The organism is Agromyces flavus, from assembly GCF_900104685.1.
GTDB classification, from domain to species: domain Bacteria; phylum Actinomycetota; class Actinomycetes; order Actinomycetales; family Microbacteriaceae; genus Agromyces; species Agromyces flavus.
Genome location: NZ_LT629755.1, coordinates 449,419 through 562,352, shown reverse-complemented (window position 1 = coordinate 562,352; position 112,934 = coordinate 449,419). Strand labels below are relative to the sequence as shown.

110 protein-coding genes, 2 tRNA genes, 2 pseudogenes and 1 riboswitch (2 of these 115 only partly in view) are annotated in these 112,934 nt (G+C 71.9%); of the genes and pseudogenes, 46 read left to right on the top strand and 68 right to left on the bottom strand.

Annotated elements, in window-relative coordinates; genetic code table 11:
* From BLT99_RS02810 to BLT99_RS02780, 7 genes are all read left to right on the top strand, one after another.
* On the top strand, positions 1-317 hold the 3' portion of the coding sequence (locus BLT99_RS02810; RefSeq protein WP_092669107.1) for an endonuclease domain-containing protein. The gene continues 631 nt to the left of window position 1, outside the view; 317 of the gene's 948 nt are visible here — the last part of the coding sequence; its start codon lies off the left edge, out of view; its stop codon occupies positions 315-317.
* A 188-nt stretch (positions 318-505) separates the two neighbouring features.
* Positions 506-1,273, top strand: coding sequence for an NUDIX hydrolase (locus BLT99_RS02805; protein ID WP_092669104.1), 768 nt, complete (start codon positions 506-508; stop codon positions 1,271-1,273).
* Positions 1,270-2,697 (top strand): quinolinate synthase NadA, encoded by a 1,428-nt coding sequence (gene nadA, locus BLT99_RS02800; protein WP_092669102.1) that lies wholly within the window; start codon positions 1,270-1,272, stop codon positions 2,695-2,697. The genes BLT99_RS02805 and nadA overlap by 4 nt, the downstream gene beginning before the upstream one ends.
* A gap of 1 nt (position 2,698) precedes the next feature.
* Positions 2,699-4,294, top strand: coding sequence for an L-aspartate oxidase (gene nadB / locus BLT99_RS02795; protein ID WP_092669100.1), 1,596 nt, complete (start codon positions 2,699-2,701; stop codon positions 4,292-4,294).
* Positions 4,294-5,175, top strand: a complete 882-nt coding sequence (gene nadC / locus BLT99_RS02790; protein ID WP_092669098.1) for a carboxylating nicotinate-nucleotide diphosphorylase — start codon at positions 4,294-4,296, stop codon at positions 5,173-5,175. The genes nadB and nadC overlap by 1 nt, the downstream gene beginning before the upstream one ends.
* On the top strand, positions 5,172-6,314 hold the full coding sequence (locus BLT99_RS02785) for a cysteine desulfurase family protein (RefSeq protein WP_092669096.1): 1,143 nt from the start codon (positions 5,172-5,174) through the stop codon (positions 6,312-6,314). The genes nadC and BLT99_RS02785 overlap by 4 nt, the downstream gene beginning before the upstream one ends.
* A gap of 212 nt (positions 6,315-6,526) precedes the next feature.
* The gene (locus BLT99_RS02780) at positions 6,527-8,062 is read left to right on the top strand and encodes an MDR family MFS transporter (protein ID WP_092669094.1); all 1,536 of its coding nucleotides are present in this window, start codon (positions 6,527-6,529) and stop codon (positions 8,060-8,062) included.
* 97 nt (positions 8,063-8,159) lie between these two features.
* On the opposite strand, the gene BLT99_RS02775 is transcribed toward BLT99_RS02780, so the two are convergent.
* Positions 8,160-9,818, bottom strand: coding sequence for a VWA domain-containing protein (locus BLT99_RS02775; RefSeq protein WP_092669092.1), 1,659 nt, complete (start codon positions 9,816-9,818; stop codon positions 8,160-8,162).
* Between the two features lie 243 nt (positions 9,819-10,061).
* On the opposite strand from BLT99_RS02775, the gene BLT99_RS02770 reads away from it, so the two are divergent.
* Positions 10,062-10,709, top strand: coding sequence for a phosphoribosyltransferase (locus BLT99_RS02770; RefSeq protein ID WP_092669090.1), 648 nt, complete (start codon positions 10,062-10,064; stop codon positions 10,707-10,709).
* 108 nt (positions 10,710-10,817) lie between these two features.
* A complete protein-coding gene (locus BLT99_RS02765) occupies positions 10,818-11,435 on the top strand; it encodes a hypothetical protein (protein WP_092669088.1) in 618 nt (205 codons plus the stop codon).
* Positions 11,436-11,480: 45 nt separating this feature from the next.
* Here BLT99_RS02765 and BLT99_RS02760 read toward each other — a convergent pair whose 3' ends face one another.
* Positions 11,481-12,371, bottom strand: a complete 891-nt coding sequence (locus BLT99_RS02760; RefSeq protein ID WP_092669086.1) for a DNA-formamidopyrimidine glycosylase family protein — start codon at positions 12,369-12,371, stop codon at positions 11,481-11,483.
* Positions 12,372-12,413: 42 nt separating this feature from the next.
* On the bottom strand, positions 12,414-12,764 hold the full coding sequence (locus tag BLT99_RS02755) for a DUF7882 family protein (protein ID WP_092669084.1): 351 nt from the start codon (positions 12,762-12,764) through the stop codon (positions 12,414-12,416).
* 274 nt (positions 12,765-13,038) lie between these two features.
* Between BLT99_RS02755 and BLT99_RS02750 the strand changes: the two genes are divergently transcribed.
* The 3 genes from BLT99_RS02750 (at position 13,039) to BLT99_RS02740 (ending at position 15,161) form a co-directional block, all read left to right on the top strand.
* The gene (locus tag BLT99_RS02750; protein ID WP_092669082.1) at positions 13,039-13,785 is read left to right on the top strand and encodes a hypothetical protein; all 747 of its coding nucleotides are present in this window, start codon (positions 13,039-13,041) and stop codon (positions 13,783-13,785) included.
* Positions 13,786-13,854: 69 nt separating this feature from the next.
* Positions 13,855-14,472 (top strand): hypothetical protein, encoded by a 618-nt coding sequence (locus BLT99_RS02745; RefSeq protein WP_092669080.1) that lies wholly within the window; start codon positions 13,855-13,857, stop codon positions 14,470-14,472.
* Positions 14,473-14,573: 101 nt separating this feature from the next.
* On the top strand, positions 14,574-15,161 hold the full coding sequence (locus BLT99_RS02740; protein WP_092669078.1) for a 1-acyl-sn-glycerol-3-phosphate acyltransferase: 588 nt from the start codon (positions 14,574-14,576) through the stop codon (positions 15,159-15,161).
* Positions 15,162-15,170: 9 nt separating this feature from the next.
* On the opposite strand, the gene BLT99_RS02735 is transcribed toward BLT99_RS02740, so the two are convergent.
* The 4 genes from BLT99_RS02735 to ychF form a co-directional block, all read right to left on the bottom strand.
* Complete coding sequence (locus tag BLT99_RS02735; RefSeq protein ID WP_092669076.1) at positions 15,171-15,380, bottom strand: dodecin; 210 nt, start codon at positions 15,378-15,380, stop codon at positions 15,171-15,173.
* Between the two features lie 103 nt (positions 15,381-15,483).
* Positions 15,484-16,800: a hypothetical protein gene (locus BLT99_RS02730; protein ID WP_157674914.1), complete on the bottom strand. Its 1,317-nt coding sequence runs from the start codon at positions 16,798-16,800 to the stop codon at positions 15,484-15,486.
* A 76-nt stretch (positions 16,801-16,876) separates the two neighbouring features.
* Positions 16,877-17,452, bottom strand: coding sequence for an RNA polymerase sigma factor (locus BLT99_RS02725; RefSeq protein ID WP_308209010.1), 576 nt, complete (start codon positions 17,450-17,452; stop codon positions 16,877-16,879).
* A 156-nt stretch (positions 17,453-17,608) separates the two neighbouring features.
* A complete protein-coding gene (gene ychF / locus BLT99_RS02720) occupies positions 17,609-18,682 on the bottom strand; it encodes a redox-regulated ATPase YchF (RefSeq protein WP_092669072.1) in 1,074 nt (357 codons plus the stop codon).
* Between the two features lie 65 nt (positions 18,683-18,747).
* Between ychF and BLT99_RS02715 the strand changes: the two genes are divergently transcribed.
* Both BLT99_RS02715 and BLT99_RS02710 read left to right on the top strand, forming a co-directional pair.
* Positions 18,748-19,554, top strand: coding sequence for an alpha/beta fold hydrolase (locus tag BLT99_RS02715; protein WP_092669070.1), 807 nt, complete (start codon positions 18,748-18,750; stop codon positions 19,552-19,554).
* A 130-nt stretch (positions 19,555-19,684) separates the two neighbouring features.
* Positions 19,685-21,268 (top strand): DUF7363 domain-containing protein, encoded by a 1,584-nt coding sequence (locus tag BLT99_RS02710; protein WP_092669068.1) that lies wholly within the window; start codon positions 19,685-19,687, stop codon positions 21,266-21,268.
* Positions 21,269-21,286: 18 nt separating this feature from the next.
* On the opposite strand, the gene BLT99_RS02705 is transcribed toward BLT99_RS02710, so the two are convergent.
* Positions 21,287-22,168 carry a class I SAM-dependent methyltransferase gene (locus BLT99_RS02705; RefSeq protein ID WP_229724855.1) on the bottom strand — a complete coding sequence of 294 codons (882 nt, stop codon included), beginning with the start codon at positions 22,166-22,168 and terminating at the stop codon, positions 21,287-21,289.
* On the opposite strand from BLT99_RS02705, the gene BLT99_RS02700 reads away from it, so the two are divergent.
* From BLT99_RS02700 to BLT99_RS02690, 3 genes are all read left to right on the top strand, one after another.
* The gene (locus BLT99_RS02700; protein WP_092669066.1) at positions 22,169-22,786 is read left to right on the top strand and encodes a 3'-5' exonuclease; all 618 of its coding nucleotides are present in this window, start codon (positions 22,169-22,171) and stop codon (positions 22,784-22,786) included. It begins immediately after the preceding gene.
* Positions 22,787-22,850: 64 nt separating this feature from the next.
* Positions 22,851-23,690, top strand: a complete 840-nt coding sequence (locus tag BLT99_RS02695; protein ID WP_092669064.1) for an SDR family oxidoreductase — start codon at positions 22,851-22,853, stop codon at positions 23,688-23,690.
* A 54-nt stretch (positions 23,691-23,744) separates the two neighbouring features.
* A complete protein-coding gene (locus BLT99_RS02690; protein WP_229724856.1) occupies positions 23,745-25,229 on the top strand; it encodes a DNA recombination protein RmuC in 1,485 nt (494 codons plus the stop codon).
* 64 nt (positions 25,230-25,293) lie between these two features.
* Here BLT99_RS02690 and BLT99_RS02685 read toward each other — a convergent pair whose 3' ends face one another.
* The 5 genes and pseudogenes from BLT99_RS02685 to BLT99_RS02665 form a co-directional block, all read right to left on the bottom strand.
* Complete coding sequence (locus BLT99_RS02685) at positions 25,294-25,686, bottom strand: VOC family protein (protein ID WP_092669062.1); 393 nt, start codon at positions 25,684-25,686, stop codon at positions 25,294-25,296.
* Positions 25,687-25,761: 75 nt separating this feature from the next.
* On the bottom strand, positions 25,762-27,126 hold the full coding sequence (locus BLT99_RS02680; RefSeq protein WP_092675502.1) for an MFS transporter: 1,365 nt from the start codon (positions 27,124-27,126) through the stop codon (positions 25,762-25,764).
* Positions 27,127-27,373: 247 nt separating this feature from the next.
* Positions 27,374-27,634: pseudogene (locus BLT99_RS17920) on the bottom strand (SRPBCC family protein); the annotation flags it as partial.
* A 65-nt stretch (positions 27,635-27,699) separates the two neighbouring features.
* Positions 27,700-28,701, bottom strand: coding sequence for a class II fructose-bisphosphatase (gene glpX, locus BLT99_RS02670; protein ID WP_092669060.1), 1,002 nt, complete (start codon positions 28,699-28,701; stop codon positions 27,700-27,702).
* Positions 28,702-28,846: 145 nt separating this feature from the next.
* Complete coding sequence (locus tag BLT99_RS02665) at positions 28,847-29,746, bottom strand: fructose-bisphosphatase class II (RefSeq protein WP_157674913.1); 900 nt, start codon at positions 29,744-29,746, stop codon at positions 28,847-28,849.
* Positions 29,747-29,864: 118 nt separating this feature from the next.
* Here BLT99_RS02665 and fbaA point away from each other — a divergent pair, with 118 nt between their 5' ends.
* On the top strand, positions 29,865-30,896 hold the full coding sequence (gene fbaA, locus BLT99_RS02660; RefSeq protein ID WP_092669056.1) for a class II fructose-bisphosphate aldolase: 1,032 nt from the start codon (positions 29,865-29,867) through the stop codon (positions 30,894-30,896).
* An 8-nt stretch (positions 30,897-30,904) separates the two neighbouring features.
* Positions 30,905-31,522 carry a DUF6264 family protein gene (locus BLT99_RS02655; protein WP_092669054.1) on the top strand — a complete coding sequence of 206 codons (618 nt, stop codon included), beginning with the start codon at positions 30,905-30,907 and terminating at the stop codon, positions 31,520-31,522.
* Between the two features lie 18 nt (positions 31,523-31,540).
* On the opposite strand, the gene BLT99_RS02650 is transcribed toward BLT99_RS02655, so the two are convergent.
* Complete coding sequence (locus tag BLT99_RS02650; protein WP_229724858.1) at positions 31,541-32,767, bottom strand: hypothetical protein; 1,227 nt, start codon at positions 32,765-32,767, stop codon at positions 31,541-31,543.
* A gap of 6 nt (positions 32,768-32,773) precedes the next feature.
* Entirely contained in the window at positions 32,774-33,820 is a 1,047-nt protein-coding gene (locus BLT99_RS02645) for a 4-hydroxy-3-methylbut-2-enyl diphosphate reductase (protein ID WP_092675497.1), read from the bottom strand.
* Positions 33,821-33,905: 85 nt separating this feature from the next.
* On the opposite strand from BLT99_RS02645, the pseudogene xseA reads away from it, so the two are divergent.
* The 5 genes and pseudogenes from xseA to BLT99_RS02620 form a co-directional block, all read left to right on the top strand.
* Positions 33,906-35,175 (top strand): annotated as a pseudogene (xseA, locus tag BLT99_RS02640) (exodeoxyribonuclease VII large subunit); the annotation flags it as partial.
* Positions 35,176-35,199: 24 nt separating this feature from the next.
* Entirely contained in the window at positions 35,200-35,382 is a 183-nt protein-coding gene (locus BLT99_RS02635) for an exodeoxyribonuclease VII small subunit (protein ID WP_407922604.1), read from the top strand.
* Positions 35,382-36,023, top strand: coding sequence for a DUF4245 family protein (locus BLT99_RS02630; protein ID WP_092669048.1), 642 nt, complete (start codon positions 35,382-35,384; stop codon positions 36,021-36,023). The genes BLT99_RS02635 and BLT99_RS02630 overlap by 1 nt, the downstream gene beginning before the upstream one ends.
* Before the next feature lie 12 nt (positions 36,024-36,035).
* Positions 36,036-36,689 (top strand): carbonic anhydrase, encoded by a 654-nt coding sequence (locus tag BLT99_RS02625; RefSeq protein ID WP_197675522.1) that lies wholly within the window; start codon positions 36,036-36,038, stop codon positions 36,687-36,689.
* Between the two features lie 56 nt (positions 36,690-36,745).
* The gene (locus tag BLT99_RS02620; protein WP_092669046.1) at positions 36,746-38,161 is read left to right on the top strand and encodes a class II fumarate hydratase; all 1,416 of its coding nucleotides are present in this window, start codon (positions 36,746-36,748) and stop codon (positions 38,159-38,161) included.
* A gap of 54 nt (positions 38,162-38,215) precedes the next feature.
* Here BLT99_RS02620 and BLT99_RS02615 read toward each other — a convergent pair whose 3' ends face one another.
* The 3 genes from BLT99_RS02615 to BLT99_RS02605 all read right to left on the bottom strand — a co-directional run bounded on the left by BLT99_RS02615 (position 38,216) and on the right by BLT99_RS02605 (position 41,737).
* A complete protein-coding gene (locus BLT99_RS02615; protein WP_229724860.1) occupies positions 38,216-39,601 on the bottom strand; it encodes a PhoH family protein in 1,386 nt (461 codons plus the stop codon).
* A 191-nt stretch (positions 39,602-39,792) separates the two neighbouring features.
* On the bottom strand, positions 39,793-40,911 hold the full coding sequence (locus BLT99_RS02610) for an aminotransferase class V-fold PLP-dependent enzyme (RefSeq protein WP_229724861.1): 1,119 nt from the start codon (positions 40,909-40,911) through the stop codon (positions 39,793-39,795).
* Between the two features lie 40 nt (positions 40,912-40,951).
* Positions 40,952-41,737 (bottom strand): isoprenyl transferase, encoded by a 786-nt coding sequence (locus tag BLT99_RS02605; RefSeq protein ID WP_092669044.1) that lies wholly within the window; start codon positions 41,735-41,737, stop codon positions 40,952-40,954.
* 72 nt (positions 41,738-41,809) lie between these two features.
* Between BLT99_RS02605 and trhA the strand changes: the two genes are divergently transcribed.
* Positions 41,810-42,604 (top strand): PAQR family membrane homeostasis protein TrhA, encoded by a 795-nt coding sequence (gene trhA / locus BLT99_RS02600; RefSeq protein ID WP_092669042.1) that lies wholly within the window; start codon positions 41,810-41,812, stop codon positions 42,602-42,604.
* Between the two features lie 24 nt (positions 42,605-42,628).
* Here the strand turns inward: trhA and BLT99_RS02595 are convergent, their stop codons facing one another.
* Positions 42,629-42,934 (bottom strand): hypothetical protein, encoded by a 306-nt coding sequence (locus BLT99_RS02595; RefSeq protein ID WP_092669040.1) that lies wholly within the window; start codon positions 42,932-42,934, stop codon positions 42,629-42,631.
* 72 nt (positions 42,935-43,006) lie between these two features.
* On the opposite strand from BLT99_RS02595, the gene BLT99_RS02590 reads away from it, so the two are divergent.
* Together BLT99_RS02590 and greA are read left to right on the top strand one after the other, a co-directional pair.
* Complete coding sequence (locus BLT99_RS02590) at positions 43,007-43,483, top strand: DUF4307 domain-containing protein (RefSeq protein ID WP_092669038.1); 477 nt, start codon at positions 43,007-43,009, stop codon at positions 43,481-43,483.
* A gap of 60 nt (positions 43,484-43,543) precedes the next feature.
* The gene (greA, locus tag BLT99_RS02585) at positions 43,544-44,038 is read left to right on the top strand and encodes a transcription elongation factor GreA (protein WP_092669036.1); all 495 of its coding nucleotides are present in this window, start codon (positions 43,544-43,546) and stop codon (positions 44,036-44,038) included.
* A gap of 50 nt (positions 44,039-44,088) precedes the next feature.
* Here the strand turns inward: greA and ilvA are convergent, their stop codons facing one another.
* On the bottom strand, positions 44,089-45,375 hold the full coding sequence (gene ilvA / locus BLT99_RS02580; RefSeq protein WP_092669034.1) for a threonine ammonia-lyase: 1,287 nt from the start codon (positions 45,373-45,375) through the stop codon (positions 44,089-44,091).
* Position 45,376: 1 nt separating this feature from the next.
* Positions 45,377-46,594, bottom strand: coding sequence for an AI-2E family transporter (locus BLT99_RS02575; RefSeq protein WP_229724862.1), 1,218 nt, complete (start codon positions 46,592-46,594; stop codon positions 45,377-45,379).
* A gap of 71 nt (positions 46,595-46,665) precedes the next feature.
* Here BLT99_RS02575 and BLT99_RS02570 point away from each other — a divergent pair, with 71 nt between their 5' ends.
* Complete coding sequence (locus BLT99_RS02570) at positions 46,666-47,874, top strand: winged helix-turn-helix domain-containing protein (protein ID WP_092669032.1); 1,209 nt, start codon at positions 46,666-46,668, stop codon at positions 47,872-47,874.
* Positions 47,875-47,880: 6 nt separating this feature from the next.
* Here the strand turns inward: BLT99_RS02570 and BLT99_RS02565 are convergent, their stop codons facing one another.
* Together BLT99_RS02565 and BLT99_RS02560 are read right to left on the bottom strand one after the other, a co-directional pair.
* Positions 47,881-48,753 carry a M48 family metalloprotease gene (locus tag BLT99_RS02565; protein ID WP_092669030.1) on the bottom strand — a complete coding sequence of 291 codons (873 nt, stop codon included), beginning with the start codon at positions 48,751-48,753 and terminating at the stop codon, positions 47,881-47,883.
* A 3-nt stretch (positions 48,754-48,756) separates the two neighbouring features.
* Positions 48,757-49,323: a LemA family protein gene (locus BLT99_RS02560; protein ID WP_092669028.1), complete on the bottom strand. Its 567-nt coding sequence runs from the start codon at positions 49,321-49,323 to the stop codon at positions 48,757-48,759.
* 155 nt (positions 49,324-49,478) lie between these two features.
* Between BLT99_RS02560 and BLT99_RS02555 the strand changes: the two genes are divergently transcribed.
* Together BLT99_RS02555 and BLT99_RS02550 are read left to right on the top strand one after the other, a co-directional pair.
* Positions 49,479-50,270, top strand: coding sequence for an ABC transporter ATP-binding protein (locus BLT99_RS02555; RefSeq protein WP_092669026.1), 792 nt, complete (start codon positions 49,479-49,481; stop codon positions 50,268-50,270).
* Positions 50,267-51,001 carry an ABC transporter permease gene (locus BLT99_RS02550; RefSeq protein WP_092669024.1) on the top strand — a complete coding sequence of 245 codons (735 nt, stop codon included), beginning with the start codon at positions 50,267-50,269 and terminating at the stop codon, positions 50,999-51,001. The genes BLT99_RS02555 and BLT99_RS02550 overlap by 4 nt, the downstream gene beginning before the upstream one ends.
* Here the strand turns inward: BLT99_RS02550 and BLT99_RS02545 are convergent.
* Genes BLT99_RS02545 through BLT99_RS02530 form a run of 4 tightly spaced genes read right to left on the bottom strand, consistent with a single transcriptional unit; the run spans position 50,976 to position 55,475 of the window.
* Positions 50,976-52,331: a D-arabinono-1,4-lactone oxidase gene (locus BLT99_RS02545; RefSeq protein WP_092669022.1), complete on the bottom strand. Its 1,356-nt coding sequence runs from the start codon at positions 52,329-52,331 to the stop codon at positions 50,976-50,978. The genes BLT99_RS02550 and BLT99_RS02545 overlap by 26 nt on opposite strands.
* Positions 52,328-53,593 carry an alanine racemase gene (locus BLT99_RS02540; protein WP_092669020.1) on the bottom strand — a complete coding sequence of 422 codons (1,266 nt, stop codon included), beginning with the start codon at positions 53,591-53,593 and terminating at the stop codon, positions 52,328-52,330. Before BLT99_RS02540 ends, BLT99_RS02545 begins: the two co-directional genes overlap by 4 nt.
* Positions 53,593-54,876, bottom strand: coding sequence for an MFS transporter (locus BLT99_RS02535; RefSeq protein ID WP_229724863.1), 1,284 nt, complete (start codon positions 54,874-54,876; stop codon positions 53,593-53,595). The genes BLT99_RS02540 and BLT99_RS02535 overlap by 1 nt, the downstream gene beginning before the upstream one ends.
* The gene (locus BLT99_RS02530) at positions 54,873-55,475 is read right to left on the bottom strand and encodes a TetR/AcrR family transcriptional regulator (protein WP_157674912.1); all 603 of its coding nucleotides are present in this window, start codon (positions 55,473-55,475) and stop codon (positions 54,873-54,875) included. The genes BLT99_RS02535 and BLT99_RS02530 overlap by 4 nt, the downstream gene beginning before the upstream one ends.
* Positions 55,476-55,580: 105 nt before the next feature.
* Here BLT99_RS02530 and BLT99_RS02525 point away from each other — a divergent pair, with 105 nt between their 5' ends.
* Positions 55,581-56,507: a Ppx/GppA phosphatase family protein gene (locus tag BLT99_RS02525; protein ID WP_092669016.1), complete on the top strand. Its 927-nt coding sequence runs from the start codon at positions 55,581-55,583 to the stop codon at positions 56,505-56,507.
* Between the two features lie 68 nt (positions 56,508-56,575).
* Here BLT99_RS02525 and BLT99_RS02520 read toward each other — a convergent pair whose 3' ends face one another.
* The 4 genes from BLT99_RS02520 to BLT99_RS02505 all read right to left on the bottom strand — a co-directional run bounded on the left by BLT99_RS02520 (position 56,576) and on the right by BLT99_RS02505 (position 59,320).
* Positions 56,576-57,340 carry an ABC transporter permease gene (locus BLT99_RS02520; RefSeq protein ID WP_092669014.1) on the bottom strand — a complete coding sequence of 255 codons (765 nt, stop codon included), beginning with the start codon at positions 57,338-57,340 and terminating at the stop codon, positions 56,576-56,578.
* Entirely contained in the window at positions 57,337-58,140 is an 804-nt protein-coding gene (locus BLT99_RS02515) for an ABC transporter ATP-binding protein (protein ID WP_229724864.1), read from the bottom strand. The genes BLT99_RS02520 and BLT99_RS02515 overlap by 4 nt, the downstream gene beginning before the upstream one ends.
* Positions 58,137-58,691 (bottom strand): TetR/AcrR family transcriptional regulator, encoded by a 555-nt coding sequence (locus BLT99_RS02510; protein WP_092669012.1) that lies wholly within the window; start codon positions 58,689-58,691, stop codon positions 58,137-58,139. The genes BLT99_RS02515 and BLT99_RS02510 overlap by 4 nt, the downstream gene beginning before the upstream one ends.
* Positions 58,692-58,849: 158 nt before the next feature.
* Positions 58,850-59,320 carry a hypothetical protein gene (locus BLT99_RS02505; RefSeq protein ID WP_092669010.1) on the bottom strand — a complete coding sequence of 157 codons (471 nt, stop codon included), beginning with the start codon at positions 59,318-59,320 and terminating at the stop codon, positions 58,850-58,852.
* A 242-nt stretch (positions 59,321-59,562) separates the two neighbouring features.
* Here BLT99_RS02505 and BLT99_RS02500 point away from each other — a divergent pair, with 242 nt between their 5' ends.
* The 4 genes from BLT99_RS02500 (at position 59,563) to BLT99_RS02485 (ending at position 62,904) form a co-directional block, all read left to right on the top strand.
* Positions 59,563-60,306, top strand: coding sequence for a response regulator transcription factor (locus BLT99_RS02500; RefSeq protein WP_092669008.1), 744 nt, complete (start codon positions 59,563-59,565; stop codon positions 60,304-60,306).
* Positions 60,293-61,438 (top strand): sensor histidine kinase, encoded by a 1,146-nt coding sequence (locus tag BLT99_RS02495; RefSeq protein WP_092675477.1) that lies wholly within the window; start codon positions 60,293-60,295, stop codon positions 61,436-61,438. Before BLT99_RS02500 ends, BLT99_RS02495 begins: the two co-directional genes overlap by 14 nt.
* Positions 61,439-61,649: 211 nt before the next feature.
* Positions 61,650-62,150 carry a thioredoxin family protein gene (locus tag BLT99_RS02490; RefSeq protein WP_092669006.1) on the top strand — a complete coding sequence of 167 codons (501 nt, stop codon included), beginning with the start codon at positions 61,650-61,652 and terminating at the stop codon, positions 62,148-62,150.
* A 13-nt stretch (positions 62,151-62,163) separates the two neighbouring features.
* A complete protein-coding gene (locus BLT99_RS02485; protein WP_092669004.1) occupies positions 62,164-62,904 on the top strand; it encodes a cytochrome c biogenesis CcdA family protein in 741 nt (246 codons plus the stop codon).
* Positions 62,905-63,005: 101 nt separating this feature from the next.
* Here BLT99_RS02485 and BLT99_RS02480 read toward each other — a convergent pair.
* From BLT99_RS02480 to BLT99_RS02435, 10 genes are all read right to left on the bottom strand, one after another.
* Positions 63,006-63,079, bottom strand: a tRNA-Leu gene (locus BLT99_RS02480).
* Between the two features lie 46 nt (positions 63,080-63,125).
* Positions 63,126-64,541, bottom strand: coding sequence for an NAD(P)/FAD-dependent oxidoreductase (locus BLT99_RS02475; RefSeq protein ID WP_092669002.1), 1,416 nt, complete (start codon positions 64,539-64,541; stop codon positions 63,126-63,128).
* Between the two features lie 35 nt (positions 64,542-64,576).
* Positions 64,577-65,872: a S8 family serine peptidase gene (locus BLT99_RS02470; protein ID WP_092669000.1), complete on the bottom strand. Its 1,296-nt coding sequence runs from the start codon at positions 65,870-65,872 to the stop codon at positions 64,577-64,579.
* Positions 65,869-66,408, bottom strand: a complete 540-nt coding sequence (locus BLT99_RS02465; RefSeq protein WP_092668998.1) for a DUF501 domain-containing protein — start codon at positions 66,406-66,408, stop codon at positions 65,869-65,871. Before BLT99_RS02465 ends, BLT99_RS02470 begins: the two co-directional genes overlap by 4 nt.
* Positions 66,408-66,989 (bottom strand): FtsB family cell division protein, encoded by a 582-nt coding sequence (locus BLT99_RS02460; protein WP_092668996.1) that lies wholly within the window; start codon positions 66,987-66,989, stop codon positions 66,408-66,410. The genes BLT99_RS02465 and BLT99_RS02460 overlap by 1 nt, the downstream gene beginning before the upstream one ends.
* An 83-nt stretch (positions 66,990-67,072) precedes the next feature.
* Entirely contained in the window at positions 67,073-68,353 is a 1,281-nt protein-coding gene (gene eno, locus BLT99_RS02455; RefSeq protein WP_092668994.1) for a phosphopyruvate hydratase, read from the bottom strand.
* 329 nt (positions 68,354-68,682) lie between these two features.
* Positions 68,683-69,600, bottom strand: coding sequence for a serine/threonine-protein kinase (locus BLT99_RS02450; protein WP_092668992.1), 918 nt, complete (start codon positions 69,598-69,600; stop codon positions 68,683-68,685).
* Positions 69,601-69,955: 355 nt separating this feature from the next.
* Positions 69,956-71,239, bottom strand: coding sequence for a histidine--tRNA ligase (hisS, locus tag BLT99_RS02445; RefSeq protein WP_092668990.1), 1,284 nt, complete (start codon positions 71,237-71,239; stop codon positions 69,956-69,958).
* A 58-nt stretch (positions 71,240-71,297) separates the two neighbouring features.
* Entirely contained in the window at positions 71,298-71,738 is a 441-nt protein-coding gene (locus BLT99_RS02440) for a hypothetical protein (protein WP_188434451.1), read from the bottom strand.
* Positions 71,739-71,793: 55 nt separating this feature from the next.
* On the bottom strand, positions 71,794-72,402 hold the full coding sequence (locus BLT99_RS02435) for a MazG family protein (protein WP_172802993.1): 609 nt from the start codon (positions 72,400-72,402) through the stop codon (positions 71,794-71,796).
* Positions 72,403-72,700: 298 nt separating this feature from the next.
* Between BLT99_RS02435 and nhaB the strand changes: the two genes are divergently transcribed.
* A complete protein-coding gene (gene nhaB / locus BLT99_RS02430) occupies positions 72,701-74,218 on the top strand; it encodes a sodium/proton antiporter NhaB (protein ID WP_092668988.1) in 1,518 nt (505 codons plus the stop codon).
* A gap of 23 nt (positions 74,219-74,241) precedes the next feature.
* Positions 74,242-75,441: a Na+/H+ antiporter NhaA gene (gene nhaA, locus BLT99_RS02425; RefSeq protein ID WP_092668986.1), complete on the top strand. Its 1,200-nt coding sequence runs from the start codon at positions 74,242-74,244 to the stop codon at positions 75,439-75,441.
* Between the two features lie 44 nt (positions 75,442-75,485).
* On the opposite strand, the gene mfd is transcribed toward nhaA, so the two are convergent.
* A complete protein-coding gene (mfd, locus tag BLT99_RS02420) occupies positions 75,486-79,175 on the bottom strand; it encodes a transcription-repair coupling factor (RefSeq protein ID WP_092668984.1) in 3,690 nt (1,229 codons plus the stop codon).
* Positions 79,176-79,266: 91 nt separating this feature from the next.
* Here mfd and BLT99_RS18295 point away from each other — a divergent pair, with 91 nt between their 5' ends.
* Entirely contained in the window at positions 79,267-79,983 is a 717-nt protein-coding gene (locus BLT99_RS18295) for an RNase H family protein (protein ID WP_092668982.1), read from the top strand.
* A 19-nt stretch (positions 79,984-80,002) separates the two neighbouring features.
* On the opposite strand, the gene pth is transcribed toward BLT99_RS18295, so the two are convergent.
* Both pth and BLT99_RS02405 read right to left on the bottom strand, forming a co-directional pair.
* A complete protein-coding gene (pth, locus tag BLT99_RS02410) occupies positions 80,003-80,632 on the bottom strand; it encodes an aminoacyl-tRNA hydrolase (RefSeq protein ID WP_229724865.1) in 630 nt (209 codons plus the stop codon).
* 113 nt (positions 80,633-80,745) lie between these two features.
* Positions 80,746-81,384: a 50S ribosomal protein L25/general stress protein Ctc gene (locus tag BLT99_RS02405; RefSeq protein WP_172802952.1), complete on the bottom strand. Its 639-nt coding sequence runs from the start codon at positions 81,382-81,384 to the stop codon at positions 80,746-80,748.
* A gap of 230 nt (positions 81,385-81,614) precedes the next feature.
* On the opposite strand from BLT99_RS02405, the gene BLT99_RS02400 reads away from it, so the two are divergent.
* From BLT99_RS02400 to BLT99_RS02390, 3 genes are all read left to right on the top strand, one after another.
* A complete protein-coding gene (locus BLT99_RS02400; protein WP_092668980.1) occupies positions 81,615-82,337 on the top strand; it encodes a FadR/GntR family transcriptional regulator in 723 nt (240 codons plus the stop codon).
* Between the two features lie 125 nt (positions 82,338-82,462).
* Positions 82,463-83,932, top strand: a complete 1,470-nt coding sequence (gene gndA, locus BLT99_RS02395; RefSeq protein WP_092668978.1) for an NADP-dependent phosphogluconate dehydrogenase — start codon at positions 82,463-82,465, stop codon at positions 83,930-83,932.
* Positions 83,933-84,082: 150 nt separating this feature from the next.
* Positions 84,083-84,433, top strand: a complete 351-nt coding sequence (locus tag BLT99_RS02390; protein ID WP_092668976.1) for a hypothetical protein — start codon at positions 84,083-84,085, stop codon at positions 84,431-84,433.
* Here BLT99_RS02390 and BLT99_RS02385 read toward each other — a convergent pair.
* The 5 genes from BLT99_RS02385 to BLT99_RS02365 form a co-directional block, all read right to left on the bottom strand.
* Complete coding sequence (locus BLT99_RS02385) at positions 84,430-86,163, bottom strand: long-chain-fatty-acid--CoA ligase (protein ID WP_092668974.1); 1,734 nt, start codon at positions 86,161-86,163, stop codon at positions 84,430-84,432. The two genes, BLT99_RS02390 and BLT99_RS02385, sit on opposite strands and share 4 nt — an antisense overlap.
* 2 nt (positions 86,164-86,165) lie before the next feature.
* The gene (locus BLT99_RS02380; RefSeq protein ID WP_092668972.1) at positions 86,166-87,143 is read right to left on the bottom strand and encodes a ribose-phosphate diphosphokinase; all 978 of its coding nucleotides are present in this window, start codon (positions 87,141-87,143) and stop codon (positions 86,166-86,168) included.
* 28 nt (positions 87,144-87,171) lie between these two features.
* Positions 87,172-88,650, bottom strand: a complete 1,479-nt coding sequence (gene glmU, locus BLT99_RS02375; RefSeq protein ID WP_092668970.1) for a bifunctional UDP-N-acetylglucosamine diphosphorylase/glucosamine-1-phosphate N-acetyltransferase GlmU — start codon at positions 88,648-88,650, stop codon at positions 87,172-87,174.
* A gap of 1 nt (position 88,651) precedes the next feature.
* Positions 88,652-88,723: transfer RNA gene (locus BLT99_RS02370), tRNA-Gln, on the bottom strand.
* Positions 88,724-88,842: 119 nt separating this feature from the next.
* A complete protein-coding gene (locus tag BLT99_RS02365; protein WP_157674911.1) occupies positions 88,843-89,352 on the bottom strand; it encodes a flavodoxin domain-containing protein in 510 nt (169 codons plus the stop codon).
* Between the two features lie 86 nt (positions 89,353-89,438).
* On the opposite strand from BLT99_RS02365, the gene BLT99_RS02360 reads away from it, so the two are divergent.
* Positions 89,439-89,930: a MarR family winged helix-turn-helix transcriptional regulator gene (locus BLT99_RS02360; protein ID WP_092668966.1), complete on the top strand. Its 492-nt coding sequence runs from the start codon at positions 89,439-89,441 to the stop codon at positions 89,928-89,930.
* A 15-nt stretch (positions 89,931-89,945) separates the two neighbouring features.
* Here the strand turns inward: BLT99_RS02360 and BLT99_RS02355 are convergent, their stop codons facing one another.
* The 12 genes from BLT99_RS02355 to rsmI form a co-directional block, all read right to left on the bottom strand.
* On the bottom strand, positions 89,946-90,605 hold the full coding sequence (locus BLT99_RS02355) for a methionine ABC transporter permease (protein ID WP_092668964.1): 660 nt from the start codon (positions 90,603-90,605) through the stop codon (positions 89,946-89,948).
* Positions 90,605-91,633 (bottom strand): methionine ABC transporter ATP-binding protein, encoded by a 1,029-nt coding sequence (locus BLT99_RS02350; RefSeq protein WP_092668962.1) that lies wholly within the window; start codon positions 91,631-91,633, stop codon positions 90,605-90,607. Before BLT99_RS02350 ends, BLT99_RS02355 begins: the two co-directional genes overlap by 1 nt.
* A 101-nt stretch (positions 91,634-91,734) precedes the next feature.
* The gene (locus tag BLT99_RS02345) at positions 91,735-92,625 is read right to left on the bottom strand and encodes a MetQ/NlpA family ABC transporter substrate-binding protein (protein ID WP_092668960.1); all 891 of its coding nucleotides are present in this window, start codon (positions 92,623-92,625) and stop codon (positions 91,735-91,737) included.
* A gap of 194 nt (positions 92,626-92,819) precedes the next feature.
* Entirely contained in the window at positions 92,820-94,664 is a 1,845-nt protein-coding gene (locus BLT99_RS02340) for an ABC-F family ATP-binding cassette domain-containing protein (RefSeq protein ID WP_092668958.1), read from the bottom strand.
* Between the two features lie 147 nt (positions 94,665-94,811).
* The gene (locus BLT99_RS02335; RefSeq protein WP_157674910.1) at positions 94,812-95,579 is read right to left on the bottom strand and encodes a hypothetical protein; all 768 of its coding nucleotides are present in this window, start codon (positions 95,577-95,579) and stop codon (positions 94,812-94,814) included.
* A 385-nt stretch (positions 95,580-95,964) separates the two neighbouring features.
* Positions 95,965-96,924, bottom strand: a complete 960-nt coding sequence (locus tag BLT99_RS02330; protein ID WP_092675466.1) for a 4-(cytidine 5'-diphospho)-2-C-methyl-D-erythritol kinase — start codon at positions 96,922-96,924, stop codon at positions 95,965-95,967.
* A gap of 36 nt (positions 96,925-96,960) precedes the next feature.
* Positions 96,961-97,503 (bottom strand): DUF4287 domain-containing protein, encoded by a 543-nt coding sequence (locus BLT99_RS02325; protein WP_092668954.1) that lies wholly within the window; start codon positions 97,501-97,503, stop codon positions 96,961-96,963.
* Between the two features lie 154 nt (positions 97,504-97,657).
* Entirely contained in the window at positions 97,658-98,578 is a 921-nt protein-coding gene (rsmA, locus tag BLT99_RS02320; protein ID WP_229724867.1) for a 16S rRNA (adenine(1518)-N(6)/adenine(1519)-N(6))-dimethyltransferase RsmA, read from the bottom strand.
* A gap of 67 nt (positions 98,579-98,645) precedes the next feature.
* Positions 98,646-99,596 carry a TatD family hydrolase gene (locus BLT99_RS02315; protein WP_092668950.1) on the bottom strand — a complete coding sequence of 317 codons (951 nt, stop codon included), beginning with the start codon at positions 99,594-99,596 and terminating at the stop codon, positions 98,646-98,648.
* Complete coding sequence (gene metG, locus BLT99_RS02310; protein WP_092668948.1) at positions 99,593-101,152, bottom strand: methionine--tRNA ligase; 1,560 nt, start codon at positions 101,150-101,152, stop codon at positions 99,593-99,595. Before metG ends, BLT99_RS02315 begins: the two co-directional genes overlap by 4 nt.
* Positions 101,153-101,198: 46 nt before the next feature.
* Positions 101,199-102,302 carry an NADP-dependent oxidoreductase gene (locus BLT99_RS02305; protein ID WP_092668946.1) on the bottom strand — a complete coding sequence of 368 codons (1,104 nt, stop codon included), beginning with the start codon at positions 102,300-102,302 and terminating at the stop codon, positions 101,199-101,201.
* Positions 102,303-102,358: 56 nt separating this feature from the next.
* Positions 102,359-103,192, bottom strand: a complete 834-nt coding sequence (gene rsmI, locus BLT99_RS02300; RefSeq protein ID WP_092668944.1) for a 16S rRNA (cytidine(1402)-2'-O)-methyltransferase — start codon at positions 103,190-103,192, stop codon at positions 102,359-102,361.
* 51 nt (positions 103,193-103,243) lie between these two features.
* Here rsmI and BLT99_RS02295 point away from each other — a divergent pair, with 51 nt between their 5' ends.
* Both BLT99_RS02295 and BLT99_RS02290 read left to right on the top strand, forming a co-directional pair.
* Entirely contained in the window at positions 103,244-104,953 is a 1,710-nt protein-coding gene (locus tag BLT99_RS02295; protein ID WP_092668942.1) for a dolichyl-phosphate-mannose--protein mannosyltransferase, read from the top strand.
* Complete coding sequence (locus BLT99_RS02290) at positions 104,950-105,951, top strand: YeiH family protein (protein WP_092675463.1); 1,002 nt, start codon at positions 104,950-104,952, stop codon at positions 105,949-105,951. Before BLT99_RS02295 ends, BLT99_RS02290 begins: the two co-directional genes overlap by 4 nt.
* Here BLT99_RS02290 and BLT99_RS02285 read toward each other — a convergent pair.
* From BLT99_RS02285 to BLT99_RS02255, 7 genes are all read right to left on the bottom strand, one after another.
* Positions 105,927-106,955, bottom strand: coding sequence for an NAD(P)-dependent alcohol dehydrogenase (locus BLT99_RS02285; RefSeq protein ID WP_092668940.1), 1,029 nt, complete (start codon positions 106,953-106,955; stop codon positions 105,927-105,929). The genes BLT99_RS02290 and BLT99_RS02285 overlap by 25 nt on opposite strands.
* Positions 106,952-107,944, bottom strand: a complete 993-nt coding sequence (locus BLT99_RS02280; RefSeq protein WP_092668938.1) for an NAD(P)-dependent alcohol dehydrogenase — start codon at positions 107,942-107,944, stop codon at positions 106,952-106,954. Before BLT99_RS02280 ends, BLT99_RS02285 begins: the two co-directional genes overlap by 4 nt.
* Positions 107,941-108,168, bottom strand: coding sequence for a helix-turn-helix transcriptional regulator (locus BLT99_RS02275; RefSeq protein ID WP_092668936.1), 228 nt, complete (start codon positions 108,166-108,168; stop codon positions 107,941-107,943). Before BLT99_RS02275 ends, BLT99_RS02280 begins: the two co-directional genes overlap by 4 nt.
* Complete coding sequence (locus tag BLT99_RS02270; protein WP_092668934.1) at positions 108,162-108,593, bottom strand: hypothetical protein; 432 nt, start codon at positions 108,591-108,593, stop codon at positions 108,162-108,164. Before BLT99_RS02270 ends, BLT99_RS02275 begins: the two co-directional genes overlap by 7 nt.
* A 297-nt stretch (positions 108,594-108,890) precedes the next feature.
* The gene (locus BLT99_RS02265) at positions 108,891-109,220 is read right to left on the bottom strand and encodes a DMT family transporter (protein ID WP_092668932.1); all 330 of its coding nucleotides are present in this window, start codon (positions 109,218-109,220) and stop codon (positions 108,891-108,893) included.
* A gap of 11 nt (positions 109,221-109,231) precedes the next feature.
* Positions 109,232-109,298: riboswitch (guanidine-III (ykkC-III) riboswitch) on the bottom strand.
* A gap of 189 nt (positions 109,299-109,487) precedes the next feature.
* Complete coding sequence (locus BLT99_RS02260) at positions 109,488-110,663, bottom strand: FAD-dependent oxidoreductase (protein ID WP_092668930.1); 1,176 nt, start codon at positions 110,661-110,663, stop codon at positions 109,488-109,490.
* The gene (locus BLT99_RS02255; protein ID WP_092668928.1) at positions 110,660-110,971 is read right to left on the bottom strand and encodes an antibiotic biosynthesis monooxygenase family protein; all 312 of its coding nucleotides are present in this window, start codon (positions 110,969-110,971) and stop codon (positions 110,660-110,662) included. The genes BLT99_RS02260 and BLT99_RS02255 overlap by 4 nt, the downstream gene beginning before the upstream one ends.
* Positions 110,972-111,066: 95 nt before the next feature.
* On the opposite strand from BLT99_RS02255, the gene BLT99_RS02250 reads away from it, so the two are divergent.
* Together BLT99_RS02250 and BLT99_RS02245 are read left to right on the top strand one after the other, a co-directional pair.
* Positions 111,067-111,627 carry a cysteine hydrolase family protein gene (locus BLT99_RS02250; RefSeq protein WP_092668926.1) on the top strand — a complete coding sequence of 187 codons (561 nt, stop codon included), beginning with the start codon at positions 111,067-111,069 and terminating at the stop codon, positions 111,625-111,627.
* An 81-nt stretch (positions 111,628-111,708) separates the two neighbouring features.
* On the top strand, positions 111,709-112,934 hold the 5' portion of the coding sequence (locus BLT99_RS02245; protein ID WP_092668924.1) for an O-acetylhomoserine aminocarboxypropyltransferase/cysteine synthase family protein. It continues 100 nt past the right edge of the window; 1,226 of the gene's 1,326 nt are visible here — the first part of the coding sequence; its start codon is at positions 111,709-111,711; the stop codon falls past the right edge of the window.

Below are 112,934 nucleotides of genomic sequence, written 5' to 3'. Positions count from 1 at the left end.
GTCTGCGCATCGTCTGCGCCGGACTTCCCGAGCCGGTCGTCGCGTACCGCGTCGTCGAACCCGGGCTCGGCGCGTACACGCCGACGGTCGATCTCGCGTACCCCGAGTACCGGATCGCGATGGAGTACGAGGGCGATCACCATCGGGATCCCTTCCAGTTCCGTCGCGATGTCGCCCGTTACGAGCGGCTGCAGGATGTCGGGTGGATCGTGATCCGCGTCACGGGCGATGACATCGCGGACGTCCCGACTGCCGCCTCCACGCGGATGCTCGATCGGATCGAAGACCGCCTCCGCCGACGCGGCTGGCGTCCCTGAGGCCGATCCGAGATCCCGCTCCGCAGTCCGCCACGCCTCAGCGTGGGATGGCGGTGGTGGACTGCGGAGTATTCGAGCGCCCGCCAGCGGGCGTCATGCGATTTGGGTTCGGGTCAGGATGACTGTAAGCTGGGCGTCGAGGTACTTAGCGTCATCGTGACTCTAAGCTGGGCAGAGGAGGCGAGCGGATGTCGCAGCACGACGCGCAGGCGCGCCTGGCCGTCTCGACGGTCATCTTCGCGATCTCCCCCGAGCCCGACGACGACGGCGCGGTCCGGCCGAGCCTGCGCATCCCGCTCGTCCGCCGCCTGCGTGAACCGGGTCTCGGGCGCTGGGCCCTGCCTGGCGGATGGCTCCCCGTCCACGAATCCCTCGAGGCGGCCGCGGGCCGCACGCTCAACGAGACGACGGGCCTCTCGCCGCGCTACCTCGAGCAGCTGTACACGTTCGGCGAGCCCGACCGCTCGCCCGGCGAGCGCGTGGTGTCGGTCGTGTACTGGGCGCTCGTCCATTCCGACGAGGTCCAGCGCGCGGTGTCCGACGACAACGTGCGCTGGTTCGACGAGGACGACCTGCCCGAGCTCGCGTTCGACCACGCCGCGATCGTCGTGTACGCCCTCACGAGGCTGCGCACCAAGCTCGAGTACTCCCGGATCGCGCACGCCCTCCTGCCCGAGACGTTCACCATGGCCGAGCTCCGCGGCGTGCACGAGGCCGTGCTGCGACGCCGCCTCGACCCGGCGAACTTCCGCCGCACGATGGAGGCCACGGGCACGCTCGTCGACACCGGCCGGCGACTGGCCGGCACGCGCCACCGCCCGCCCGCCCTGTACCGCTTCGACCCCGCCCACTCCCCCGCGGCGCCGCCCTCGCCGGCGCCCGCGGCGCCGCACCACGCGGCATCCGCCCTCGAAGGCCCTCGACCCGGCACCGACAGCAAGGACACCCCGGAATGAGCACCACCCTGCCCGTCACCACGCCCCGCAGCGACGACGCGACGCGCGCCGCGGCATCCGTCGACCGCAGCATCCGGCTGATCACGGCCGGCGCGACGCGCGGTGAGACCTGCACGCCCGACCTCGCGAAGGGGCCGTGGGAGTTCGATCGCGGCCCCGCGGGCTACGGCCCCGGCTCGTCGATGGGCGACGTCATCCCGACCGGGTCGCCGCGCCAGGGCGCGCTGCCCGAGGAGTACCGCCGCGCGTCCGACGCCGAGCTCGACGAGCGCATCCGCGCCGCGAAGGCGACGCTCGGCGACCGCGTCGTCGTGCTCGGGCACTTCTACCAGCGCGACGAGGTCGTGCAGCACGCCGACTTCACGGGCGACTCCTTCCAGCTCGCGAACGCGGCGAAGACCCGGCCCGACGCCGAGGCGATCGTGTTCTGCGGCGTGCACTTCATGGCCGAGACGGCCGACATGCTCTCGCGGCCCGACCAGGCCGTCATCCTGCCCAACCTCGCCGCGGGCTGCTCGATGGCCGACATGGCCGACACCTCGAGCGTCGAGGAGTGCTGGGAGCAGCTCGAGGAGGTCTACGGCGACCTCACCGCGACCGACGCCGACGGCCGTGTGCCCGTCATCCCGGTCACGTACATGAACTCGTCGGCGGCGCTGAAGGGCTTCGTGGGTCGCAACGGCGGCATCGTCTGCACGTCGTCGAACGCCACCACCGTGCTCGAGTGGGCGTTCGAGCGCGGGCAGCGCGTGCTGTTCTTCCCCGACCAGCACCTCGGCCGCAACACCGCCAAGGCCATGGGCGTGCCGCTCGAGGCCATGCCGATGTGGAATCCGCGCAAGCCGCTCGGCGGCAGCACCACCGCAGAGCTCGAGGACGCCCGCGTCATCCTCTGGCACGGCTTCTGCTCGGTGCACAAGCGCTTCACGGTCGACCAGATCGAGCGGGCGCGGGCCGACCACCCCGGCGTGCAGGTCATCGTGCACCCCGAGTGCCCGATGCCGGTCGTCGACGCGGCGGATGCCTCGGGGTCGACTGACTTCATCGTGAAGGCGATCCAGGCCGCTCCGGCCGGCTCGACCTTCGCGATCGGCACCGAGATCAACCTCGTGCAGCGGCTCGCCGCCGAGCATCCCGAGCACGAGATCTTCTGCCTCGACCCCGTCGTGTGCCCGTGCTCGACGATGTACCGCATCCACCCGGGCTACCTCGCGTGGGTGCTCGAGGAGCTCGTCGCCGGCCGCGTGGTCAATCGCATCGAGGTCGCCGAGGACGTGGCCGAGCCCGCGCGCGTCGCGCTCGAGCGCATGCTCGCGGCGAAGCCGCCGGCCTCGGTGCCGGTGCCCGCGGGATCGACGATCGCCGCGGCGGGCGATGCGGCGGCGGCCGCCGCAGATGTCGCGGCCTCCGCCGTCGGAGCCTGACATGACCCGCGTGCTCGTCGTCGGCTCCGGCATCGCCGGGCTGTGGGCGGCGATCCGCGCGGCCGAGCACGGCGCCGACGTCACGATCGTGACGAAGTCCGCGCTCGGCGACGGCGCCACGGGGTGGGCGCAGGGCGGCATCGCGGCCGCGATCTTCGCGGGCGACGCGCCATCCCGGCACGCCGCCGACACGCTCGCGGCGGGTGCCGGCCTGGGCGATCCCGAGGCGGTGCGGATGCTGACCGACGACGGACCGGCGCGGATCCGCGACCTCATCCGCTTCGGCGTCGCGTTCGACCGAGACGAGTCGGGCCTCGCGCGCGGACTCGAGGCGGCGCATTCGCGTGCGCGCATCCTCCACGCCGGGGGCGACCGCACGGGCGCGGCGATCCGGTCCGCGCTCATCGCGACCGTGCGCCGGCGCGGCCTGCGCGTTCTCGAGCACACGACCCTCGTCGACCTCGTGGTCGAGCAGGGCCGCGTGGTCGGCATCCGCGCGATCGCCGAGGCCGACGCCGACGGCGAGGCGGATGGAGCGCGCGAGTTCCGCGCCGACGCGGTCGTCCTCGCCACGGGCGGGACCGGGTGCCTCTACCGGCATACGACGAATCCGGATGTCGCGACCGGCGACGGCGTCGCGGTCGCGGCCCGCGCGGGTGCCGCCGTCGCCGACCTCGAGTTCGTGCAGTTCCATCCGACCGCGCTGGCGGTGCCGGGCACGCCGCTCATCTCCGAGGCCGTGCGCGGCGAGGGCGCCGTGCTGCGCGACGCCGACGGACGGCGGTTCCTTCTCGAGGTCGACCCTCGCGCCGAACTCGCTCCGCGCGACGTCGTCGCGCGCGCCGTCTGGCGGCGGATGGCCCAGCAGGACGGTGCACCCGTCGTGCTCGATGCGACGCACCTCGGCGCCGAGCGCCTGGCCACCCGGTTCCCCGGCATCGATGCCGCGTGCCGCGGCGCGGGCTTCGACTGGTCGCGCGAACCGGTTCCGGTCGTTCCCGCCGCGCACTACGCGATGGGCGGCGTGGTCACCGATCTCACGGGTCGCACGAGCCTGCCGGGCCTGTGGGCCGTCGGCGAGGTCGCCCGCACGGGCGTGCACGGCGCCAACCGCCTCGCCTCGAACTCGCTGCTCGAGGGTGCCATCTTCGGCGAGCGCGCCGCGCGCGACCTCGTCGCCGCGATATCCGCCCCAGCCTCCGCCCCGGCACCTGCACCTGTTGCTGCACCCGTTCAGGCCGGCGGAGGGACGATCCGGCGCGCCGATCACGACGCCTCGATTCACGGAGTGGCGGATCGGATCTCCGCCGAAGTGGACGGCCGAGAGACTGGGGTCGTCGACCGCGCCGAGCTGCAGCGGCTGATGTGGGACCACGTCGGACTCGAGCGCGACGCCAGCGGGCTGGCCGCGGCATCCGCCCGCCTGGACGGATGGCGCGCTCCCGAACCCGTCGATCGTCGCACGGCCGAGGACCGCAACCTCCTCGACCTCGCGCGGCTGACCGTGGCGGCCGCGCTCGCCCGCACCGAGAGCATCGGGGCGCACACGCGGCGCGACGCGACATCCGCCGCTGCACCCGAACGAGAGGCCGCCTGATGACCGAACCCCGCGAGATCGAGCGCATCGTGCTCATGGCGCTCGATGAGGACGCCCCGTGGGGCGACCTCACCGGCGAGACGCTCATCCCCGCGGCGGCGACGGCGACGGCCGACCTCGTCGCGCGCGAACCGGGCGTCTTCAGCGGCGCGCGCGTCGTCGACACGGCGTTCCGCCTGGTCGACCCCGCGATCGCGGTCGAGGTGCTCGCGGCCGACGGCGACCGATTCGCCGCGGGCGACGTGCTCGCGCGCGTCCATGGCCCGGCGCGCGGCATCCTTCGCGCGGAGCGGGTCGCATTGAACCTCGTGCAGCGGATGTCGGGCGTCGCGACGCTCACGGCTCGGTACGTCGACGCGGTCGCGGGCACCGGGGCGCGCATCGTCGACACGCGCAAGACCACACCCGGCCTGCGCAGCCTCGAGCGCCAGGCGGTGCGCGACGGCGGCGGTCGCAACCACCGCCGCAGCCTCTCCGACGCGGTCATGGCGAAGGACAACCACCTCGCAGTGCTCACGGCCGGCGGGACCGACCTCGCGACGGCGCTCCGCGAGGCCCGCGAGCGGATGCCGCACACCGCGCACCTCGAGGTCGAGGTCGACCGTCTCGACCAGGTCGAGCCCGTCCTCGCCGGCGGCGCCGACACGATCATGCTCGACAACTTCAGGATCGACGACCTGCGGGCGGGCGTCGAGCTCATCGCGGGCCGCGCGATCGTCGAGGCGTCGGGCGGCGTGAACCTCGACAGCGTCGCCGCGATCGCCGCCACAGGGGTCGACGTCATCTCGGTCGGCGCGCTCACGCACTCGGCGCGCGCGCTCGACCTCGGGCTCGACGTCGTGATCGAGGCGCCCGATGACGCGACGCGGGGTTCGGCGTGATCTTCGCCGACCACGCCGCCACCACGCCCGTCCGCCGCGAGGCGCTCGAGGCGATGTGGCCGTACCTCACGGGATCGTTCGGCAACCCCTCGAGCCGGCACGGCATCGGCGAGGAGGCGGCGCGCGCGCTCGCGTGGGCGCGCGAGCAGGTCGCCGCGGTCGTCGGCGCTCGCCCGGGCGACGTGGTGTTCACGTCCGGGGGCACCGAGGCCGACAACCTCGCCGTGAAGGGGCTCGCGCTCGCGAGCCCGCGCGGACGGCACGTGGTGGTGTCGCCGGTCGAGCACGAGGCCGTGCTCGAGGCTGCCGACGCGCTGCGGCGCCTGCACGGCTTCGAGGTGGACGAGGTCGCGGTCGACGCGACCGGCATGGTCGTGCCCGAGGCGCTCGCCCGGGTCATCCGGCCCGACACGACGCTGGTCTCGGTGCAGTTGGCGAACAACGAGGTGGGCACCGTGAACCCGCTCGCCGACCTCGCGCGCCTCGCGCACGACGACGGCACGCTCGTGCACACTGACGCGGTGCAGGCCGCGGGCTGGCTGCCGCTGTCGCTCGACGCGCTCAGCGTCGACGCGATGTCGCTCGCCGGCCACAAGGTCGGCGCGCCGAAGGGCACCGGCGCGCTGGTCGTGCGCGGCCGGCTCCCGATCGAGCCCGTGCTGCACGGCGGCGGCCAGGAACGCGGACGGCGGTCGGGCACCGAGAACGTGGCGGGCGCCGTGGCCTTCGCGACGGCACTTCGACTGGCCGATGGCGAGCGAGCGGATGTCGCGGCGCGCGTCGCCGCACTGACGACCCGCTTCCGCGAGCTCGTCGCGGCGGCCGTGCCGGACGCCGTTCCCACGGGTCACCCCGTCGAGCGGCTGCCCGGCACGGTGTCGTACATCTTCCCAGGGACGAGCGGCGAGGCCGTGCTGCTCGAGCTGGAGCGGAGGGACGTCGTCGTCTCGAGCGGATCGGCCTGCGCGGCGGGCAGCGACGAGCCGTCGCACGTGCTCACCGCGATGGGCGTGCCGGCCGAGGTCGCACAGACCGCCGTTCGGTTCTCGTTCGGCCCCGACACGGCCGCAGCCGACCTCGAACCGGCAGCGGCGGCGCTCGCCCACGCGGTGTCGGCCGTCCGCGATATCGTCGGCTGATCGCACCCGGGAGTTTGCGGCTCGCCGAAATCGATGCATCGCTATGCGTCGACCGAAACGGGAATAGCTCGATCGCGAGCCCGGTTTCCCGTACTCGTCGCCGATCGCGCCATGCGGCGACGAGCGCCCATCCGTCGGCACCCCGACGCGATCCGCCACGACACCGACACGACGACGAAGACGACGAACGACGACCGAGCAAGGACGCGCACGTGACCGAACGCACCGCACCAGGCACCGACTCCATCCGAATCCCCGATACCGCCGACCAGGCCTTCGACGAGCAGGTCGTCTCCGCCCGCCCCGAGCACGGCGCACGCGACACCCGCGTGATCTGGCTCCTCCTCGGAGCCACCTTCGTCGTGTTCCTCAACGAGACGATCATGAGCGTCGCCATCCCGCACCTCGTCGTCGACCTCGACATCACGCTCTCGGCGGCGCAGTGGCTGACCACGGCCTTCATGCTGACCATGGCCGTCGTCATCCCGATCACGGGCTTCCTGCTGCAGCGCTTCCCGACGCGGCCCATCTTCGGCACCGCGATGACGCTGTTCTCGGCCGGCACGCTCCTCGCGGCGCTCGCCCCGGGCTTCGAGGTGCTCCTCGGCGCGCGCATCGTGCAGGCGACGGGCACGGCCATCATGATGCCGCTGCTCATGACCTCGCTCATGACGCTCGTCGCGCCGTCCGACCGCGGTCGCTTCATGGGGCGCGTGTCGATCGTGATGTCGGTCGCACCCGCCATCGGCCCGGCAATGTCCGGCCTGATCCTCAACTACTTCGGCTGGCGCTACATGTTCTGGTTCGTGCTGCCGTTCGCCGTGACGATGCTCGTCATCGGCCTGCGACGCGTCCGGAACATCGGTGAGACGCGCGTGTTCCCGATCGACGCAGTGTCGGTCGTGATCTCCGCGATCGGGTTCGGCGGGCTCGTCTACGGGCTGAGCCTCGTCGGCGGCGTGGTCAGCGGCAGGTCGCCGGGCGACGCGACGGCCATGTGGATCTCCCTGGCCGCGGGCGCGCTCGGCATCACCGCGTTCATCGTGCGGCAGGTCCTGCTCCAGCGGTCCGACCGCGCGCTGCTCGACCTGCGCACGTTCCGCACCCGCAACTTCGCCGTCTCGATCGCACTCATGGCCGTGATGATGGCCGCGCTGTTCGGCACGATCATCCTGCTGCCGATCTACCTGCAGGATGTCGCGGGCCTCGAGCCGCTCGCCACCGGCCTGCTCGTCCTGCCCGGCGGCTTGGTGATGGGCCTGCTCGGCCCGACCGTCGGCCGGTTGTACGACCGAGTCGGTCCCACGCCGCTGCTCGTGCCGGGCAGCATCGTGGTGAGCGCGGTGCTGTGGTCGCTCACGCTGGTGACCGAGTCGACGCCGCCGTGGATGATCCTGATCGCCCACGTCGCACTGTCGACCGCGCTCGCGTTCATGTTCACGCCGCTGTTCACGAGCGCGCTCGGGTCGGTCGAGCCGCACCTGTACTCGCACGCCTCGGCGACCGTGGGTACGCTGCAGCAGGTCGCCGGCGCCGCGGGCACCGCGCTGTTCATCACCGTCATGACGGCGACGGCCGCCTCGGCGCAGGCCGCCGGGACCGCCGAGATCGCCGCACAGGCCGCCGGCGTCCGGAACGCGTTCCTGGTCGGCGCGATCCTCTCGCTGTTCGCCATCGTCGGTTCGACGCTCGTGCGTCGGCCCGCCGACATGGCGAAGGGAGCGGCCGAGGGCGTCCCCGCCCACTGAACCACGCGCCTCGGAGGGCCGGCCGACGCGATCGCGTCGACCGGCCCTCCGTGGTCGTGTCGTCTGGTGTCGGCTCAGCCGCAGTTCGGGTGTCGGCTCAGCCGCAGTTCGGGCGGCAGGTGCGCTGCGAGAGCGCGTCGACCAGCACGGTGCCGAGGTCCTCGGGCTTGGAGGCCGAGTACGCGCCACCCTTGGTCGCCTCAGCGATCTTCTGCATCGCCTGGAGGTCGGTGTCGGGTCCGAAGCCGATCATGATCACTGCGACCGGCTTGGACGGATCGTCCATCTTCTTCAGCTCGCCGAGGAGCTGATCGAGGCTGATGCCGTCCTCGTCCTCGTTCTTGCCGTCGGTGATGACGAGGACCGAATTGACCTTGTCGGGGTCGTAGTCCTCGCGCACCTTCTTCACGGCGGCGAGCGTGGAGTCGTAGAGGCCGGTGGCGCCGCCGAGGCGCGAAGGCAGCGAGCCGATGATCTGCTGGATGCGCTGCGTGTGACCCGAGTCGGCGAGCGGCGCGATCGGCGCGAGGTCCTCGTAGTCGAGTTCGCCGTTGCGGGCGGTGGAGAAGATCCAGACGCCGAGCTCGGCCTCGCCCGAGAACTTCGACATGGCGCCGACGGCGGCCTGCTGGAAGATGTCGATGCGACGCAGTCCGTTGGCCGCCGGCTCCTCCATCGAGCCCGAGACGTCGATGACCGCGAGCATGCGCGATCGCAGCGTGAGCACCGACCAGGCGCGGAGGATCTCGATCTCGGCCGCGTGGTCGAGCTCGGTCTGCGCGCGGGGAGCGTTGCCGGCGACACCGGGCGCGTCGACCTCGCCGGTGCCGTCGGCCGCGCGGAAGCCGGCCTCGGCGAAGTGATCGCCGGCCTTCTGGAGGGCGGCCTCGAACGCGTCGAGCTGCTCGACGGCGCCGTCGCCGATGCGGACGAACGGGTAGTCGAGCGCGACCGTGCCCTCCTCGGGGTAGGCCGCGACGAGCGCCTGAGCCGAGCTGTCGCGGTTGTGCTCGACGACGCGCGACTCGCTCGTGAGCACGACGGTCGGCTGCTGCGCCGAGGAGAGGGTGGCCATCGCGGCATCCGCCGACGCCGGGATCGACTTGCTGAGGGCGATCATCGCGCCGGCGAACTGCCGCGGATCCTCGGTCGAGGACTGGCCCTTGAGCGCGAGCAGGCTCGCAAGGCTGGCTGCGGATGCCTCGGGGTCGGGGAGCAGGGCCGGAAGCTGCCCGCCGAGCACGCGCGCCCAGCTCACCGGTTCCTGGGCGATCTCCTGCGCGTCCGACGCCGACGCCGCGAAGACGACCGGCGAGCTGGCGATGGACGGCCCGACCTCGAGCTCGGGCTCGCCGAGTCCGAGGGACGTGGCCGTCGTGTTGGTTCGCTCGATCCACACCGACGAGTCGGGGATCCACGCGTCGGCCTCGAGCGTACCTGCGGCGAGTGCGGCCGTGGTGTCGGCGGCGTCCTGCGCGCGGACCTCGACATCGGCGCATTGCTTGGGGCTCGCACTGAAGTCGTCGGCGAGCTCGATGACCGCGGTGGCGATCGACGGGTCGGCGATCACCACGACGGGCTCGACCGTCTCGCATGCCGCCTCGTCGGCCGACGCGAACAGCGGATTCAGGTGCCCGCCGACCCACAGGTACACGCCGGAGGCGACGAGCCCGATGACGGCCACGCCGGCCGCGACGGACAGGATGAATCGGCGGCTCGGCGTCCTCGCCGGAGCCGCGACGCTGTGACGTCCCACGGACACTCCAAGTCGACCGACAGCGCCACGGCGTTGTCAATCCCAGTCTGAACGGGTTCCCCCGTTCAGGGGGAAGGTGCTGACAGTGTACGCAGAACGTGAGCGATCAGCGAACTCCGACCTGACAGCGAAACGACCGTTCCGGGCCGGTGGGGACGGGGATTAGGGTCGGAACATGGAGCCCGACCCGGTCCTCCGTCCCGGCCGAACCGGTCACGATCCTCCGGTATCGGAGGTGCGACGGTGAGCCGGTTCGCGGATCGCCGCGAGGCCGGTCGCCGACTCGCGGAGGCGCTCGGCGATCGCCGCTCGGCCGATCCCCTGGTCCTCGGCCTACCCCGCGGCGGGGTTCCGGTCGCCGATGAGGTCGCCCGTGCCCTCGACGCCCCGCTCGACGTCCTCGTGGTGCGGAAGCTGGGGCTCCCGAGACAGCCCGAGGTCGCGATGGGCGCCATCGGCGAAGAGGGGGCCGAGGTCGTCAACGACGACGTCGTGGGACTCGGCCGCGTCTCGCGCGAGGAATTCGCCGCGGTCGAACGTCGCGAGCGCGCCGAACTCGACGCCCGCGTCCGGAGGTTCCGGCACGACCGGCCCCCGCAGCCGCTCGACGGGCGGACCGTCGTGATCGTCGACGACGGCATCGCGACGGGTGCCACGGCCCGCGTGGCCTGCCGTGTGGCGCGCGAGCGGGGGGCGGCGCGCATCATCCTCGCCGTGCCGGTGGGGCCGCCGGACACGCTCGCGACGATCCCCGAGGCCGACGAGATCGTCGCCGTGAGCACGCCCTCGTCCTTCATGGCGGTCGGGATGCACTACGTCGACTTCCGGCAGACCGACGACGCCGAGGTGACCGCGATCCTCGATGAGGCGCAGCGTCGCATCGAGCGCTAAGCACAGCCGCGACCTTCCATGCAACCCCGTACCACCCCTCGCCCGTGTGCGGTTGAGTGGCCGTGGAATCGCGCTCCGGAGGTCCGGCGCGCGGAAAGGCGGTGGAACGTGGACACGAGCACCATCATCTGGATCATCGTGGGCGTGATCGTCCTCATCGCGGTGGTCGCCGTCATCGCGTGGTTCGCCACGTCGCGGCAGCGCAAGGAGGCCCAGCTCGAATCGCGCCGGCGCGACGCCGAGGAGCTCCGCGAGAAGGCCGCGGAGACCGATGCTGCCGCACGCGAGCGCGAGGTGAAGGCGATGCAGGCCGACGCGGCCGCCCGCCAGGCGCAGGCCGACGCCGAGCGCGCGAAGCTGGAGGCGGATCGGCTGGCGAGCACGAGCCAGGAGCACCGGAGCGATGCCGAGCGCCTCCGCGCCGAGCAGGCCGAACACGAGCAGCGCGCTGCCGCGGTCGATCCGGATGCCGTGAACGACGCCCGTACTGCCGAGGCCGCTCGTGATGCCGAGGCGCGTGACACCCAGGCCGCACCCCGTCCGACGACCGTCGAGGACCACGGCCGACCGGTCGCGGCGCCCGCGACGGACGAGCACGGCAACCCGCTCACCCACTCCTCGTCCGAACAGCGGCCGGCGGCACCGGCGCGCGGCCCGGTGGATGAGCACGGCAACCCCGTCGACACCTCGAACGGCGACGCACCGCGCCACTCCCGGGGCGTCTGAGTCGCCCTCCGGTCGCTGAGGCAGCGGGAGCCGGTCGGCCGCCCGCTACTTCAGCAGCCGGGAGCGCACGCGGTCGGCGAGCGGCTTGCCGCCGGTCTGGCAGGTCGGGCAGTACTGGAAGGTCGAGTCGTGGAACTCGACCTGGCGGATGGTGTCGCCGCAGACCGGACACGGTTCGCCCGTTCGGCCGTGCACGCGGAGGCGCCGGCGCTTGGCGTCCTTCAGTTCGGCGGCGGGCTTACCGGATGCCTCGTCGAGCGCCTCGCTGAGGGTGCCCCGCATCGCGGCGAAGAGTCGCGACACCTCGTCGTCGTCGAGCGTCGCGGCGAGCTTGTACGGCGACATCTTCGCGGCGTGCAGGATCTCGTCGGAGTACGCGTTGCCGATCCCGGCGAGCACCGACTGGTCGCGCAACAGGCCCTTCACCTGGGTGCGGCGGGCGGCGAGGATGCCGGCGAAGTCGCTTTCGGTGAACGTGTCGGCCATCGGGTCGGGTCCGAGTCGGGCGATGCCGGGCACCTCGGCCGGGTCGCGCACGACGTACACCGCGAGGGACTTCTTGGTGCCCGCCTCGGTGAGGTCGAATCCGGCGCCGTCGTCGAGTCGCACGCGCAGCGCGATCGGCGACTTGCCCGGGCGCAGCACGGTGGCGGGGATCTCGTCGTACCAGCGGAGCCAGCCGGCACGAGCGAGGTGGAAGACCAGGTGCAGCGACGGCTCGCCGGGCGCGGCATCCGTCGACGGACCCATCTCGAGGTCGATGAACTTGCCGTGCCGCGCGACCGATGCGATGGGGCGCGCCTCGATCGCATGCAGCGGCGGATCGAAGGTCTTCAGTGCCGCGATCGCAGCCACGCGGGCCGCGACGATGGCACGACCGACGGCGCGCTCACGCAGGAACTCGGCGAGCGCCTCGACCTCGGGCATCTCCGGCACGCGCCCATCGTCGCATCCGGCGCCGACATCCGCACCAGCGGATCACGCGCCTCCGGTTGCAGCGCCCCCGGCGTCCGCGGCCTCCTCGGTGATCGAGCGCAGGGCGTCGACCACTTCCGGCCGCAACTGCAGGCCCCGGACCGAATTGGCCGACGCCATGAGTCGCTCCAGCCAACGACGGTCCAGGCGTCGCTCCTCGTCGTTGTCGTAGGTGATGACGATGGGCATGGAGGGGTTGACGAGCACCTCCTCGTGCCGGCCGTCCGGCTGGGTCCACCCGAGGAGGATGGGCTCGTGTACGCGGAGCTTCGCGAGGATGACGGCGTGCACGTGGGCCAGCACGTCGTCGGGGAGTTCGACTCGCACGAGGCGGCCGAGGTGGAGCGATCCCACGTTCCGGGTCCTTTCGAGCAGGGGTGAAGGGCATGGCGAAGGGCAGGGCGGGGTGGCCGTTCGACCAGCGGGGTGAACGTGCATGCGTCGTCGGGTCAGGCCGTCGGCAGCTCCCCTGGGGGATGGCACGGTCGAACGCCGCGCACTGCCGACGGCCCGTCGCGGGCTTCGGGGACCCGCGCTCCCAGTGTCAAGGGGGAACGAATTTCGAGGCAGGGACTTGACACGAGCGAGCACTGCATGAGAAAAGGCGGACCGGCCGTAGGATCGCGATGTGGACCTCCGTCTCGCCCGCAGCGTGCTGCGACTCGATGCCGCACTCCCCCTCACCGCCGAGATGATCGAGCAGGCGTACGCGCACGAGGCGTGGGAACGCCATCCGTCCCGATATCCCGAGGGTGAGGCGCGGCAGGCCGCCGAGACCTGGGCGGGCACCCTCGCCGAGGCGCGCTCGAGCCTGCTCGGCACGATCTCCGCCGCACCGGCGGACGGCCCCTTCGCACCCGCCCCGCGCCGGAGTCTCCCGGCCGGGGCCATCATCGGCATCGTCGCCGGCGGCCTCGCCCTCATCGCCATGCTCGTGGTGGGCGGCGTCTTCGCCGTCGGCCTGGTCTCGGATTTGACCGCTTCGAACGGGCCGGCGCCGACCGCGGGCCAGCCGCAGGAGTCCGAGGGCGCGACCGCCGCTCCCTCCGATCCCGATGTCGACCGCGTCGAGGCATGGGAGACCGCCTTCACCTTCCCCGCGGCCCTCGAGTTCTACTCCGACGGTCGCTACGGCCACCTCTGCGGCGTGCAGTACGCCGAAGGGTGCTGGGAATCCGCGCTGTTCACCGAGGCCGATTGCGCCGAACTGGAGATCGAGCTCGGCTTCGCGAACAACCCGAAGGCGCTGTCGCCCGAGCGGTCGAGCACGGTGACCGAGAGCGACGTGGTCGCGTTCGATACCGTCCCGGTCGTGTTCGGCGACGACGACTTCGACTACGGATGGATCGAGGACGTGCGCTGCACGAGCAAGTGACCCGTCGCCTCGGCGGCGAGCCGACCTCGGCGCGCTGCTAGCCTGAGCCCGAGTGGGAGGTGCAGGCCCATGCCGCTCGCCCTGGAAGCCGGAGTCGCCACCGTCGGCGAAGTCATCGTGCCGATCGTCGTCGCACTCGTGACCGTGGCCGGCGCCATCCTCGTGCCGCGCCTGAATGCGGCCTCGGACGACCTCAAGCGGGCCGAGCAGCTGACCGCGATCCTCGCGGGCATGCCGGACTCGCCCGACCGCGACCTCGTCCGTGAGGTCCGGGACGACCACGCCTCCTCGTGGGCGCTTCGTGCGGCGGCCCCGACCCACCCGCGCCTGCGCGCGGCGGCGCAGGCCGCGTACTACGGCGGCCTCGGCGTGCTCCTCGTGAGCGCCGTCTCGCTCATCCTCGCGCCGGGCTACCAGTGGTGGTTCTGGGCGTGGTACCTCCTGGGCGCTGCGCTGCTCGCCGTCGGGGGGATCCTCGGGCATCGACGCTCGGTTCGCCGACGCGAGTGGATGAGCGAGGAACGCCGCCGTCGAGGCCTCCGGCCGCCGGTCGACGCCCGCCTGTTCCGCGCCGTCTCGAGCGAGGCCGAGCGGAGGCGCCACCGCGACGCGCCGACCGGCGACCGTCGGAGGAGCGCCGTCGATGCGACATCCGGCACCGACCGCCCCCGGGAACCGGGGAACTGAGTCGCCTCGAGCAGGCTTCGGACACCTCGAGGCCACACCACCTCGCCGCGCTCGTCCGATCCATGCCGTTCACGGCATGCTCACCCGCATAGTGTGGCCGGATGCTCCGACGACTCGTCTCGCGCGTCTACTGGGCCTGCAGCAGGTGGACCCTCGCGGGCGAGCCGGCGCCGGGCCGGCCCTCCGTCCTGATCGGCGCACCGCACACGTCGAATTGGGACTTCGTGCTCATGCTCGGCATCGCGTGGCGCTACGGGATCGACATCCGCTGGCTCGGCAAGGCCAGCCTGTTCCGCGGATGGCGCGGGCCGATCATGCGCGGGCTCGGCGGCATCCCCGTCGACCGCGCCGACCCCAGCCGCGTGGTCGCCGAGGTCGTCCGCCGCATCCGAGACGGCGAGGTGTTCGGCCTCGTCGTGACCCCCGACGGCACGCGCGGTGCGCACGAGTACTGGAAGTCGGGGTTCTACCGGATCGCCCGCGAGACCGGGCTTCCCGTCACGCTCGGCTTCGTGGACCGCACCACGATGACGACCGGCCTCGGCCCGACGTTCGAACTCAGCGGCGACGTCGCCGCCGACATGGACCGCATCCGCGCCTTCTACGCCGACAAGGCGGGGCTCCGCCCGCAGTTCCGGACGGAGCCGCGACTGCGCGACGAGACTGGAAGCGGCGCGGCGCCGGCCTGACGCCCTGGCTCACTCCTCGAGTCGGAAGCCGACCTTCAGCGTCACCTGGAAGTGCGCGACGTCGCCGTCGGCGACCACGCCGCGCGTCGAGAGCACCTCGAACCACTCGACGTGGCGTAGCGTCGCGGTGGCCCGCGAGATCGCATTGCGGATGGCGGTGTCCGTGCTGTCGGGCGAACTCCCGACGATCTCGGTGACGCGGTAGACGTGATCGGTCATGGCCCGTTCTCCCCACTCCCGCGCCATCGCGGGATGCCTCGACCCTAGCGGCGCGACGACGCGATCGACAGGCCCTCGCCTCAGTGCGATCGCGTCGCGGGACTCACTCGGTCGAGAAGTCGAGCTTCTCCTCGGCGACGGCGATCACCGACCACGTCCCGCCGTCGGCGTCGGTGAAGGCGTAGGCCGGGACGATCACCACGCTGCCGTCGGCCTGCCACTGCGTCGCGAGCCCGAGGCGGGCGTCCACGATCTCCACGTCGTTCACGGGCCACGACACGCTCTCACCGGAGGCCGGCGGCGCGGGCGGCTCGGTCGGCGCCACCCACTCCGGCGACGCGACGGCCACGTCTCCCTCGCGAACCGCCGCCGGCATCGCCGTCATCTGGGCGCTGAACCGCGGATCGGAGAGCCGCTCGAACGCCTCCTGTTCGCTGACGACGGGGTAGTCGCCGAGTTCCACGATCTCGGCCAGCAGGCCGTAGCCGCTGATCAGGCCCTGGTCGCCGACCTCGACGGTCCACGCCTGGTCGAGGCGCTGGCCGTCGACGACCGGCCACGCCTGAGCCGACCGGGTGACCGCCCCCTCCCACGTCTCGGTCGTGAACTCGAAGTCGGCCGGGTCGCGACCGGCGGCGATCACGAACGAACGGGCCGCGTCGATCGCCGCCTGTTCACCGGGGACCGCACCCGTGGGCTCGCATGCGTCGGTGCCGTCCTCGCACTTCCATGGGCTGAGGAGGGGGTTGTTGTACGAGAAGCCCAGGCTGCCGTCGAGCGAGACCCAGATCGCGGGGGCGGTGCCGTCCTGCGGCCCGACGATCCAGGCGCCATCCTTCAGCTCGGGCGTTCCCGGCACGCCGAGGGCCGCGGCGAGCGCGGCGACGGTCTCGGACGTGGACACGGCGCGGGCGTCGTACGCATAGGCGCCGGCCGTGCCGTCCGCGTCGGACAGCCCCGAGGCGTGGAAGCTGTTCCGACCCCACCCCCACGGCGCGATCATCGACTCGGTGCCGCCTGCCGACATGCGCCCGTCGGCGGCGCCGGCCCCGCCGGGCGTCGCCGGCATCGGCTCGGCGGCGCCCTGCTCGGTCGAACCCGCGCCGTCGGGCGCCGAGAGCGAGATGGGCGGTGCGGCGCCGCCGGCGAGGTTCGTCGCGCCGCCGGTCGTCGCGCCGATGCCGTAGCCCACCGCACCGACGACGGCGAGGGATGCCGCGACCGCCGCGATGGGGATCCAGCGCGGCCGCCGGCGCGCCCGTTCCGACCCCAGGTCGGTCACCGGCGCAGTGCCGGCCGGCGCATCCGCGGTCGCGCGGGCGACCACGTCGTCGGCGAACCCGTCACGGGGCTCGAGACCTGCGGCGGGGTCGGCGGCGCGCAGCCGCTCCAGCGGGTCGCGCCGGTCGTCGTCATTCATCTCGATCACCCTCCGTGAGGTCCGTCCCACCCATGCATGTGTGCCGGGCAGCCGCGACCTTGCACGTGGAACGGTTCTAGAACGACATCCGTTCGCCCCACGCCTCGCGGAGGCGCTTGCGCGCCCGCGACAGCGCGGCATCCGCACCGGACCGCGAGATCTCGAGCACCTGCGCGAGCTCCTCGCCGTCGAGGCCCTCCCAGGCGTGCAGCAGCAGGATGCGTCGGTCCCGCTCCCCCACGCTCATGAGCGCGCCGCGCAGCTCGGCGTCGAACATCGCGCTGAGCTCGGGGTCGTCGGCGACGCGGTCGGATCCCGCTTCGGGCACGTGCTCGACCGGGAGGTCGATGAGCTTGCGCCGATGGTTCGCGAGCGTGAAGCCCGCGGTGCGGTACAGCCATGGCAGCACGGCGTCGCGCGGCACGTCGTGGCGGCGGCGCCACGCGGTCGCGAACACGTCGGCGGCCAGGTCCTCCGCGTCCTGACGCGGGCCGCGGCGCGCGAAGTACTTGACGAGCGCCGTCGAGTGCTCGCGCACGAGGCCCGTGAACCACGCGAGGTCGTCGCTCGCGGCGGGCGGCTCGGCGCGATCGGGCATCGGCACCCCTCGGGTCGTCTCGGCGTCGGCGACGTCCGTGCTCGCGTTGCTCACGTCCTGCTTGTGTCGCGACTGGGGCGAGTCTTGCACGGGGCGACCGGAGAAGCGTGAACGCATGGCCGGAGATCGAGCCGGCGAGATGCCGCGAAACGCTGTTCCCCGTTGCGCGAACGACGATCCGCGTCATCTCGCGGTGCCGTCCGCCAACGACTACACGTTGAAGCGGAACTCCACCACGTCGCCGTCCTGCATGACGTAGTCCTTGCCCTCCATGCGGGCCTTGCCCTTCGCGCGGGCCTCGACGACCGAGCCCGTCTCGACGAGGTCGTCGAACGAGATGACCTCGGCCTTGATGAAGCCCTTCTCGAAGTCGGTGTGGATGACCCCGGCGGCCTGCGGCGCCTTCCAGCCCTTCCGGATGGTCCAGGCGCGCGACTCCTTGGGGCCGGCCGTGAGGTAGGTCTGCAGGCCGAGCGTGTCGAAGCCGACGCGCGCGAGCTGGTCGAGGCCCGACTCGTCCTGCCCGGTCGACGCGAGCAGCTCGGCCGCGTCGTCGGGGTCGAGGTCGATGAGCTCGGACTCGATCTTCGCGTCGAGGAACACGGCCTCGGCGGGGGCGACCAGCGCGGCGAGCTCGGCCTTCTTCGCGGCATCCGTCAGCACCGCCTCGTCGACGTTGAAGACGTAGATGAAGGGCTTCGCGGTGAGCAGCCCGAGCTCGGCGATGGGCGCGATGTCGACCTTCGACGCCGAGAGGGGCGTGCCCCTCTGCAGCTCCTCCTGCGCCTCCTTCGCGGCGGCGAGGACCGAGGGGTCGAGCTTCTTGCCCCTGACCTCCTTCTCGTAGCGCGTGATGGCGCGCTCGAGCGTCTCGAGGTCGGCGAGGATCAGCTCGGCGTTGATCGTCTCCATGTCGTTCTTCGGGTCGACGACGCCCTCGACGTGCACGACGTCGGAGTCCTCGAAGCCGCGCACGACCTGGGCGATCGCATCGGCCTCGCGGATGTTGGCGAGGAACTTGTTGCCGAGCCCCTCGCCCTCGGATGCGCCCTTCACGATGCCGGCGATGTCGACGAACGACACGGTCGCGGGCAGGATCCGCTCGGAGCCGAAGATGCCGGCGAGCGTCTCGAGCCGAGGGTCGGGCAGGTTCACCACGCCGATGTTGGGCTCGATCGTCGCGAAGGGGTAGTTCGCCGCGAGCACCGTGTTCTTGGTGAGGGCGTTGAAGAGGGTCGACTTGCCGACGTTGGGGAGGCCGACGATTCCGATGGTGAGTGCCACGGGCGTCCATCGTACCGGGCGTCCGCTGGGCGACGGATGTCGGCGCCCTCGCCTACTTTCGGAGGGTGACCGCTCCCCCGCTCAACGTCGTCGAGCACGGCTCCGGCGTGCCGCTCGTCGCCTTGCACGGCTTCCCCGTCGACCATCGCCTGATGAGCGGATGCCTCGAGCCGCTCTTCGAGGCGCACGAGCCGATCCGTCGCATCTATGCCGACCTGCCCGGCCTCGGCGCCTCGTCGGGCGACGGCGTCTCCAGCACGCGCGACGTGCTCGAGCGCGTCGACGCGTTCCTCGACGAGGTCGTGGGCGACGAACCGTTCCTGCTCGTGGGCGAGTCGTACGGCGGGTACCTGTCGCGCGCGCTCGCGCAGCGCCGGCGCGATCAGGTCATCGGACTCGCGCTCGTCTGCCCGTCGGTCGTGGCCGACGCGGCGGCGCGCACGCTGCCCGAGCGCGCGGTCCGCCGACCGGATGCGGGTCTCATCGCTCGTCTCGACCCGGCCGAGGCCGCCGACTTCACCGACCTCGCCGTCATCGAGTCGCAGGTCGTGCTCGAGCGGTTCCGGGCCGATGTCGCGCCCGGCCTCGCGGCGGGCGATCCGGCCGCGATCGCCCGCATCCGTGCCGACTACGCGCTCGACGAGCCGATCGAGCGCGGCACGCCGTTCACCGCACCGACCCTGATCGTCGCCGGCCGCCAGGACTCCGTCGTCGGCTACCGCGACCAGTGGCGGCTCGTCGAGCACTACCCGACGGCGACGTTCGCCGTCCTCGACGTGGCCGGGCACAACCTGCAGTTCGAGCGTCCGGCGCTGTTCGGCGCGCTCATGCGCGACTGGCTCGACCGGGTCGCCGACGAGCCGGCCGACTGACCGGCTGACCGGCACACCGTGTCCCCCGCCGCATCGGTGTCCGCCCTGATGCGGCCGCTGCCGTCGCCGCGTAGCGTCCACATCGCGAGCCGCCCCGTGGCTCCGCTCAGTGGACCCGGAAGGTGAACGGATGCTGCAGGCAGGACGCGTGATCGGCGAGGTCGCGCCGCCCGCGATGGTGGCCGTGCAGGCCGAGATGAAGCCCATCGTGGCGGCGCGGTCTGCGACCACGCTGGTCGTCCGGTTGACCCCGGATGCGCCGGGAGCGGCCGGCGCATCCGGCGCGACCGACGCGGCCGGCGCGGTCGACCCCGCGACCGATGCCGTCGCGGCGGTCGGGAGCCGTCCCGTGACCGTGACGGTGGTCCCCCGTGGGCTGCGGTTCCCGCTCGGGACCGCACGCACCCGCACGCTCCGGTTGCCGGCCTCCGGCACCGTCGAGGCCCGCTTCAAGCTCATCGCCGCGGATCGCGGTCCTGCGGAGGTCATGGTGATCGTGCGGCAGGACGTCGAGCTGCCGCTCGCCACCCTGCGGCTCACGACCGAGGTCGTGGACTCCGACGACCACGACCAGACGGGCGTCGCCCGCGTCGTGGCATCCGTCACCCGACCCGACCCGGCGGTCGCGTCGCGTCCCACCATCCGCATCGACGAGGAGCTCGTCGGCACCCGATCGACCTTGCACGCGGCCGTCTCGGTGGGCGGAGACACGCACCACTTCCGCGTGAAGCTCGGCGATGCGCTCCGTATCGCCGGCGACGTGCAGGCGGCGTTCGCCGGCTTCCGCGCCAGGCTCGCCGGGATGTCGCCGTCCGAACGCGCCGAGTCGATCGACCGCGGGCTGCGCGCGCTCGGCGCCGAGCTCGCCGACCGCGTGCTCGACCGGCAGGCGCGCGAACTGCTGTGGGCGCACCGCGACGAGCTCGACGGGATCGTCGTGCAGACGACCGCCGCACTCGACCTGCCCTGGGAGCTGCTGCTCGTGCGCGCGCCCGGCACGAAGGGCGACCCCGACGACCGATTCCTCGCCGACTACGGCGTGACGCGCTGGGTCGTCGGTGCGCCCCATCCGACCTCGATCCGCGTGCGGCGCACCCGAGCGCGGTACCTGTGCCCGCAGTACGCCGAGCCCGACCTCGCACTCTCGCGCACGTCGGCCGAGGGCGAAGCGGTCGCGCGCCGCTTCGGCGCGATCGCCGTCGAACCCGACGCGGCCTCCGGGCTCGCGGCCCTCATGTCAGGTGGCTTCGACCTGCTCCACTTCGCCGGGCACGCGCGATGGAGTCCGCGACCGGAGCACCGGCAGGAGGTGCTCCTCGGCGGATTCCGCCCGGACGACACCGGACTGGCCGCCCGGTACAGCGACGCCGACGCGCGCCGCGACCTGCGGAAGCGGCCCGAGTCCGAGACCTCGCCGCTCGTCGTGCTCAACGCCACCGACCTCGGTCGACTGCCCGCGGGTCGGACCTGTCGCACGGGGTTCGCCGAGGCGTTCCTCCGCGCTGGTGCGGGCGCCTTCGTGTGGCGGGGCTGGTCGCTCGACGACGACCCGGCGAGCCCGTTCGTCGAGGCGTTCTACGACGCGTTCGTCGAGGGGTCCACGATCGAGGAGGCCGCGAAGGCCGGCCGTACCGCGGCCAGGGAAGCCGGCGACCCGTCGGGACTCGCATTCGCGGTCTACGCGCACCCCGAGGCGCGGCTGCGCATCGAGTGACCGCTCCGCGGCGCCCGCTCAGCCGAGTCGCGCGCGGAAGCAGCGGGTGACGTACGGGATCGCGAGCTCCTCGGCGCCGGCCACGTCGGGATGGGTCGTGAGCAGCGTCTCGAGCGCGGCGATCACCGAGCGCTGCTCGGACGGCGGCGCGGTCAGGTAGTAGCTGCGCGACCGCACGAGGTCGAGGAACCTCGCGCGCGACATCCGCTCGACCCACTCGACCGAGTGCTCCTCGATGGGGCCGAACGGCCGGCCGACGCGGACGTAGTCCTGGAAGCTCGCCGAGGCGTCGTGCCGCTCATGCATGATCTCGCCGGCCTGCCGGAGCCACTCGACCGACGTGTCCCGGCTGTTCCACACGATGCCGAGCGTGCCGCCCGGGCGCAGCACGCGCGCGATCTCGGGCACCGCGCGCTCGGGCTGGAACCAGTGCCACGCCTGGCCGGCGACGACGGCGTCGACCGATGCATCCTCGACCGGGATGTCCTCGGCCGTGCCGAGGATGCGCGGCACGCCGGGAACCCGCACCTCGAGTTCCTCGAGCATCTCCTCGACCGGGTCGACCGCGATCACGTCGCGATCGAGCTCGATGAGCGCCTCGGTGAGCTTCCCGGTTCCGGCCCCCAGGTCGAGCACGCGCGTCGCGTCGCCCACCAACCACGCGACGGCCTCGATCGGGTACCCCGGCCGTGCCGCGCCGTACACGGATGCCGCGGCGCCGAACGAGCGCGCCGAGCGAACGGTCTCGGGGTCTGCGGGATCCCGCACGAGGCCGCCGTCATCGCCGGCGCGCTGCTCCACGGTGCCATTCCACGCCCGCACCGCGACATCCGTCAACCGTTCGACGACGCGCGGGACGACGCGCCCGGCGGTGTCGTGCCCGCGTGCGACGATCCCCACGTGCCCGTGAGCTTCACCGCGATCGACTTCGAGACCGCCAACTCCTCCCCCGCGTCGGCGTGCTCCGTCGGACTCGTGAAGGTCGTCGACGGGCGGGTGGTCGAGCGTGAGCACCGGTACATCCGTCCGCCGTTCCCGCACGACGACTTCGCGTACTGGAACGTGCGCATCCACGGGATCACGCGCGACATGGTCGCCGACGCCGGCGGATGGGAGGTGCACCTGCCGTTCCTACGGGAGTTCGCGGGCGACGACTGGCTCGTCGCGCACAACGCCGGGTTCGACATGGGCGTGATCGTGAAGACGACCGAGGTGCACGGGCTTCCCGTGCCCGACTTCCGCTACCTCTGCAGCCTGCAGGTGGCCCGGCGGACCTATCACCTCGAGTCGTACCGGCTCCCGTCGGCCGCGATGGCCGCCGGTTTCGAGGACTTCTCGCACCACGACGCACTCGCCGACGCCGAGGCCTGCGCGGCGATCGTCGTGCACGCGGCGAAGCGCCACGAGGCCGACGACCTCGCGCGCCTCGCGCACGTCACGCGCGTGCGGGTGGGTGCGATCGGCACCGTCGCGTCGGCCGCCGCGGCCGCGGCCGACGGCCCGATGGCGCTGCAGTAGCGGTCAACCCCCTCCCGCGGTCCACGCGGGTCGGCTTGGCTCGTTCCTGTCGAAGGGAGCAGGCATGACCGAGGCGACGAAGGATGCCGCGACGGACCGCTGGCCGGATGAGGCGCCGCCGCGACGCGCGATCGTGACCGGAGCCGACTCCGGCATCGGACGGGCCACCGCCGTCGCGCTCGCCGCCGCCGGCATGGACGTCGGCATCACGTACCACTCGGATGCCGCGGGCGCCGAGGAGACGGCCGACGAGGTGCGCGCGCACGGCCGACGCGCCGAGGTCGCCCGCCTCGACGCAGCCGACGCACCGGCGTGCGGCGACGTTGTGGACGAGCTGTGCGAGCGCCTCGGCGGCATCGACGTCTTCGTGAACAACGCCGGCACCGGGTCGTCCACGCCGTTCGCGGACCAGTCGTGGGACGAGTGGCGGCACGTCGTGGCGACCGACCTCGACGGACCGTTCGTGTGCCTGCAGCGCGCCGCGCGGCGGATGGTGGCCGCGGGCGGGGGCGGGCGCCTCATCGCCGTGACGAGCGTGCACGAGCATCAGCCGCGCGTCGGCTCGAGCGCCTACGACGCCGCGAAGCACGGGCTCGGCGGCCTAATGAAGACGATCGCTCTGGAGCTCGGAGAACACGGCATCACGGCGAACTGCGTCGCCCCCGGGGAGATCGCCACGCCGATGACGGACCAGGAGGACGAGGACCCGAGCACCAAGCGTCGCCCGGGCGTGCCGCTCGGTCGTCCGGGGGACGCACGCGAGATCGCGGCCGTCATCGCGTTCCTCGCCTCGCCCGAGGCGGCGTACGTGACCGGTGCCTCGTGGGTGGTCGACGGCGGGATGCTGCAGATGGGACCGCAGGCCGGCTCGCACCTCACCGACGACGAGTGGCGCCGGGGTTGACGCGATCGGCGCGGCTGCCGCGGAGATGTCGGGGGCCGCTGACACACTGACGGCATGGACCTCCTCCTCCTGCTCATCGGCCTCCTCGTCGGCGGCGTGATCGGCGCACTCGTCATGCACGTCGTCGCCTCGCGCAGGCCCGCCGACGGCGGTGCGGTCGCAGAGGACCCGGCCCTCGTCGAAGCGCGCCATGAGCGCGCGCTGCTCGAGCTCCGCGCCGCCGCCGACGCCGAACGCGCAGCGCTCCTCGCCGAGCAGCAGCAGGGGCAGGCGATGCTTCGTGCCGAGCTCGCCGCGGCCGAGGCCGCGGCGGCGGGGCTGCGCGAGCAACTCGAGCAGCAGGTGCAGCAGTACCGCGAGGCGCTCGACCAGCAGCGGCGCGACCAGGCCGAGCGCAGTGAGCGCGAGCGCCGCGAGAGTGCGGTGCTGCAGGCGCTCAGCCCCGTGCGCGAGACCCTGGCCACGATGCAGCGCAAGGTCTCCGAGCTCGAGCAGCAGCGCAGCGAGCAGTACGGCTCGCTCGCCGAGCAGCTCAAGCGCGCGCAGCTCTCCGACGCCGAACTGCGGGCCACGACCGAGTCGCTCGCGAGTGCACTGCGCAACAACAGCACGCGCGGTGTCTGGGGCGAGACGCAGCTGCGGCGCGTGGTCGAGGCGGCCGGCCTCGTCAAGCACGTCGACTTCGGCGAACAGCACCAGGTCGCGACCGAGCAGGGCCGCGGCCGGCCCGACCTCGTCGTCTACCTCCCCGGCGGCAAGTACATCCCCCTCGACTCGAAGGTGCCGCTCGAGCACTACCTCGAGGCCTCCGCCATCCCCGAGACGGCGATCGGCGAGCAGGGAGCCCGTCGGAAGGCGCTCATCGAGAAGCACGTCAAGGCGATGCGCTCGCACATCGACGCGCTCGGCAAGAAGGGGTACTGGCAGGGCTTGGAGTCGCCCGAGTTCGTCATCGCGTTCATCCCGAACGAGTCGCTGCTCTCGGCCGCGCTCGAGGCCGACGCGGTCCTGCTCAACTACGCGTTCGAGCGTCGCGTGGCGCTGGCGTCGCCCGTCAACCTGTTCGCGGTGCTGAAGACCATCGACTACGCCTGGCAGCAGCAGGCCGTCTCCGACGAGGCAAAGAAGCTGTTCGACCTCGGCAACCAGCTCTACCAGCGCATCGGCGTGCTGGCCGGCCACGCCGACTCGCTGCGCAAGGCGATCGAGCGCACCGTCGACAGCTACAACAAGTTCGCCAGCTCGCTCGAGTCCCGCGTGCTGGTCACGGCGCGGCAGTTCCCGGGCATCAACGAGACCAAGCTCTCACTCGTGGCCGAGCCGACACCGATCCACGAGTCGCCGCGCCGGCTGTCCGCGCCCGAGCTCACCGAGAGCGGCATCGCCCTCGAAGCGGGCGGCGCGCCGACCGCTCCCGCCGACGGCGCCACTGCCGAATCGGCGGCCGCAGGCGGCGTCGATGCCCCGGTCGAGCTCGCGATCGACAGCGAGTTCGATGGCGCCGACCTCGACCCGCACATCCGCTCCGCCTCGTCCTGAACGGTGGGCGTCGCCCCGGTCGTCTCGTCTCAGGCGGCGATGACCTGGCGACGGCGACCGCGCATCACATCTCGATGACGCTCAGCACGTTGCCGGAAGGATCGCGGAACCAGGCGATGTTCGGGCCGGGGTTCTCCTCCGAGCCGTGGGCGATCCCGCGCTCGTCGGTGCCGTACGCCCATCCTTCCGTATAGATCTTGGTCTCGACCCCGGCGGCGTTCAGCTCGTCGACGGCCTGCTCGATGTCCGCGACGACGAAGTTCAGGATGGTGAATCCGGCCGGCTCGTGATCGGGTTTCGGATACACGAAGACCGGCTGGCCGGACGGCAGCGTCAGGCGTAGCCCTCCCATCGCCTCATCGGCGACCGCGAGCCCGAGCTTCGATCCGTAGAACTCGCGTGCCGCCGCGATGTCATCGACGCTGAATCCGGGGAATGCATCCCGAATGGCCACCATCCGGTCCTCCTTCGCTCGGGCCCACACTCGCACGCGAGCGCAGCGATCGTCCAGCCCCCCGACGGTCGAGCACGGTCACTCCGGTCGCGGGTCGGCCGGACGCACGGCTGGAGAGCGCGGATGCGGCTCGTCCACCGGCGGAGCGAAGCCCGCGGCCGCCTCGCTCCCGGTCACCTGCGTCGCGTCGAGCATGCCATCGAGCGGGTGGGCGAGCTCGTCCTGGCCGAGCCGCGCCGCCGCCAGCGTGATCACCGCGAGCAGCGGCGGCACCAGGCCCGCGAGCAGGAACGCCGGCGCCAAGCCCAACCATTCGCCGACCGGTCCGGCGATCGCCATCGAGAGCGGCATCAGGGCGAGCGAGACGAAGAAGTCCAGGCTCGAGACGCGACCCAGCATGGCGGGCGGCACGCGGCGCTGCAGCAGCGTCCCCCAGACGACCGACGCGGCATCGAACAGGAACCCCACGATGAACGTCGCGACGACCATGACCCAGAGCCATGACGTCACGCCGATCACGGCGAGCGGAATGCAGCCGAAGCCCCACGCGAGGATCATGAGCGTGAGGTAGCGGCGCGGCAACCGGAAGCTCGCCACCAGCAGCGAACCGACCGCGCCGCCGATGCCGAAGGACGCGAGCACGAGGGCGAACTCGCCGGCACCGCCGCCCGTCTGGTCGCGCACGGCGAACGGGATCAGGACCTCGATCGGGCCGATCACCACGAGCACGAGCAGGATCGAGAAGGCGAGCGTCGCGAACAGCCATCGGGTCCGCAGCAGGTACGAGAAGCCGTCACGCAGGTCGACGAACATCTGGCGAACCGGATGCAGCTCGGACGCCTCGAGATCGCGGCGGACCGCCGTGGTGTGCATCAGGCCGAGGCCTGCGATCGCCACGACCTGCAGCACCGCGACGACGAGGAATGCGAGCCAGGGCGCCTGCACGGCGATCAGCACACTGGCGAGCGCGGGTCCGGCGGCGTTCTGCGCCACCGGCCGCAGCACGCCCTCCACGCCGTTCGCCGCCAGGAGCTGGTCGGCCGGGAGCAGCGCCGGCAGCCACGCCGAGTACGCCGGGTAGAAGAACCCGTCGGCGACGCCCAGCACGAACGAGAGGACCGCGAGATGCCAGACCTCGATGAGGCCGGCCAGCGCGAGCGCGCCCGCGATGCCGAACACGACGGAGCGCACCGCCTCGACCACGAGGAGGATGCGACGCTGGGGCACCCGGTCGGCGATCACCCCGCCGACGAGCACCGCCGCGACGAGCCCCAGACTCGCGCCCACGGCGACGATCGACAGGTCGATGGGCGATCCGCCGAGCTCGATCACCTGCCATGCCGCGGCGACGATCCACGCGCCCGCCGACAGGAGCGACGCCGAGAGCGCGACGACGAGCAGCCGGTACTGCCCGGAACCGAACGGGCGCAGCGCCCGCGGCATCCTCGTCGCGGTGGTCACTCGCCCAGTCTGGGGGAATCGGTGCCGTCCCGCGACCGGGTGGCCGTTGTCTCAGCGTTCGAGGATGCGCTTCAGCGCAGCGAGGTCCTTCCGATTGGCGCTTCGCATCGCCGTCGCCATGAACGGAGCCGCCGCACGGGAGAAGCCGGCCGGCTCGCCGCGGTTGCGCAAGGGTCATCCTGGTCGCGTCCTCGCCGACCCGCTCCCACGTGTACGTCGTCTCCATCGGGAACGGCCCCTGCGCGGTGCGCATCACCAGCCGCGATCCCGGCTCGAGCTCCACGATCTCGTAGGTGTACTCGAGGCGACGGCCGAGGAAGCGCGCGACGAACGCCAGCTTCGATCCGATGCGGATAGGGGCCTCGGTCCGCCAGTCGACCCGTTCGATGTTCTCGTACCATTCGGGCGCGTTCGAGGGGTCCGCCGCGTAGGCGGCCACGTCCGCCACCGGACGATCGATGACGATCTCGGTCACGACATCGACGCTCATCAGTCCTCCGAGATCATTCTCCCGCAACCTCGGCGGGGTGGGCCGCGTTCCGGGAGCGACTCAGCTCAGCGGTCGCCCTCGTCGAGCCACTTCTCGACGAGGTGGTCGGCGATGATGCGACGGATGGTTCCCGACTTGCCGCGCAGCACGATGCTCTCGGTGCGGATGATCGGTCCCTTCTTGCGGACGCCGTCGACGAGTTCGCCGTCGGTCACGCCGGTCGCGACGAAGAACGTGTTGTCGCTGCGCACGAGGTCGTCGAGCTCGTACACCTTGTCGCAGTCGAGCCCGGCGGCCTCGCCGCGCGCGCGCTCCTCGTCGTCCTTCGGGGCGAGCCGCCCCTGCATGAAGCCGCCCAGCGCCTTGATCGCACACGCCGTCGTGATGCCCTCGGGGCTTCCGCCGATGCCCACGCACATGTCGATGCGCGACTCGTAGCGAGCCGCGTTGATGCCGCCCGCGACGTCCCCGTCGCTGATCAGGCGCGTGCCGGCGCCCGCAGCGCGGATGTCGGCGATGAGTTGCTCGTGCCGCGGGCGGTTCAGCACCGCGACCCGCAGCTCCCCGACGTCCTTGCCCTTGGCCGCGGCCAGCGCGCGCAGATTCTCGCCGATGGGCTTGCGGATGTCGACGACGCCGATGCCCGCGGCATCCGTCACGATCTTGTCCATGTAGAACACGGATGACGCGTCGAGCATCGTGCCCCGGTCGGCGACCGCGATCACCGACAGCGCGTTCTGGCGGCCGGCGGCGGTCAGCGAGGTGCCGTCGATGGGGTCGACGGCGATGTCGCACGCCGGACCGCGTCCGTTGCCGACCTTCTCACCGTTGAACAGCATGGGCGCCTCGTCCTTCTCGCCCTCGCCGATGACCACGACGCCGTCGAAGTTCACCGTGCCGAGGAACGCCCGCATGGCGTCGACGGCCGCGCCGTCGGCGGCGAGCTTCTCGCCGCGACCGATCCACGGGTACGAGCGGATGGCGGCCGCCTCCGTCGCGCGCACCAGCTCGAGCGCGATGTTGCGATCGGGGTGCAGGTAGAGGCTTTCGGTATCGGTGCTCACCATCGAGGGGTCCTCCAGGCAGTCGTGGGATCGCCTACGAGCCTACTGAGCGGGTCGGCGCGCGGTTCGGCGATGGCGGCATTCCTCGGCGAAAGTTCCCCGGTTCTTAACGGATGTCGCGGAGCGGGCGCATCGCGCTCGCCCCGCATCACGTCGCGTCGACCGAGCCCGCTCGCCACGAGTCCCCGGGCGCGAGCCGCGACCCCGGTCCGAGGTCGCACGGCGTCACCGCGGTGAGGAACACGGCCGCCGGAGCGGCGCACAGCTCGTCGAGCCCGACGACCCGGTCGACGGGGATCCCCGCCTCCGCCAGGCGTTCGGCCTCGCGGGCCGACTGGGGTTCGAGGCGCGCCTGCATCCATCCGCCGAGCGCACGGACCGCCGCGGCGGTCAGGATCCCCTCGGGAGCACCGCCGATGCCGACGACGAGGTCGAGGCCGCCGTCGGCCCGTGCCGCTCGCAGGCAGCGCTCGACATCGCCGTGCACGAACCCCTCGACGGCAGCGCCCGCGTCCTCCGCGGCGCGCGCGAGCGCCGCATTGCGCGGCCGATCCTGCACGGCCACGCGCACCTCGGACACGGGCACGCCGCGCGCGGCGGCGATCGCCGCGACGGTCTCGCCGACCGGCGCGCCGACGCGCAGACCCGGCACCCGGCTGACGAGCTTGCGCATGTAGTGCGCCGGCCCGATGTCGAGGAACGCGCCCCGAGGCGCGACCGCCATGATCGCCATCGAGCCCGGCAGGCCGGCCGCGGCGAGGCTCGTTCCGTCGACGGGGTCGACGGCCAGGTCGATCGCCGGCCCGCGCCCGTTGCCGAACCGCTCGCCGAGGTGCAGCATGGGCGCCTCGTCCTTCTCGCCCTCGCCGACGACGACGCGTCCGTCGGCGGGGGCGTCGGCAAGCGCCGCGCGCATCGCGGCGACCGCCGCGGCGTCGACGGCCTCCCAGTCGCCGCTGCCCACGAACGGCAGCGCCGCGACCGCGGCCAGGCGCGTCGCCTCTGCGAGGGCCGCGGCGAGCGCGGGAGCGGCGGGTCGATGGGTCACGCGTCCATCGTGCCCGATCGGGCCGCGCCATCCGCCCGCACCAGCGCAGCCCGCACCTGAGGGCCGCTCGACACGTCGGTAGACTCATGCCAATCCACGAACTTCGAAGGAGCACGGCATGCCCATCGCAACCCCCGAGCAGTACGCGCAGATGCTCGACACCGCCAAGGCCCAGGGCTTCGCGTTCCCGGCCTTCAACGTCTCGAGCTCGCAGACCCTCAACGCGGTGCTGCAGGGTCTCGCCGAGGCCGGTTCCGACGGCATCATCCAGGTCACCACGGGCGGCGCCGACTACTTCGCCGGCCACACGGTGAAGGCGCGCGCCGCCGGTGCGCTCGCGTTCGCCAAGTTCGCGCACGAGGTCGCGAAGGCGTACCCGATCACGGTCGCGCTGCACACCGACCACTGCCCGAAGGACGCGCTCGACGGCTTCGTCTACCCGCTCATCGCCGCCTCCGAAGAGGAGGTCAAGGCCGGCCGCAACCCGATCTTCCAGTCGCACATGTGGGACGGCTCGGCCGTACCGCTCGACGAGAACCTCGAGATCGCGAAGGACATCCTCCCGAAGATCAAGAACATCAACGCCATCCTCGAGGTCGAGATCGGCGTCGTCGGCGGCGAGGAGGACGGCGTCCAGCACGAGGGCTCGAACGAGGCGCTCTACACCACGCTGAACGACGCGATCGCGGCCGTCGAGGCGCTCGGCCTCGGGGAGAACGGCCGCTACATGGCCGCGCTCACGTTCGGCAACGTGCACGGCGTCTACGCCCCCGGCAACGTCAAGCTCCGCCCGTCGCTGCTCAAGGAGATCCAGGACGGCCTCGCCGCCAAGTACGGCACCGGCGAGAAGCCGCTCGACCTGGTCTTCCACGGCGGCTCGGGCTCGACCGACGCCGAGATCGCCGAGGCGGTCTCGAACGGCGTCGTGAAGATGAACATCGACACCGACACGCAGTACGCGTTCACGCGCTCGATCGCCGGCTACATGTTCCAGAACTACGAGGGCGTGCTCAAGGTCGACGGATCCGTCGGCAACAAGAAGCAGTACGACCCGCGGGCCTGGGGCAAGGTCGCCGAGACCGCGATGGCCGCACGCGTCGGCGAGTCGACCCGGCAGCTCGGCTCGGCCGGCAAGTCGATCTCGGCGTAGGGCACCGGATGTCGCAGGACGAGGCCGCTCGGAACGAGACCCACGCGCAGCCGGCCGACGGTGTCGCGCCACCGCGTGACGAGCGGCCGCGTCCGCGCTACGGCGAGTACGCGCCCGAGGGCTGGTCGTGGCAGCCGCCGGCCGACGAGCGGGCGGATGCCGCGGCATCCGCCCCGCACCCGGCACCGCCGCCGCCCGCGGCGCCCGCGCCGAACGCGCCCGCCCCGCCCGTCCCGGTGGCGCCCGCTGCGCAGACGCGCAGCGCCGACCGGTTCTTCACGATCCTGCTGCTCGCGCTCGGCGCCCTGGGCGCCTGGAACACGTCGGTGAGCCTGCAGCAGCTGCCCGCCGCCATCCAGACGGTCTACACGCAGCAGGGGGTCGGCACCTACACGCCGCAGGAGTGGCTGCCGACGCTCGCGCTCGTCGGAACGGTGTTCATGCTCGCGCTGTATGCCGCGGTGCTCGGATGGTCCATCGTCCGGTTTCGCGCGCGGAAGGTCGCGTTCTGGGTGCCGATCGCCGGCGGCGTGGTCGCGCTGGTCGCGACCATCGTCCTGACCTCGATCGTGTTCATCACGGATCCCACGTTCCAGTCGTACCTCGAGGGCATGTCGGGCGTCTGACGCGACCTCGCGCGTGCCTCAGGGCGAGAACGACGTCAGCGCGCCGCTGAGGAAGCGCCACGCCCAGAACACGACGATCACGACGAACGCGACCACGGCGGCGCGCGAGACGCTGCGCGTGAGCCGGCGACCGGGTTCCGCGACGCCGGGTGGAGGTCGGAGCGGCGGGAGCGGCGGGACGAACGCGAGCGCGTTCTGCGATGCGTCGGGGGATGCCGCGGGTGTCGGGGTGGCGGCGGCGAGCATCGGCTCGGTGCTCGCGAGCCGATCGTCGCGCCATCGCGCCCACCGGGCGACCTTGTCGAGCAGCGCCCCGACGACCGAGAAGAGCCAGGCCCAGGTCGCAGGATCGAGCGTCGACACCTCGCGCCGGGTGTACAGGAACAGCCAGTCGTCGACGATCTCGACGTCGACCGCGGCCGCATGGTCGATGAACCGCGCCATGATGTCGGGCGTGAAGAGGTAGAGCGCGTCGCTCTCGTAGCCGACCGGCACGTGCAGTGCGAAGTAGTCGTCGAAGTCGCCCTCGAGGCTCAGGCGCTGGTCGCGATCGAACGTCGCGGGCAGGTTGGAGATGCCGAACAGGCCGTTGTTGTTCGTCGCATCGAGCACGATGTGCGGCAGCGGCGCATCCAGCTTCACGGCCACGTAGCCCCAGCGGTGCGTCGACCGATTCTTGCCCGAGCCGGTCGTGAACCGGTAGTTGCCGAACTCGACCGGCCGTGGTCGCTCGCCGCGCACGAGATCGGTCGCGACGCGATCCGTTCCCACCTGGAAGATCATGCCGGGCAGCACGGGATCGCGCCGATGCGGCTCGTACGACATGGCGTTCGCCCGCGCGAAGCGGTCGAGGCGGTACCAGCGCGTGGACGTGCCGAGGCCGCCGCGGGCCAGGCCGACGATTCCGAGCGCGACCACGCCGACCACGATCCCCACCGGCACGAAGGTGACCAGCGCGCCGCCGCCGGCCTGGGACGCCAGGCTCGCGATCGACGTCAGGATCGACCCGAAGACGCCCAGCACGACGAGCCCGACCACGACCGCGAACGCGATCGGGATGATCCGGAATCCGTCCGCTCCTCCGAAGAGGCCCGGAACGCGGCCGCTCGCTCGGAGCTCGCCGGCGAACTCGCGCACGGCGGCGCGGTCGACCGGCTCGATCAGCGGGCGCGCATCGAAGCCCCATCCGGCTCCGCCGATGCCCGCGCTCGGTTCGGGACCGTCACCCACCGGCTCGGCGGCCATCGACCGTCAGGAGGCCGAGGCGGCGCGGCTGCGCCCGCCGAGGGCCCGTGCGTCGCGGTTGCCCGAGAGGTCCTTGCGGAGTTCCTTCGGCAGCGAGAACATCAGGTCCTCCTCGGCGGTCTTCACCTCGGCGACCTCGCCGTAGCCGGCGTCCTCGAGCTCGAGGAGCACCTCCTTGACCAGCCCCTCGGGCACGGACGCGCCGCTCGTGACGCCGACGGTCGCGGCGCCCTCGAGCCATTCCTGCTGGATCTCGGTCGAGTAGTCGACGCGGTAGGCGCGTTTCGCGCCGTTCTCGAGCGCGACCTCGACGAGCCGCACGCTGTTCGACGAGTTCGCCGAGCCGACGACGATCACGACGTCGGCCTCGCGGGCGACCTTCTTGATCGCGACCTGGCGGTTCTGCGTGGCGTAGCAGATGTCGTCGGACGGCGGATCCTGCAGGTTCGGGAACCGCTCGCGGAGCCGGCGGACGGTCTCCATCGTCTCGTCGACCGAGAGGGTGGTCTGCGAGAGCCAGACGACCTTGTCGGGATCGCGCACCTCGATGTTCGGCACGTCGTCGGGACTGTTGACGAGCGTGACGTGGTCGGGCGCCTCGCCGGCCGTGCCCTCGACCTCTTCGTGGCCCTCGTGGCCGATGAGCAGGATCTCGAAGTCGTCGCGCGCGAACCGCACGGCCTCGCGGTGCACCTTGGTCACGAGGGGGCAGGTCGCGTCGATCGCGTGCAGGCCGCGGTCGGCCGCGGAGTTGACGACCGCGGGTGAGACGCCGTGCGCGCTGAAGACGACGTGCGCTCCCTCGGGGACCTCGTCGACCTCCTCGACGAACACGGCGCCCTGCTTCTCGAGCTCGGTCACGACGTGGATGTTGTGCACGATCTGCTTTCGCACGTAGACGGGCGCGCCGTAGTGCTCGAGCGCCTTCTCGACGGCGATGACGGCACGGTCGACGCCCGCGCAGTACCCGCGCGGGGCGGCCAGCAGGACCCTCTTGCGTCCGGGGACGGGGATATCCTTGAGCCGGCCTCGCACGCTCGGGATCCGAGGCATGCCGAGGTCGATCCGCGGGGCATCCGTCAAGCTCGTCACGGGTGCCATCCTACGCGGGCGCGAACGACGATCAGCTGGGAGGCGCATGGCTCAGGGCCCCACCACCCGAGAGACCCCGTGGTCGGTCTCGATGCTCTCGGGCAAGCTCAAGGAGTACCTCGACCGCCTCGGCACGGTGTGGATCGAGGGCGAGATCACGCAGTGGGGCGTGTCGGCCGGCAACGTCTACGGCAAGCTGAAGGACCTCGAGGCGGATGCCACGGTGTCGTTCTCGATCTGGTCGTCGACGCGCGCGAAGCTCACCGAGCAGTTCAAGGCGGGCGACCACGTCGTCGCACTCGTCAAGCCCAACTGGTGGGTCAAGGGCGGCTCGCTCACGATGCAGGTGTTCGACGTGCGCCACGTCGGCATCGGCGACCTCCTCGAGCGCGTCGAGCGCCTGCGCGTGCAGCTCGCCGCCGAGGGCCTGTTCGACTCCGCACGCAAGAAGGCGCTGCCGTTCCTGCCGCAGGTGATCGGCCTGGTCACCGGGCGCGATAGCGACGCCGAGAAGGACGTGGTGCGCAATGCGCGACTGCGCTGGCCTGCGGTCGAGTTCCGGATGGCGTACGCGGCCGTGCAGGGCGATCGCTGCGCTCCCGAGGTGGTCGCCGCCATGCGGCGGCTCGACGCCGACCCGCAGGTCGAGGTCATCATCGTGGCGCGCGGTGGCGGGGACTTCCAGAACCTGCTGGGCTTCAGCGACGAGCGCGTCGTGCGGGCCGCGTCCGCGGCATCCACCCCCATCGTGAGCGCGATCGGGCACGAGGCCGATCGCCCCCTGCTCGACGAGGTCGCCGACCTGCGTGCCTCGACGCCGACGGATGCCGCGAAGCGCGTGGTGCCCGACGTCGCCGAGGAACTCGTCCGCGTCGAGCAGGCGCGGGCCCGCGTCCGCATGCGCGTGACGACACTGGTCACCCACGAGATCGACCGGATCGGCCACCTGCGCACGCGCCCGGCGCTCGCCGACCCGACGTGGATCGTCGACCGCCGCGCCGAGGACGTGACGCGCTGGGTCGCCCGCGGCGCCGAGCTCGCCGACCGCGCGATCGAGCGCGCGGCGACCCGCACCGCCGAGCTGCGCTCGCAGCTCCGGGCCCTGTCCCCGCTCGCCACGCTCGAGCGGGGTTACGCGATCGTGCAGCGCGAGCACGACGGCGTGCTCACGCGCCCCGACCAGGCGCCCGACGGCACGGCGCTGCGCATCACACTGGCAGAGGGCCGCCTGGCGGCGACCTCACGGGGTGCTGTCGGCGACGCCGAATAGAATGCCCTCCATGCCCACCACTCCCCCGGATGTCGCCGAGCTCAGCTACGAGCAGGCGCGCGACGAGCTCGTGCGCGTCGTCGCCGAGCTCGAGCAGGGTTCGGCCACGCTCGAGCAGTCCCTCGCGCTGTGGGAACGCGGCGAGGCGCTGGCCCAGCGCTGCGAGGAGTGGCTGCTCGGGGCGAAGGCCCGGCTCGACGCCGCACGTGCCGGCGCGGCGCGCGCCGCCGCGACCGACGGCGGCGACGCTTGATGGCCCGCCGCGAGGGGCGCGTGGTCGCCGAGCTCGGTCGCCCGGAGACGCCAGAAGAGACGGCGGCCCGCAAGGCCCAGGACTCCCGCAATCACCGGCAGCGGCAGAACGTGCGCAACCTGGTCGGGGCGCTCGTGGCGAGCCTCGCCGTCGTCGCCGTGATCGTGCTCATCGTGCCGCGCAGCGACACCCCGATCGAGCGCGACGTCGACGTGGCCGCCGTCGCCGCGCAGGCCCAGGTCGGCGTCGAGGAGGAGCTCGCGGTTCCCGAGCTGCCCGAGGGCTGGCGATCCAACGACGCCTCGCTGCGCCAGCGCGAGGCCGACGGCGTCACCGCCTGGTACGCGGGCTACCTCACCCCGGGCGACGAGTACGTCGGCATGTACCAGGGCTTCGCCGCGAACCCCACGTGGACCGCCGAGCTGCTCGCGAACACGATCGCCACCGGAGTCGTCACGATCGACGGCGTCGAGTGGACCGTCTACGACAACCGCGACACCGACGCCGACGTCGGCAATGCGCGATACGGTCTCGTGACCGAGGCGGGCGAGAGCACGTTCGTGCTGCTTGGCACCGCCGACCCCGACGAGTTCGACACCCTGGCGCGGGCGATCGTCCCCGCCATCGACGCGCAGCGCTGAGAGGAGACGGCCGTGAGCCAGTCCGCCCCCGCACGACCGACCACGCCCGCAGAGACCTGGCGCGAGTTGCGCGCCGGCAACGCCCGATTCACCGCCGGCACCCCGCAGCATCCGCGGCAGGATGTCGACCGCCGCACCGAGCTGGCGAACCACCAGCGCCCCCTCGTGGCGATCTTCGGCTGCAGCGACTCGCGCCTCGCCGCCGAGATCATCTTCGACGTGGGGCTGGGCGACGCGTTCGTCGTGCGGAACGCCGGCCAGGTGATCTCCGACTCGGTGCTCGGTTCGCTCGAGTACGCGGTGGGCGTGCTCGGCGTCCCCCTCATCCTGGTGCTCGGGCACGACCACTGCGGCGCCGTGCGCGCCGCGATCGACTCCCAAGGCGCCGAGCCCGACCCGCTGCCCGCGCACATCTCCTCGCTCGTCGACCGGATCGTTCCCGCCGTGCGGCGCGTCGCGGGCACCGCCGAAGGCCCGATCGACACCGAGTCGATCGACGCCGGCTACGTCGGACGCGAGCACCTGCGCGACACCGTGGCCGAGCTCGTCGAGCGCTCCGAGCTGATCAGCGATGCGATCGCAGCGGGTACGCTGGCTGTCGTCGGCGCGAACTACCGACTGCTCGAGGGTCGCGCCGAGACCGACATCGCAGTCGGTCGCATCTGAAGCCGACGGCGGCATCCGCCCGCTGCGCGCGCATCGCAATCGAAGGGGAACATACCGTGGTGGACAACGCCGCCGACTACCGGATCGAACACGACACGATGGGCGAGGTGCGGGTCCCCGCGTCGGCCCTGTACCGCGCGCAGACGCAGCGAGCCGTCGAGAACTTCCCGATCTCCGGCAAGGGGCTCGAGCCGGCGCAGGTCGCCGCGCTCGCGCGCATCAAGAAGTCCGCCGCGCTCGCCAACGCCCGGCTCGGCGTGCTCGACGAGAAGATCGCCCAGGCGATCGCCGACGCGGCCGACCAGGTCATCGACGGCCGGGTCGACATCGCCGCGCACTTCCCGATCGACGTCTACCAGACCGGTTCGGGCACCTCCTCGAACATGAACATGAACGAGGTGCTGGCCTCGCTCGCCACCGAGCAGCTCGGCAGCCCGGTGCATCCCAACGACCACGTCAACGCGTCGCAGTCGTCCAACGACGTGTTCCCGACCTCGGTGCACATCGCGGTCACCGCCGCCCTCATCGACGAACTGATCCCGGCGCTCGACCACCTCGCGGTCGCGCTCGAGGCGAAGGCCGAGGCGTGGTCCGACGTGGTCAAGGCGGGCCGCACCCACCTCATGGATGCCACGCCGGTCACGCTCGGCCAGGAGTTCGGCGGCTACGCCCGGCAGATCCGCCTCGGCATCGACCGCGTGCAGTCGGCGCTCCCGCGCGTCGCCGAGGTGCCCCTCGGCGGCACGGCCGTCGGCACGGGCATCAACACGCCCGCCGGCTTCCCTCAGCTCGTCATCGAGCTCCTCCAGCAGGAGACCGAGCTGCCCATCACCGAGGCGGCCGACCACTTCGAGGCGCAGGCCAACCGCGACGGCCTCGTCGAGGCGTCCGGCGCCCTGCGCACCATCGCGGTCAGCCTGACGAAGATCTGCAACGACCTGCGCTGGATGGGCTCGGGCCCCAACACCGGCCTCGGCGAGCTGTACATCCCCGACCTCCAGCCCGGATCCTCGATCATGCCCGGCAAGGTCAACCCCGTCGTCCCCGAGGCCGTGCTCATGGTCGCCGCGCGCGTCGTCGGCAACGACGCGACGATCGCCTGGGCGGGCGCGTCCGGCTCGTTCGAGCTCAACGTGCAGATCCCCGTGATGGGCACCGCGCTGCTCGAGTCGATCCGCCTGCTCGCCAACTCGGTCCGCGTCCTCGCCGACAAGACCGTCGAGGGCCTCGAGGCCAACGAGGAGCGCACGTCCGCCCTCGCCGGCATGTCGCCGTCGATCGTGACGCCGCTGAACAAGATCATCGGCTACGAGGCCGCCGCGAAGATCGCCAAGCACTCGGTGGCCAAGGGCATCACGGTGCGCGAGGCCGTGATCGACCTCGGCCACGTCGAGCGCGGCGACCTCACCGAGGAGCAGCTCGACGAGGCGCTTCACCTGCTGTCGATGACGCGTCCGCCGCAGGCGAAGTAGTCCGACGTACGACGGCCCCGGAGCTCGCGCTGCGGGGCCGTCGTCGCGTACGGACTACGCCAGCTCGTTGCCGTCGAGCATCTCGGAGACGAGCGCGGCGATCGCCGAGCGCTCGGAGCGGGTCAGCGTGACGTGTGCGAAGAGGGGGTGCCCCTTCAGCGTCTCGATCACGCTCGCGACGCCGTCGTGCCGGCCGACGCGCAGGTTGTCGCGCTGTGCGACGTCGTGCGTCAGCACGACGCGCGAGTTCTGCCCGACGCGGCTGAGCACCGTGAGCAGCACGTTGCGTTCGAGCGACTGCGCCTCGTCGACGATCACGAACGCGTCGTGGAGCGACCGGCCGCGGATGTGCGTGAGCGGCAGCACCTCGAGGATGCCGCGATCGATGACCTCGTCGAGCACGTTGTCGGACACGAGCGCGCCGAGCGTGTCGAAGACCGCCTGCGCCCAGGGGTTCATCTTCTCGCCCTGGTCGCCGGGGAGGAACCCGAGCTCCTGCCCGCCCACCGCGTAGAGCGGCCGGAACACCATGATCTTCTTGTGCTGCTGGCGCTCGAGCACGGCCTCGAGTCCGGCGCAGAGCGCGAGCGCCGACTTGCCGGTGCCGGCGCGGCCGCCGAGCGAGAGGATCCCGATCTCGGGGTCGAGCAGCAGGTCGATCGCGAGCCGCTGCTCGGCCGAGCGACCGTGCACGCCGAAGACCTCGCGATCGCCGCGCACGAGCCGCACCTCGCGCTCGCCCACGACGCGTCCGAGTGCCGAGCCGCGCTCGGAGTGGATCACGAGCCCGGTGTTGACCGGCATGCCCTGGACCCCGTCGGTCATGAGCGAATCGTGCTCGTACAGCTTGGCCATGTCGTTGGAGCCGAGCGCGAGCTCGGCCATGCCCGTCCAGCCGGAGTCGACGGCCAGTTCGGCGCGGTACTCCTGGGCGTCGAGGCCGACCGAGGCCGCCTTGATCCGCAGCGGAAGGTCCTTCGAGACGACGGTGACCTCGAGGCCGTCATTGGCCAGGTTGAGGGCGCAGGCGAGGATCCGCGAATCGTTGTCGGCCAACTGCAGCCCGCTGGGCAGGACCGACAGGCTCGAGTGGTTGAGCTCGACCCGGAGCGATCCGCCCTCGCCGACGGGGATCGGGAAGTCGAGCCGCTCGTGCTCGACGCGGAGGTCGTCGAGCAGACGGAGCGCGGCGCGCGCGAAGTACCCGATCTCGGGATCGTTTCGCTTGGCCTCCAGCTCGGTGATCACGACGACCGGCAGGACCACGGGGTGCTCGGCGAATCGGAACAGCGCACGCGGGTCGGACAGCAGCACCGACGTGTCGAGCACGTAGGTGCGCTCGGCCTGCGCGGCAGCCCCCGGGGTCGCGTCGGAGGGCCGCGTGCGGCGCTCCTTCGACTCGACCGGACCGAGGGGCTTGGTGGGTTCGACAGAGGTCACGACCGCTCCTGCCCCGAGCTCTCGCTCGGCTCTCGCGCCGGCGGGCGATCCCTCCACGAGCGGTTCACGAGCCGACTCGACCGGGCGCCTTGCCCGATGCCTCGACGGTACGTCCGACGGGCGACATCGGAAGCGCGACACGCGGCGCGACATCCGCCGTTCATGAAGTCGACGCGACACCGCGCGGGAGGTCAGTACGTCGCGGCCGTGTTGAACGAGACGAACGCGCCGCGCAGCATCTCGACGGTGTCCTCGGAGAGCACGGCGTGCACGCTGAGCCGCACGGTGCCGAGCCGCGTCGTCGCGGTGACGCCGTGGTTGTGCAGCGACGCGGTGAGCACGGTGACGTGCTCGGGCTCGGGCTCGAGCACCACGATGCCGGCGCGCTCGCGCTCGTCGCGCGAGGACGCCACCGGGATCGCGAACTCGTCGGCGAGTTCGATGACCCGGCTGACGTTCTCTGCGACGCGGGCGTTCACCTCGGGGACGCCGACTCCGGCGAGCTCCTCGAGCGCTGCGGCGAAGCGCGCCTGCGCGATCGGGTCGGGGTTGGACACGCGATACGCCCGAGCGCCGGCCGCGGGGGGCGGCACCTCGTCCCACACCTCGTCGTCCTCGGTACCGGTATAGCCCGAGAACACGGGCGTGAGCCGCTCGAGCGCGCGCTCGGAGAGGACCATCACACCGGTGCCCCATCCGGCGCGGCACCACTTCTGGCCGCCCGTCACGACGACGTCGGCGAGGTCCCACGGGGCGTCGACGATGCCGAAGCCCTGGATCGCGTCGACGATCAGCAGCCGATCGCCGATGACCTGCCGGATCCCCTCGAGGTCGCAGAGGTAGCCCGTGCGGGAGTCCACGAGGCTCACCGCGACGGCGGCGACGTTGGCCTCGAGTTGCTCGCGGATCTGGCCCGGTGTCACCTTGCCGTGATCGGTCTCGAGCCACGCGGGCTGCACCGAGTGCAGCGCCTCGTTGGCCCGCACGGCCGCGATGGGCACGCTCGGGAACTCGCCCGGCGAGAGCAGCACCGCGCCCGTGAGCCCGAACATGGCGTGCATGAGCCCGGTGGAGGTGTTGGGGATCGACACGATCCGCTCGGCGGGCGTGCCGGTGAGGGCGGATGCCGCGGCCCGCACGCGCACGTCCTGCTCGCGGAACGCCTCCATGCTGCCGTATCGCGCACGCTCGAGGACCTGCGTGAACGCCAGGGTCTCCTCGGCGGCGACGCGCGCGAGCGGTCCGACGCGGGCGTAGTCGAGGTAGCCCGGTTCCTCGCCGAAGCCGGCCGCGTACTCGTCGATGGTCACGGTCGCCATCATGGCAGAACGGCGGACGGCCGCGCGTGGATCAGCCGCCGAACCGCCGATGCCGCATGGTGTAGTCGCGGATGGCGCGGAGGAAGTCGACCTCGCGCAGGTCGGGCCCGAGCGCCTCGACGAAGTAGAACTCGCTGTGCGCGGCCTGCCACAGCATGAAGTCGCTGAGGCGCTGCTCGCCCGAGGTGCGGATCACGAGATCGGGGTCGGGCTGGCCGCCGGTGTAGAGGTGCTCGCCGATGAGCTCGGGCGTGAGCCGTTCGGCGAGGTCCTCGAGGCTGCGTCCCTCGGCGTGATGCGCGGCGACGATCGAGCGCATGGCGTCGGTGATCTCCTTGCGTCCGCCGTAGCCGACCGCCAGGTTCACGTGGAGCCCGCGCTTGCCCGCCGTGCGCTGTTCGGCGGCATCCAGCGCCGCCACCAGCGGTTCGGGCAGCCCGGCGTCGGAGCCGACATGCTGCACGCGCCAGTCGCGGTAGTGGCTGAGCTCCTCGGCGAGGTCGGCGATGATCTCGATGAGGTCGGAGAGCTCGTCGTTCGTGCGGTTGACGAGGTTGTCGCTGGAGAGCAGGTAGAGCGTGACGACCTTGATGCCGAGGTCGTCGCACCATTCGAGGAACTCGCGCATCTTCGCGGCTCCGGCACGGTGGCCGTGCGCGGCCGACTCGTAGCCGAGCTGCCTGGCCCAGCGGCGATTGCCGTCGATGATCATCGCGACGTGGTGCGGGATCTCGGCCTCGTCGAGTTCGCGCCGGAGCCGGTTCTGGTAGAGCCGGTAGAGGAAGCCGCGACCGGAGTGATGATCGCTCGTCTGCACCCGACTACGCTACCCCTCCGCGGCCCGACGGCTCACAGCAAGCCGTGATGCTGGCCGTCCTACGCTTGGCCCATGAGCGCGCATGAGCCCGAGGACGTGGCCGAGCACCTGACCAGGCCGGCGTCGGAGCTCGATGCATCCGATGCGGCCGTCGCGGTCGACGAGCGGCGCGGGCCCGACCTGCCCAACCTGCCGCTCATCGACGCCTCGCCGGAGCATCCCGAGGACCTCAAGCCGACGTGGCGCGGATGGATCCACGCCGGCACCTTCCCCCTGACGATCGCGGCGGGCGTCGTGCTCATCGCGCTGGCCGAGGGACCCTGGGCGAAGTGGGCGTCGGCGGTGTTCACGCTCACGTCGATGCTGCTGTTCGGCAACTCGGCGCTGTACCACCGGTTCGACTGGAAGCCGCGCACGAAGGTGATCCTCAAGCGGATCGACCACGCGAACATCTTCCTGCTCATCGCGGGTACCTACACCCCGCTGTCGATCCTCGCCCTCCCGCCCGACAAGGGCTTCGTGCTGCTCGCGATCGTCTGGGGCGGGGCGTTGCTCGGCATCGGCTTCCGCGTGTTCTGGATCACCGCGCCGCGCTGGCTGTACGTGCCGATCTACCTGCTGCTGGGCTGGGCGGCCGTCATGTACCTCGGCGACCTGCTGGCCGCGAGCGTCGCGATGATGGTGCTCGTCATCGTCGGCGGCGTGCTCTACACGATCGGCGCGGTCGTCTACGGCCTCAAGCGACCGAACCCGTGGCCCGGCCACTTCGGGTTCCACGAGATCTTCCACGTGTGCACGGTGCTCGCGTTCATGTGCCACTGGACGGCCACGCTGCTGATCGCGCTCGAACCGGCCTACCACGGCTGACGCGCGGCCGGCCGCCGAGCCGGGCTACTCGGGCTTCGAGGGCGGGGTGTCGGATGCCGCGCCATCCGTCGGCCCGGCGCCGTCGCCGAGTTCGTCGCCCGAACCGATCCCGGCGGCCGCGCGCTCCTCGGCGTCGAGCCGCTCGCGCGCCTCGGCGCGGTAGTTGACCCGGCGGATGCGGCGCACCATGTCGAGCACGAGCAGCAGCACGACCGCCATCACGAGGAACGTGATCACGAATCCCTCGACGCCGGGCGTGACGTCGTTCGGATCGAACTCCTCCTCGGCCGCGACGGCGAGGAGCGGCGCGAAGGCGGGCACGACGAGCATCGGATTCCCTTCAGGGGGCGGGGTTAGGCTGGATGCCAAGCCTAGACGATCGAGCCGGGAAGGAGCCGGGCGGTGCCCCAACGCGAGTCCGCCGACGCGGCGGCCGAGGACGCCGTGCTCGACGGCACCCCGGCACGGGCCGACGGCCGACCCGCGGCATCCGCCCTCGCCGACCGCTACGGTCGCACCACCGGCCGACGTCGTCGCGAGCGGCTCCTGCTCGCCGGTGCCGCCGCAGCGTTCGCGGTGGTGCTCGTCGCGTGGGTCGTGTGGGCCGGCCTCGACGGCAGCCGCCCGCAGGTGCAGGCGACCGACCTGGGTCACCGCCTGCTCGACGATCGCGCGGTCGAGGTCACCTGGCGCCTCTCCGCTCCGGTCGACACCGACGCCGCCTGCATCGTGAAGGCGCTGAACGAGGACTTCACGGTCGTGGGCTGGAAGGTCGTCGAGATCCCCGCGTCCGACCGGCCCCTCCGCTCCTTCACCGAGCGCGTGCGTACTGCACAGCAGGCCAACACGGGTTTGGTGGACCACTGCTGGCTGCTCTAGAATGGGAAATTCGCCCCGGCAGCCGCTGGGGCGTCACGTATATTCACGGGAGTGTGCACCATGGCGCAGGACGCCACCGCGACCACCTGGCTCACCCAGGAGGCCTACGACCGGCTCGCCGCCGAGCTCGAGCACCTCTCCACCACCGGCCGGGAAGAGATCGCGAAGCGCATCGAGGCCGCGCGTGAGGAGGGCGACCTCAAGGAGAACGGCGGCTACCACGCCGCGAAGGACGAGCAGGGCAAGCAGGAGGCCCGCATTCGCCAGCTGACCGACCTGCTGCGCGTCGCCGAGGTGGGCGAGGCTCCGGCGTCGAACGGCGTGGTCGAGTCCGGCACCGTCATCACCGCGATCGTCGCCGGCGACGAGGAGCGATTCCTGATCGGCAGCCGCGAGATCGCGGGCGACTCCGAGCTCGACGTGTTCAGCGAGCAGTCGCCGCTCGGTGCCGCCATCCTCGGGCTCAAGGTCGGCGAGAAGACCAGCTACACCGCGCCCAACGGCCGCGAGATCGCGGTCGAGGTCACGGGCGTCGAGACCTGGAGCGGCCAGTGACCCGCTGACCCCTCGACGTGCGAACGGCCCCTCCTCGGAGGGGCCGTTCGTCATTCCTCGATGATCTGGGGTTCGTAGCCCGCGCGCCGCAGCAGCTCGATCAGCTGGTCGGCATGCCGAGGGCCTCGCGTCTCGACCGAGAGCTGCAGCGCGACCTCGGAGATCTGCATGCCCGCGCCATGCCGCGTGTGCAGCACCTCGACGACGTTCGCGTTCGCCTCGGCGACGAGCTCGGCGATGCGCGCGAGCTGGCCCGGCCGGTCGGGCAGGCCGATCCGGAGGGTGAGGTACCGGTCGGATGCCGCGAGGCCGTGCGCGATCACGCGCTGCATGAGCAGCGGGTCGATGTTGCCGCCCGACAGCAGCGCCACGATCGGTCCGTCGGAGCGCACCTTGCCGGTCATGAGCGCGGCGACGCCGACGGCGCCGGCGGGTTCGACGACGAGCTTCGCGCGCTCGAGCAGGACCAGCAGCGCGCGGGCGATGTCGTCTTCCGTGACGGTGACGATCTCGTCGATGGTCTCGCGGATGATCGCGAAGTTGAGCTCGCCGGGCCGGTACACCGCGATGCCGTCGGCGATCGTCGGCACGACGGGCACCGACGTCGGCGCTCCGGCCGCGATCGACGGCGGGTACGGCGCGGCGTTCTCGGCCTGCACGCCGATGACCCGGATCGTGCGGCCGAGCCGCGCCGCCTCGAGCTTCGCCGCGCTGGCGACGCCGGCTGCGAGCCCGCCGCCGCCGATGGGGACGACGATGGTCGCGACATCCGGCGCCTGCTCGAGGATCTCGAGCCCCAGCGTGCCCTGCCCGGCGACCACGTCGGGGTGGTCGAAGGGTGGGATGATCGTCGCGCCCGTCTCGGCCGCGAACTCGGCGGCCGCCTCGAGCGTCTCGCCGATGGAGTCGCCGCGCAGCAGCACGTCGGCGCCGTACGCCCGGGTCGCCTCGAGCTTGGGCAGGGCGACGCCCACCGGCATGAAGATCGTGGCGCGGATCCCGAGCTCGCGCGCCGCGAACGCCACGCCCTGCGCGTGGTTGCCCGCCGAGGCGGCGACGACGCCACGAACCCGCTCGTCGGGCGAGAGCGCCGAGAGCCGGTTGTAGGCCCCGCGCAGCTTGTACGATCCGGTGCGTTGCAGGTTCTCGCACTTCAGGTGCACCGGCACGCCCTCGAGCCGGCCGAGGAACCGGGAGGTCTCCATGGGCGTGCGGCGCGCGACGGGCGCGACGGTCTGCTGCGCGCGCCGGAACGCGGCGAGGTCGGGGCCGGGCCAGGCCGGCGCGTCGGAGCCCGGGGCGATCGCGTCCGCCCGGGCGTCGAGGGCGTGGTTCATGTCACCGTCCGTATCCGGGGCGCTGGGGTACCGTGCGCCAGAGGGGGGAATGGGTCTCGGCGGGCAGGGGTGGAGCGGCCTGCTTCCACGTGCCGCCGGAGATGTAGAGGATCATCACGTTGCCGACCGCGGCGATGGGCACCGCGAACAGCGCGCCGGGGATGCCCGCCAGGAGCGACCCGGTCGTCACCGCGATGACGACGCCGAGCGGATGCACCTTCACCGCGGTGCCCATGATGAGCGGCTGCAGGATGTGACCCTCGACCTGCTGCACGAGCAGGACGACGCCGAGCATCGCGAGCGCGATGCCCCAGCCGTTGTAGACGAGCGCGACGAACACCGCAAGTGCCCCGGTGACGACCGCACCCACGATCGGGACGAAGGAGCCGAGGAAGACGAGGATCGCGATGGGGATCGCGAGCGGCACGCCGAGCAGCAGCGCACCGAGCCCGATGCCGACCGCGTCGATCGACGCGACGAGGATCTGCACCTTCACGAAGTTCTCGAGCGTCGCCCAGCCCGACCGGCCCGCGCCGTCGATGGCCGCGCGAGCCCGCCGCGGGAAGATGCCGACGATCCAGTTCCAGATGTGGCGGCCGTCGATGAGGATGAACAGCGTCGCGAAGAGCGCGAGCAGGAGGCCGGCGAGGAAGTGGCCGATGGACGAGCTCACCGAGAGCGCCCCCGTCACGAGCACCCCGCTGTCCTGCTGGATCGAGGTGTACACCTGCTGCACGACGTCGTCGATCTGCTCGGGCGTCACGTGGAGCGGGCCATCCAAGAGCCACGCGCGGAAGTCCTCCCACGCCACCACCGTCTGCGCCGCGAGGTCGCCGGAACCGCGCACGATCTGCGAGATCCCGAGGGTGAGGAGGCCGGCCACGCCGACGATCGTCGCGAGCATGGCCACGGTGACCGCGAGCCACTTGGGCCAGCGGTGGCGCTGCAGGAACTGCGAGAACGGCACGAGCAACGCGGCCAGGAGGACCGCGACGAGCACCGGCACGATGACGTACCGCAGCTGGATGATCAGGAACACCACGACCGCGAGGACCCCGCCCACCAGGAGCAGTCGCCACGACCAAGCGGCGGCGACGCGCATCGGGTAGGGCACGGATGCCGCGGCGTCGCGGACCGGCTCGACGGCGGTCTCGGGCGCGCGAACGGGCCGGCGCGCACGCTGACGACGCACGCGCGAGGCTCCGTTCCCCTCGGTCACCGTCCCAGTCTAGGCGCGGGCATCCTCGCGTTCCGCCGGATGTCGGCACCCCCCGTTAGGGTCGGAGGATCATGGTCGACCGCGTCAGTCCCGCCCTCGCGCGCCGCATCGCGCTCGCCGCCCAGGGCTTCGGCCGTGCGACGGTCGCGGCGCCGGGCACGCGCCAGCTCGCCGCACTCGTCGACCGCCTCGGGGTGCTGCAGATCGATTCGGTCAACGTCTTCGAGCGCAGCCACTACCTGCCCGCGTTCAGTCGTCTGGGCGCATACGACCGCGACCGGCTCGACCGGATCACCACCGGGCGGCGCGGGCGCATGGTCGAGTCGTGGGCGCACCAGGCCGCGTTCATCCCCCGCGAGCTCTGGCCCCTCTTCGAGTTCCGTCGCGAGGAGTTCCGGCGCAAGGGCAGCCAATGGGGCGGATGGCTCGTCGAGAACCGCCCGCTCGGCGATTGGCTGCGCGCCGAGCTCGCCGCGAACGGCCCGATGCGGGCGAGCGAGATCGAGCACGACGCCAACGAACGCCGCGGGTCGTGGTGGGGCTGGTCCGACGTGAAGCGCACGCTCGAGTGGATGTTCCTCGTCGGCGAGGTCGTCTGCGTCGAGCGCGTCCGGTTCGAGCGCGTCTACGCCCTCCCCGATCAGGCGCTCGCGCCCGAGCTGCTCGAGGCTCCGGTCCCCGAGGCCGACGCCGTGCGCGAGCTCGTGCGGCGCGCATCGATGGCTCTCGGCATCGCGACCGAGGCAGACCTCGCCGACTACTGGCGCATGAAGCGCGCCCCGGTGCGCGCGGCGATCCGCGACCTCGAAGAAGCCGGCGAACTGCTGCCCGTCGAGGTGCCCGGCTGGACCACGGGTTCCCGCGCCACGCCGGCATGGCTCCATCGCGACGCCAGGCGGCCGCGGCGGATCGACGCCACGGCGGTGCTGTCGCCCTTCGACCCGGTGGTGTGGTTCCGTCCGCGTACCGAGCGGCTCTTCGACTTCCACTACCGCATCGAGATCTACACGCCCGAGCCCGAGCGCAAGTTCGGCTACTACTCGCTGCCCGTGCTCATCGACGACGACGTCGTGGGGCGCGTCGACCTCAAGAGCGACCGCAAGGCCAAGGTGCTCCGCGTCCAGTCGGCGTGGATCGAGCACGGTGCGCCCGACGAGACGGCGGCGCGGCTGCTGCCGGTGCTCGCCGAGGCGGCGCGGTGGCAGGGCCTCGACGACATCGAGGTGGTCGGTCGGGGCGACCTCGCCCCGGCGCTCCGCGCCGAGCTCGCGGCCGCGTGAGTCGGGCTAGAAGCTGCGGCCCATCTCGTGCAGGCGCTGCACGCGCTCGCGGATCGGCGGGTGCGTGGCGAAGAGCCGGTCGATGACGCCGGGCTTCAGCGGATCGGCGATCCAGAGGTGCGCCATCGAGGTGTTCTGCCGCTGCATCGGGCGGCCGTAGGCCTCGAGCTTCAGCAGCGCCCGAGCGAGCGCATCGGGGTGACGCGTGGTCATCGCGCTCGTGGCATCCGCCAGGTACTCGCGCTGCCGCGAGACGGCGAGCTGGACCATGCTCGCGACGAGGGGTGCGACGAGCATGGCGACGAGCCCGAAGACCATGACGATCGGGTTGCCGTTGCTGTTCCTGCCGAAGAAGGCCATCCGCAGGAAGAGGTCCGAGATGAAGCCTATGGCCACGACGAGGCCGAACACGACCATCGAGAGGCGGATGTCGTAGTTGCGGACGTGCCCCAGCTCGTGCGCCATGACGCCCTCGAGCTCGGAGTCGTCCATGATCTCGAGCAGCCCCGTCGTCGCGGCGACCACCGCGTGCTCGGGGTCGCGGCCCGTCGCGAAGGCGTTCGGCGCGGGGTCCGAGATGACGAACACGCGCGGCATGGGGGTGCCGGTGGCGATCGACAGGTTCTCGACCGTGCGCCACAGCCGCGGGTGCTCGGCGACGCTGCGGATCTCGACCGCGCCCGACATCGACAGGGCCTGCCGGTCGGCCGTGAAGTACTGGAAGAGCGCATACCCCGTGGCGATGACGACGGTCACCACCACGATCGTGAGGTCGCCGTAGATCAGCGCGGCGAGGTAGCCCAGCCCGCCGACGATGACGAGGAAGAACAGGATCGTGAAGACGGTGTTGCGCTTGTTCCGGGCGATCGCTCGGTACATCGGCTAGAACTGCACGCGCGGCGGTTCGGCGATCGCCGCCGCCTCGGTGACCTCGAAGAACTCGCGCTCGTGGAAGCCGAGTCCGCGCACGAACAGCGTGTTCGGGAACACCTTGATCTTGGTGTTCAACTCGCGCACGCCGCCGTTGTAGAAGCGGCGCGACGCCTGGATCTTGTCTTCGGTGTCGACCAGCTCGGCCTGCAGTTGCAGGAAGTTCTGGCTCGCCTGCAGCTGCGGGTAGGCCTCGGCGACCGCGAAGATCGACTTCAGCGCCTGCTGCATGTGGTTCTCGGCGGCACCCGCCTCGGCGGGGCCGTGCGCCTGCAGCGTCTCGGCGCGCGCGCGTGTGACGTTCTCGAACACGGCCTTCTCGTGCGCGGCGTAGCCCTTGACCGCCTCGATGAGGTTCGGGATCAGGTCGGCACGGCGCTTGAGCTGCACCGTGATGTCGCTCCACGCCTCGTCGACGCGCACGTTGAGCGTGACGAGGGAGTTGTAGGTGGCCCACAGGTAGATGCCGATCCCCAGGACGAGCACGATGACGATGATGAGCGGGATCAGCCATTCCATGGCGCGGACTCCTGGGTTTCGCGACGATCGGGTGTCACCTCGAATCCTATCCGCCGGATGGGCGTGCGCTCCGAGTTCCCACCGGACTCCGAGCCAGCCGGCGACCTCGTCCGGGCGTAGGCTCGGGCTGTCGGCCCGGGAGGGAGAGAACGACCATGGTGACCCATGCGGATGCCGCTGCCCCGGCCGTCGTCGTCCACGACCTGCACGTGCGACGCATGCGCACGCCGGTGCTGCACGGCCTCTCGGTCGCGGTGCCGCGGGGCCGCATCGTCGGCCTGCTCGGCCCGAGCGGGAGCGGCAAGACGACGTTGATGCGATCCATCGTCGGCGTGCAGGTCGTCGACTCGGGCACGATCGAGGTGCTCGGACACCCCGCGGGATCCCGCGAGCTCCGCACGCGCGTGGCCTACGTGACGCAGCAGGCGAGCGTGTACGACGACCTGACGGTCCGGCAGAACATCCGGTACTTCGCGCGGATCCTCGGTGCTCCGGCATCCGACGTCGACGAGGCCATCGAACGCACCGAGCTGGGTCCCTACGAGCAGCGCCTCGCCGGTTCGCTCTCGGGCGGGCAGCGGGGGCGCGTCTCGCTCGCCGCCGCGCTGCTCGGCAGGCCCGAGGTGCTCGTACTCGACGAGCCCACGGTCGGGCTCGACCCGGTGCTCCGGGTGCAGCTCTGGCAGCTCTTCCACGAGCTCGCCGCCGCCGGCGCGACGCTGCTCGTGTCGAGCCACGTGATGGACGAGGCGAAGCGATGCGACCGCCTGCTGCTCATGCGGGACGGCGAGCTGCTGGCTGACGACACGGTCGACGGCGTGCTCGCGTTCACCGGCACCGACGACGTCGAGGCGGCGTTCCTCGAGCTCATCGCACGCGGCGAACCCGATCTCCAGCCGCACGGACGCCACGTGCTCCCCGAGTCGGGAACGGAGGCAGCGCCGTGAACCTCGTCCGCACGCTCGCGACGACCGGTCGCGTGCTCGGCCAGATCCGACACGACCCGCGAACGATCGGGCTCCTCCTCGTCGTGCCGAGCCTGCTGATCGGCCTGGTGGCGTGGATCTTCACCGACACCGACGTGTTCACGACGATCGGCCCGGCCATGATCGCGCTGTTCCCGTTCATCGTGATGTTCCTCGTCACGAGCATCGCGACGCTCCGGGAGCGGCGCAGCGGCACGCTCGAGCGGCTCTTCTCGATGCCCATGGGCAAGGGCGACTTCATCCTCGGCTACGCGCTCGCGTTCGGCTTGCTCGCGGTCTTCCAGACGGCGATCGCGGTGTCGTACGCGGTGTTCGTGTGCGGGCTCGAGATCGAGGGCTCGATCTGGCTGCTGTTCGCCGTGGCGGTGGCCGACGCCCTGCTCGGGACCGCGCTCGGCCTGCTCGCGAGCGCATTCGCCCGCACCGAGTTCCAGGTGGTGCAGTTCATGCCGCTCCTCGTGTTCCCGCAGATCCTGCTCGGCGGCATCTTCATCCCGCGCGACCAGCTCCCCGAGGGGCTCGAGGCGATCAGCGACTGGCTGCCGCTCAGCTACGCGATCGACGCGCTCACGGCCGTCGCCGCCGACTCCGAGGATGCGGCGTGGATCTGGGCGCGGATCCTGGCCATCGGCGCCTGGATCGTCGGCTCCATCGTCGTCGGTTCGATCACGCTCCGCCGGCGGACCCCGTAGCCGGGGCCTCCACCCGGACGCCGCCGAGCACACGGTCGAGGTAGGGGTTCGCGAAGCGCCCCTCGGGATCGAGCTCGTCGCGGACGCGGACGAAGTCGTCGAACCGCGGGTAGACCTCGCGCAGGGTCTCCGCCGTCTGGGTGTGCATCTTGCCCCAGTGCGGGCGGCCCGCGAATGAGCGCATGATCGCCTCGACGCCCGCGAAGTACTCGGTGTGGTCCTCGTGGTAGTACCGGTGCACGGCGATGTAGCCGCTCTCACGGCCGTAGGCGGTCGAGAGCCAGTTGTCATCGGATGCCGCGGCACGGACCTCGATGGGGAGGCTGATGCGCCACCCCTGGCGTTCGATGAGCGAGCGCACCTCGCGCACGGCGTCGGGGATCGCCTCGAGCGGCAGGGCGTACTCCATCTCGCGGAACCGCACCGAACGGTTGGCCGTGAACACCCGCGGTGAGAAGTCACTGAACTCGCGATCGGGCGTGAGCCGCTCGACCACGCGAGCAAGCGGCGGCGTCGCCGACGGGGCGACGTAGCCGAGGGCGCAGATCGCCCAGAGGGTCCCGTTCGCGAGCAGCTCGTCGTCGACCCAGCCGCGGATCGAGCCGACGGGGTGACGCGTCGCGTCGCCCGGGAGTCGGGTGTTGGTCTTCGTGAACGCCGTGGACGTGTGCGGGAACCAGTAGACGTCGAGGTGGTCCTCGGCGCGGACGCGGTCCAGCCATCCGTCCCACACCTCGTCGAACGGCGCGTTGCGCTCGACCGCGCGCAGCACGAACCGGGGAACCAGCTGCAGGGTCACCTCGACCAGCACGCCGAGCGCACCGAGCCCCAGGCGCACCGCAGGCAGCAGCTCGGGACGCTCGGTCTCGCTCACGGTGAGCAGCTCGCCCGTGCCGGTCACGAGCTTGGCGGCGACGATCTGCGTGGCGAGGCCCCCGAAACCGAGTCCGGAGCCGTGCGTGCCGGTCGAGGTCGCCCCCGCGATGGTCTGGGCGTCGATGTCGCCCATGTTGGGCAGTGCGAGCCCGTACGGCTCGAGCAGGCGAGGCAGGCGGTGGAGGTGCGTGCCCGCACCGAGCGTGACGCGCCCGGTCGCGGCATCCGCATCGATCACGCCGGAGAGGTCGGCGAGGTCGAGCTGCACGTCGGGCGCGACCGCGATGCCGGTGAAGCTGTGGCCCGCACCGACGGGCTTGATGCGCAGGCCGGAGTCCGCCGCGGCACGGACGGCTCGCTGCACCGCCCACGCGTCGGCCGGGCGCTCGACCCGGTAGGGGCGCGCCGACTCCGTCCTCGCCCAGTTGCGCCATGTCGCGCCCGTCGCCGTCATAGGAACGCCTTCCCCTCGCCTCGGTAGGTGGGCACGGTCGCCACGACCTCTCCGCCGTCGACGACGGCGAACTCGTTGAGGTGCTCGGCGAGCTCGCCCGACTTGGCATGCCGGAGCCACACCCGGTCGCCGGGCCGCAGCCGCGCGGCGGCGGGACCCTCGACGGGCGTCTGCACCTCGCCGGCCGCCTCGCGCGGCAGCATCCTGAGCCCCTCGGGCCAGACGATGCGCGGCGCCCGATCCGAGCCGGGCGGTCCGGACGCGATCCATCCCCCGCCGAGGATGGTGGCGTGGCGCTCGCTGGGCGAGCGCACCACGTCGAGCGCGAACGCCGCGGCCGGTGCCGGCGTGAACCGCGAGTATCCGTCGAAGATGTGCCCGGCGAAGATGCCCGACCCCGCCGCGATCTCGGTGACGGTCCGGTCGGCCGCGGTGAGCTCGAGCGAGCCGGTGCCGCCTCCGTTGACGAACTCCAGGTCGGCGTGCCGGCGCACCTCGACGACCGCAGCCCGGCGCCGCTCGACGAGCTCGGACATCGATCGCGCCTGCATCCAGCGGTTGACGGCCCCGTCGACCGGTCGGCCCGGCGGACGGTCCGCGACGCCCGCGACCTGGGCCTCGTACGACATGACGCCCACCAGCCGGAACCCGGCGCGATCGGCGACGTACGCGGCGAGCGCGCCGGCCTCGTCGGGGTGGTGCACCGGCGAACGCCGGACGCCGAGGTGGCCGAGCACGGGCGCCTGCCACGACGCGTCGAGCTCGAGGCACACCCGGACCTCTTCGCGCCGGTCGGGCGGGAGCACCGCGTCGATCAGGTCGAGCTGGGCCGGCGAGTCGACCATGACGGTGATGCGGCGGGCCAGGTCGGCGTCGGTGACGAGACGACGGATGGCTCCGGCCTCCGCCGTGGGGTACCCGACGACGAGGTCGTCGAGCGTGTCGATCCGCTCGGCGAGCCAGATCGCCTCGGTCAGCGTGTAGGCGAGCACGCCCCGGTAGCCGGGAAGGCAGAGCAGCGCGTCGATCACCTCGCGCACGCGGATCGACTTCGTCGCGATGCGGATGGGCGTGCCGCCCGCGCGGCGCGCCATGTCGGACGCGTTGTGCCGCAGCGCGCCGAGGTGCAGCGCCCCCACCGGTGCGTCGAGGTGCCGCGTGGCCTGGGTGAGCGCGCGCCAGTGCTCGGCCGGATCGTGCCATGTCGCGGCATCCGCCGCCGGCACGGCACCCCGCCGGAGGTCGAGGACGCCGGCGCCCATCAGCGCACGCTCCGGACGCGGGAGACCGCGAGCGCGCCGGCGAACGTGAACGCGGCGCACAGCAGGAACACCGGCGTGAACGAGCCGGTCGCGGCCACGGCGAGCGCGCCGAGGAGCGGTCCGATCGACTGCGGCACGGCGGTCGCGATGTTCATGATGCCGAGGTCCTTGCCGCGCGCCGCCGGGTCGGGCAGCACCTGGGTCGCGAGCGCCTGGTCGACCGAGAGGAAGCAGCCGTACCCGAGCCCGAGCAGCCCGGCGGCGACCATGGCGGTGGGCAGGCTCGGCGCGATCGCGAGCAGGAGTGCGGCGGCGGCCTGCAATGTCGCGGCGAGGAAGACGAACAGCCGGCGCCGGCCGAGCCGGTCGGAGAGCCTGCCGAGGGCGAGCGAGGCGACGATCACGAACACCATGTAGACGAGCGTGAGCACGATCAGGTCGTCCTCGGCGTTCGGGTCGCCGAGTCCGAACATCAGGAAGTACAGCAACAGGCCCGTGCCGAGCGCGTTGCCGATCGACACGAGCACGCGACTGAGGAGCGTCCAGCCGAAGTCGGGGTATCGGCGCGGGCTGATCCAGAGGCTCGCGACGACGTTCCGCGCGGTGACCCGGGCGCGTTCGCGCGCGTCGAGGCGGGCGTCGGGCACGAAGAGGAAGGGCACCGCGAGCAGGACGAGCGCGCCCGCGACCACCGCATAGCCCGCGGCCGCGCCGGTCACGACGGTGGTCACGAGCAGGAGCCCGGCGATGATGCCCACCGCCTGCGGCGCCGACATCCAGCCCGACACGAAGCCGCGCTGCCCGACCGGGACCTGATCGGAGATCGTCGCGGTGAGCGCCGCGGTCATCACGCAGAAGCCGATCGTCGCGAGCACCCACGCGATCGCGATCGCCCACAGCTGCGTCTGCAGGCCGAGCAGCACCAGGGCGGCCGCGAAGAGCAGGGCGCCGCCCGCGATCCACGGCCGCCGGCGACCGAAGCGCGACGCCGTGCGGTCGGAGAGCGCGCCGGTCAGGGGGTACGCCACGACGACGAAGACCGCGGCGATGCCGGAGACCACGCCGAACGCGACGACGCTCTCGATCCAGTCCTCGGGATGCAGCTCGGCGTCGATCTGCGCGGGCAGCAGCAGTTGCACGGGGGTGAGCTGCGCCATCCAGATGCCGAGCCAGGCGCTCGCGAACGCGGCGATCCAGCCGGCGCGGACACGGCGCACGGGTTCGGCGAACGCGTCGTGCGCCGGGGCGACGTTCGAAGCGGATGCCGCGTCGAGCTCGGTCACGGGACGTCCGCCATTCTCGAGAGCGCGTCGGCCGCCGCGCGCACGACCGCACGCGCCGCCGCGTCGTCGCGGTTGACCAGCCAGGTCAGCGTGAGCCCGTCGGTGAATGCGACGAGCACGCCGGCCGCCTCGTCGACGGGGACGCGCCAGCTGGCACCCACCTGCTCGGCGGCGGTGTCGAGCGCATGCGCGGCGAGCTCGGCGTATCGGCGGTACTGGGCTGCGGCCAGCGGATGGCGCTCGGGCGAGCGCAGCGCGTACTGGGTGAGCTCGAGCATCGCCTGCTCGTGCTCGGGATCGGCGCCGAGGTGGTCGAGGTAGCGCAGCATGCCCGCCTCGAGGATGTCGCGCAGCGAGCCGTCGCCGTCGATCTCGGGCTCGGGCAGCACCGCGGCCTGTTCACGGGCCACGACCGCGGCGATCAGTTCGTCGACGAACGCGTCGCGCGACTCGAACGCGTAGTGGAAGCTCGCGAGCGACATGCCGGCCTCGGCCACGATCGCGCGGGTGCTCGCGGCCGCGAGGCCTTCGCGTGCGACGACGCGCAGGCCCGCCTCGATGAGGGCGACCCGGCGTTCGGCGGCGGGGATGCGGGGCAACGGCGCTCCTCTCGACCTCGTCGCCGAAGTGGGACGAGCGTCCCACTCGGACCAGTATGCACGTCGCACCCTCCCGACGCCAGCCGGGCGCACTACGCTTCCCACATGCGCCTCGGGGTTCTCGACGTCGGATCCAATACCGTGCACCTGCTCGTGGTCGATGCGCACCCCGGCGCGCACCCCATCCCGATGGCCTCCGAGAAATCGGTGCTGCGATTGATGCGGTACCTCGAGGACGACGGGTCGATCAGCGACGTGGGCGTCGAGGCGATCATCACCGCGATCACCGAGGCCGCGAAGGTCGCCCGGAGGTCGGGCATCGACGAGCTGCTCGCCTTCGCCACTTCCGCGATCCGGGAGGCTCCCAACGGACAGTTGGTGCTCAATCGCGCCGAGGAGGCCGCGGACATCCGGCTCGACGTGCTGAGCGGACCCGACGAGGCGCGCCTCACGTTCCTCGCCGTGCGCCGCTGGTACGGCTGGTCCGCCGGGCGCGTGCTCCTCTTCGACATCGGCGGCGGCTCGCTCGAGATCGCGCACGGCGCCGACGAGGTGCCGGATGTCGCGCACTCCGTTCCGCTCGGTGCCGGCCGCTCGACCGTCGAGTTCCTGCCCGACGACCCGCCCACCGACGCGCAGGTCGCGAAGCTCCGCGAGCACGCGCGCGGCGTCCTCGAGGAGACGGTGCGGACCATCGGCGGCATCCCCGAGACCGACCACGTCGTCGGCTCGTCGAAGACGATCCGATCGCTGGCCCGGCTCGCCGGCAGCACCGAGGACGGCGTGGGCGCCGAGGAGCGCAGCATCCTCAAGCTCTCGCAACTCGACGGCTGGCTCCCCCGACTCGCGCGCATCCCGGCCGACGCGCGGCCCAACCTGCCCGGCATCACGGCCGACCGCACGTTCCAGATCGTCGCGGGCGGCATCGTGCTCAGCGAGACGATGCGGGCCTTCAAGGCGAAGGTGCTCGAGGTGTCGCCGTGGGCCCTGCGCGAGGGCCTGATCCTGCGACGCCTCGACCGCATGGACTGACCCAGGATCGACCGTGCCTCGTTGCGGTTCGAGGTCGGCACTCGCTTCGGGTCGATGCGCCGATCAGCTCAGCGCACTCGTGCGCGCGCCCACCACCAGATGGTGCCGGCGGCGCAGGCGGTGCCGAGGGTGAGGAGCAGCAGGACGTGCGGCCAGGCGACGATCGCAGCGGCATCCGCACCGGCGATGCCTGCCAGCAGGGAGGGCACGGCGAGCGGCATCCAGGCGTCGAGGCCGAATGCGATCCCGAGCTGCGTGACCACGACGATGCCGATCAACACGCCGAATCCCGCCGTCGTGCTCCGGAACACGCTGGTCGCGAGCGCGACGACGGGCAGGATCGCGAGCGTGAGCAGCGCGGCGACCGTGAAGGTCCACGCGGCGGGGACGAGCCCGGCGGCATCCTCGAGCCCCAGGAGCGCACCTGCGGCGAGCGTCGCGGCAAGGCTGAGCACCGTCACCACCGCACCCCAAGCGAATACCATCACGAGTCGCGCGGCGGCGATCGAGCGGCGCGGCACGGCCCTCGCGAAGAGCATCGGGAACATGCCGTCGTCGAGTTCGCGACCGAACCACCAGGCCACGAGGATGCCGCCCGCGAGCGGCAGCGCGACCGAAGAGATCTGGACGGATGCCTCGATGAACGAGGACCACGTGCGCTCGACGCCGATCGCCTCGATCTTCGCACCGCTCAGCCCGTCGGCTCCGGTCGAGGGTGCGAGCAGCAGCAGGAGCACGACCGCCGGTGGGCCGAAGGCAGCGATGCCGCCGCTGACTCGGACGACCATCGCGCGGCGGAACATCACCCACGCGATCCACAGCGCCGCGCTCATGCTCCACGCTCCTCGCGAGCGACGTCGCCGCTCCGACGGGAATGGACGGATACGGGCGCACCCCCGTCGTCGGCATCGGACGCCTCATCGGCGGCGAGCACGAGCTCGAAGAACGCGTGCTCGAGGTCGGCGCTCCCGGGCTGCAGCGAACCCACGACGCGTCCGGCGTGCACCACGGTGATGCGGTCGGCCACCCGAGCCACCTCGTCGAAGTGGTGGCTCGAGACGAGGATGCCGCACCCGCGGCCGGCGGCATCCTGCAGCATCGACCGAACGAGCACCATGCCCGAGGGGTCGAGCGTGTTCGCCGGCTCATCGAGCACGAGCAGTTCTGGATGGCCGAGCAGTGCGCCGGCGAGGGCGACCCGCTGCCGGTTGCCCGACGAGAGCGTGTGAGTCCGGCGATCCGCCCAGGCGTCGAGACGGAGCAAGGAGACCGCGTCGGATGCCGCGATCGCCGCATCGGCGCGGCTGAAGCCCCGCAGCCGTGCGGTGACGAGCACGTTCTCCCTCGCCGTGGGCTCGGGGTACGGGACCGGCGCCTCCACGAGATGGCCCACTCGCGCCCAGGCGTCGCACTCGCCATGTCGCAACGGGTCGCCGAGGACCTCGACCTCGCCCGTGTCGGGCGCCTGCATGCCGAGCGCGATCCGCATCAGCGTCGACTTGCCCGCACCGTTGAGTCCGACGATCGCGTGGATCTCCCCGGCCGCCACGTCGAGGTGCACGCCGTCGACCGCCGTGATGGTGCCGAACCGCTTCGACACGCCGCGCAGTGCCAGTGCCCGCCCACCGCTCACGATGCCCCCTCGAGCACGCCGAGCGCCAGTCGCACGCGAGCACCGAGCGGCCCGGCCGAGTCGTCGAGCCCCCAGTCGAAGAGCGCGGCCGTGATGGCGGCGAGGCACGCCGCGGCGGCGATGCGCGCCACGGTCGAGTCGGTGCCGTCCTCGACGAGGGCATCGGCCACCGCCCGCTCGGTGACCTCGTTGGCCACCGCGGTCCGGGCCTTGAGCCGAGGGGTCGTCGCCGCGAGCCGCACACGCAGCCGGGTCTCGGTCATGTCGGGCTCATCGAGCGAATCCCACGCCGCCGCGAGCCCGCGCGCGGCTCGCGTGAGGGCCGGCAGCTCGGCCGGCTGCTGTGCGATCGCACCCGCGATCAACGGGTCGTACGGATCACCGACGATCAGGTCCTCCTTCACCGCGAAGTGTCGGAACGCCGTCATCTCCGTCACTCCCGCCGCCGCGGCGATCTCCGCGACCGTCACGTCGTCGAAGCCGCGCTGCGTCATCAACCGCAGCGCGGCAGCCTGGAGCGCTGCGTGCGTCCGCTCGTATCGCGAGACCATCCCATAATGTTAGTCACTAACCCACGTGCGCTCAAGAGGGTGTGGTGCGTTCACGTTCCGTGACCGTCCCCGCGAAGCAGCGGGCGAAGCGACCGCGGCGCCCACGCTGACGGCGCCCACGCCCTCAGCATGTCGTGCGCCGTCAGCGCGTGGTGTCGTCAATGCGACGCCGGCACGGGAATCACGGGGCACTCGAAGGATGCCGTGGCATCGCCGATGACCAGGTCGCCGGCGGTCGCCGCCGCCCGGACCTCGTCATCGGAGTCGAGCACGCCGTCGTGATCGAGGTCACCAGAGCTGAGCGCCGCGTCGTAGCCGTTCGGCAGGCTCACCGGGTACACCTGCCACCGTCCACCGCGGTAGCCCGTGTCGCCCGGCGCTGCCGTGGCGACATTGACCTGAGTGCCCGCTGGGAACGCATAGATCGGCTGGTAGGAGCTCGCGGGTGCGCCTGTACCAGTGAGGTCTGTGGGCGTGCCCACCGTGCGGTACTGCACTCCGTCGACGTAGAAGCCGGGGCCGCTGACGCCTGCGGCCTGCGCCGACGACGTCCCGAGGAGCACGGCGCCGGCGGCGAACAGCGCGACGGTCATGACGCCGATCCCCGGTCGGATTCGGGTGGATTCCATTTCTGCTCATCTCCTTCGCCGCCGGTTCCGGCGGCCTTCCAGCAGTCAAACTCAGCCGAACGCGGGTCTCCACGGCGAGCCCTTACCGTTCCCTTACGCGTTCAGCCGGGGAGGAGCGAGTGGCGTCTCCCATCCCGGGCGGGGTGACATGTGCAGGTCGTGGTCGGCGGCCAAGTCTTACGGAACGCGGACGGATCCGAAGGCCACGAGCCCATGCCTGGGGATGGACGTACCCTGAGGTTGTGTCCACCGCGCTCCCGCCTCCGGTCGGCAACGAGGATCTCGTGGGCCGGCGGGTCCTGCTCGTCGACGACGACCCCACGGTCGCGGAGGTCGCGTCCAGTTACCTGCGGGCCTCGGGCTTCGTGGTCGAGGAGGCCGGCGACGGGTTCTCGGCGCTCGACGCCGCCGAGCGGAGCGACCCCGACCTCATCGTGCTCGATCGCATGCTGCCGGGCATCGACGGGCTCGAGGTGTTTCGGCGACTGCGCGAACGGACCTCCACCCCGGTGATCATGCTCACGGCTCTCGGATCCGAGGAGGATCGCATCGCGGGACTCGAGGCCGGCGCCGACGACTACCTTGCGAAGCCGTTCTCGCCGCGCGAGCTCGTGCTTCGCGTCCAATCGGTGCTTCGTCGCTCGCTCGACGAGTTCACGCCCGAGTCGCCGCTCGAGTACGGCGAGTTCCGGCTCGACCCGTCCGCTCGTATCGCGACCCGCGACGGCGAGCGGCTCGCCCTCACCGTGCGCGAGTTCGACCTGTTCGAGTTCCTCCTCAAGCACCCGAACCAGGTCTTCAGCCGCGAGGACCTGCTCCGCACGGTATGGGGCTGGACGTACGGCGACCTCTCCACCGTGACCGTGCACGTGCGGCGCCTCAGGGAGAAGATCGAGCGCGACCCGCGCTCCCCCACCATGCTGACGACCGTCTGGGGCGTCGGCTACAAGTTCACGATGGGCGGTGCCCCCGATGCCATGGCCTGATCTCCTCGCCGTCGCCACGATCGCGATCGTCACGTCCGCCGTCGTCGGCGGACTCGGCGTCCTCGCACTCGTGTTGCTGCGGCGCGCCTCGCTCGTCGTGCAGGTCTGCGTGCTCGTGCTCGCCGCGATGATCTCCGTGGTCGCGAGCATGGTGGGCGTCGCCAACGAGATGTACCTGTCGGAGCACGACCTGACCGTCGCGGTCGCCGTCGCGGCGATCTCCGGCGTGGTCTCGCTCGCGCTCGTGGCAGGGCTCGGCTGGGTCGTCGCACGGAACTCCCGCGCCCTCTCGGACGCGGCGCGCCGGATCGGCGCCGGCGAGCGGATCGAATCCGCCGGCCGCTCCACGAACAGCGAGTTGAACGCGCTGGCCGACGAACTCGTGGCCACGAGCGCACGGCTCGCGGAGTCGCGCGAACGCGAACGCCGCATCGAGGCGTCGCGACGCGAGCTCGTCGCATGGATCTCGCACGACCTGCGCACGCCGCTCGCCGGCATCCGTGCGATGGCCGAAGCGCTCGAGGACGGCATTGCGCCCGACCCCGCGCGCTACCACCGGCAGATGCGGATCCAGGTCGACCAGCTCTCGAGCATGGTCGACGACCTCTTCGAGCTGTCCAGGATCGACTCCGACGCGCTGCACCTGTCGCTCAAGGAGGTGTCCCTGTCCGATATCGTCAGCGACACGGTCGCCGACCTTCGACCGGCGTCGCGCGGACGCGACATCCGCGTGGATGCGCCCCTCGCCCAGGATCTCGTCGTCATGGCGGATCCGCGCGAGCTGTCGCGCGCGGTCGGCAACCTGCTCATGAACGCGATCCAGCACACCCCAGAGGGCTCACCCATCACCGTCGCGGTCGACCTCGTCGACGACCGAGCGATGGTGTCGGTCATCGACGCGGGTGGCGGCATCGATGACGCCGACCTCGACCGGGTGTTCGAGCCCGCCTGGCGCGGATCCAAGGCGCGCACGCCATCCCTGGAATCCGCCGCCTCGAGCGGGGCAGGACTCGGACTCGCCATCGTGAAGGGGATCATGAGCGCGCACCGCGGCGAGGTCGCGGTTCGCAACGTACCGGGCGGATGCCGGTTCGACCTGCTGCTCCCCAGCGACGCGTCAGTGAAGGCCTGAGCCGAGGGTCGCCGAGCCGACCCGACCCGACACGGCGGCCGCGAACTCGGCGAGCCCGGCAACGAGTCCCACCCTGCCGCGGCCGTTCCTGCCAGCCGTCGAAGTCCTTACGATCCCATGACGTCTCCACCCGCGTGCCGGTGCCCAGGCACGGCGCAGGCTAGCGTGGCTGACGAGACGGGCACCCCGCCCTCGTGCAGGACGGTCCACGATGAACCCACGATCCACGAGCGCCGTCACGGTGCTCATCGGCGTACTTGCGCTCACCGGCTGCGCCGCCCCGACGACCGACGCCGCGGGCACGGGCATGGCGGGCGCGCGAACGCCCACGCCGACGCCGACCGCGGATGCCTCGACCCCTCCCGCCGCCGATACCCCGATCCCGGAAACACCTTCCGCTCCGGCACCGGGCGCCTACGTCGAATACACCGATGGTGCGATCGAGGCGACGGCCGGCCAGAAGGTGCTCTTCTTCCACGCGAGCTGGTGCCCGCAGTGCCGCACGCTCGACGAAGAGCTGCGCGCACTGGGCGCTCCCGACGGACTCACGGTGTTCAAGGTCGACTACGACAGCCGCACCGACCTGCGCCAGAAGTACGGAGTGACGCTGCAGACCACGGTCGTGTTCGTCGACGATCGCGGCGAGCTCATCTCGAGCAGCGTGCTCTACGACGACCCTTCGGTCGCGTCGCTCGTCGCGGCGGTTCCCTGACCGGGGCCCACCGGTGACGCCGTCCCTCCTGCTCAGCTTCGCCGCAGGCGTCCTCACCGTCGCGGCGCCCTGCGTGCTTCCGTTGCTGCCCGTGGTCGTCGGCGGCGCCATCGTGCGCGGAGCCGATGAGCGCCGCGCGCGCTCGCGACCGTACCTGATCGCGGCATCCCTGGCGGTGAGCGTCATCGTGTTCACCCTCCTGCTGAAGGCGACCACCGCGCTGCTGGGGATTTCTCCACAGGTGTGGCAGCTCGTCGCCGGCGGCATCGTCATCCTGCTCGGCGCCAACCTGCTGTTCCCTGCCCTGTGGGACCGGCTCTCCGGCGCGCTTCGCCTGCAGGCTCGCAGCGGCGTGATGCTCGACCGCTCGGTCAGGCGCCAGAGCGTCGCCGGCGACATCCTGACCGGCGCAGCGCTCGGCCCGGTGTTCTCGAGCTGCAGCCCCACCTATGCGCTGATCATCGCGGCCGTGCTCCCCGTGTCGTTCGCGGAGGGCCTGCTCTACATCATCGTCTATGCGGCCGGGCTCGCCGGGATGCTGCTGCTCATCGCGCTCCTCGGACGTGGGCTCGTGCGACGACTCGGGTGGCTCGCCGACCCCGACGGGTGGTTCCGACGTGCCATCGGCGTGCTCTTCGTGCTCGTCGGCATCACCGTCATCACCGGCTTCGACAAGCAGTTGCAGACCTGGATCCTCGACGCTGGACTCTACGATCCGATCGAGCATCTCGAGGAGCTCATCGGCGTCGGCTGATGGCGGTCTCCGTTTCGAAGCGGGAACCTGGTCGACGACCGGGCGGATGCGATCGAGGTGAGAGCCGGGAGTCCGGTCGGACCTCAGGGCATCGAGCGAGGTGCTCCCGCTGGGATTCGAACCCAGACTCTGGCGGGTTTAAGCCGCCTGCCTCTGCCGATTGGGCTACGGGAGCCGCGGGGCCGGCCCGAAGGCCGGCGCCGCGTCACAGCATAGGGCGACTACTTGGCCGCGACGGCCTTCGCAGGCGTCTTCTTCGCGGGCAGCGCCTTCGCGTCGGCCTTCGCCGGCGCGGCGGGTGCGGCGACCTCGGCCGGGGGCTTCGGCCGCGCGGCGAACTGCTCGAACACGGCGCGCGGCTGCTGCACCGCGGCGAGCGAGACGATGTCGCGACGGAGCCAGAAGTTGTTCCACCAGCCCCAGAACACGCGGAACTTGCGCTCCCACGTGGGCATCGCGAGGCCGTGGTACCCGCGGTGGGCGAACCAGGCCAGGAGACCGGTGATCGCGATCTTGCCCGACTGGAAGGCACCGGAGCCGACACCGAGGCCGGCGACCGCGCCGAGGTTCTTGTGGAAGTACTCGCGCGGCTCCTCGCCACGGAGGACGGCGACGATGTTCTTCGCCAGGAGCTTGCCCTGGCGGACTGCGTGCTGCGCGTTCGGGACGCAATAGCCGCCGACGCCGCCGCCCGAGAGGTCGGGCACCGCGGCGATGTCGCCCGCGGCCCAGGCGTCGGGCACGATGTCGTCCTCGTCGCCGACGCGGAGGTCGGCGCGGGCCTTGATGCGGCCGCGCTCCTCGACGGGCAGGTCGCTCGTGCGGACGATCGCCGGGTTGGCCATGACGCCCGCCGTCCAGACGATCAGGTCGGTCTCGAACGTCTCGCCGGTCGAGAGCTCGATGCGGCCGTCGACCGCGCTCGTGAGCTGGGTGTCGAGGTGGATCTCGGCGCCGCGCTGGGCGAGGTGCTTGATGACCCAGTGGCTCGTGGGCAGCGAGACCTCGGGCATGATGCGGCCCATCGCCTCGATGAGGTGGAAGTGCGTGTCGTCGAAGCTGAGCTGCGGGTAGTACTCGAGCAGCGCGCTCGCGAACGAACGGAGCTCGGCGAACACCTCGATTCCCGCGAAGCCGCCGCCGACCACGACGAAGGTGAGCAGGCGGTCGCGCTCGGGACCGGCCGGGAGGTTCGCGGCCTTGTCGAAGTTGGTGAGCACGCGATCGCGGATCGCGACGGCCTCTTCGATCGACTTGAGGCCGATGGCCTGGTCGGCCACGCCCGGGATCGGGAACGTGCGCGAGACGGCGCCGCCGGTGACGACGATCACGTCGTAGTCGAACTGCCACGGCTCGCCGATCTCGGGCGTGATGGTGGCGGTCTTGGAGGCGTGGTCGATGCCGGTGACCTTGGCGGTCACGACCGTGGTCTTCTTCAGGTGGCGACGCAGCGCGACGACCGAGTGACGCGGCTCGATGGAGCCGGCGGCGACCTCGGGGAGGAAGGGCTGGTACGTCATGTACGGCAGCGGGTCGACGACCGTCACCTCGGCCTCGCCGGGGCGCAGCCACTTCTCGAGCTTCCACGCCGTGTAGAAGCCTGCGTAGCCGCCACCGACGATGAGGATCTTGGGCACGGTGAATGCACTCCTTGGTTCTGGGATGACTGCGGTCAGCGCGTGCCGGTGCGCGAAGTCCGCCTGATGTGCCGAGTGGCGCCGATGCCCAACAGCGCTGCTAGCGTACCAAATCCCGCGACCAGCGAGAGCGGGACCGTGATATACGCGAGCGTCCACGCCGTCGGCAGCAGGGTCTTGGCGCTGTCGGACCGTGGCGGCGGCGGGTCGGCGATCGGCACGATCTCCTGCGCGTCGTCGCCGCCGCCGTCCTCGGCGGGCAGGTCCGCGCGCCGGTGCACGCGGATCCAGTCGGCGAGGCTGCCGAGCGGGTTCGCCTCGACGAGCTCCACCTCGGCGGTCAGCGCCGCCACGGGGTCGATGATGCCGTAGCCGTAGAGCGGGCTCGGCACCTCCTCGCCCTTGGGGTCGGCGGTGCGGATGACGCGATTGATGACGTTCGCGGCGTCCAGCTCCGGGTAGGCCGACCGCACCAGCGCGACGAGGCCCGACACGAGCGGTGCCGCTGCACTCGTGCCCGACCACTGCACATAGCTCCCGTCGGGGAGCACGCCGACGAGATCCTCGCTCGGCGCGGAGACCGCGAGCGTGATGCCCTGCGCCGAGGCGTCGAAGCTCGCGTTCTGTTCGCGGTCGACGCCGGCCACGGCGAGCACGCCGGGGATGGTCGCGGGCGCGCCGACCTCGCTCGTCCCGGACCCGCGGTTGCCGGCCGCGGCCACCACCACGACGTCGTTCTCGAACGCGTAGGTGAAGGCGTCGTCCCAGCTCTCGGGCCAGTCGCGCGTGTTGCGGGTCAGCGACATGTTGATGACATCGGCGCCGTTGTCGACCGCCCAGCGCACGGCCTCGGCGATCTGCTCGTCGTTCGTCTTGTCGGAGCCCGTGTCCTGTCCGAACGCGACGGATGCCGTCAGCAGCTCGGCATCCGGAGCGACGCCGATCACGCCGTTGCCCTCACCCGTGCCGCGCCCGGCGAGCAGGGACGCCACCATGGTGCCGTGCTCGCTCTCCTCGCCGACGGGGGTCTGGCCGTCGTCGGAGCCGAGGCCCGAGACATCCGTGCCGCCGATCACGACGCCCGCCAGCTCGGCGACCTCGCCGTTCACGCCGGTGTCGATGATGGCGACGGTCACGCCCTCGCCGCGCGAGGTGTTCCACGCGGTCGTGAAGCCGTAGTCGTTCAGCCAGTACTCGAGGTCGCGCACCGTGTCGGCGCGTGCGGGCGCCGTGCCCGACACGGCGAGCACGGTCGCGAGCACGACGCTGAGGCCCGCGCGCCATCCGACTCGCCGACGGCGCGCTCGCGCGCGATCGGGCCCTCGACTCACGCGGACCCCGCGGTGTCGAGATCGTCGACGCCGTAGTCCGGGCACCGGCAGACGTCGGGCGACCAGTTGGACCGCTCGAGCGCGAGGTCGCCGATCGGGTTCACGCCGGGGCCGGCCGCCAGGGCGTGCCCCGCCAAGGCGTGCAGGCACTTCACTCGCGTGGGCATGCCTCCCGCGGAGACCCCCGCGATCTCGGGGACGGTGCCGTACTGCTCGCGGTCGGCGAGGTACTGCTCGTGCGCGGCGCGATACGCCGCGGCGACCTCGGCGTCCTGCTCGAGCAGCTCGGTGTACTCGACCATGAGCTGCGCGGCTTCGAGGAACGACATCGACGCCGTCGCCACCGGGTGGGTGAGGTAGTAGAAGGTCGGGAACGGTGTGCCGTCGGACAGCCGCGGCGCAGTCGACACCACGGTCGGGGCGCCGCACACGCACCGCGCCGCGATGCCGACGACATCGCGCGCGGGACGGCCGAGCTGCGCCGAGACGATGCGGAGGTCGCGCTCGGAGACCGGGGGGAACGGCGGGCGGGTCATCAGTTCCCCTCGTCGGCGGACTGGTCGGTGGGCTCGGGCGCCGGTGCGGGCGATGGATCGGAGCCGGCGGCGGGGGCGAGCCCGGCCGTCATCATCGATCGCAGGAGGGTCTGCATCCAGTCGCCGCGCAGCTCGGTGACCTCGGCGGAGACGGCTCGGTCGGCGCTGCTGGAGCCGGACGGCGCGCGGTCGTCGATCACGAGGTAGCTCACCTCGCCCGGGCGGACGTAGTAGAGGCGCTCACGCGCCTGCGTGACGATGAAGGTCTCGTCGTTCCAGCGCTCGCGCTCCTCGGCGAGCTCGGCGACCGCGGCCTCCTGACGCGCGACGTCGGCCTTGAGCTCGGCGATCTGCTGCCGCTGCTCCGCGTACTCGGCGATGCTCGGCGCGAGCACCACCACGGCGAGCACGAGCACGCCCATCATGATGATCGAGAACCCCGAGAAGCGGATGCCGGTGAGCCAGGCTGAGGCGACCTGGCGGACGGACTGGCGTGACCGACGTGCCGGCGCGGGCGCGGAAGCGGTGGCGGGCGCGGTCGGGCTCGCGCTGCCGCGCGCGGGACGACGTGCCGCGTTCATCGCCTTCGCCCCTCCTCGACCTCACCGGGAATGACCGACGGGGGCGGCCGTCGGCCGCCCCCGTCGAGCGTCTCTCGGACTCGTTACGCCGTGAAGCGCGGGAACGCCGTGCGACCCGCGTACACCGCGGCCTCACCGAGCTCTTCTTCGATCCTCAGGAGCTGATTGTACTTGGCGACCCGCTCGGAACGGGCGGGCGCGCCCGTCTTGATCTGGCCGCAGTCGGTCGCCACCGCGAGGTCGGCGATCGTCGTGTCCTCGGTCTCGCCCGAGCGGTGGGAGAGCACCGCGGTGTAGCCGGCGCGCTGCGCGAGGCTGACGGCGTCGAGCGTCTCGGTGAGCGTGCCGATCTGGTTGACCTTCACGAGGATCGAGTTGCCCACCTTGCGGCCGATGCCGTCGGCGAGACGAGTCGGGTTGGTCACGAACAGGTCGTCGCCGACGAGCTGCAGCTTGGAGCCGAGCGTGGAGGTGAGCTCGGCCCAGCCGTCCCAGTCGTCCTCGGCCAGCGGGTCCTCGATCGAGATGAGCGGGTACGCGTCGGCGAGCTCGGCGTAGTACGCGTTCATCTCGGCCGCGCTGCGGTCCTGGCCCTCGAAGCGGTAGACGCCGTTCTCGAAGAACTCGGTAGCCGCGACATCCAGGCCGAGGGCGATGTCGGTGCCGAGCGTGAAGCCGGCCTTGCCGATCGCCTCGGCGATGAAGTCGAGCGCCGCGCGGTTGTGCTCGAAGTCGGGTGCGAAGCCGCCCTCGTCACCGAGGCCGGTCGAGAGCCCCTTCGACTTCAGCAGGCTCTTCAGCGCGTGGTAGGTCTCGACGCCCCAGCGGAGGCCCTCGGAGTACGTCTCGGCGCCGATCGGCAGCACCATGAACTCCTGGATGTCGACGCCGGTGTCGGCGTGCGCGCCGCCGTTGATGATGTTCATCATCGGCACGGGCAGGACGTGGGCGTTCGGACCGCCGAGGTAGCGGAACAGCGGCAGGTCGGCCGAGTCGGCGGCGGCCTTCGCGACCGCGAGGCTCACGCCGAGGATCGCGTTGGCGCCGAGGCGGCCCTTGTTGTCGGTGCCGTCGGCCTCCTTCAGGGCCGCGTCGACGACGCGCTGGTCGCTCGCGTCGAGGTCCTCGATGGCCGGGCCGAGCTCGTCGAGCACGGCGTCGACGGCCTTCTGCACGCCCTTGCCGAGGTAGCGGTCGTTGTCGCCGTCGCGCAGCTCGTACGCCTCGAACGCGCCGGTCGACGCACCCGAGGGCACCGCGGCCCGCGAGACGGTGCCGTCGTCGAGCAGGACCTCGACCTCGACCGTGGGATTGCCGCGCGAATCCAGGATCTCCCGTGCGCCGACAGCTTCGATGAATGCCACAGTGAACTCCTCTGTGATGGGGGTGTGCTGGACGACTCCGTCGTGGCCCGCAGGACAGTCTAGGACTCGGCTTCCGAGCCCGTCTCACGTATGTCGTCGCGCGCGCGCCTCACCACTCGTCGCGCGCGCGGCTCACCTGTCGTCGCGCGCGCTCGGCTCACCCCTCGTCGCCGCCGCTGCGTCGCGAGAAGTCGCGGATGGCGCGGCGCACCGCGCATTCGCGACTTCTCGAATCGTCCGTCCGAGGTTCGGCGCCATCCGCCCGGCCCGAGGCGGCGCGGATGGCGGGTTCGGCTCGCCATTCGGGACCTCTCGATCGACGCATGGCCTCAGGGTTGCGCCGAGACGCCGAGCAGCGCGCGAACCCCCGCGATGAAGGCCTCTCGATTCCAGGTGAGGTCGTCGGCCGTGACCTCCACGACGTGCCAGCCGGCGGCCGTGAGCTCACGGCGCCGACGCAGGTCGTCCTGCCACCGTCGCCGATCGGTGCGGTGGATATCGCCGAGGTACTCGAAGGCGATGCGTCGTCGGCGGTCGGCTAGATCGGGGTGCACCGTCGCGCCGGACGGCAGTCGAACGGGCGGATTCGGCATCGGCTCGGGCAGCCCTGCATCGACCAGCATCAGTCGCAGGTGGGTCTCCTTGGGCGACTCCGCCCCGACGCGGATGCGCGGCAGCGCCTCAGCGATGGTCACCGCTCCTCGCCGGCTGCCCCAGCCCCTCGCGGCATCGCGCAGTTCGTCGAGCGACGCGAGCGCGGGAAGGCGCATCTCGCCACGGCGCAGCCCGGTGACGACGGCGTCGCCGAGTGCGACGAGGTCGTACATCGAGGATCCGTTCGCGAGCTGGCACCAGACGTACGCGGGGGCGACGACGGGCAGGCCGTCGTGCAGCACGACGGGCGGGGCGACGGATGCGGCGTGACCGACCACTCCACGCCCTCGTGCCCGGGTCGCGCCGGGCGGCGCGAGCACGTGCACCGTGCTCGAGTCGTGCGGAAGCGGAAGCCGCAGCAGTGCGGCGGCCGTCTCGTGGCTGAACGCCTCGCCCTGCCGGAGGAGCGGCTCGTACGCGAGGCAGCGGCCGAGTGCGTCGTCGAGGTCGAGTCCGATCGAACGGACGGCGGTGAACGGATGCTGCAGGTCGGACGCGCGCAGCCGACCGCGTGTCGCGCCGTGGAACGGGACATCCCCGACACGGAACGCCGCTCCGGACAGGTGCGGAGCGAGCGGCGCGCGTCGAGTCATCCGCCCACCTTGCCCGCGTTCTCGGCGCCGCCGCCGCCGCTCTCCACAGCCCGCGGTTCGTCGGGCGAGCTTGGGCGATCGAAACGTCGCGGATGCCGCGTCCCACCCGCCATCCGCGACCACTCGATGAGCGTGGCGGCTCGACCGGCCTAGAGCGTCGAGTCGTTTCCCCGAGAAGTCCCGGATGGCGCGTCGCACCCGCCATCCGCGACTTCTCGATGAAGGCTGACGGCGCGACCGGGTACAGGGTCGCGCGGCTCCGATCGAGAGGGCACGGATGGCGCGCCGCACCAGCCATCCGCGACTTCTCGCCAAGGGGCGGGCGGGGCTGCGGCCGAGGAAGAGCGAGCGGGCGCTACGCGCCGAGGTCGCGGAACTCGAGCGACGCGGCATCCGTCGTGTCGGACGTCACGGAGGCCCACGCGTCGAAGCCGTCGGCGCTCACGCGGTCGAGCAGCCCGCGCAGGTTCTTGGCGCGTCGCTCGAAGCGCACGCGCATGCCGGATGCCACCAGCTCGTGCTTGAGCCCGAGCAGCTCGGCGGGCTCGACCTCGGCGTCGTACACGAGCACGACCGAGCGCGGGCGGCCCTCGTCGCGCACGGCGAGCAGGTCGACGATGCGCTCGAATCCGATGGAGAACCCGCACGCGGGGACCTCCTGGCCGAGGAACCGCCCGATCATGTGGTCGTAGCGGCCGCCGCCGCCGAGCGAGTAGCCGAAGTCGGGGTGCGCGATCTCGAAGATCGTGCCCGTGTAGTAGCCCATGCCGCGCACGAGGGTCGGGTCGAAGTCGATGCCCGTGCCGGGCACCGCGTCGCGCAGCGCGATGAGGTCGCGGTAGGCGTCGACGTCGAGCCACGCGGGCGCGGGAACACCGTGCCCGGTCTGCGACGGCTGGCGGTCGGCGAGCGACCAGTCGGCGGTCGCGAGCTGGCGGAGCTCGTCCGCGACATCCGCCTTCTCGACGCCGAGGGTCGCGAGCTCGGCGGCCACGCCGTCGGGGCCGATCTTGTCGAGCTTGTCGATCGTGATGAGCGCGCGCTCGCGCAGCTCGTCGGCGACGCCCCACGACGCGAGGATGCCCGACAGGATGCGCCGGTCGTTCAGCCGGATGCGGCACCCGGCGAGCCCGAGGGCGTCGAGCGCCGCGACCGTCGCGGTGAGCAGCTCGAGCTCGGCGAGCGGACCCGCCTCGCCGATGATGTCGATGTCGCACTGCACGAACTGCCGGTAACGCCCCTTCTGCGGGCGCTCGGCACGCCACACCGGGCCGATCTGGATGGCTCGGAACACCGGCGGCAGCGCGGCCCGGTGCGTGGCGTAGAACCGGGCCAGCGGCACCGTGAGGTCGTAGCGCAGCCCGAGGTCGGCGAGCGCGAGCGCATCCCCGGACTCCGCCGCGGCGCGCAGGTCGTCGTGCGTGATGCCGCGCTTCATGACGGCGAACGCGAGCTTCTCGTTGTCGCCGCCGAGCCCCGCGTGCAGGCGCGACGAGTCCTCCATGACCGGCGTCTCGATCTCGTCGAAGCCGTGCGTCGCGTACACCCCGCGGATCACCGAGAGCGCGTGCTCGCGGCGGGCCTTCTCGGCGGGCAGGAAGTCGCGCATGCCGCGCGGGGGCGTCACGGTCTGGGCCATGCCGCCCATTCTTCCAGCAGCGGATGGCGCGTCCCGAACCGGGCGCGACCGCGCCCGGTCAGCTCGGGACGTCGAGGCCCTTGCGGTGCATGAGCGCCGCGAGCTGCTCGGCGTCGTCGATGCCGAGCGCGAACCGCACGGTCAGCTCGCCGTCGTCGCCGCGCTGCACGTAGTACTCGTAGTCGCTGCGGCTCATGCGCTCGCCGTCGGCATCGAGGAAGTGCCATCGAATGCGTGCGCGCGTGATGTGCTCGGTGATCGGCACCTCCTCGAGCACGTCGAACTCGACGCCGGCCAGCCCGAGCTGCCGGTAGAGCGGGTACGACTGCTCGAGGGCGGCCTCCACCTCGTCGTCGCTTCCGAGCGCGCCGGCGAACGCGTCGGACAGCATCGCGCGCGGCGCGCCCCAGAGTGCCGCCGACGTTCGCGCATCGAAGTTCTCGAGCGCGGCGCCGTATCGGCCGAAGAACTCGTGCAGTGCGTTGGATTCGATGGCCATGCCCGCAGGCTACGCCGTGCCCGCGGTGCGATCGGGGGCCTTGCGACCCGCGACCTCAGGCCTCCGCGTCGCGAACGTCCTCCTGCAGCGAGCGGATGGCGCCCCGCAGCGCGCGCTCGGCGTCGAGCCCCTGAGCACGGGCCGAGGCGACCAGCGCGATGAGCGTGTCGCCGAGTTCGGCCTCCGTGGTCGGCGCGGACGCGGCATCCGTCGCCTCGCGGGTCACGCCGACCTTCTCGGCCTTACCCAGCAGCTTCTGCGCGAGCGCGAGGGCAGGCATGCCCTGCGGCACCCCGTCGAGCACGCTCGTGCGGTGCGGCTTCTCCGAAGCCTTGAGGTCGTCCCAGAACGCGACCACGTCGGCGGCCGTCTCTGCCTCGCGGTCGCCGAAGACGTGCGGATGGCGCGCCACCATCTTCGCGGTCATGTGCCGGGCCACGTCGTCGATGTCGTAGTCCTCGCCGGGGGTGTGCGCCGCGAGGTCGGCGTGGAAGAGGACCTGGTAGAGCACGTCACCGAGTTCCTCGATCATCTCCTCGCGGCTGCCCGACTCGATCGCGTCGATGAGTTCCCAGCACTCCTCGACGAGGTACTGCACGAGCGATTCGTGCGTCTGGTCGGCATCCCACGGGCATCCGCCCGGACCACGGAGGCGGCCGACCATGGCGACGAGCTCGAGCAGGCCGTCGCCGGTTGCCGCGGTCCCATGCGCTGCGCCATCCGTCGCTGCCGCCCTCGCCGCCTCGAGCGCATCGACCCGCTCGTCGATCGGGCGTCCGCCGGTTGTCCGCGTCATCTCCACCGCCCTTCGGGGGCGCTCGCGCGTCCTCGATGCGAGCCTAACCGGTGGCCCCGATAGGGTGGGGGCAGGAGAGCCGGGAAGTCTGGTCGGCCGGTGCGAGCGCGTCGCAACCGTCGAAGAGATCGCGACCCGGCGGCGCCCGCCGCCAGACAGGGGGGCTATGGACGGCCGCACGTCCCTGCGCGTCTTCCCGGCGGCACTGGGCAGGAACTTCCTGAGCGCGGCACCGCGCTGGTACAAGCTGACGATCGTCGCCTTCCTCGTGCTGAACCCGGTCGCGTTGCTCGTCCTCGGTCCGTTCGTGACCGGGTGGCTCTTCGTGGCCGAGTTCATCTTCACGCTGGTCATGGCGCTGAAGTGCTATCCGCTGCAGCCCGGCGGACTGCTCGCCATCGAAGCCGTCGTCATCGGGATGACGAGCGCCGAGAGCGTCTACCACGAGACCACCGAGAACTTCTCCGTGATCCTCCTGGTGATGTTCATGGTCACGGGCATCTACTTCATCCGCGAACTCCTGCTGCTGGTGTTCACCAAGCTGCTGGTCGCGGTGCGCTCGAAGCTCCTGCTCTCGCTCGCCTTCACGGGCGTCGCTGCGCTGCTCTCGGCCTTCCTCGACGCGCTCACCGTCATCGCGGTCGTCATCGCCGTCGGCACGGGCCTGTACTCGGTCTACCACCGCTTCGCCTCCGACCGGGGATTCGACGACGAACACGATCACGATGACGACGAGCTCGTCAACGACCCCCTCCGCGGCGACCTCGACCGTTTCCGCGATTTCCTCCGCAACCTGATGATGCACGCTGCCGTCGGCACGGCGCTGGGCGGGCTCGCCACCCTGGTGGGCGAGCCGCAGAACCTCCTCATCGGCGAGGCGGTCGGATGGGGATTCACCGAGTTCTTCGTCCGGATGCTCCCCGTCTCGATCCCGGTACTGGTCGTCGGCCTGCTCACGACGGTCGTGCTCGAGAAGACCGGCTGGTTCGGATACGGCGCGCAGCTTCCGGAATCCGTTCGCGAGGTGATGGAGCGCTGGGAACGCCGGGAGTCGGCGCGCCAGGATCCCCGGCGTCGCGCCCGGCTGATGGTCCAGGCGCTCACGGCCGTGGTGCTGGTGCTGGCGCTCGCCTTCCACCTCGCCGAAGTCGGGCTGGTCGGACTCCTGGTCATCATCATGGCGACCGCCCTCAACGGCGTCATCGACGAGCATGCACTCGGGCGCGCGTTCCAGGACTCGATGCCGTTCGCGGCCCTGCTCGTCACGTTCTTCGCCGTCGTCGCGATGATCAACACGCAAGGCCTGTTCGCCCCGATCATCGACGCGGTGCTCGCCCAGGACGGACAGCGGCAGTTGACCGTGCTGTTCCTCGTCACGGGTGCCCTCTCGGCGATCAGCGACAACGTGTTCGTGGCGACGATCTACATCACCGAGATCGCGAACGCCTTCGACGCAGGCGCGATCACGCGTGAGCAGTACGAGGCGCTCGCGATCACGGTCAACGCGGGCACGAACGTGCCGAGCGTCGCCACGCCGAACGGTCAGGCGGCGTTCCTGTTCCTGCTCACGTCGGCGCTCGCGCCGCTCATCCGCCTCGGCTACGTGCGCATGCTCTGGATGGCGCTGCCGTACACGATCACGCTCACCACGACAGCGCTGCTCGCCATCATCTTCCTGGCATGAGCATCCACAGGGACGGGAGCCCCATGAGAATCCTCCGCTCCGAGCGTCTGGCCGCCGTGCTGCTGCTGATCGCCGCCGTGCTCGGCCTCGTGATCGCGAACCTGCCGTTCGGCGAGTCCGTCATCGGCGTGAAGGATGCGCACCTCGAGATCCCGTGGGCGCGCGTGGACCTGTCGGCCGGGCACTGGATCACCGACGGCCTGCTGGCGATCTTCTTCTTCATCGTGGCGGTCGAGCTCAAGCGCGAACTCGTCATCGGCGAGCTCAACTCCCTGTCGAAGGCGCTGCTCCCGGCGATCGCGGCGGTCGGTGGCGTCGTCGTGCCCGGGGCGATCTACGTGGCCTTCACGGTGGGCGGCGACACGGTCGACGGATGGCCCATCCCGACCGCGACCGACATCGCGTTCGCGCTCGGCGTGCTCGCGGTGTTCGGCCGGTGGATCCCGACCCGCATCCGGGTGTTCCTGCTCGCGCTCGCGGTGCTCGACGACCTCATCGCGATCCTCATCATCGCGTTCTTCTTCACCGACAACGCCGAGCCGTCGTACCTCGGGCTGGCGATCGTGACCATCGCCCTGTTCGGTGCCGTCAGCCGAATCATGAGGCCGCGCTCGGCGTGGATCCTCTCGCGGCGAGCGCAGTGGCCGATCGTCCTCGTGCTGATCGTCCTCGCCGTGCTCGCGTGGTACTTCGTCTACCGCTCGGGCGTGCACGCGACCATCGCGGGGGTGGCGCTCGGCCTGGCCATGTCGCGGCGTCCGGCCGGCCGCGCGGCGCACGCGCTCGAGCCCTGGTCGAACGGCGTCATCCTGCCGCTCTTCGCGTTCTCGGCGGCCATGGTCGTGGTACCCCAGGTGTCGCCGGCCGAGCTGAATGCGGCGTTCTGGGGCATCCTGGTCGGCCTTCCCGTCGGGAAGCTGGTGGGGATCGTCCTCGCCGGACTGCTGGGTGTTTTCGTGACGCGACGCCGGGCGGGAACGCACCTGACCTTCGCCGACCTGGGGGTCGTCGGGGCACTCGGCGGGATCGGCTTCACCGTCTCGCTCCTCATGAACGAGCTCGCCTTCCCCGCCGATCCGGGGGTGCGGGACGAGGGAACCCTCGCGGTCCTGCTGGGGTCAGCCGTCGCCATCCTGCTGTCGGCCGTCGTCGTGACCGCACGGTCGAGGCACTACCGTCGCCTGGGGGAGCACGCCGGGCAGGGCGGACCGTTCTCGCACTGACCTGGGTCGCCGAGGGCGACGAGTCGGACCGTCGCCGCGGCGGCTCATCCCGCGGTGGCCGCCGCGCCCGCTCCCGCTCCGGCGCCTTCGGCGGCCGCCGGCTCGGCCGGGAAGATGACGCCGATCAGGTTCGACACCCATTCGATGAGGTCGGCGTCGCCGGGCGCCTCGCCGCCGGGCGTGGGGAACGGCACGAGGATGACGTCGTTCTGCGGGAACAGCTTTGCGCCCGGATACATGCGCTCGAGCCGCACACGACGGGAGTCGGGCAGCCTGGCGGGGGCGATGCGCAGCTTCGACCCGGTCGCGATGACGTCGGAGAGCCCGGCGAGCTGCGCCCTCCGACGCAGGCGCGAGATCGCGACGAGGTGCTCGACGGCTTCGGGAGGCTCGCCGTAACGGTCGACGAGCTCCTCGACGACGAGGTCGATCTGGCCGTCCTTCGCCGCTGGGCCGCTCGCGGCCGACAGCTTCTGGTACGCCTCGAGCCGGAGGCGCTCGGAGTCGACGTACTCCTCGGGGATGTGCGCGTCGACGGGCAGCTCGAGCCGGAGCTCGGTCTGGCCCTCGGCGACCTCGCCTCGGAACGCGTTGACGGCCTCGCCGATCATCCGCAGGTACAGGTCGAACCCGACGCCGGCGATGTGGCCGGCCTGCTCGGCCCCGAGCAGGTTGCCCGCACCGCGGATCTCGAGGTCCTTGAGGGCGACCTGCATGCCGCTGCCGAGCTCGTTGTTGGCCGCGATCGTCTCGAGCCGGTCGTGCGCCGTCTCGCTGAGCGGCTTGGCGGGGTCGTAGAGGAAGTACGCGTACGCCCGCTCGCGGCCGCGGCCGACGCGGCCGCGCAGCTGGTGCAGCTGCGAGAGGCCGTACTTGTCGGCGCGGTCGATGATGATCGTGTTCGCGTTCGAGATGTCGAGTCCGGTCTCGATGATGGTCGTCGAGACGAGCACGTCGAACTTGCGCTCCCAGAAGTCGACCACGATCTGCTCGAGCACGTGCTCGTTGAGCTGGCCGTGCGCGACCGCGATGCGCGCCTCGGGCACGAGCTCGGCGAGCTGCGCCGCGACCCGGTTGATCGACGAGACGCGGTTGTGCACGAAGAACACCTGGCCCTCGCGGAGCATCTCGCGGCGGATGGCGGCGCCGACCTGCTGCTCGGAGTACGGTCCGACGAACGTGAGGATCGGGTGACGGTCCTCGGGCGGCGTCGCGAGCGTCGACATCTCGCGGATGCCGGTGACGGCCATCTCGAGGGTGCGCGGGATCGGCGTCGCGCTCATCGCGAGGATGTCGACGTTGGTCTTCAGCTTCTTCAGCTGGTCCTTGTGCTCGACGCCGAATCGCTGCTCCTCGTCGACGATGAGGAGCCCGAGGTCTTTGAACGACACCTTCTCGGTGAGGATGCGATGCGTGCCGATGACCATGTCGACCGTGCCGTCGGCCAGGCCTGCCACCGTCTCGCGCACCTCCTTGTCGGTTTGGAACCGGCTGAGCGCGCGCACGTGCACGGGGAATCCGGCGAATCGCTCGGAGAAGGTCTCGAGGTGCTGCTTGACGAGCAGGGTCGTCGGGACGAGCATCGCGACCTGCTTGCCGTCTTGGATGGCCTTGAACGCCGCGCGCACGGCCACCTCGGTCTTGCCGAATCCGACGTCGCCGGCGAGCAGGCGATCCATGGGGATGGGCCGCTGCATGTCGGCCTTGACCTCGTCGATGGTCTGCAGCTGGTCGGGCGTCTCGGCGTAGGGGAACGCCTCCTCGAGCTCGTGCTGCCATGGGGTGTCGGGGCCGAAGGCATGGCCCTTCGCGGCCATGCGCGCCGAGTAGAGCTTGACGAGCTCGACGGCGATGTCGCGCACCGCCTTGCGCGCTCGGCTCTTGGCCTGAGCCCAGTCGCTTCCGCCCATCTTCGACAGGCTCGGCGCCTCGCCGCCGACGTAGCGCGACAGCAGGTCGAGTTGGTCCATCGGCACGTAGAGCCGGTCTCCCGCCTGGCCGCGCTTCGACGGCGCGTACTCGAGCACCACGTACTCGCGGACCGCGGTCGGCGCCTGCTTGATGCCCGCCGTGCGGCTCGGGCCGGTCGGGCGCGTACCGGTCGCCACCTCGCGCTGCACGAGTTCGACGAAGCGGCCGATGCCGTGCGTGGAATGCACGACGTGGTCGCCGGGCTTCAGCTGCAGCGGGTCGACGACGTTCCGCCGCCGGCTCGCGAGCTTCTTCACCTGCCGGGTGTCGTAGCCGGCCGAACGGCCGTAGAACTCGGCCTCGGCGAGCAACCCGAGCTTGGCCTCGGGCACCTCGAAGCCGGCGGCGGCCTGCGCCTGGACGAGGTAGGCGACGCCCGGTTCGAGCTCGGCAGGCACGGCGTCGACGAGGCGGCCCGCGAGCCCGTGCTCGGCGAGCACGTCGCGGGCGCGCTCGACGAGCCCGTGTCCGGCGGCCGCGACCACGAGGCTCCACCCGTCGCGAAGGCGCTCGCCGACGTGCGCGACGGCCCCCTCGACGTTGCCCTGGAAGCTCGGCACGGCCGACGCCGCGATGCGGACGTACGCGCCGTCGGCGTCGCCCGCGGTCTCGCCGATCTCCTCGGCGGCGTCGCCCTGGTCGAAGCTCGAGAAGGTCCACCACGCGCGCTGCGGGTCGGGCTCGCCGGGTGCGGTGAGCAGCGCGGAAGCGCGGAGTTCGCGCAGCGTCAGGAAGTCGCCGGCCTCGAGGTCGATGGGCGCGGCAGCGCCGGCGGTGGCGGCGTTCCACGCCGCGGCGAGGAATTCGCGGTTCGTCTCGGCGAGGTTGACGGCGCGCGACGCGACGCGCTCGGGCGCGACCACGGCGACGGCCGCCCCGGGCGGGAGGTAGGTGGTGACCGGTACGAGCCGCTCGAGCAGGGCCGGGGCGAGCGACTCCATGCCCTCGACCGGGATGCCCTCGGCGATCTTCTCGAGCATGCCCGAGAGGTTGGGGAACTCGTGCACCATCTCGCGCGCTCGCTGCCGCACGGGCTCGGTCAGCAGCAGCTCGCGACTGGGCGCCAGGGCGACGCGCTCGACGCGGTCGGGCAGCGAACGCTGGTCGGCCACCGAGAACGCCCGCACCTCTTCGACCTCGTCTCCGAAGAAGTCGACGCGCACGGGATGGTCGGCGGTCGGCGGGAAGACGTCGAGGATTCCGCCGCGCATCGCGAACTCGCCTCGGCGCGCCACCATGTCGACGCGCGCGTACGCGAGGTCGACGAGGCGCTCGGCGATCTCGGGCAGGTCGTACCCGCGACCGCCCGCGACGAGCTCGATCGGCTCGAGGTCGCCGAGGTTGTCGGCGACGGGCTGCAGGGCCGCCCGCACCGAGGCGACGACGACGAGCGGATGGCGCGCCCCCTCGCCCGCCCACGCCCGCAGGCGCCGCAGGGCGTGCAGGCGTCGGCCCACCGTCTCGGCGCTGGGGCTCAGCCGCTCGTGCGGCAGCGTCTCCCACGCGGGGAACTCGAGGAGCTCGGCGCCGTCGAGGTACGGCTCGAGCGACGCGCGCAGGGCCTCGCCCTCGCGGCTGGTCGCCGTCACGACGAAGAGGGCGGGCGGGTGGCCCGCGGCGGCGCGGCGCTCGAGCAGGGCGGCGATGAGCGGCGCATCGAGCCCCGCGGGGGCCGAGAAGTCGGCGTTGCGCTCGGCCTCGGCGAGGGCTCGGTCGATCGTGGAGGCGCGCGAAAGCGCCGTGTTCAAGCCCTGCAGGATCACCGGAGCAGTCTACGCGCGGCCCCTGACACGCCGCCGAGGAGGGTCGCCGCCGATAGCATGGTCGCCGCCCGCCCCGAACGGAAGGACCCGCATGATCATCGCCGCCGCAGACGGTTCCGCGCTCGGCAATCCTGGGCCCGCCGGCTGGGCCTGGTACGTCGACGACGCCTGCTGGGCTGCGGGCGGCTGGCCGCGCGGCACCAACAACCAGGGCGAGCTCACGGCCGTGCTCGAGCTGTTCCGCGCCACGGCGCACCTCGACGAGGAACTGCTCGTCCAGTGCGACAGCCAGTACGTCATCAACGCCCTCACGAAGTGGATGCCGAACTGGAAGCGCAAGGGCTGGCGCAAGGCCGACGGCTCCCCCGTGCTCAACCTCGAGCTCATGCAGTCGCTCGACGAGGCGCTTCGCGGTCGCCGCTACCGCTTCGAGTGGGTGCGCGGCCATGCGGGGCATCCCATGAACGAGGCGGCCGACGAGCGGGCGCGCGCGGTGGCGACCGCATACCAGCGGGGCGGCGACATCCCGGCCGGGCCCGGGTGGAGCGGCGCGTGCGAGCCCGCGGTCGACGCACTCGTCTCACCGGCGCCGGCCGACGTCGACGCCGAGGTCGACCAGGTCTCCCCTCACGACGCCGACGCGGCCGCTCTCGACCTCGGCGACGCGGCGCTCTTCGACTTCGACGACCCGACGGCCGACTGGACCACGCTCGCCCTCGAACTCACGACCGAGGAGCACACTCGGCTCGTCGAGCGCGCCCGCGCGGCCGGCACCTCGCCCGAGGAGTTCCTCCGCGGCCTGATCTGACCCGCGCTCGGCTCCGTCGTCAGGCCGGCGAGTGGAACCGCTGCTGCGCGGCGACGAGGCCGTCCTCGACGACCGCTTCGACGGCGTCCGCCGCATCCGACAGCAGGTTGGGCAGTGCTGCGCGCTCGGGTCCGGCGAAGTCGCGCAGCACGAAGTCCGCGGCGTCCATGCGGCCGGGTGGCCGGCCGATGCCGACCCGCACGCGAGTGAAGTCGGGCGATGCCGTCGCCTTCTGGATGTCGCGCAGGCCGTTGTGCCCGCCGTGTCCGCCGCCGCGCTTGAGCCGCACGGTGTCGAAGGGGATGTCGAGCTCGTCGTGCACGACGATGAGCCGGTCGACGCTCAGGGAGTAGAACTTGAGCAGCGCCGAGACGGGGCCGCCGGAGGTGTTCATGTACCCGTTCGGCTTCGCGATCACGAGCTTGGGCCGACCCGGGCCGAGGAACCCCTCGGCGACGCGCGAGGGCGTCTTGTGGCTCTTGAAGGCCGCGCCGATGCGCGCGGCGAGCTCGTCGGCGACCATCTGGCCGACGTTGTGCCGGTTGCCGGCGTACTGGGCGCCGGGGTTGCCGAGGCCGACCACGAGCCAGGTGTTGTCGGACACGACCTCGTCCTTCCGGCGGTGCAGGAGGCGGTCGAGCAGGTTCACGATGCCTCCGGGCTGGTGGGTGGGAACGGCGAAGGGCCCGCGGCCCCGCGATCCGAGCGTACCCGGATGCGGCGCCGCGAGCCCTCGCGACGGTGGCGACGGAGCGCGGTCGGCTACTCGGCCGACTCCTCCGAAGCGGCCTCCTCGGCCTCCTCGGCGCCCTCGGCGGCCTCTTCGCCCTCGGCGGCCTCGGCCTCCTCGCCCAGGTCGACCTTCTGCGGCACGTGCACGTTGATGACGAGCGTCTCGGGGTCGCTGAGCAGCGTGGCGCCCTTGGGCAGCTCGACGTCGCTCGCGAAGAGCTTGGTGCCGTCCTCGAGGCCCTCGACGCTGACGACGACGTTCTCGGGGATGTGGGTCGCCTCGACCTCGAGCGACAGGGTGGTCGCGTCGAGGTCGGCGATGGTGCCGGACTCGGGCTCGCCCTCGACGTGCACCGGGACCTCGACCTGGACCTTCTCGCCGCGCTTGACGACGATGAGGTCGAGGTGCTCGATGATCTGGTGCACCGGGTCCTTCTGGACGTCCTTCACCAGCGCGAGCTCGGTCTTGCTGCCGATCTGGAGCTCGAGCACGGCGTTGGCCTTGCGGACCAGCAGCAGGATCTGGTGACCCGGCAGCGTGAGGTGGCGGGGGTCGGTGCCGTGGCCGTACAGCACGGCGGGGATCTTGCCGGCGGCACGGATCTTGCGCGCCGCGCCCTTGCCGAACGTCTCGCGCGCTTCGGCGACGACCTTGTTGTCTTCGTCCATGATGATTGCTCCTTGCGGGCTCTCGGGCCCAGAGTGGGTGTCTGTCTTCAACTCGAACGCATGCGCGTGAGGAACAGCCGTCAAGCTCGCTTCCACCGCGTCGATCACGGATGCCGCGACCGGGCTGACCCGGCCTTCGGCGGCATCCCTCGCCGAAGTTCAATCGCCCAGTCTACCGGATGCCGCGGCCGGCCGCCTCGCCGCGGAGACGCCGCCGATATCCTCGACGCATGAGCTCCCGTCTGCACGACCTGGCCGTCGAGCACCTGGGCACGCGCATCGTGTCGGGCGAGCTCGCGCCGGGCGCGGTGCTCAGGACCGACGCGCTCGAGGACGACCTGCGCGTCTCGCGGTCGGTCGTCCGCGAGGCCGTGCGCGTCGCCCAGTCGCTCGGCCTCGTCGAGACCGTGAAGCGGGTCGGCATCCGCGTGCTGCCGATGCGCTCGTGGAACCTGTTCGACCCGTCGGTCATCCGGTGGCGACTCGAGTCGGCGCAGAACGGCGCGCAGCTCCGTTCGCTCACCGAGCTGCGGACGGCGATCGAGCCGGTGGCGGCCGAGCTCGCGGCACGGTTCGCCCCGCCTGCCCTCGCCGGCGAGCTCATGGGCATCGCCGCATCCATGCGCACGGCGGGGCGCGCGGGCGACGCCGACGCATTCCTCGAGCTCGACGTCGACTTCCACCGGATGGTGCTGCGTGCGTCGGGCAACGAGATGTTCGCGGCGCTCGGCGATGCGGTCGGCGAGGTGCTGCGCGGGCGCACGTCGAGCGGGCTCATGCCGACCCATCCGAACGAGGATGCGATGCAGTGGCACGTCGACGTGGCCGACGCGATCCTCGCGGGTCGTCCCGACGCCGCCCGCGAGGCGATGCAGCGCGTGCTCGGGCGCACCGCCGACGACGTCGAGCGCACGTGGCGCGACGTGCCGCGCGCGGACGCGGCCACGGCATGAGGGCGGTCGCGCCATCCGATTTCAAATCATATTTAATCGATGTCATACTGATTGACGTCTGATTCTCCAGTGGCACCCGACTGCTAGCGTGGTGCCGGAAACCGCACCGACGCAGGAGCACGAGCATGCCCGAGAGCACCACACCCGCCAGCGCCAACATCGGAGTCGTCGGACTCGCCGTGATGGGCTCGAACCTGGCCCGCAACCTCGCCAGCCGCGAGGGCAACACCGTCGCCGTGTTCAACCGCTCGCCCGAGCGCACGCGCACGCTCACCACCGAGCACCCCGAGGCCGGCTTCGTCGCGTCCGAGGGCTACGACGAGTTCGTCGCCACGCTCGCCAAGCCCCGCACGGCGATCATCATGGTGCAGGCCGGCAAGGGCACCGACGCGGTCATCTCCGAGCTCGTCAAGCGCTTCGAGCCGGGCGACATCATCGTCGACGGCGGCAACGCGAACTTCCACGACACCATCCGCCGCGAGGCCGAGATCGCACCGACCGGCATCCACTTCGTGGGCGCGGGCATCTCGGGCGGCGAGGAGGGCGCGCTGCACGGCCCGTCGATCATGCCCGGCGGCTCGGCGGAGTCGTACGAGACGCTCGGCCCGATCCTGGCGTCGATCGCCGCGGTGGCCGAGGGCGAGCCGTGCGTGACGCACGTCGGCACCGACGGCGCCGGCCACTTCGTCAAGATGGTGCACAACGGCATCGAGTACGCCGACATGCAGCTCATCGCGGAGGCCTACGACCTCATCCGCCAGGGCACCGGCAAGTCGCCCGCCGAGATCGCCGACGTCTTCGCCGAGTGGAACACCGGCGAACTCGAGAGCTACCTCATCGAGATCACGGCCGAGGTGCTGCGCCAGGTGGATGCCGCGACCGGGCAGCCGCTCGTCGACGTCATCCTCGACGAGGCCGGCGCCAAGGGCACCGGCGCGTGGACCGTGCAGAACGCGCTCGAGCTCGGCGTGCCCGAGTCCGGCATCGCCGAGGCCGTGTTCGCCCGCAGCCTGTCGTCGAAGCGCGCCCAGCGCGACGCCGCCGCTGACCTGCCCGGCCCCTCGTCGAAGTGGACCGTCGCCCCTGATGACTCCGACGCGTTCGTCGAGGACGTCCGCCGCGCGCTGTACGCGTCGAAGATCATCGCCTACTCGCAGGGCTTCGACGAGATCGTCGCGGGCGCCGAGCAGTTCGGCTGGGACATCAAGAAGGGCGACATCGCCAAGATCTGGCGGGCGGGCTGCATCATCCGTGCCCGGTTCCTCAACCGCATCGCCGAGGCCTACGACGCCGACCCGGGACTGGTCGCCCTCGTGACCGCCCCGTACTTCCGCGACGCGGTCGCGGGCGCGCAGGACAGCTGGCGGCGCGTCGTGCAGGTCGCGGCGGGCGCCGGCATCCCGACCCCGGCGTTCTCGTCTTCGCTCGCGTACTACGACGGCCTGCGGGCCGATCGCCTGCCCGCGGCGCTCGTGCAGGGCCAGCGCGACTTCTTCGGCGCGCACACCTACAAGCGGGTCGACAAGCCGGGCGTGTTCCACACGCTCTGGTCGGGCGACCGCTCGGAGATCGAGACGACGCCCTCCTCGCACTGAGGTCGTGGCGGCGGCGGTTCCGGCGACCGGGGTTATCCTGACCATCACGTCACCGCGCCGGCCACTGCCGTCGGCCGCTGCGGCCGCCGCGGTCGCGCGAGCCGACGGGGAACGTCCCGGTGCTCGTCGAGTCGTCGGGAAGGAGAGCGGATGAGCGATTGGCATCCCGAATTCGACGACGACGACCGGCCGGTACGCACCGACCGACGTCGCCGCGTACTGCGGGTCGTCGTGCTGGTCGCGCTCGCCGGAATGCTGCTCCCGCTCGTGCTCTCGGCGTATGGCGTGGCGCGCTCGGCGGCCGAGCGCGCGTGCGCGGTCTACGCGACCGCCTACCACTCGACCGCATCGTCGCGGGTCGTCCTCGATCTCCTCGCCGAGGGCGGGCCGGGCTGGCTCTGCTACGCCGAGGTGGGCGCCGGCGACCGGGGCATGCTGCTCGGAAACCTCGGGCTCATGCCCGGTGCGCCGCGGCTCGTCGAGCCGGGCCGCGAGACCTAGGACGAGGTCGAGCCGGCGTCCGCTCCCGCCTCGCCGGAGAGCAGCTGCTCCTTGACCTGACGGCGGATGACCTTGCCGATGAGCGAGCGCGGCAGGTCGTCGACCTGGACCACGCGCCGCGGCACCTTGTACGGCGTCAGGCGCTCGCGAGCCAGCGATCGGATCGACTCGGCGTCGAGCGAGGCGCCCGCGCGCAGGACCACCGCGACGACGACCTGCTCGCCGGAGCGGTCGTCGGGGAGCCCGACCACGGCGCAGTCCTCGACGTCGGGGTGGTGCCGGATCGCATCCTCGACCTCGCTCGGCGCGACGTTGAAGCCGCCCGTGATGATCAGCTCCTTGATGCGGTCGACGATGCGGACGAACCCGCCGTCGTCGATCGTGACGATGTCGCCCGTGCGGAACCACGGCGCACCGCCCGCGGGGTCCTCGACGAACACCGCGGCGGTCTCCTCGGGCTTGTGCCAGTACCCCTGGAACACCTGCGGACCGCGAACGACGAGCTCGCCGCGTTCGCCGGCCGGCACGTCGCGCGTGGGCTGGTCGGGATCGACCACGCGAACCTCGGTGCCGGGCAGCGGCAGGCCGACCGTGCCGGCCTTGCGGGTGGGCGCCACCGGGTTGGCCATGAGCACCGGCGAGCACTCCGACAGGCCGTAGCCTTCGACGAGGTAGCCGCCGGTCAGCGCCTCCCACGGCTCGACGACGTCGGCCGACAGCGGCATCGCCCCCGAGATCGCGATCGGGATGCCGCGGAGCGAGACGCCCTCGTCGACGGCCGCCTTCGCCAGGCGCTCGTAGATGGGCGGCACCGCCGGCAGGAACGTCGGCGGCCGCTTGCGCGCGACCTTCAGCACCATCTCGGGGTCGAAGCGCGGGAACAGCACGAGCCGCGCCCCCATGCTCATCGCGAACGTGAGGCACAGCGTCAGGCCGTACGCGTGGAACATCGGCAGCACGGCGTAGACCACCGACGTGCCGCGCTCGATGTCGGGCACCCAGGCGCGCGCCTGTGCGGCGTTCGCGAGCAGGTTCGCGTGCGTGAGGGTCGCGCCCTTCGGGCTGCCGGTCGTGCCGCTCGTGTACTGGATGAGCGCCACGTCGCCGACGTCGGGGCCGTGGATGTGCCGGGCGATGCGGTCGGAGGCGACGAGTTCGTGCCACGGCACGGCGCCATCGACGCGAGTGGTGAGCGCGGCGCGGGCCTCGCGCGCCTTCGCGATCGGCAGGCGGAGGGCGGCGCGGGTCGTGAACGGCATGGCGCGCGTCAGGTCGACCGAGATGACGTGGCGCATCGCGAGGTCGTCGGGGAAGTCCTGGATGGACGCCACGACCTTGTCCCACGCGATGACCACCCGGGCGCCGTGGTCCTCGAACTGGTGCCGCAGCTCGCGCGGCGTGTAGAGCGGATTGTGCTCGACGACGATCGCGCCGAGTCGGAGCACCGCGTAGAACGCGACCACGTGCTGCGGGCAGTTCGGCAGCACGATGCCCACCGGGTCGCCCTGCTGCACTCCCATGAGGCGCAGGCCCTCGGCCGCGCGCTCGACCTGCTCGAGCAGTTCGGCGTAGGTCGTGACGCGCCCGAAGAACTCCAGCGCGGGCCGGTCGGGGTAGGCCTCGGCGGACGCCTCGATCAGGTCGACGAGCGAGCCGCTCGGCGCGGGGAGCTCGTGCGGTACGCCGGGAGCGTAGCTGGCGAGCCAGGGTCGCGCCGCGGCATCCGACATGCTCAGGCCGCCCCGTCGAACATGCTCGTCACCGAGCCGTCGTCGAAGACCTCGTGGATGGCGCGCGCGAGCAGCGGGGCGATGGGCAGCACGGTCAGGCGGTCCCAGCGCTTCTCGGCAGGGATCGGGAGCGTGTCGGTCACGACGACGCGGTCGATCGCGTCGGACTGCAGGATCTCGACCGCCGGATTGGAGAACACCGCGTGGGTCGCGGCGACGACGACGCCGATCGCGCCGTTCTTCTTCAGCGCCTCGGCCGCCTTGGCGATCGTGCGGCCCGTGTCGATGAGGTCGTCGACGAGCAGGCAGACGCGGCCCTCGACGTCGCCGACGATCTCGTGCACCGAGACCTGGTTGGGCACGAGCGGGTCGCGGCGCTTGTGGATGATGGCGAGCGGCGCGCCGAGCTTGTCGGACCAGATGTCGGCGACGCGCACGCGGCCCATGTCGGGCGAGACGACGGTGAGGGTCTGCGGGTCGAGCAGTGCGCGGAAGTGCTCGAGCAGCACCGGCATCGCGAAGAGGTGGTCGACCGGGCCGTCGAAGAAGCCCTGGATCTGCGCCGCATGGAGGTCGACCGACATGATGCGGTCGGCGCCGGCGGCCTTGTAGAGATCGGCGACCAGGCGGGCGGAGATCGGCTCGCGGCCACGACCCTTCTTGTCCTGGCGCGCGTAGGGGTAGAACGGCGAGACGACGGTGATGCGCTTGGCCGAGGCGCGCTTGAGGGCGTCGACCATGATCAGCTGCTCCATGAGCCATTCGTTGATCGGCGCCGCGTGCGACTGGATCACGAACGCGTCGGTGCCGCGAACGCTCTCGTCGTAGCGCGCGTACAGCTCGCCGTTCGCGAAGGTGCGCGCGTCGGTGGGCATGAGCTCGGTGCCGAGCTCGACTGCGATCTGCTCGGCGAGCTCCGGATGCGCGCGCCCGGAGACGAGCACGAGGCGCTTCGATCCGGTGGTCTCGATTCCCGACATGTGTGCTGTCCTTCCCACCGGAGTCGCCCTAGTCCTGGCCCTGCTCGTCGCCCTGCCGGTCGCCCTCCGCCTCGGCGGATGTCTCGGCCGTCTTCGCCGCCTCGGCCGCCTCGGCCGCCTTCGTGCCTTCGCGATGCGTGAGCACCCAGCCGTCGAGGTTGCGCTGCGGCGCGACGTTCACGGCCAGCGCACCGGCCGGGACGTCCTTGCGGACGACCGTGCCGGCCCCCGTGTAGGCGCCGTCCCCAATCGTAACGGGCGCGACGAACACGCCGTGCGAGCCCGTGCGCACGTGCGAGCCGATCGTCGTGCGGTGCTTGTTCACGCCGTCGTAGTTCGCGGTGATCGATCCCGCGCCGATGTTCGAGCCGACGCCGATCTCGGTGTCTCCGACGTACGAGAGGTGCGGCACCTTGCTGCCCTCGCCGATGTGCGCGTTCTTGGTCTCGACGAACGTGCCGATCTTGCCCGCGGCGTCGAGCACCGTGCCGGGCCGGAGGTAGGCGAACGGGCCGACCGACGCGCCAGGACCGATCACGGCGAGCGTGCCGTCGGTGCGCTTGACCTCGGCGTTCGCGCCGATCTCGCAGTCGACGAGCGTCGTGTCGGGGCCGACGACCGCCCCGGTCGCGATCGCCGTCGCGCCCTTCAGCTGCGTGCCGGGCCGGATGGTGACATCGGGCTCGATTCGGACGGCGAGGTCGATCCAGGTCGTCGCGGGGTCCTCGATCGTGACGCCGTTGAGCTGCCAGCCGCGCACGATGAGCGCGTTCAGCCGCGCGGCGGTCTCCGAGAGCTGTGCACGGTCGTTGATCCCCGCCACGAGCCACGACTTCGACACCGGACGGGCCTTCACCTCGGACCCGGCGGCGCGGAGGTGCTCGATGACGTCGGTCAGGTACTTCTCGCCCTGGGCATTCTCGGTCGTGAGGTTGGCGAGCTGGTCGCGCAGCGCGTTCGCGCCGAAGGCGTACACGCCCGCGTTGACCTCGTCGATCGCGAGCTCGTCCTCGGTGGCGTCCTTCTGCTCGACGATGCGGTCGAACGCGCCGTCGGCGGCACGGACGATGCGGCCGTACCCGCTGGGGTCGTCGTAGCGCGCCGAGAGCACGGATGCCGCGAGCCCGTCGGCGCGGTGGCGCTCGAGCAGCTCGCTGAGCGTCGAGGCGTTCAGCAGCGGCACGTCGCCGTTCAGCACGAGCACGTCGCCCGCGAAGTCGGCCGGCAGCGCGTCGACGGCCTGCTCGACGGCACGGCCCGTGCCGGGGATCTCGTCCTGGTCGACGATGACCGTGCCGGGCAGCTCGCTCTCGATCGCCTGCGCGACGAGGTCGCGCTCGTGACGCACGACGGCGACGACGTGCGCCGCGTCGAGCGCACGCGCCGTGGCGAGCACGTGCGCGATGATGGGCGCGCCGGCGAGCGGGTGCAGGATCTTGGGCGTGGCCGACTTCATGCGCGTGCCCTGGCCCGCGGCGAGCACGATGATCGCGAGGTTGTTGTCCATGCTCCGCCACCAGGATTCGAACCTGGTCCTCACAGCTCCAAAGGCTGTCGTGCTGCCGTTACACCATGGCGGACCGCGCGCTGGCGCAGGCGACGGGGCCTGCAGGCGCCGCCGTCAAGTCTGCCATGGCCGCCCGGGCGTGCACGGACGGCGGAGGTCCGGGACGCCCGATGCAGGGTCGCCCCGTGTCGCTCACCCGGTGAGCTCGTCGGCGATCCGGTCGGCCCAGGCGCGGATCTCGTCCCAGTCGCGACGGTCGCGGAACTCCTCGGGCGTGCCGCTGACCATGCCCTTCTCGATGTAGCCGCTGGGTTCCTCCGGCAGCCGGCCGCCGAACACCACGTGCTCGCGCACTCCGGCGTCCTCGGCCTGGGCGATGACCTTGCGCGGCTCCAGCCACTTGTCGTCCTCGGGCGATGCGTCGTCCTTCGGCTCGCCGACCGGTCCCGAGCTGAACACCCAGAACGGAATGCGGGCCAGCCGGTCGCGTTCGTGCGACAGGAAGTGGCGCGCCTCGCGACGCCACCGGCCCATGTAGGTCGCGCTGCCGAGCACGACCGCGTCGTACCCCTCGGCGGTGGCGGAGCCCGCCTCGACGGCCTCGGCGTCGTGCCCCCGCGCACGCAGTTCCTCGGCCACCGCCTGGGCGATCTCGGCGGTGGAATGGTGCTTGGTCGCGTATGCGACGAGGACCTTGGCCATGCGGCCCACGGTCGCACCGGGCGCCGGGCGCGGCGAGGACCTTCGTCCCTCCGGGCCCCTGGCGGCCCTCCTGCCACAATGGGCGGGTGACCGACAGCGACGAAGTGGACCGGATCGTCGACGACTGGGAGCGCGAGCGACCAGACCTCGACTTCGCGCCGCTGCAGGTGTTCTCACGCGTCGGGCGGCTCGCCAAGCTGCTCGATCGCGCGCGCAAGCAGGCGTTCGAGCGGTCCGAGCTGGAGTCGTGGGAGTTCGACGTGCTCTCGGCGCTGCGCCGCGCGGGCGCTCCCTACCGCCTCCCGCCGAAGGCGCTGCTCGCGCAGACGCTCGTCTCGAGCGGCACCATGACCAACCGGATCGATCGGCTCGTCTCCCGCGGGCTCGTGACGCGCCAGACCGACCCGCACGACGGCCGCGGCATCCTCGTCGAGATGACGCCGGGCGGCCTGACGCGCGTCGACGCGGCGATCACGCGGCTCGTCGACGCCGAGGCCGAGCTGCTCGCGGGCCTGCCGGCGGCGGAGCAGCGCCGCCTGGCCGCGCTGCTGCGCAAGCTGTCGCTCGGATTCGCCTGACGCGGAGCCCGTCCGCTACCGGCGCAGCACCCGTCGCGCCAGCCAGTTGCCCAGGTATTGCACGACCTGCACGAACACCACGATGAGCAGCACCGCGGCCCACGTGACGACCGGCTCGAATTGCCGGTAGCCGTACAGCTGCGCGAAGTAGCCGAGGCCGCCGCCGCCGATCAGGCCCGCCATGGCCGACATGTCGATCACCGCGATGACGATGAACGTGTAGCCGAGGATCAGCGGGCCGAGCGCTTCGGGCACGACGACGGTGCCGAGGATGCGCCACGGCCCCGCGCCCATCGAGCGCGCCGCCTCGATCACGCCCGGACGCACGGTGATGAGGTTCTGCTCGACGATGCGGCCGATGGCGAACGACGCGGCGAGCGAGAGGGCGAAGATCGCGGCATCCGTGCCGATGCCCGTGCCGATGACGGCTCGCGTGACCGGCTGCACCGCGGCGATGAAGATGATGAACGGGATGGGCCGGAAGAAGTTGATGACGACGTTGAGCACGTTGTTCACTGCCGCGTTCGGCAGCAGCCCGCCCCGACGCGTGACGTAGAGCCCGACACCCAGCAGGAATCCGCCCGCGCCGCCGAACAGCATGGTGAGCGCCACCATGTAGAAGGTCTCGGCCGCCGCGGTCCAGAACTCGGGGGCCAGTTCGATGAGCTTCTCCATCAGGGCGCCTCCGTCACGTCGGCGTGCCGCGAGATCGCGGCGATGGCCCGGTCGATCGCGGCATCCGCGCCCCGGATCGCCAGGGTGAGGTGGCCGAACGCGCGGCCGCGGATGTCGTTGATGCCGCCGTAGACCAGCTCGAACTCGAGCCCGGCCGCGGCCAGGTCGAGGAAGACCTGTGCCTGCGACGCATCGCCGTCGCGGAACGAGCACGTGACGATGCGTCCCTCGTGGCGCTCGCGCAGCACGGCGAGCTCGGCCGGCGAGGGCACGCCCTTGATGACCGTGCCGACGAACTTCTGCGACGACGGATGGCTCGGGCTCGAGAAGACGTCGAACACGTCGCCGTGCTCGATCACCCGGCCGCCGTCCATGACCGCAACCTTGGTCGCGATCGATTGGATCACGTCCATCTCGTGCGTGATGACGATGATCGTGACGCCCTGCTCCTCGTTGACGCGCTTGAGGAGCGCGAGCACCTCGTGCGTCGTCTCGGGGTCGAGCGCGCTCGTGGCCTCGTCGGCGAGGAGGATGCGCGGGCGCGTCGCGAGCGCCCGCGCGATGCCCACGCGCTGCTTCTGGCCGCCCGAGAGCTGGTCGGGGTGGGCGCCGGCCTTGTCGGTCAGGCCGACGAACTCGAGCAGTTCGTCGACGCGCGCCCGGATGTCGGCCGACTTCCAGCCCGCGACCTTGAGGGGGTACGCGACGTTGGCGCGAACGGTCTTCGCGTCGAACAGGTTGAATTGCTGGAAGATCATCCCGATGCCGAGGCGGATGCCGCGCAACTCCCGCTCGCGCAGGCCGGTGATCTCGCGGCCGTCGATGCGGATCGACCCGCTCGTCGCAGGCTCGAGCGCGTTGACGAGCCGCACGAGCGTGGACTTCCCGGCACCGGAGTACCCGATGATGCCGTACACGTCGCCGGCTTCGATCTCGAGCGACACGTCGTCGACGGCGGTCACGACGTCGGCGCGCCGGTCGGCGGCCGGGTAGGACTTGGAGACGTGCTCGAGGGTCACGAGCGCCATGGGATTCCTCCTCCGCGCACGCCCGAGCGGGCGGGGCCGTTCGTGGCGCCCCCGCCCGCTCGCGTGCGGTCGATTCGTGGGTCGGGTCCGGGCCGGGTGGTTCAGCCCTGGGCCCGCGTGTCGTCCTCGACGTCGGCGAGCGACGCCTCGAGGTCGGCGACGGGGATCTCGACCGAGACGCCCGTGCCCGCCGACGCCTCGTCGAGGCCGGCCTGCACCTCGGGGTCGGTCTGGAAGATCTCGACCAGCTTCAGGTAGGTCTCGTCGTCGGCGTCGTCGGCGCGCGCGGCGAAGATGTTCACGTACGGCAGCGCGTTCGGGTCGGTCGGGTCGTCCTTCGCGATCGCGTCCTCGAAGGAGAGGCCGGCGTCCTCGACGAAGTCGTTGTTGATGACGGCGGCCGCGACATCCGGCAGGCTCGTCGCGGTCAGCGACGCCTCGAGCGGCGTCACCTTCACCTTGGACTTCGCCTCGTCGATGTCGGCGACGGTCGAGAAGATCGAGCCGCCGTCCTCGAGCTCGATCAGGCCGGCCGACTGCAGCACGAGCAGCGCGCGCGCGAGGTTCGAGGGGTCGTCGGGGATCGCGACGGTCTCGCCCTCCTCGATGTCATCGACCGACTCGTACTTCGTGGAGTACAGGCCCAGCGGGTAGATCTGCGTCGAGCCGATCGGCGTGAGGTCCTCGTCGGCCGAGACGTTGTAGTCGGCCAGGTAGACGATGTGCTGGAACTGGTTGAGGTCGAGCTCGCCCTCGGTGAGCGCAGGGTTCGGCTGCGCGTAGTCGGCGAAGTCGACGAGCTCGATCTCGATGCCGGCCTCGGCGGCGGCCTCCTCGAAGGCGGGCCACTGCGGGTCGGACTTGCCGACGACGCCGATGCGGACGACGTCGTCGCCGCCGTCGGCGCCGGCGCCCGAGGCGCAGGCCGAGAGGCCGATGACGAGCGGGGCGGCGGCGAGCGCGGCGAGGATCTTGGTGCGGGTGCTGGGCATGGCGGTGCGGTTCCTTTCACGTGGGCGCGCGCGATCGGCTGCCCTGGTGTGGGCATGGTGGAGACGGCATGGCTCCGCCATCCGAGGATGCGGTGGGGGCGTCGATGCCGCGATCGCGGGCGCACTTCCACGCTAGGTGAAGTTCCTGCGCCCTATTGACCACATGGTCATCGGGCGTCACAGATCCTTCGGCGTCACCCTTCCAACTGCTCGGAAACTTCGAGCCAGCGCGTCTCGAGGTCGGCCACCGCACCCTCGAGCTCCGCCAGTTCGTCGCCGAGCACGCCGAGTCCGACGTAGTCGGACTGGTCGTGCCGCGCGAGCCGCTCGTGCTGCGCGGCGATCTGCGCCTGCAGCTTCTCGAGGCGCCGGTCGATCGAGGCGATCTCCTTCTCGGCGGCGCGCCGGTCGGCGCCCGCGAGCTGTGCGGGAGCCGCCGGGCCAGGCGATCGGGTCGCCGTCGGCGGGGCTGGGCGCGCTTCGACATCCGCGGCCTGCTGCCGGCGCAGCTCGAGATACTGGTCGACGCCGCGCGGGAGGTCGCGCAGGTGTCCGTCGAGGATTGCGACCTGGCGGTCGGTGACGCGTTCGACGAGGTACCGGTCGTGGCTCACCACGAGCAGCGTGCCCGGCCACGCGTCGAGGAGGTCCTCGATGGCGGCCAGCATGTCGGTGTCGAGGTCGTTCGTGGGCTCGTCGAGGATCAGCACGTTCGGCTCCTGCAACAGGATCAGCAGGAGTTGCAGCCGGCGCTTCTGCCCGCCGGAGAGGTCGCGCACGGGCGTCGCGAGCTGCTGGTTCGTGAACCCGAGCCGCTCGAGCAGCTGCCCGGGCGTGAGCTCGACCGCCTTCGAGCCCGAGCCGATCGTGTAACTCGTGCGCTGCGCCGCGACCACCGCGCTCACGCGTTCGTCCGTCCATTCCGCGAGCTCGGCGAGCTCTTGGCTGAGCACCGCGATCTTGACGGTCTTGCCGCGCTTGACGCGCCCGGTCGTGGGCTGCACCTCGCCCGTCACGAGCTTGAGCAGCGTCGACTTGCCCGCGCCGTTGACGCCGAGGATGCCCGTGCGCTCCCCCGGCGCGATGCGCCACTCGAGTTCGTGCAGCACGGTGCGCATCGCCGGTCCGCCGGGCGCGACATCCGGCATGGGGTACTCGACCGAGACGTCGAGCAGGTCGACCACGTCCTTCCCGAGCCGCGACACCGCGAGGCGGTTCAGCTCGACCGGATTGCGCACGGGGGGCTCGTTCTCGATGAGCTGGTTGGCCGCCTCGATGCGGAACTTCGGCTTGCTCGTGCGCGCCGGTGCGCCGCGGCGGAGCCACGCGAGCTCCTTGCGCATGAGGTTCTGGCGCTTGGCCTCGGATGCCGCGGCCATCCGGTCGCGCTCGACGCGCTGCAGCACGTAAGCGGCGTATCCGCCCTCGAAGGGCTCGACCACACGGTCGTGCACCTCCCAGGTGGCCGTGCACACCTCGTCGAGGAACCAGCGGTCGTGCGTGACGACGACGAGCGCGCCGTCGCTCGCCGCCCAGCGGCCCTTCACGTGCCGTGCGAGCCACGCGATGCCCTCGACGTCGAGGTGGTTCGTCGGCTCGTCGAGGAACAGCACGTCCCAGTCGCCCACCAGCAGCGCCGCGAGCCCCACGCGCCGTCGCTGCCCACCCGAGAGGTCGCCCACGCGCCCCTGCCACGGCACATCCGCCAGCAGGCCCGCGATCACGTCGCGCACCTTGGCGTCGCCCGCCCACACGTGCTCCTCGATGCCGCCGACCACGGCGTCGGCGACGGTCGTCGCCGGGTCGAGCGCGTCGGCCTGGTCGAGCATGCCGATCCGGATGCCGCGGCGCACCGTGACCCGCCCGCCATCGGGTTCGAGCCGGCCCGCCAGCAGCTTCATGAGCGTCGACTTGCCGTCGCCGTTGCGGCCCACGATGCCGATGCGGTCGCCCTCGTCGATGCCGAGCGTGACCTCGTCGAAGACGACGCGCGTGGGGAACTCGAGGTGCAGGCGCTCGGCGCCCAGGAGGTGTGCCATGTCCTGCCCACCCTACTTCCCCGCCGCCGGCGGCTCCCCCACCGGCCCGCACCTCCGTCTACCGTCGAGAGTATGCCGATCGTCGCGAATGGCGACCGTTCAACGTGGTTCGGCATACTCTCGACGCTCCCTGAGGATGGCACGGTGTCACGGCAGTGCGATCGGGTGCCAGCCGCGGCTCTCCAGGCGGCGCGCGACGCGCGCTGCGAAGGCGGCGGAGTCGCGGAGCCGTCCGTCTGCACTGACGTCCTCCGACGTCGCCTGCACGATGAGCCACCCCTCGTCCAGGAGTCGTTCGAGTCGCCGCACGTCCGCTTTGAAGCGCTCGGGACCGCGGTGGAGATCGCTCTGGTATTCGATGCCCACGCGGTACTCCGGAAATGCGAGGTCGATCATGGCGACGAACGCGCCCAGTGCGTCCGCGACCGAGTGGTTCGGTGACGGCTCGGGCAATCCCGCGCGCCCCAGATCCAAGCGCATGAGCGTCTCGCGGCGCGACAGCGAGCCGTACCTGACGAGCTCGAGTGCGCCGCGGAGCCGCGTCGCACCGCGACATCCTTTGTGCCGCTTCAGCGCGGCCTCCAATTCCGTCCGACTGCACAGCGCCGGATGTCGGCCGCTCGGCTCGCCGCCCGTGATCAGGAAGTCGGCGACGGCCACGAGATCGTCCTCTCCGAGAAGAGATCCGAGCTGGCACCATGTATCAGCCGGTGAACTCACCCGTACGCCTGCGAGCGAGGTCACCCCGAGCCGCTCGGGCTGGATCACGTGGCCGACCACTCCTGCGGCGAGCGATCGCGTCGACCCGCTCGGCACTCCGACGTGGATCCGCTGGTCCCGCTCGAGGTGATGTGGAAGCGGCATTCCCCAGAGCAGTGCGGCCGTGACATGCGAGAAGACCTGTCGGGCGGGCATCCCGACCGCATACGCCATCGCCCGCGAGCGCGCGTCTTCCGCGATGCTCGCGTGCTGTCGAATGCCGTGGAACGGGCGCCTCAAGTCGGGCGCGGAGAGGCGGCTGGGGTGGACGCCGACGAGTCCGGCGCGCTGCACGGTGAATGCCGGCCGCGAAAGGAGGTCGGGCGGCAGTGCTCGAGGATGTCGCACGCCCCCACCCTGCCGCCAGAGCCGTTTCGCAGCCCGCAGTTCTCCACATCCACGCCTCAGCCCCGGCCGAGAGTATGCCGAACGTCGGGATCGGAACGGTTTCGGCGACGTTCGGCATACTCTCGCCGCCTGGTGCGTCATGCACTCGCGGCGCGGGTGGTGGAGGGAGGGAGAGGGGAGAGCGAAGAGAGATTCAGTGGGTGAGGACGCGCGCGCCGTGGACGGGGCCGTGCACGCGCACCGCGGTGAGGCGCGCCGCCGAGAGGGCGACCTGCAGCTCGATGGCCGAGTCGGCGTCGTCGACGAGGAACGCGACCGTCGGGCCCGATCCGGAGACCAGCCCGGCGAGCGCGCCGTTCTCGGTGCCGAGCTCGAGGATCCCGCCGAGGCCGGGCGCGAGCGCCAGCGCGGCGGACTGCAGGTCGTTGTGCAGCGCGGGGGCCAGGCGGCGGGCGTCGCCCGCGCGCAGCGCCTGGAGCACCGCCGCGTCGACCGTGGGCGAGTCGAGCCCGACGGCCGCGCCGTGCGCGTGGTCGCGCCATGACGGCTCGAGTCCCGCGTCGCGCCGGCGGTCGAGTTCGCGGTACACGGCGGGCGTGGAGAGCCCGAACTCGGCGACGGCGAGCACCCAGTGGAACGACCCGGTGGCGAGCGCGGGGCTCAGCCGGTCGCCGCGGCCGGTGCCGATCGCCGTGCCGCCCGAGAGCGAGAACGGCACGTCGGCCCCGAGAGACGCGGCGAGCGCGTGCAGCTCCTCCTTGGGGAGGGCGGTCCCCCAGAGGGCGTCGCACGCGACGAGGGTGCCCGCGGCATCCGCCGACCCGCCCCCCATGCCGCCCGCGATCGGCACGTGCTTCTCGATCTCGAGCCGGACGCCGCCGGGGACCCCCGCGTGCCGGGCGAGCAGCTTCGCCGCGCGGATCGCGAGGTTCGAGGCATCCGTCGGCAGCAGGGCCGTGTCGATGGTGCCCGCGAACGAGACCGAGAACTGGTCGTCGGGCCACGCGCGCACGTCCTCGTAGAGCGACACCGCCTGGTAGGCGGTGGCGACATCGTGGTACCCGTCGGCGTCGAGCGCGCCGACGCGCATGAAGACGTTGATCTTGCCCGGCGCCCGGACGTGCACCGCCTCGTCGGTCGCCGGCATCGTCATGCGGTCCACGCTAGGCCATGGCCGAGGGGCGACGCGTCAGCCGACGCGCGCGAGCCACTCGCGCAACGTGGCCTTGATCTCGGCGACGCGCGAACCGTCGGGCATCCGGCCCCAGGTGAGCGAGATCGAGGAACGCCCCTCGCCACGCGGGCTCGAACCGGCGAGCACGAACTCACCGCCGTCGAGGTGGAAGCGGGCGGTGGGATGGCGCGCGCCGGTGTTGCGCGAGAGCGCCTCGACCCCGGTCCCGGCGGTCACGACGTCGGCCAGCGCCTCGAGCGCGGCGACGGGTTCGAGCGACACCGTGCGCGACACGCTCGCCTCGAACCGGCCGTCCTCGCGCTGCCCGGGATCGCGGAGGCCGCGCGCCTGCTCGTACGCGACCGTCACGTGCTGCGACCACCAGGCGTCCACGCCCTGGTCGCCGGCGAGCCACGCGGCGATCTCGGCGTGCCGCCACTCCGCCGCTCCCGCGTCGTCAAGCATCGCGAACCACTCGTCGTGCGTGCGCCCCGTGGCTTCGCGCACCGACTGGTCGCCGACGCCGTCGCGGGAGGATCCGATGCTGCCCTCGCTCATGCCGCCACGGTACTCCCGCACCGGGGCGCGGTCGCAAGGGGTCGCCACGCGACCGCGGGCGACGGTATGCGCCCGGGCGGCCGGCCGGCGCGCACGGGTCGGCGCGCGCGGGCCGGGGCGTCGCGCGACGCCGGCACGGCGCGGCCCGACGCGCCTACGCGGTCGACCCTGCCGACTCGTCGGCGCCGGATGCCGCGGAGCGCGCGATCCGCAGGAAGTCGTCGACGGAGAGCTGCTCGCCGCGCGCCTGCGGGTCGACACCCGCGCGCTGCAGCACGTCGCTCGCCGCGGCGGCGGAACCGCCGAGGCGCCCCGAGAGGGACTGGCGCAGCATCTTGCGCCGCTGCTGGAACGCGGCGTCCACGAGCTCGAACACCGCCACTCGCTCGTCCTCGGTGCCGGACGGGTCGCCCGGCGCCTCGCCGCGCTCGAATCCGACGAGGACCGAGTCGACGTTCGGCACGGGCCAGAACACCATGCGCGAGACCTGGCCCGCGAGGCGCCATCGGCCGTACCAGGCCGCCTTCGCGCTCGGCGCGCCGTACACCTTGGACCCGGGCTCGGCCGCGAGCCGGTGGCCGACCTCGGCCTGCACCATGACGATGCCCGAGCGCAGCGACGGGAACCGCTCGAGCAGGTGCAGGAGCACCGGGACCGAGACGTTGTACGGCAGGTTCGCGACGAGCCGCACGGGTTCGCCCGGCAGTTCGGTGACGCGCAGCGCGTCGTCGTGCACGACCGTGAGCCTGGTGCCGGGTTGCATGACCGAAACGGTGTGGGGCAGCTGCTCGGCGAGCCGGCGGTCGATCTCGACCGCGATCACGTCGGCGCCCGCTTCGAGCAGGCCGAGCGTGAGCGAGCCGAGCCCGGGCCCGATCTCGAGCACGGTCTCGCCGCGCTCGACGCCCGCGGCCTGGACGATGCGCCGCACGGTGTTGCCGTCGTGCACGAAGTTCTGGCCGAGCTTCTTGGTCGGCGAGACGCCGAGCACGTCGGCCAGGTCGCGGATCTCGGCGGGTCCGAGCAGGCGCGGCGTGCGGTCGGCGCCGTCGGCCTCGTGCCGATGCGCGTTCACGTCCGCTTCCCCCGCACGGTCTCGATCGTCCGGCAGGTCGGGACCGCCGTCGTCGCGGCGCGCCGATTCACGCCGATCCCGTGCCCGACGGCGCCGCGTCTTCCGCGCCGGTATCGGATGGCCCGAGCCCATCGCTCCACGACCCGTACGCGCGCACGGTGTTGCCGGCCACCTGCGCGCAGAACTCGTCGAGGTCGGCGTCGAGCACCTCGGCCATGAACCGCATGGTGTGCGGCACGAGGTAGGGCGCGTTGGGGCGACCGCGCAGCGGGACGGGCGTCAGGTACGGGGCATCCGTCTCGACCAGGATGAGCTCGCGCGGCACCGCCTTGAGCGCCTCGCGCAGGTTCTCGGCGTTCTTGAACGTCACGTTGCCGGCGAACGAGCAGTACCAGCCGGCGTCGCCGGCGAGGCGCGCGAGCTCCTCGCCGCCCGAGAAGCAGTGGAAGATCGTGGTCTCGGGCGCGCCGACGCGTCGCAGCGTCGCGACGACCTCGTCGTGCGCGTCGCGGTCGTGGATCTGCAGCGCGACGCCGTGCCGCTTGGCGATCTCGATGTGCGCCTCGAACGAGCGGTACTGCGCGTCGCGGCCGTCGTCGCCGGTGCGGTAGAAGTCGAGGCCGGTCTCGCCGACGGCGCGCACGCGCGGCTGCGCGGCCAGCTCGTCGATCACGGCGAGCGCCGCGTCGAGCTCGCCGCGCGCGTCGAGCTCGGGCGCTTCGTTGGGGTGCAGCGCCACGGCGGCCAGCAGGCGCGGTTCACGTGCGGCGAGTTCGGCCGACCAGCGGCTCGTCGCGACATCCGTGCCGACCTGCACGGCGCCGGCGACACCGACGGATGCCGCGCGCTCGAGGTGCTCGTGCGCCGTCAGCGGCAGCGCCCCATCGGCGATCTCGAGGTGCGTGTGGTTGTCGTACACGGCGACGGCCAGGGGCTCGGGCGCCGGCGGGTACTCGGCCGCGCGTCCGCCGTCGGAGCGCGTTCGGAGGTGGGCCGCGCCATCCGCGCCAGACGTCACTCGGCGACCTCGACGCGCGGGAACAGCGGCTCGAGCGCCGACACGCGCGACCCGATTCCCCACTCGTGCGCCCGGTCGATGCGCTGGGCGTCGACGGCGCCGTCGGCGCCGAGCGCAGACCACAGCTTCGCGGTCGCCTTCGGCAGCACCGGCGAGAGCAGCACGGCGAGCGTGCCGAGCCCGTGGTACGCCGTCGCGAGCACCGTCTCGAGCCGCTCGCGCTGGTGCGGGTCCTTCGCGAGGGCCCACGGCTCCTCGGCGGTCAGGTACCCGTTGAGCGCGTCGACGAGCGTCCACACCGACGCGATGGCGTCGTGGATCTGCAGGCGCTCGATCGCGGCCCACGCGGCATCCGTCGCCTCGCGCTCGATGCTCACGATCTCGAGGTCGGCCGCACTCTGCTCACCGCCGGTCGGCACCTCGCCGTCGCAGTACCGGCCGATCATCGCGATCACGCGCGAGGCCAGGTTGCCGAAGCCGTTGGCGAGCTCGGCCTGGTAGCGCGCCGCGAGGTCCTCCCACGAGAACGAGCCGTCCTGGCCGAAGTGGATCGCCGAGAGGAAGTAGTAGCGGAACGCGTCGGAGCCGAACGTGTCGGTGATCTGCTCGGGCGCGATGCCGGTGAGCTTCGACTTCGACATCTTCTCGCCGCCGACGAGCAGCCAGCCGTGGCCGAAGACGCCCCGAGGCACGTCGAGGCCGGCCGCCATGAGCATGGCCGGCCAGATGACGGCGTGGAACCGCAGGATGTCCTTGCCCACGATGTGCTGCGCGGGCCAGCGGCGGGCGAACTCGGCCTCATCCTGCCCGTAGCCGGTCGCGGTCACGTAGTTCAGCAGGGCGTCGAACCACACGTACACGACGTGCGTCTCGTCCCACGGCACCTTCACGCCCCAGTCGAACGTCGAACGCGAGATCGAGAGGTCTTCGAGGCCGCGACGCACGAAGCTCACCACCTCGTTGCGCGCCGACTCGGGCTGCACGAAGTCGGGGCGCGACTCGTAGAGCTCGAGCAGCTTGTCCTGGAAGGCCGACATCCGGAAGAAGTAGTTCTTCTCGTGCAGCAGTTCGACCGGCTTCGAATGGATGGCGCAGACGAGCTGCCCCTCGTACTCCCCCGTGCCGTCGACGAGCTCGGACGGCTGCTTGTACTCCTCGCAGCCGACGCAGTAGTAGCCCTCGTACTCGCCCGTGTAGATGTGGCCGTCGTCGTGGAGCTTCTGCAGGAACTTCTGGACGTTGGCCTCGTGCCGCTCGTCGGTGGTGCGGATGAAGTCGTCGTTGGCGACGTCGATCGTGTCGAGCAGCGGCTTCCACGCCTCGGCGACGAGCTTGTCGGCCCACTCCTTCGGGCTCACGCCGTTGGCGGTCGCGGTGCGGAGGATCTTCTGGCCGTGCTCGTCGGTGCCCGTCAGCATCCACGTGTCGCGCCCCGCCTGCCGGTTCCACCGCGCGAGCACGTCGGTCGCGACCTCGGTGTAGGCGTGCCCGATGTGGGGCACGTCGTTCACGTAGAAGATGGGCGTGGTGATGTAGAACGAGGAGGCGTCGGCCATGCGGACAATCCTACGGGCGCCCGCATGACCGAGACGCCGGGCGCCGTCACTGCTCGGGCGGCTCTGGGGTGCCTCGCGGATGGGGCTCCTCGCCGTGGCGCAACTGGCGAGCGCGGCCGTCGCCGATGACCGGCGGCAGCATGTCCTCGACGCTCAGGGGCGTGTGCGGCGTGGGCACGCCGATCGTCACGTCCTGCTCCTTGAGTCGCGCCGGCTTGACCTTCTGCCGGTCGTAGCCGACGAGCTTCATGCCGATCACGATCTTGCCGGCGGAGTCGCGCTGGTCGAGCTGGCGGTAGGCGTCGCCGACATCGGCGAGCGCGAACACATCGGCGATGGGCAGCCGGATCTGCCGTTCGGCGGCGAGCTGGGCGATGCGCCCGAGCGCGATGGTGTCGCCGGCGTACAGCTTGACCGCGAAGTTGTCCTCGACGGCCGCCCAGTCGGTCGTGGTGAACACCCGGAACGTCGGAACGCCGAGCTCCGCCGCGGCGGCGGCCTGCCCGCCGAGGAAGTCGAGGAACGCCGTGACGGGCTGGTCGGTCACGGAGCGCACGTTCGCAGCCAGGTCGGCGCCGTACTCGAGCGGGATGATGCCGAACTGGCGGAGGAAGTCGAAGCGCGCCGGGGCGGTGGTGCCGATGACGACGGCGCCGCGCGCCTTGGCCAGCTGCGCCGCGAGGCATCCCACACCGCCCGCCGCCGCGGTGATCACGACGACGTCGCCGGCGCCGATGTTGAGGCCCTCGACGGCGCCGAGCGCGGTGGTTCCGGCGACGTACAGCGATCCGGCGACCTCCCACGGCAGCGACGTCGGCTTGGGCAGGAGTTGTGCCTCCGGCACGACGACGTGCGTGGCCTGCGCCCCGCGCGCGACGTAGCCCATGACCTCCTCGCCGCGCCGGAACCGCGTCACGCCGGGCCCGGTGCCCGCGACGATTCCCGCGAACTCGCGCCCCTGGCCGGAGGGGAACTCCACTGGCCAGCGCTCGGGATGTCCGCCGAGCCGGACCGCCGACTCCACCGGCGAGATGCCCGTGGCGACCACTTCGACGAGGACCTCACCCTGACCCGGCTCCGGGACGGGGATCTCGACCACCTCCAGCACGTCGGGACCGCCGTACTCCGAGAATCGAACCGCTTGCGCCATGTCACACCCCCGACTCGTTCCCCCCAGGGGTCATGATCCTCGCGAGGCGTGCGAATTCACTGTGAGCCGGCTGCGCGCCGGGCGAGTGCCGCCTCGTAGAGGTCGCGCTTGCCGAGGCCGGTCTCGGCGGCGACGATGCCGGCCGCGTCCTTCAGGCGGGTGCCGGATGCCGCGAGCTCGAGCACGCGCGCCACGCCGGCGTCGGCGTCGGCCGCCGGGGGCTCGCCCGCCCCGCCGACCACGACGCAGATCTCACCGCGCACGCCGCCGGCCGCCCACTCCGCGAGCTCGCCGAGGGGTCCTCGACGCACCTCCTCGTGCAGCTTCGTGAGCTCACGGCACACCGCCGCGGAGCGGTCGGCGCCGAACGCCTCGGCGAGCGCAGCGAGGCTCGCGGCGAGGCGGGACGGCGCCTCGAAGAAGACGAGCGTGCGACGGTCGCCCGCGAGCTCGGCGAGCCGACGCATCCGCTCGCCCTGCTTGCGCGGGAGGAAGCCCTCGAAGGCGAACCGGTCGGTCGGCAGGCCCGACACCGCGAGCGCGGTGATCGCCGCGCTCGGTCCGGGGATCGCGGTGACGTCGACGCCCGCCTCGACCGCGGCCTGCACGAGCGGGAAGCCGGGGTCGGAGACCGTCGGCATGCCCGCATCGCTCAGCACGAGCACGTCGCCGTCGCGCGCGAGCTCGACGAGTTCGCCCGCGCGGGCGCGCTCGTTGTGCTCGTGCAGCGCGATGAGGCGCGGCCGGTTGGCGATGCCGAGCGCGGCGAGCAGTCGCTGCGTGACTCGGGTGTCCTCGGACGCGACGACCGCGGCGTCCTCGAGCGCCTGGCGGAGCCGCGTCGAGGCGTCGCCGAGGTTGCCGATGGGCGTCGCCGCGAGGATGATCACCGGTCCAGTCTGGCGCACGGATGCCGCGGGGCGCGCGGCTACAGTGGGCGCATGGGTGTGAACGGCACGGGTGCGGACGCGCCCGCCGTCCGCACGGATCCGCCGTCCGACGCCGGGGCGAGCGCCGAGGGCGACGCGACCGACGATCGCGCCGCCGGGATCGACGCCGACGCGGAGCAGCGCGCTGCCCCCGTAGCGCCGTCCGAGCCGCGCGGCAGCCGCCTCGACCGCTGGTGGTCCGACCTCATGTCGACGCCGCGCCGCCGCGCGCTGTGGTACTGGGGCGGCCCGATCGCGGTGACGCTGCTCGCCGCCGTCCTCCGCTTCTGGAATCTGGGCCACCCGCACGCCATCGTCTTCGACGAGACCTATTACGTGAAGGACGCGTGGACGCTGCTCCACCACGGGTACGAGTCCACGTGGCCCGAGGGCGCCGACGAGGAGTTCGCGCAGGGCGACACCGACCTCTACTCCACCGATCCGTCCTACGTCGTCCATCCGCCGCTCGGCAAGTGGATGATCGGGCTCGGCATGGCGCTGTTCGGCGCCGACAGCGCGGTGTGGTGGCGCGCGTCGACGGCGCTCGCCGGCACGGCGGCCGTGTTCGTGCTGACGATGGTCGGGCGCCTGCTCTTCCGCTCGACGCTCATCGCGGTGATCGTGGGGCTCCTGTTCGCGATCGAGGGCAGCGCCATCGTCATGAGCCGCGTCGCGCTGCTCGACAACTGGGTCATGCTGTTCTGCCTCCTCGGCTTCTGGTTCGTGCTGCTCGACCGTCGGAGGAGCGCCGACCGACTTGCGGAGCGACTCGCGGAGGCGCGCGAAGCGGGGCGCGACCCGTACGCGGGCCCGGTGATCTGGGCCCGGCCGTGGGTCGTCGCGGCCGGGGCGGCGTTCGGCGCCGCCACCGCAGTCAAGTGGTCGGGGCTGTACTTCATCGCGGCGTTCGGCATCTACCTCGTGCTCGTCGACGCGCTCGCACGACGGCGCATCGGCCTCCCGTTCTGGATGACCGGTGCGGTGCTGAAGCAGGGGCCGGCGACCTTCCTGCTCTTCGTGCCGGTCGCCGCCGTGGTGTACCTCACCTCCTGGACCGGCTGGCTCGCGACCGACGGCGGCTACTACCGTCACTGGGCCGACGAGCCCGACAACGCCGCGACCGGCGCGTGGGCGTGGATGCCGCGGGCGCTGCAGGGTCTCTGGCACTACCACGAGGCCGCGTACCGCTACCACGTCGGGGTGCACGCGACGCATCCCTGGGAGGCGAACGCGCTGACCTGGCCGTTCGCGCTGCGGCCGACGAACATGTACTTCTCGAGCACCGCCGAAGGCTGCGGCGCCTCGGAGTGCTGGTCCTCGATCATCGGCATCCCGAACCCGCTGATCTGGTGGGGAGCGACGCTCGCCACCGCGTACCTCGTCTACCGCTTCGCGAGGTACCGCGAGTGGGTGAACGGCGCGATCCTCATCGGCGTGGCGGCCGGATACCTGCCGTGGCTGATGTACCTCGAGCGCACGGTGTTCCACTTCTACACGATCGCGTACGAGCCCTTCGTTCTGCTCGCGCTCGGCGCGGTCGCCGCGCTGATCGTCGGGCGTGCCGACGACCCGGAGTGGCGCCGGGTCCGAGGGCTGGCGACCGTCGGCGTCTACCTCGTCGTCGCCGTCGCGGTGTCGGCGTTCTTCTACCCGCTCTGGACCGGGATCCCGGTCACGCCGGAGTTCCGGCAGCTGCACTTCTGGCTGCCGGGGTGGGGATGAGCGCGTTCCGCGAGCGATGGGCCGAGCGGATGCCGGGACTCGCCGTCACCGCGACGGCCGCGGCGCTCGCATGGGGCGTGCACCTGCTCGTCCCGGCCGTCCCCCTGCTCACGGTCGCCGTCGCGGTGGGGATCGCCACGGCCCAGGTACCGCGCGCGAGGGTGGCCTTGGACGGTCCGCTGCGGCCCGGACTCGCGTTCTCCGCACGCACGCTGCTCCGGACCGGCATCGTGCTGCTCGGGCTCAAGCTCAGCCTCGCCGACATCGCCGGGCTCGGCTGGGTGACGATCGCGACCACGGTCGCGGTCGTGGTGCTCGCCTTCGCGGGCACCTGGGCGCTCGGTCGCGCCGTCGGCCTGCCCGGGCGCGAGCCGCTGCTCGTCGCGAGCGGATTCGCGATCTGCGGGGCGTCGGCCATCGGCGCGATGGCCGCGGCGACGCGCGCCCGCGACGAGGAGCAGGCGCACCCGGTGGCGCTCGTCACGCTGTGTGGCACGCTCGCCATCGCCGTCCTGCCTGCGTTGTGGCATCCGCTCGGGCTCACCGCCACGGGGTTCGGCCACTGGGTCGGTGCCGGAGTGCACGACGTCGGCCAGGTGGTGGCGACCGCGCAGGTCGCCGGCACGGCCGCGCTCGCGGTGGCCGTCGTCGTGAAGCTCACGCGCGTGCTCCTGCTGGCGCCCATGGTCGCCATCGCGGCGGGCCTCGAACGACGGCGGTCGACGGATGGCGCGGGGCCGCGTCCGGCGATCGTGCCGCTCTTCATCGCGGGCTTCCTCGCTGCGGTGCTCGTCCGCACGTTCGTCGCCGTACCCGAGTCCGTGCTGGTCGCGGCCGATGTCGCGCAGACGACGCTGCTCGCCATGGCACTGTTCGCGCTCGGCACGTCGGTGCGCGTTGCCGCGCTGCTGCACACCGGCTGGCGAGCGGCCGCCGTCGGTCTCGTGTCGTGGGTGCTGGTCGCCGCGCTGGCCTACGGGGCCGTGCTGCTCGGCTGAACGGCATGGTCCGCGGCCGCGGCGGGCCCGGGGTGATCGAATCCCCGCAGGGCGATTTTGCCGCGCACGGCGCCCGACTCGAGCAGGGCGAGCGCGTCGGCCGCCCGGTCGATGGGCATGACCCGATCGACGACCGGGCGCAGCGTGCCCTCCTCGGCCAGCCGGCGGAGTTCGTCGAGGTCGTCGCCGTCGCGTCGCGCCGCGAGCGGCCGGAGCCGCTGTCGTGTGAACAGGTCGAGCAGCGAGGCCCGGACGATGCGCCCGAGCGGGCCGAGCACGCGTGTGCCGCCGCCCGACGAGAGCACGAGTGTGCCGTGCGGGGCGAGGATGCGGCGCATCGCCCGCAGCGGGTGGTCGCCCACCAGGTCGAACACGACGTCGTAGCGCTCGCCCTGCTCGGTGACATCGGTCGTCCGGTAGTCGATGACGTGGGTCGCGCCGGCCGCGCGGACATGGTCGGCCTTCGCAGCGCTCGCGACCCCCGTCACCTCGGCGCCGAGGCCCGCGGCGAGCTGCACGGTGTATGTGCCGACCCCGCCGGACGCACCGATGACGAGCACGCGGTCGCCCGCGGCGGCCTTCGCGAGCCGGAGGCCCTGCAGCGCCGTGGTTCCCGAGACCGGGATGACCGCGGCATGCTCGTCGTCGAGGTTCGCAGGCGCGCGCCGGACGTGCGGCGCGTCGACCACGACGACCTCGGCGAACCCGCCCTGGTCGGCCTCGGTGAACACCCGATCGCCGACCGCGAACCCGTCCACCTCGGACCCGACGGCGACCACCGTGCCGACCACGTCGCGGCCGATCACGGGCTTGCGCGGCCTCCGACGTCCGAACACCGCACGGATCATGAGCGGCTCGCCGCGCATGATGCGCACGTCGCCCGCGTGCACGCCGGCCGCGTGGACGCGGATGGCGGCATCGCGCGGGCCCGGCACCGGCTCGGGCACCTCGGCCACACGGATCACCTCGGGTCCGCCGTATCCCTCCTGGACGACGGCTCTCATCGTTCCCCTCCTGCCTCCGCGGAGGGCGTCACGACGACGCTGCCGCGCTTGTGTCCGGTGTCGACGATCTCGTAGGCCTCGGCGATGCGGTCGATCGGCAGCACGCGATCGATCGCGGGCCGGATCACGCCGGCCGCGGCGAGCGCGGCGAGCTCGTCGAGATCGGGCCGCTTCGCGTCGTCGCTGCGGAGGCCCGTGAACATGATCACGGCCCGTGTGCGGCCGAGGCGGGAGGTGAGCTGCTGCAGCATGACCGCCCACGACGGGACGGTGGTGAGGTACACGCCGCCGTCGACCAGAGCCCGGCGAGCGCGACGGTACGTGCTCTTGCCGGCCGCGTCGAAGACGACGTCGTAGCGCTCGCCGGTGCGCATCGGGTCGACCTGCGTGCGATCCACGACATGCCGGGCGCCCAGTGCACGCACGTGCTCGAGGTGCGCGGTCGAGCACACGCCGGTGACCTCGGCGCCCAGGTGACGGCCGAGCTGCACCGCAGCACCCCCGACGCTTCCCGCCGCCCCGTTGACCAGCACGCGCATGCCCGGCCCGACGTGCCCGCCGTCACGGAGGAAGGGGAGCGCGGTCATGGCGCCGTCGCAGAGGGCCGCGGCATCCGACCACGACACGCCCTGGGGCAGCCGGGCGATCGCGCCGTTCTCGCCCACCACGACGAACTCGGCGTGCGCTCCACCCGCGGCGCCCGTCGCGCCGAAGACGCGGTCACCGATCGCGAAGCGCGTCGCACCCGGGCCGACGGCGTCGACGAGGCCCGCGAAGTCGGATCCCATGACCGGATTCCGCGGGCGGCGCAACCCGAACGCGAGTCGCGCGAACCAGGGCCGGCCCGAGCGCCAGGCGCCGTCGGCAGCTCCGACCGACGCGGCGAGCACGCGGACGCGAAGCTCCCCCGGGCCCGGTTCCGGCAGCGGCCGGGTCGCGACCGCGGCGACCTCGGGCGGTCCGTACCGCTCCGCGAGTGCGACCCTCATGATGCCTCCGTCTCGGGGTACTGGAAGACGTCGTCGAGCGGGACCCCGAACACCCGCGCGATCTGGAAGGCCACCTCGAGCGACGGCGAGTAGCGCCCCTGCTCGATCGCGATGACGGTCTGGCGCGTGACTCCGAGTCGCTGCGCGAGCTCGGCCTGGGTCATCTCGCCGTGGCGGAAGCGCAGCGCACGGATGTCGTTCGTCACGCGCGTCGGCTTCACCACGCCGGCACCCCCCTGCGGTAGGCGACGAGCCGCGTGATGCTCTCGAGCAGAGCCGAGAGCACGAAGCACAGGTAGATCACGTTGGCGATCCAGAACCACTCGGCCTCGAGCATGGCGAGCACCAGCGCCCCGAGCGCGCCGATCACGACGAAGGAGCTTCCGACGCGGGTGCCGAGCCGGTCGATCTCCCTGTCGCGCACGTCGCCCTTGGTGCTCTCGCTCGGGAACACGATCTCGACCAGGATGCGCAGCACGATCGTCGCGACGATCGCCCCGCCGATGGTCCAGAGCATGATCGGCACGTAGTCGACGTCGCCGACCGGAGTGCCTCCGGTCACCTGGGGCAGCACCAGCGAGAGGTACACGGCGTAGCCGACGACGGCGACGACCAGGTACAGCCACGTCCCCTTCTCCTCGTACGACATCCCGACCTCCGATGTGAAGAATGTTTGACATGCCCAGTGTCAATCATTCTGCACATCGTGTCAAGCATTCTTTACACCGATGCTTCCTCGATCCGCGGCGAGGGTATGCCGAACGACGCCGGCGAGCGGCGTCCGACGACATTCCGCATACCCTCGCCGGGCAGGGGCGGGGCGGATGGCGCGGCCCGCGGCCGCACGGCGGACGAGTGCATGCCATCCGCACCGCAAGGGGCACCGAGCGGTGCAGATGACACGTACTCGTCACCGGAGGATGTGCGGCGCGGGGGGGCGGCCGCGTCAGTGGCCGGCGCCGCCGTCCACGAGCTTGAGCCCGACGACGCAGCCCACGAGCCCGGCGATGAGCGCGAGGCGCGCCCACGAGACATCCGTGTCGCCCATGACCATGGCCCAGATCACCGTGAGCGCCGCGCCGATGCCGACCCACACCGCGTAGGCGGTGCCGACGGGGATGTCGCGCATCGCCCACGCGAGTCCGCCCATCGACACGACGAGCGCGACGCCGAACACGACCGACGGCCACAGCTTGGTGAAGCCCTCGGACTTGCCGAGTGCGGTAGCCCACACGGCCTCGAGCACACCGGAGAGGATGAGGACGACCCACGACATGACGGCACTCCTTCGGCCAGTCTTGTCGCCTTCCGGGTACTGGGTTCCCTCGTCCGGGGCCGCCCTCCGGCGACCTGCCCTCAGGCTAGCAAGCGGGCCTGATCACGCCCTGTGCAGCCGAGCGGATGTCGCGCCGCCGCGACATCCGCACCACGCACCGGTTTCAGGAGAACGGAAGCGGTTCAGGACCGGATCGCCGGATTCATCCTGATCAGCCTCCATTCTCCTGAAACGAAGTTCGCCGAGCGGATGTCGCGAACGCGCCGATCAGCGCCCGGCGAGGCCTGTGGGCGATCCGCCCGCGGCCGCGATCACCCGGTCGGCCGCGAAGCGCTCGGGCGCCGGGCCCCTGCCGTCGGCGAGGTCCGCGAGGATCCGCCCGACGACGGGCGTGAACTTGAACCCGTGCCCCGAGAACCCCGCACCGACGACGATGGGCCCGACGCGGTCGAGGACGAAGTGCTCGTCGGGCGTCGTCGTGTACGTGCAGCTGATCGGCGTCACCGCGTCGGCATCGACCCCGGGCAACCAGTCGCGGGCGTACCGCTGCAGGTCGGCGAGCTGGTCGGGCCTAGGCAGGAAGTCGCGCGCGTCGGGGTCGACGACGGGGCCGACGCCGTGCCATCCGGCCTTGACGCCCTCGCCCGGCGTCAGCATGCCGTACACCGGCGAGCGCCAGTATTCGTACCCGGCGTCGGCCGGACCGGGGAAGTGGTTGTAGCTCGGCCACTCGATCGCGTCGTCGCGCACGGCGAAGTGCGCGGGCTGCTCCTGCGTGACGACGAGCCGCGGCAACGCGAGCCCGCCGACCAGCTTGGTGGTCCAGGCGCCGAGGGTGACCACCGCGGTGCGCGCCTCGAACACCTCCTCGACTCCGTCGTCGGTGACGGATGCCACGCGCACCCGCTGATCGCCGAGCGGCTCGATGCGCGTGGCCCGCGTGCGATGCCGTACGTCGGCGCCGGCGGACGCCGCCGTCTCGTGCAACGCGGCGATCGTGGCATCCGCATTCACCCGGCCGGCCTGCGCGTTGAACAGCACGCGAGTGTCCCAGCGGATGCCGGGCCACCTCCGCGCGGCCTCGTCGACGGGCAGGAACTCGGCCGGGATGCCGGCCGCCGCGAGCGCCGCGTGGACCGCGTCGAACTGCGCCGCCCGACCGTGGTTGGCGACGCCGACGAGGTCGAGCAGCGACGTGGCCGACTCCGCCTCGAGTTCGCGCCAGAGCGGCAGCGCCTCGACGAGCATCCGCACGTAGACCGGGTCGGCGTAGGCGACGTTGAAGTTGCGCGAGGCGCCGTGCGAGGCGCCGTTGCGGTGACCGGGCTCGTACCGCTCGAGCAGCGCGACCTCGCGCCCGCGGCGGGCGAGCTGCCACGCCGTCGCGGCGCCCATGGCGCCCCCGCCGATGACGACCGTCTCGACCTGCGTCACCGGGCTCATCGTGCGCCTCCAGCGACCGCAAGGACCTCGCGGAAGTGCTCCACCACCGGGAACGGCTCGTAGAACCCGTGCAGCAGCTCACGCCATCGCGCGTACTCCGCCGACCCGCGGAAGCCGGGGTCGTGGTCCTCGATCCGCTCCCAGTGCACGAGCAGCAGGTAGGTGTTCGGCGTCTCCGCCGATCGGGACAGCGAGAGGTCGACGAAGCCGGGCATCGACGCGATGATCGCCTTCGCCTCGGCGAAGGCGCGCTCGAACTCGGCTTCGCGGCCGGCGACGACGGGGAGGACGGCGTGCTCGAGGATCACCCGCACCACCGTACCCGCCCCCGTTGGCAGCCCGACGCGGAGGAATGGCAGCCGGTGCCGGCGGCCCGGCCACCCCGCCGCGCGACGATGGACGCATGGACTTCGACGACACCGCCGCCCTCCTCGTGATCGACGTGCAGCAGGGGTTCGACGACCCCGCCTGGGGTGAGCGCGACAATCCCGAGGCCGAGGCGAACATCGGCCGGTTGGTACAGGCGTGGGCGGATGCCGGGCGGCCGATCGTGCTCGTCCGGCACGACTCGCGCGAGTCCGGCTCCCCGCTCGCGCCGGGCACCCCGGGCAACGCGCTGAAGCCCGTCGTTGCCGAGGCACCCCATGACCTCTTCGTGACGAAGCAGGTCAACTCGGCGTTCTACGGCGAGCCCGACCTGCGCGGATGGCTCGACGAGCGCGGCATCCGCCAAGTCGTCGTGTGCGGCATCCAGACGAACCAGTGCGTCGAGACCACTGCCCGGATGGCGGGCAACCTGGGCTACGACGTGACGCTGCCGATCGACGCGACGCACACGTTCGACATGGCCGGGCCCGGAGGCATGCGCCTCACCGCCGCGGAGCTCGCTCGCGCGACGGCCGTGAACCTCGACGGCGGCGGCTTCGCGCGCGTCGTGTCGACCGACGAGGTGCTCGGCGCGTGAGGCGCGTGACCCGCAGCATCCCGTTGCCGTTCGTTACGGCGGCCGGGGGGATGGCTCGACGACCCGAGGTAGCGTGAGGCCATGGCAGACCGCGAATACGGCTTCAAGACCCGCGCCATCCACGCGGGCAACATCCCCGACGCCGAGACGGGCGCCCGAGCGCTGCCGATCTACCAGTCCAGCGCGTTCGTCTTCGACGACACCGCCGACGCCGCGGCGCGCTTCGCGTTGCAGAAGTACGGCAACATCTACTCGCGCCTCGCGAACCCGACCGTCGCCGCGTTCGAGGAGCGCGTGGCGAGCCTCGAAGGCGGGCTCGGCGCGGTCGCGACCGCGAGCGGCCTGGCGGCGCAGTACATCACGTTCGCGAGCCTCGCGGGCGCGGGCGACCACATCGTCGCGTCGGCGAACCTCTACGGCGGCTCGATCACGCAGCTGGATGTCACGCTCCGCCGCTTCGGCGTCGAGACGACGTTCGTGCGTTCCTCGGACCCGGCCGACTACGCGCCGGCGATCACCGAGCGCACCAAGGCCATCTTCGTCGAGACGATCGCGAACCCGTCGGGTGAGATCGCCGACCTCGAGGGCCTGGCGGATGTCGCGCACGCCCACGGCATCCCGCTCATCGTCGACTCGACGATCGCCACGCCATACCTGAACCGCCCGATCGAGTGGGGAGCCGACCTCGTCACGCACTCGGCGACCAAGTTCCTCGGCGGGCACGGCACCACCCTCGGCGGGGTCGTCGTCGAGTCGGGCCGATTCGACTGGCACTCCGAGAAGTTCCCGCTGTTCGGCGAGCCCGTTCCGAGCTACGGCGGCCTGCAGTGGTCGGGCAACTTCGGCGAGTACGCGTTCCTCACGCGCCTGCGCGCCGAGCAGCTGCGCGACATCGGGCCGGCGCTCGCGCCGCATTCGGCGTTCCTGCTGGCGCAGGGCGTCGAGACGCTGCCGTACCGCATCCAGGCGCACATCGACAACGCGCGCACCGTGGCCGAGTGGCTCGCCGACGACCCGCGCATCGAGCGCGTGTTCTGGGCCGGGCTGCCCGACCACCCGCACTTCGAGCGGGCCGCGAAGTACCTGCCGAAGGGACCGGGGTCGGTGTTCAGCTTCGAGGTGAAGGGCGGCCGCGAGGTCGGCCAGGCGCTCATCGAATCGGTGAACCTCGCGAGCCACCTCGCCAACATCGGCGACGCCAAGACCCTGATCATCCACCCCGCGTCGACCACGCACGCGCAGCTCACCGACCAGCAGCTCGTCGACGCGGGCGTCCTGCCCGGCGTGGTGCGCCTCTCGGTCGGCAT

Bases quoted from the DNA above. Each gene is read 5' to 3' on its own strand.
- BLT99_RS02650 (WP_229724858.1), bottom strand. From the start codon at position 32,767: ATGGCCGCCGAGCCGGTGGGTGACGGTCCCGAACCGAGCGCGGGCATC.
- BLT99_RS02340 (WP_092668958.1), bottom strand. From the start codon at position 94,664: ATGGCACACCTCCTGGGCGCCGAGCGCCTGCACCTCGAGTTCCCCACG.
- BLT99_RS02645 (WP_092675497.1), bottom strand. From the start codon at position 33,820: ATGCCTCGGATCCCGAGCGTGCGAGGCCGGCTCAAGGATATCCCCGTC.
- BLT99_RS02305 (WP_092668946.1), bottom strand. From the start codon at position 102,302: ATGGCGCAAGCGGTTCGATTCTCGGAGTACGGCGGTCCCGACGTGCTG.
- BLT99_RS02345 (WP_092668960.1), bottom strand. From the start codon at position 92,625: ATGCCCAGCACCCGCACCAAGATCCTCGCCGCGCTCGCCGCCGCCCCG.
- BLT99_RS02335 (WP_157674910.1), bottom strand. From the start codon at position 95,579: ATGCCCGCCCGACAGGTCTTCTCGCATGTCACGGCCGCACTGCTCTGG.
- BLT99_RS02400 (WP_092668980.1), top strand. From the start codon at position 81,615: ATGAGCTCCCGTCTGCACGACCTGGCCGTCGAGCACCTGGGCACGCGC.
- BLT99_RS02595 (WP_092669040.1), bottom strand. From the start codon at position 42,934: ATGCTCGTCGTGCCCGCCTTCGCGCCGCTCCTCGCCGTCGCGGCCGAG.
- BLT99_RS02745 (WP_092669080.1), top strand. From the start codon at position 13,855: ATGCCGCTCGCCCTGGAAGCCGGAGTCGCCACCGTCGGCGAAGTCATC.
- nhaA (WP_092668986.1), top strand. From the start codon at position 74,242: ATGAGAATCCTCCGCTCCGAGCGTCTGGCCGCCGTGCTGCTGCTGATC.
- BLT99_RS02440 (WP_188434451.1), bottom strand. From the start codon at position 71,738: ATGGCCATCGAATCCAACGCACTGCACGAGTTCTTCGGCCGATACGGC.
- BLT99_RS02380 (WP_092668972.1), bottom strand. From the start codon at position 87,143: ATGTCGGGAATCGAGACCACCGGATCGAAGCGCCTCGTGCTCGTCTCC.
- BLT99_RS02690 (WP_229724856.1), top strand. From the start codon at position 23,745: ATGGACCTCCTCCTCCTGCTCATCGGCCTCCTCGTCGGCGGCGTGATC.
- BLT99_RS02655 (WP_092669054.1), top strand. From the start codon at position 30,905: ATGTCGCAGGACGAGGCCGCTCGGAACGAGACCCACGCGCAGCCGGCC.
- BLT99_RS02495 (WP_092675477.1), top strand. From the start codon at position 60,293: ATGCCATGGCCTGATCTCCTCGCCGTCGCCACGATCGCGATCGTCACG.
- hisS (WP_092668990.1), bottom strand. From the start codon at position 71,239: ATGGCCCAGACCGTGACGCCCCCGCGCGGCATGCGCGACTTCCTGCCC.
- ilvA (WP_092669034.1), bottom strand. From the start codon at position 45,375: ATGAACCACGCCCTCGACGCCCGGGCGGACGCGATCGCCCCGGGCTCC.
- BLT99_RS02680 (WP_092675502.1), bottom strand. From the start codon at position 27,126: ATGCCGCGGGCGCTGCGCCCGTTCGGTTCCGGGCAGTACCGGCTGCTC.
- BLT99_RS02510 (WP_092669012.1), bottom strand. From the start codon at position 58,691: ATGGTCTCGCGATACGAGCGGACGCACGCAGCGCTCCAGGCTGCCGCG.
- BLT99_RS02385 (WP_092668974.1), bottom strand. From the start codon at position 86,163: ATGTCGGATGCCGCGGCGCGACCCTGGCTCGCCAGCTACGCTCCCGGC.
- BLT99_RS02545 (WP_092669022.1), bottom strand. From the start codon at position 52,331: ATGACGGCGACGGGCGCGACATGGCGCAACTGGGCGAGGACGGAGTCG.
- nhaB (WP_092668988.1), top strand. From the start codon at position 72,701: ATGGACGGCCGCACGTCCCTGCGCGTCTTCCCGGCGGCACTGGGCAGG.
- BLT99_RS02740 (WP_092669078.1), top strand. From the start codon at position 14,574: ATGCTCCGACGACTCGTCTCGCGCGTCTACTGGGCCTGCAGCAGGTGG.
- metG (WP_092668948.1), bottom strand. From the start codon at position 101,152: ATGGCCGACGCCTCCTCGTTCTACATCACCACGCCCATCTTCTACGTG.
- glmU (WP_092668970.1), bottom strand. From the start codon at position 88,650: ATGGACAACAACCTCGCGATCATCGTGCTCGCCGCGGGCCAGGGCACG.
- BLT99_RS02540 (WP_092669020.1), bottom strand. From the start codon at position 53,593: ATGGGCGCCGGCGTCCTCGACCTCCGGCGGGGTGCCGTGCCGGCGGCG.
- BLT99_RS02260 (WP_092668930.1), bottom strand. From the start codon at position 110,663: ATGAGCCCGGTGACGCAGGTCGAGACGGTCGTCATCGGCGGGGGCGCC.
- BLT99_RS02465 (WP_092668998.1), bottom strand. From the start codon at position 66,408: ATGACCCGCCCGCCGTTCCCCCCGGTCTCCGAGCGCGACCTCCGCATC.
- BLT99_RS02435 (WP_172802993.1), bottom strand. From the start codon at position 72,402: ATGGTCGGCCGCCTCCGTGGTCCGGGCGGATGCCCGTGGGATGCCGAC.
- gndA (WP_092668978.1), top strand. From the start codon at position 82,463: ATGCCCGAGAGCACCACACCCGCCAGCGCCAACATCGGAGTCGTCGGA.
- BLT99_RS02355 (WP_092668964.1), bottom strand. From the start codon at position 90,605: ATGGAGAAGCTCATCGAACTGGCCCCCGAGTTCTGGACCGCGGCGGCC.
- nadC (WP_092669098.1), top strand. From the start codon at position 4,294: ATGACCGAACCCCGCGAGATCGAGCGCATCGTGCTCATGGCGCTCGAT.
- glpX (WP_092669060.1), bottom strand. From the start codon at position 28,701: ATGGTGAGCACCGATACCGAAAGCCTCTACCTGCACCCCGATCGCAAC.
- BLT99_RS02730 (WP_157674914.1), bottom strand. From the start codon at position 16,800: ATGAATGACGACGACCGGCGCGACCCGCTGGAGCGGCTGCGCGCCGCC.
- BLT99_RS02695 (WP_092669064.1), top strand. From the start codon at position 22,851: ATGACCGAGGCGACGAAGGATGCCGCGACGGACCGCTGGCCGGATGAG.
- BLT99_RS02525 (WP_092669016.1), top strand. From the start codon at position 55,581: ATGCGCCTCGGGGTTCTCGACGTCGGATCCAATACCGTGCACCTGCTC.
- BLT99_RS02460 (WP_092668996.1), bottom strand. From the start codon at position 66,989: ATGAACGCGGCACGTCGTCCCGCGCGCGGCAGCGCGAGCCCGACCGCG.
- BLT99_RS02805 (WP_092669104.1), top strand. From the start codon at position 506: ATGTCGCAGCACGACGCGCAGGCGCGCCTGGCCGTCTCGACGGTCATC.
- nadA (WP_092669102.1), top strand. From the start codon at position 1,270: ATGAGCACCACCCTGCCCGTCACCACGCCCCGCAGCGACGACGCGACG.
- BLT99_RS02630 (WP_092669048.1), top strand. From the start codon at position 35,382: ATGGCCCGCCGCGAGGGGCGCGTGGTCGCCGAGCTCGGTCGCCCGGAG.
- BLT99_RS02520 (WP_092669014.1), bottom strand. From the start codon at position 57,340: ATGAGCGCGGCGCTGTGGATCGCGTGGGTGATGTTCCGCCGCGCGATG.
- trhA (WP_092669042.1), top strand. From the start codon at position 41,810: ATGAGCGCGCATGAGCCCGAGGACGTGGCCGAGCACCTGACCAGGCCG.
- BLT99_RS02685 (WP_092669062.1), bottom strand. From the start codon at position 25,686: ATGGTGGCCATTCGGGATGCATTCCCCGGATTCAGCGTCGATGACATC.
- BLT99_RS02350 (WP_092668962.1), bottom strand. From the start codon at position 91,633: ATGGCGCTCGTGACCCTCGAGCACGTCTCCAAGTCCTACCCGGCCGCC.
- BLT99_RS02565 (WP_092669030.1), bottom strand. From the start codon at position 48,753: ATGTACCGAGCGATCGCCCGGAACAAGCGCAACACCGTCTTCACGATC.
- fbaA (WP_092669056.1), top strand. From the start codon at position 29,865: ATGCCCATCGCAACCCCCGAGCAGTACGCGCAGATGCTCGACACCGCC.
- BLT99_RS02490 (WP_092669006.1), top strand. From the start codon at position 61,650: ATGAACCCACGATCCACGAGCGCCGTCACGGTGCTCATCGGCGTACTT.
- BLT99_RS02270 (WP_092668934.1), bottom strand. From the start codon at position 108,593: ATGTCGTACGAGGAGAAGGGGACGTGGCTGTACCTGGTCGTCGCCGTC.
- greA (WP_092669036.1), top strand. From the start codon at position 43,544: ATGGCGCAGGACGCCACCGCGACCACCTGGCTCACCCAGGAGGCCTAC.
- BLT99_RS02280 (WP_092668938.1), bottom strand. From the start codon at position 107,944: ATGAGGGTCGCACTCGCGGAGCGGTACGGACCGCCCGAGGTCGCCGCG.
- BLT99_RS02290 (WP_092675463.1), top strand. From the start codon at position 104,950: ATGAGCGCGTTCCGCGAGCGATGGGCCGAGCGGATGCCGGGACTCGCC.
- BLT99_RS02735 (WP_092669076.1), bottom strand. From the start codon at position 15,380: ATGACCGATCACGTCTACCGCGTCACCGAGATCGTCGGGAGTTCGCCC.
- BLT99_RS18295 (WP_092668982.1), top strand. From the start codon at position 79,267: ATGATCATCGCCGCCGCAGACGGTTCCGCGCTCGGCAATCCTGGGCCC.
- BLT99_RS02265 (WP_092668932.1), bottom strand. From the start codon at position 109,220: ATGTCGTGGGTCGTCCTCATCCTCTCCGGTGTGCTCGAGGCCGTGTGG.
- BLT99_RS02390 (WP_092668976.1), top strand. From the start codon at position 84,083: ATGAGCGATTGGCATCCCGAATTCGACGACGACGACCGGCCGGTACGC.
- BLT99_RS02295 (WP_092668942.1), top strand. From the start codon at position 103,244: ATGGGTGTGAACGGCACGGGTGCGGACGCGCCCGCCGTCCGCACGGAT.
- BLT99_RS02560 (WP_092669028.1), bottom strand. From the start codon at position 49,323: ATGGAATGGCTGATCCCGCTCATCATCGTCATCGTGCTCGTCCTGGGG.
- BLT99_RS02505 (WP_092669010.1), bottom strand. From the start codon at position 59,320: ATGGAATCCACCCGAATCCGACCGGGGATCGGCGTCATGACCGTCGCG.
- BLT99_RS02365 (WP_157674911.1), bottom strand. From the start codon at position 89,352: ATGGCCAAGGTCCTCGTCGCATACGCGACCAAGCACCATTCCACCGCC.
- BLT99_RS02450 (WP_092668992.1), bottom strand. From the start codon at position 69,600: ATGACTCGACGCGCGCCGCTCGCTCCGCACCTGTCCGGAGCGGCGTTC.
- BLT99_RS02405 (WP_172802952.1), bottom strand. From the start codon at position 81,384: ATGGACGAAGACAACAAGGTCGTCGCCGAAGCGCGCGAGACGTTCGGC.
- BLT99_RS02285 (WP_092668940.1), bottom strand. From the start codon at position 106,955: ATGAGAGCCGTCGTCCAGGAGGGATACGGCGGACCCGAGGTGATCCGT.
- BLT99_RS02570 (WP_092669032.1), top strand. From the start codon at position 46,666: ATGGTCGACCGCGTCAGTCCCGCCCTCGCGCGCCGCATCGCGCTCGCC.
- BLT99_RS02325 (WP_092668954.1), bottom strand. From the start codon at position 97,503: ATGAGCGAGGGCAGCATCGGATCCTCCCGCGACGGCGTCGGCGACCAG.
- BLT99_RS02250 (WP_092668926.1), top strand. From the start codon at position 111,067: ATGGACTTCGACGACACCGCCGCCCTCCTCGTGATCGACGTGCAGCAG.
- BLT99_RS02330 (WP_092675466.1), bottom strand. From the start codon at position 96,924: ATGACGATGCCGGCGACCGACGAGGCGGTGCACGTCCGGGCGCCGGGC.
- nadB (WP_092669100.1), top strand. From the start codon at position 2,699: ATGACCCGCGTGCTCGTCGTCGGCTCCGGCATCGCCGGGCTGTGGGCG.
- BLT99_RS02710 (WP_092669068.1), top strand. From the start codon at position 19,685: ATGCTGCAGGCAGGACGCGTGATCGGCGAGGTCGCGCCGCCCGCGATG.
- BLT99_RS02555 (WP_092669026.1), top strand. From the start codon at position 49,479: ATGGTGACCCATGCGGATGCCGCTGCCCCGGCCGTCGTCGTCCACGAC.